98 protein-coding genes and 2 pseudogenes (1 of these 100 running past the window's edge) are annotated in these 115,343 nt (G+C 65.2%); 34 read left to right on the top strand and 66 right to left on the bottom strand.

Annotated features, from left to right (window positions below; genetic code table 11):
* The 6 genes from JMY28_RS15275 to JMY28_RS15250 all read right to left on the bottom strand — a co-directional run.
* Positions 1–1,063, bottom strand: partial view of a Re/Si-specific NAD(P)(+) transhydrogenase subunit alpha gene (locus JMY28_RS15275; RefSeq protein ID WP_201696777.1) — the 5' portion only. Its footprint begins 503 nt before the window's first position; the window shows 1,063 of its 1,566 coding nt (coding positions 1–1,063); it begins with the start codon at positions 1,061–1,063; its stop codon lies beyond the left edge, outside the window.
* Positions 1,064–1,123: 60 nt separating this feature from the next.
* Positions 1,124–1,483, bottom strand: coding sequence for a hypothetical protein (locus tag JMY28_RS15270; RefSeq protein WP_201696776.1), 360 nt, complete (start codon positions 1,481–1,483; stop codon positions 1,124–1,126).
* An 18-nt stretch (positions 1,484–1,501) separates the two neighbouring features.
* Positions 1,502–1,936, bottom strand: a complete 435-nt coding sequence (locus tag JMY28_RS15265) for a PAS domain-containing protein (RefSeq protein WP_201696775.1) — start codon at positions 1,934–1,936, stop codon at positions 1,502–1,504.
* Positions 1,937–2,104: 168 nt separating this feature from the next.
* Positions 2,105–3,355 carry a formyl-CoA transferase gene (frc, locus tag JMY28_RS15260; RefSeq protein WP_201696774.1) on the bottom strand — a complete coding sequence of 417 codons (1,251 nt, stop codon included), beginning with the start codon at positions 3,353–3,355 and terminating at the stop codon, positions 2,105–2,107.
* A 45-nt stretch (positions 3,356–3,400) separates the two neighbouring features.
* A complete protein-coding gene (oxc, locus tag JMY28_RS15255; RefSeq protein WP_201696773.1) occupies positions 3,401–5,149 on the bottom strand; it encodes an oxalyl-CoA decarboxylase in 1,749 nt (582 codons plus the stop codon).
* A 344-nt stretch (positions 5,150–5,493) separates the two neighbouring features.
* Positions 5,494–6,213 (bottom strand): GntR family transcriptional regulator, encoded by a 720-nt coding sequence (locus JMY28_RS15250; RefSeq protein ID WP_069267852.1) that lies wholly within the window; start codon positions 6,211–6,213, stop codon positions 5,494–5,496.
* A 249-nt stretch (positions 6,214–6,462) separates the two neighbouring features.
* On the opposite strand from JMY28_RS15250, the gene JMY28_RS15245 reads away from it, so the two are divergent.
* Positions 6,463–6,825, top strand: a complete 363-nt coding sequence (locus JMY28_RS15245) for a hypothetical protein (RefSeq protein ID WP_201696772.1) — start codon at positions 6,463–6,465, stop codon at positions 6,823–6,825.
* Between the two features lie 126 nt (positions 6,826–6,951).
* On the opposite strand, the gene JMY28_RS15240 is transcribed toward JMY28_RS15245, so the two are convergent.
* Together JMY28_RS15240 and JMY28_RS15235 are read right to left on the bottom strand one after the other, a co-directional pair.
* Complete coding sequence (locus JMY28_RS15240; protein ID WP_201696771.1) at positions 6,952–8,664, bottom strand: long-chain fatty acid--CoA ligase; 1,713 nt, start codon at positions 8,662–8,664, stop codon at positions 6,952–6,954.
* Between the two features lie 81 nt (positions 8,665–8,745).
* Positions 8,746–9,519, bottom strand: coding sequence for an SDR family oxidoreductase (locus JMY28_RS15235; RefSeq protein ID WP_201696770.1), 774 nt, complete (start codon positions 9,517–9,519; stop codon positions 8,746–8,748).
* 371 nt (positions 9,520–9,890) lie between these two features.
* On the opposite strand from JMY28_RS15235, the gene JMY28_RS15230 reads away from it, so the two are divergent.
* The 4 genes from JMY28_RS15230 (at position 9,891) to JMY28_RS15215 (ending at position 16,241) form a co-directional block, all read left to right on the top strand.
* Positions 9,891–10,994 carry a porin gene (locus JMY28_RS15230; protein WP_201696769.1) on the top strand — a complete coding sequence of 368 codons (1,104 nt, stop codon included), beginning with the start codon at positions 9,891–9,893 and terminating at the stop codon, positions 10,992–10,994.
* A 205-nt stretch (positions 10,995–11,199) separates the two neighbouring features.
* Positions 11,200–12,609 carry a tetratricopeptide repeat protein gene (locus tag JMY28_RS15225; protein ID WP_201696768.1) on the top strand — a complete coding sequence of 470 codons (1,410 nt, stop codon included), beginning with the start codon at positions 11,200–11,202 and terminating at the stop codon, positions 12,607–12,609.
* A 392-nt stretch (positions 12,610–13,001) separates the two neighbouring features.
* Complete coding sequence (locus JMY28_RS15220; RefSeq protein ID WP_201696767.1) at positions 13,002–14,219, top strand: MFS transporter; 1,218 nt, start codon at positions 13,002–13,004, stop codon at positions 14,217–14,219.
* A 216-nt stretch (positions 14,220–14,435) separates the two neighbouring features.
* On the top strand, positions 14,436–16,241 hold the full coding sequence (locus JMY28_RS15215) for an AMP-binding protein (protein WP_201696766.1): 1,806 nt from the start codon (positions 14,436–14,438) through the stop codon (positions 16,239–16,241).
* A 28-nt stretch (positions 16,242–16,269) separates the two neighbouring features.
* Here JMY28_RS15215 and JMY28_RS15210 read toward each other — a convergent pair whose 3' ends face one another.
* From JMY28_RS15210 to JMY28_RS15190, 5 genes are all read right to left on the bottom strand, one after another.
* Positions 16,270–16,656, bottom strand: a complete 387-nt coding sequence (locus JMY28_RS15210) for a hypothetical protein (RefSeq protein WP_201696765.1) — start codon at positions 16,654–16,656, stop codon at positions 16,270–16,272.
* A gap of 54 nt (positions 16,657–16,710) precedes the next feature.
* Positions 16,711–18,300, bottom strand: a complete 1,590-nt coding sequence (locus JMY28_RS15205; RefSeq protein WP_201696764.1) for an FAD-binding oxidoreductase — start codon at positions 18,298–18,300, stop codon at positions 16,711–16,713.
* 82 nt (positions 18,301–18,382) lie between these two features.
* Positions 18,383–19,204 carry an anti-sigma factor family protein gene (locus JMY28_RS15200; protein WP_201697020.1) on the bottom strand — a complete coding sequence of 274 codons (822 nt, stop codon included), beginning with the start codon at positions 19,202–19,204 and terminating at the stop codon, positions 18,383–18,385.
* Between the two features lie 77 nt (positions 19,205–19,281).
* On the bottom strand, positions 19,282–19,845 hold the full coding sequence (locus JMY28_RS15195; RefSeq protein WP_268960640.1) for a sigma-70 family RNA polymerase sigma factor: 564 nt from the start codon (positions 19,843–19,845) through the stop codon (positions 19,282–19,284).
* A gap of 12 nt (positions 19,846–19,857) precedes the next feature.
* Positions 19,858–20,004 carry a hypothetical protein gene (locus tag JMY28_RS15190; protein WP_201696763.1) on the bottom strand — a complete coding sequence of 49 codons (147 nt, stop codon included), beginning with the start codon at positions 20,002–20,004 and terminating at the stop codon, positions 19,858–19,860.
* A gap of 620 nt (positions 20,005–20,624) precedes the next feature.
* Between JMY28_RS15190 and hfq the strand changes: the two genes are divergently transcribed.
* Both hfq and JMY28_RS15180 read left to right on the top strand, forming a co-directional pair.
* Positions 20,625–21,131: an RNA chaperone Hfq gene (gene hfq, locus JMY28_RS15185; protein WP_201696762.1), complete on the top strand. Its 507-nt coding sequence runs from the start codon at positions 20,625–20,627 to the stop codon at positions 21,129–21,131.
* Between the two features lie 216 nt (positions 21,132–21,347).
* Complete coding sequence (locus JMY28_RS15180) at positions 21,348–21,536, top strand: hypothetical protein (RefSeq protein WP_201697036.1); 189 nt, start codon at positions 21,348–21,350, stop codon at positions 21,534–21,536.
* A gap of 130 nt (positions 21,537–21,666) precedes the next feature.
* On the opposite strand, the gene JMY28_RS15175 is transcribed toward JMY28_RS15180, so the two are convergent.
* On the bottom strand, positions 21,667–22,410 hold the full coding sequence (locus JMY28_RS15175; protein ID WP_201696761.1) for a DUF2968 domain-containing protein: 744 nt from the start codon (positions 22,408–22,410) through the stop codon (positions 21,667–21,669).
* Positions 22,411–22,827: 417 nt separating this feature from the next.
* On the opposite strand from JMY28_RS15175, the gene JMY28_RS15165 reads away from it, so the two are divergent.
* Entirely contained in the window at positions 22,828–23,292 is a 465-nt protein-coding gene (locus tag JMY28_RS15165; protein WP_201696760.1) for a DUF2147 domain-containing protein, read from the top strand.
* A gap of 112 nt (positions 23,293–23,404) precedes the next feature.
* On the opposite strand, the gene JMY28_RS15160 is transcribed toward JMY28_RS15165, so the two are convergent.
* The 6 genes from JMY28_RS15160 to typA all read right to left on the bottom strand — a co-directional run bounded on the left by JMY28_RS15160 (position 23,405) and on the right by typA (position 33,215).
* On the bottom strand, positions 23,405–23,860 hold the full coding sequence (locus tag JMY28_RS15160; RefSeq protein WP_201696759.1) for a transposase: 456 nt from the start codon (positions 23,858–23,860) through the stop codon (positions 23,405–23,407).
* 177 nt (positions 23,861–24,037) lie between these two features.
* Complete coding sequence (zapE, locus tag JMY28_RS15155) at positions 24,038–25,135, bottom strand: cell division protein ZapE (RefSeq protein WP_201696758.1); 1,098 nt, start codon at positions 25,133–25,135, stop codon at positions 24,038–24,040.
* Positions 25,136–25,250: 115 nt separating this feature from the next.
* On the bottom strand, positions 25,251–26,681 hold the full coding sequence (gene lpdA / locus JMY28_RS15150; RefSeq protein ID WP_201696757.1) for a dihydrolipoyl dehydrogenase: 1,431 nt from the start codon (positions 26,679–26,681) through the stop codon (positions 25,251–25,253).
* Between the two features lie 113 nt (positions 26,682–26,794).
* Positions 26,795–28,066, bottom strand: a complete 1,272-nt coding sequence (gene odhB, locus JMY28_RS15145) for a 2-oxoglutarate dehydrogenase complex dihydrolipoyllysine-residue succinyltransferase (RefSeq protein WP_201696756.1) — start codon at positions 28,064–28,066, stop codon at positions 26,795–26,797.
* A gap of 118 nt (positions 28,067–28,184) precedes the next feature.
* Positions 28,185–31,049 carry a 2-oxoglutarate dehydrogenase E1 component gene (locus JMY28_RS15140; RefSeq protein ID WP_201696755.1) on the bottom strand — a complete coding sequence of 955 codons (2,865 nt, stop codon included), beginning with the start codon at positions 31,047–31,049 and terminating at the stop codon, positions 28,185–28,187.
* Between the two features lie 339 nt (positions 31,050–31,388).
* Positions 31,389–33,215: a translational GTPase TypA gene (typA, locus tag JMY28_RS15135; protein WP_201696754.1), complete on the bottom strand. Its 1,827-nt coding sequence runs from the start codon at positions 33,213–33,215 to the stop codon at positions 31,389–31,391.
* A 488-nt stretch (positions 33,216–33,703) separates the two neighbouring features.
* Here typA and JMY28_RS15130 point away from each other — a divergent pair, with 488 nt between their 5' ends.
* The 4 genes from JMY28_RS15130 (at position 33,704) to JMY28_RS15115 (ending at position 38,935) form a co-directional block, all read left to right on the top strand.
* Entirely contained in the window at positions 33,704–34,207 is a 504-nt protein-coding gene (locus JMY28_RS15130) for a MarR family winged helix-turn-helix transcriptional regulator (RefSeq protein ID WP_201696753.1), read from the top strand.
* An 89-nt stretch (positions 34,208–34,296) separates the two neighbouring features.
* Positions 34,297–35,898 (top strand): efflux transporter outer membrane subunit, encoded by a 1,602-nt coding sequence (locus tag JMY28_RS15125; RefSeq protein WP_201696752.1) that lies wholly within the window; start codon positions 34,297–34,299, stop codon positions 35,896–35,898.
* A gap of 65 nt (positions 35,899–35,963) precedes the next feature.
* Complete coding sequence (locus JMY28_RS15120) at positions 35,964–37,265, top strand: EmrA/EmrK family multidrug efflux transporter periplasmic adaptor subunit (RefSeq protein ID WP_201696751.1); 1,302 nt, start codon at positions 35,964–35,966, stop codon at positions 37,263–37,265.
* Between the two features lie 104 nt (positions 37,266–37,369).
* A complete protein-coding gene (locus tag JMY28_RS15115; protein ID WP_201696750.1) occupies positions 37,370–38,935 on the top strand; it encodes a DHA2 family efflux MFS transporter permease subunit in 1,566 nt (521 codons plus the stop codon).
* Positions 38,936–39,040: 105 nt separating this feature from the next.
* Here the strand turns inward: JMY28_RS15115 and truB are convergent, their stop codons facing one another.
* From truB to JMY28_RS15070, 9 genes are all read right to left on the bottom strand, one after another.
* Entirely contained in the window at positions 39,041–40,009 is a 969-nt protein-coding gene (gene truB, locus JMY28_RS15110) for a tRNA pseudouridine(55) synthase TruB (protein ID WP_201696749.1), read from the bottom strand.
* Between the two features lie 8 nt (positions 40,010–40,017).
* The gene (gene rbfA / locus JMY28_RS15105; protein ID WP_201696748.1) at positions 40,018–40,383 is read right to left on the bottom strand and encodes a 30S ribosome-binding factor RbfA; all 366 of its coding nucleotides are present in this window, start codon (positions 40,381–40,383) and stop codon (positions 40,018–40,020) included.
* A 162-nt stretch (positions 40,384–40,545) separates the two neighbouring features.
* On the bottom strand, positions 40,546–43,503 hold the full coding sequence (infB, locus tag JMY28_RS15100; RefSeq protein ID WP_201696747.1) for a translation initiation factor IF-2: 2,958 nt from the start codon (positions 43,501–43,503) through the stop codon (positions 40,546–40,548).
* A 165-nt stretch (positions 43,504–43,668) separates the two neighbouring features.
* On the bottom strand, positions 43,669–45,144 hold the full coding sequence (nusA, locus tag JMY28_RS15095) for a transcription termination factor NusA (RefSeq protein ID WP_201696746.1): 1,476 nt from the start codon (positions 45,142–45,144) through the stop codon (positions 43,669–43,671).
* Positions 45,141–45,599 (bottom strand): ribosome maturation factor RimP, encoded by a 459-nt coding sequence (gene rimP / locus JMY28_RS15090; protein ID WP_028204813.1) that lies wholly within the window; start codon positions 45,597–45,599, stop codon positions 45,141–45,143. Before rimP ends, nusA begins: the two co-directional genes overlap by 4 nt.
* 560 nt (positions 45,600–46,159) lie before the next feature.
* Positions 46,160–47,938: a 23S rRNA pseudouridine(2605) synthase RluB gene (gene rluB, locus JMY28_RS15085; protein WP_201696745.1), complete on the bottom strand. Its 1,779-nt coding sequence runs from the start codon at positions 47,936–47,938 to the stop codon at positions 46,160–46,162.
* Between the two features lie 62 nt (positions 47,939–48,000).
* Complete coding sequence (scpB, locus tag JMY28_RS15080) at positions 48,001–48,939, bottom strand: SMC-Scp complex subunit ScpB (RefSeq protein WP_201696744.1); 939 nt, start codon at positions 48,937–48,939, stop codon at positions 48,001–48,003.
* A 338-nt stretch (positions 48,940–49,277) separates the two neighbouring features.
* Positions 49,278–50,477 carry a pyridoxal phosphate-dependent aminotransferase gene (locus JMY28_RS15075; protein WP_201696743.1) on the bottom strand — a complete coding sequence of 400 codons (1,200 nt, stop codon included), beginning with the start codon at positions 50,475–50,477 and terminating at the stop codon, positions 49,278–49,280.
* Between the two features lie 96 nt (positions 50,478–50,573).
* Positions 50,574–51,476 (bottom strand): LysR family transcriptional regulator, encoded by a 903-nt coding sequence (locus JMY28_RS15070; protein ID WP_201696742.1) that lies wholly within the window; start codon positions 51,474–51,476, stop codon positions 50,574–50,576.
* Positions 51,477–51,902: 426 nt separating this feature from the next.
* On the opposite strand from JMY28_RS15070, the pseudogene JMY28_RS15065 reads away from it, so the two are divergent.
* Both JMY28_RS15065 and JMY28_RS15060 read left to right on the top strand, forming a co-directional pair.
* Positions 51,903–52,298: pseudogene (locus tag JMY28_RS15065) on the top strand (transposase); the annotation flags it as partial.
* Positions 52,299–52,587: 289 nt separating this feature from the next.
* A complete protein-coding gene (locus JMY28_RS15060; RefSeq protein ID WP_201696741.1) occupies positions 52,588–52,875 on the top strand; it encodes a hypothetical protein in 288 nt (95 codons plus the stop codon).
* 246 nt (positions 52,876–53,121) lie between these two features.
* Here JMY28_RS15060 and JMY28_RS15055 read toward each other — a convergent pair whose 3' ends face one another.
* The gene (locus tag JMY28_RS15055; protein ID WP_028204806.1) at positions 53,122–53,436 is read right to left on the bottom strand and encodes a hypothetical protein; all 315 of its coding nucleotides are present in this window, start codon (positions 53,434–53,436) and stop codon (positions 53,122–53,124) included.
* Between the two features lie 270 nt (positions 53,437–53,706).
* Between JMY28_RS15055 and JMY28_RS15050 the strand changes: the two genes are divergently transcribed.
* From JMY28_RS15050 to JMY28_RS15035, 4 genes are all read left to right on the top strand, one after another.
* A complete protein-coding gene (locus JMY28_RS15050; protein ID WP_201696740.1) occupies positions 53,707–54,444 on the top strand; it encodes a YdcF family protein in 738 nt (245 codons plus the stop codon).
* Positions 54,445–54,603: 159 nt separating this feature from the next.
* On the top strand, positions 54,604–54,831 hold the full coding sequence (locus JMY28_RS15045; protein ID WP_201696739.1) for a hypothetical protein: 228 nt from the start codon (positions 54,604–54,606) through the stop codon (positions 54,829–54,831).
* A 246-nt stretch (positions 54,832–55,077) separates the two neighbouring features.
* On the top strand, positions 55,078–55,338 hold the full coding sequence (locus JMY28_RS15040) for a DNA-binding protein (protein WP_158758014.1): 261 nt from the start codon (positions 55,078–55,080) through the stop codon (positions 55,336–55,338).
* Positions 55,339–55,598: 260 nt separating this feature from the next.
* Positions 55,599–56,903 carry an EAL domain-containing protein gene (locus JMY28_RS15035; protein WP_201696738.1) on the top strand — a complete coding sequence of 435 codons (1,305 nt, stop codon included), beginning with the start codon at positions 55,599–55,601 and terminating at the stop codon, positions 56,901–56,903.
* A 41-nt stretch (positions 56,904–56,944) separates the two neighbouring features.
* Here the strand turns inward: JMY28_RS15035 and arfB are convergent, their stop codons facing one another.
* A complete protein-coding gene (arfB, locus tag JMY28_RS15030; protein WP_201697018.1) occupies positions 56,945–57,349 on the bottom strand; it encodes an alternative ribosome rescue aminoacyl-tRNA hydrolase ArfB in 405 nt (134 codons plus the stop codon).
* Positions 57,350–57,585: 236 nt separating this feature from the next.
* On the opposite strand from arfB, the gene JMY28_RS15025 reads away from it, so the two are divergent.
* Together JMY28_RS15025 and JMY28_RS15020 are read left to right on the top strand one after the other, a co-directional pair.
* Positions 57,586–58,257 carry a VC0807 family protein gene (locus JMY28_RS15025; protein WP_236596878.1) on the top strand — a complete coding sequence of 224 codons (672 nt, stop codon included), beginning with the start codon at positions 57,586–57,588 and terminating at the stop codon, positions 58,255–58,257.
* A gap of 106 nt (positions 58,258–58,363) precedes the next feature.
* Positions 58,364–60,901: an FUSC family membrane protein gene (locus JMY28_RS15020; RefSeq protein WP_201696737.1), complete on the top strand. Its 2,538-nt coding sequence runs from the start codon at positions 58,364–58,366 to the stop codon at positions 60,899–60,901.
* Between the two features lie 20 nt (positions 60,902–60,921).
* On the opposite strand, the gene JMY28_RS15015 is transcribed toward JMY28_RS15020, so the two are convergent.
* Together JMY28_RS15015 and JMY28_RS15010 are read right to left on the bottom strand one after the other, a co-directional pair.
* Positions 60,922–61,116 (bottom strand): hypothetical protein, encoded by a 195-nt coding sequence (locus JMY28_RS15015; RefSeq protein WP_201696736.1) that lies wholly within the window; start codon positions 61,114–61,116, stop codon positions 60,922–60,924.
* A gap of 94 nt (positions 61,117–61,210) precedes the next feature.
* On the bottom strand, positions 61,211–61,672 hold the full coding sequence (locus tag JMY28_RS15010; protein WP_028204798.1) for an Lrp/AsnC family transcriptional regulator: 462 nt from the start codon (positions 61,670–61,672) through the stop codon (positions 61,211–61,213).
* Positions 61,673–61,798: 126 nt separating this feature from the next.
* Between JMY28_RS15010 and JMY28_RS15005 the strand changes: the two genes are divergently transcribed.
* Positions 61,799–62,410: a cysteine dioxygenase family protein gene (locus tag JMY28_RS15005; RefSeq protein ID WP_201696735.1), complete on the top strand. Its 612-nt coding sequence runs from the start codon at positions 61,799–61,801 to the stop codon at positions 62,408–62,410.
* Between the two features lie 22 nt (positions 62,411–62,432).
* Here JMY28_RS15005 and JMY28_RS15000 read toward each other — a convergent pair whose 3' ends face one another.
* The 5 genes from JMY28_RS15000 to JMY28_RS14980 all read right to left on the bottom strand — a co-directional run bounded on the left by JMY28_RS15000 (position 62,433) and on the right by JMY28_RS14980 (position 67,424).
* Positions 62,433–64,955, bottom strand: coding sequence for a mechanosensitive ion channel family protein (locus JMY28_RS15000; RefSeq protein WP_201696734.1), 2,523 nt, complete (start codon positions 64,953–64,955; stop codon positions 62,433–62,435).
* Between the two features lie 119 nt (positions 64,956–65,074).
* The gene (locus JMY28_RS14995; RefSeq protein ID WP_201696733.1) at positions 65,075–65,719 is read right to left on the bottom strand and encodes an NAD(P)-dependent oxidoreductase; all 645 of its coding nucleotides are present in this window, start codon (positions 65,717–65,719) and stop codon (positions 65,075–65,077) included.
* 105 nt (positions 65,720–65,824) lie between these two features.
* The gene (locus tag JMY28_RS14990) at positions 65,825–66,280 is read right to left on the bottom strand and encodes an Rrf2 family transcriptional regulator (RefSeq protein WP_201696732.1); all 456 of its coding nucleotides are present in this window, start codon (positions 66,278–66,280) and stop codon (positions 65,825–65,827) included.
* Positions 66,281–66,405: 125 nt separating this feature from the next.
* The gene (locus JMY28_RS14985; protein ID WP_236596877.1) at positions 66,406–66,876 is read right to left on the bottom strand and encodes a hypothetical protein; all 471 of its coding nucleotides are present in this window, start codon (positions 66,874–66,876) and stop codon (positions 66,406–66,408) included.
* A 2-nt stretch (positions 66,877–66,878) separates the two neighbouring features.
* Positions 66,879–67,424 (bottom strand): GNAT family N-acetyltransferase, encoded by a 546-nt coding sequence (locus JMY28_RS14980; protein WP_201696730.1) that lies wholly within the window; start codon positions 67,422–67,424, stop codon positions 66,879–66,881.
* A gap of 59 nt (positions 67,425–67,483) precedes the next feature.
* On the opposite strand from JMY28_RS14980, the gene JMY28_RS14975 reads away from it, so the two are divergent.
* Together JMY28_RS14975 and JMY28_RS14970 are read left to right on the top strand one after the other, a co-directional pair.
* Complete coding sequence (locus tag JMY28_RS14975; RefSeq protein ID WP_201696729.1) at positions 67,484–68,065, top strand: DJ-1/PfpI family protein; 582 nt, start codon at positions 67,484–67,486, stop codon at positions 68,063–68,065.
* A gap of 145 nt (positions 68,066–68,210) precedes the next feature.
* On the top strand, positions 68,211–68,540 hold the full coding sequence (locus JMY28_RS14970) for a hypothetical protein (RefSeq protein ID WP_201696728.1): 330 nt from the start codon (positions 68,211–68,213) through the stop codon (positions 68,538–68,540).
* Between the two features lie 67 nt (positions 68,541–68,607).
* Here the strand turns inward: JMY28_RS14970 and JMY28_RS14965 are convergent, their stop codons facing one another.
* On the bottom strand, positions 68,608–70,389 hold the full coding sequence (locus tag JMY28_RS14965; RefSeq protein ID WP_201696727.1) for a sensor histidine kinase: 1,782 nt from the start codon (positions 70,387–70,389) through the stop codon (positions 68,608–68,610).
* 428 nt (positions 70,390–70,817) lie between these two features.
* Here JMY28_RS14965 and JMY28_RS14960 point away from each other — a divergent pair, with 428 nt between their 5' ends.
* Complete coding sequence (locus tag JMY28_RS14960; protein WP_201696726.1) at positions 70,818–72,020, top strand: ammonium transporter; 1,203 nt, start codon at positions 70,818–70,820, stop codon at positions 72,018–72,020.
* Between the two features lie 109 nt (positions 72,021–72,129).
* Here JMY28_RS14960 and JMY28_RS14955 read toward each other — a convergent pair whose 3' ends face one another.
* Both JMY28_RS14955 and JMY28_RS14950 read right to left on the bottom strand, forming a co-directional pair.
* A complete protein-coding gene (locus JMY28_RS14955) occupies positions 72,130–72,879 on the bottom strand; it encodes an SDR family oxidoreductase (protein WP_201696725.1) in 750 nt (249 codons plus the stop codon).
* 141 nt (positions 72,880–73,020) lie between these two features.
* On the bottom strand, positions 73,021–73,938 hold the full coding sequence (locus JMY28_RS14950) for a LysR family transcriptional regulator (RefSeq protein ID WP_201696724.1): 918 nt from the start codon (positions 73,936–73,938) through the stop codon (positions 73,021–73,023).
* A 273-nt stretch (positions 73,939–74,211) separates the two neighbouring features.
* On the opposite strand from JMY28_RS14950, the gene JMY28_RS14945 reads away from it, so the two are divergent.
* From JMY28_RS14945 to JMY28_RS14925, 5 genes are all read left to right on the top strand, one after another.
* Positions 74,212–75,759 carry a class I adenylate-forming enzyme family protein gene (locus JMY28_RS14945; protein WP_201696723.1) on the top strand — a complete coding sequence of 516 codons (1,548 nt, stop codon included), beginning with the start codon at positions 74,212–74,214 and terminating at the stop codon, positions 75,757–75,759.
* A 458-nt stretch (positions 75,760–76,217) separates the two neighbouring features.
* Positions 76,218–77,054, top strand: coding sequence for an IclR family transcriptional regulator (locus tag JMY28_RS14940; RefSeq protein WP_201696722.1), 837 nt, complete (start codon positions 76,218–76,220; stop codon positions 77,052–77,054).
* A 359-nt stretch (positions 77,055–77,413) separates the two neighbouring features.
* Positions 77,414–78,769, top strand: coding sequence for an MdtA/MuxA family multidrug efflux RND transporter periplasmic adaptor subunit (locus JMY28_RS14935; RefSeq protein WP_201696721.1), 1,356 nt, complete (start codon positions 77,414–77,416; stop codon positions 78,767–78,769).
* A gap of 6 nt (positions 78,770–78,775) precedes the next feature.
* A complete protein-coding gene (locus JMY28_RS14930) occupies positions 78,776–81,898 on the top strand; it encodes an MdtB/MuxB family multidrug efflux RND transporter permease subunit (protein WP_201696720.1) in 3,123 nt (1,040 codons plus the stop codon).
* 4 nt (positions 81,899–81,902) lie between these two features.
* Positions 81,903–85,202, top strand: coding sequence for an efflux RND transporter permease subunit (locus JMY28_RS14925; RefSeq protein WP_201696719.1), 3,300 nt, complete (start codon positions 81,903–81,905; stop codon positions 85,200–85,202).
* Between the two features lie 53 nt (positions 85,203–85,255).
* Here the strand turns inward: JMY28_RS14925 and JMY28_RS14920 are convergent, their stop codons facing one another.
* The 6 genes from JMY28_RS14920 to JMY28_RS14895 form a co-directional block, all read right to left on the bottom strand.
* Positions 85,256–85,519, bottom strand: coding sequence for a hypothetical protein (locus tag JMY28_RS14920; RefSeq protein ID WP_201696718.1), 264 nt, complete (start codon positions 85,517–85,519; stop codon positions 85,256–85,258).
* A gap of 70 nt (positions 85,520–85,589) precedes the next feature.
* Positions 85,590–86,138 carry an outer membrane protein assembly factor BamE domain-containing protein gene (gene bamE, locus JMY28_RS14915; protein WP_201696717.1) on the bottom strand — a complete coding sequence of 183 codons (549 nt, stop codon included), beginning with the start codon at positions 86,136–86,138 and terminating at the stop codon, positions 85,590–85,592.
* Positions 86,139–87,689: a class I SAM-dependent methyltransferase gene (locus JMY28_RS14910; protein ID WP_201696716.1), complete on the bottom strand. Its 1,551-nt coding sequence runs from the start codon at positions 87,687–87,689 to the stop codon at positions 86,139–86,141. It abuts the gene before it with no gap.
* Between the two features lie 192 nt (positions 87,690–87,881).
* Positions 87,882–88,349: a hypothetical protein gene (locus JMY28_RS14905; protein WP_201696715.1), complete on the bottom strand. Its 468-nt coding sequence runs from the start codon at positions 88,347–88,349 to the stop codon at positions 87,882–87,884.
* Positions 88,350–88,503: 154 nt separating this feature from the next.
* Positions 88,504–89,067, bottom strand: coding sequence for a peroxiredoxin (locus tag JMY28_RS14900; RefSeq protein ID WP_201696714.1), 564 nt, complete (start codon positions 89,065–89,067; stop codon positions 88,504–88,506).
* Between the two features lie 160 nt (positions 89,068–89,227).
* Positions 89,228–90,622: an EAL and HDOD domain-containing protein gene (locus tag JMY28_RS14895; RefSeq protein WP_201696713.1), complete on the bottom strand. Its 1,395-nt coding sequence runs from the start codon at positions 90,620–90,622 to the stop codon at positions 89,228–89,230.
* 408 nt (positions 90,623–91,030) lie between these two features.
* Here JMY28_RS14895 and JMY28_RS14890 point away from each other — a divergent pair, with 408 nt between their 5' ends.
* Together JMY28_RS14890 and JMY28_RS14885 are read left to right on the top strand one after the other, a co-directional pair.
* Positions 91,031–92,986 (top strand): putative bifunctional diguanylate cyclase/phosphodiesterase, encoded by a 1,956-nt coding sequence (locus tag JMY28_RS14890; RefSeq protein WP_201696712.1) that lies wholly within the window; start codon positions 91,031–91,033, stop codon positions 92,984–92,986.
* A 48-nt stretch (positions 92,987–93,034) separates the two neighbouring features.
* Positions 93,035–94,477: an HDOD domain-containing protein gene (locus JMY28_RS14885; RefSeq protein ID WP_201697017.1), complete on the top strand. Its 1,443-nt coding sequence runs from the start codon at positions 93,035–93,037 to the stop codon at positions 94,475–94,477.
* Between the two features lie 53 nt (positions 94,478–94,530).
* On the opposite strand, the gene JMY28_RS14880 is transcribed toward JMY28_RS14885, so the two are convergent.
* From JMY28_RS14880 to JMY28_RS14815, 14 genes are all read right to left on the bottom strand, one after another.
* Positions 94,531–95,916 carry an EAL and HDOD domain-containing protein gene (locus JMY28_RS14880; protein ID WP_201696711.1) on the bottom strand — a complete coding sequence of 462 codons (1,386 nt, stop codon included), beginning with the start codon at positions 95,914–95,916 and terminating at the stop codon, positions 94,531–94,533.
* A gap of 321 nt (positions 95,917–96,237) precedes the next feature.
* On the bottom strand, positions 96,238–97,038 hold the full coding sequence (locus tag JMY28_RS14875; RefSeq protein WP_201696710.1) for an ABC transporter substrate-binding protein: 801 nt from the start codon (positions 97,036–97,038) through the stop codon (positions 96,238–96,240).
* A 306-nt stretch (positions 97,039–97,344) separates the two neighbouring features.
* Positions 97,345–98,397, bottom strand: a complete 1,053-nt coding sequence (astE, locus tag JMY28_RS14870; protein ID WP_201696709.1) for a succinylglutamate desuccinylase — start codon at positions 98,395–98,397, stop codon at positions 97,345–97,347.
* Entirely contained in the window at positions 98,381–99,721 is a 1,341-nt protein-coding gene (astB, locus tag JMY28_RS14865; RefSeq protein ID WP_201696708.1) for an N-succinylarginine dihydrolase, read from the bottom strand. Before astB ends, astE begins: the two co-directional genes overlap by 17 nt.
* Before the next feature lie 9 nt (positions 99,722–99,730).
* Complete coding sequence (gene astD / locus JMY28_RS14860; protein ID WP_201696707.1) at positions 99,731–101,194, bottom strand: succinylglutamate-semialdehyde dehydrogenase; 1,464 nt, start codon at positions 101,192–101,194, stop codon at positions 99,731–99,733.
* A gap of 59 nt (positions 101,195–101,253) precedes the next feature.
* Positions 101,254–102,285, bottom strand: coding sequence for an arginine N-succinyltransferase (astA, locus tag JMY28_RS14855; RefSeq protein WP_201696706.1), 1,032 nt, complete (start codon positions 102,283–102,285; stop codon positions 101,254–101,256).
* Entirely contained in the window at positions 102,282–103,373 is a 1,092-nt protein-coding gene (aruF, locus tag JMY28_RS14850; RefSeq protein ID WP_201696705.1) for an arginine/ornithine succinyltransferase subunit alpha, read from the bottom strand. Before aruF ends, astA begins: the two co-directional genes overlap by 4 nt.
* Before the next feature lie 33 nt (positions 103,374–103,406).
* Positions 103,407–104,633, bottom strand: a complete 1,227-nt coding sequence (locus JMY28_RS14845; protein WP_201696704.1) for an aspartate aminotransferase family protein — start codon at positions 104,631–104,633, stop codon at positions 103,407–103,409.
* A gap of 243 nt (positions 104,634–104,876) precedes the next feature.
* On the bottom strand, positions 104,877–105,848 hold the full coding sequence (locus JMY28_RS14840; protein ID WP_236596893.1) for a GlxA family transcriptional regulator: 972 nt from the start codon (positions 105,846–105,848) through the stop codon (positions 104,877–104,879).
* A 156-nt stretch (positions 105,849–106,004) separates the two neighbouring features.
* Complete coding sequence (locus JMY28_RS14835) at positions 106,005–106,796, bottom strand: ABC transporter ATP-binding protein (RefSeq protein WP_407945510.1); 792 nt, start codon at positions 106,794–106,796, stop codon at positions 106,005–106,007.
* Positions 106,797–106,824: 28 nt separating this feature from the next.
* Complete coding sequence (locus tag JMY28_RS14830) at positions 106,825–107,538, bottom strand: ABC transporter permease (protein WP_201696701.1); 714 nt, start codon at positions 107,536–107,538, stop codon at positions 106,825–106,827.
* 13 nt (positions 107,539–107,551) lie between these two features.
* Complete coding sequence (locus JMY28_RS14825; RefSeq protein ID WP_201696700.1) at positions 107,552–108,241, bottom strand: ABC transporter permease; 690 nt, start codon at positions 108,239–108,241, stop codon at positions 107,552–107,554.
* A gap of 316 nt (positions 108,242–108,557) precedes the next feature.
* Positions 108,558–109,310, bottom strand: coding sequence for a CbtA family protein (locus JMY28_RS14820; RefSeq protein ID WP_201696699.1), 753 nt, complete (start codon positions 109,308–109,310; stop codon positions 108,558–108,560).
* Positions 109,311–109,323: 13 nt separating this feature from the next.
* Positions 109,324–109,542, bottom strand: a complete 219-nt coding sequence (locus JMY28_RS14815; RefSeq protein ID WP_201696698.1) for a CbtB domain-containing protein — start codon at positions 109,540–109,542, stop codon at positions 109,324–109,326.
* 229 nt (positions 109,543–109,771) lie between these two features.
* Between JMY28_RS14815 and JMY28_RS14810 the strand changes: the two genes are divergently transcribed.
* The 3 genes from JMY28_RS14810 (at position 109,772) to JMY28_RS14800 (ending at position 111,213) form a co-directional block, all read left to right on the top strand.
* Complete coding sequence (locus JMY28_RS14810; RefSeq protein ID WP_201696697.1) at positions 109,772–110,392, top strand: histidine phosphatase family protein; 621 nt, start codon at positions 109,772–109,774, stop codon at positions 110,390–110,392.
* A gap of 130 nt (positions 110,393–110,522) precedes the next feature.
* A complete protein-coding gene (locus JMY28_RS14805; protein ID WP_236596876.1) occupies positions 110,523–110,867 on the top strand; it encodes an AbrB/MazE/SpoVT family DNA-binding domain-containing protein in 345 nt (114 codons plus the stop codon).
* Between the two features lie 7 nt (positions 110,868–110,874).
* Positions 110,875–111,213, top strand: a complete 339-nt coding sequence (locus JMY28_RS14800) for a type II toxin-antitoxin system PemK/MazF family toxin (RefSeq protein WP_201696696.1) — start codon at positions 110,875–110,877, stop codon at positions 111,211–111,213.
* A 22-nt stretch (positions 111,214–111,235) separates the two neighbouring features.
* Here JMY28_RS14800 and JMY28_RS14795 read toward each other — a convergent pair whose 3' ends face one another.
* From JMY28_RS14795 to JMY28_RS14775, 5 genes and pseudogenes are all read right to left on the bottom strand, one after another.
* Positions 111,236–112,267, bottom strand: a complete 1,032-nt coding sequence (locus JMY28_RS14795; RefSeq protein WP_201696695.1) for a patatin-like phospholipase family protein — start codon at positions 112,265–112,267, stop codon at positions 111,236–111,238.
* A gap of 34 nt (positions 112,268–112,301) precedes the next feature.
* Positions 112,302–112,883 carry a hypothetical protein gene (locus JMY28_RS14790; RefSeq protein WP_028204757.1) on the bottom strand — a complete coding sequence of 194 codons (582 nt, stop codon included), beginning with the start codon at positions 112,881–112,883 and terminating at the stop codon, positions 112,302–112,304.
* 80 nt (positions 112,884–112,963) lie between these two features.
* Positions 112,964–114,040 (bottom strand): lysylphosphatidylglycerol synthase domain-containing protein, encoded by a 1,077-nt coding sequence (locus JMY28_RS14785; protein ID WP_201696694.1) that lies wholly within the window; start codon positions 114,038–114,040, stop codon positions 112,964–112,966.
* Positions 114,037–114,948, bottom strand: coding sequence for a hopanoid biosynthesis-associated protein HpnK (gene hpnK / locus JMY28_RS14780; protein ID WP_201697015.1), 912 nt, complete (start codon positions 114,946–114,948; stop codon positions 114,037–114,039). Before hpnK ends, JMY28_RS14785 begins: the two co-directional genes overlap by 4 nt.
* Positions 114,948–115,343: pseudogene (locus JMY28_RS14775) on the bottom strand (hopanoid biosynthesis associated radical SAM protein HpnJ); the annotation flags it as partial. The pseudogene JMY28_RS14775 and the gene hpnK, both read right to left, overlap by 1 nt.

The following is a 115,343-nucleotide window of genomic DNA, read 5'->3' as shown; positions in this document are numbered from 1 at the left end:
CGTCCATGTCGAGCGTGAGCTCGCCGTCTTTTGCGGGCGTGAGATCGGTCAGCAGATGGCGGATGTTGGTCGCGTAGAGCTGGCTCGACTGGTTCGCCATGCGGCTTGGCAGATCCGTGTAGCCGATCACGGTCACGCCGTTCGCATTCACAACTTCACCCGCTCGCGTGAGTTCGCAGTTGCCGCCCTGCTCGGCCGCCATGTCGACGATCACGCTGCCCGCGCGCATGCACGCCACTGTCTTCGCGTCGATGAGGCGCGGCGCCGGTTTGCCCGGAATGAGCGCCGTCGTGATGATGATGTCGACCTCGCGAGCCTGGGCCTCGAAAAGCGCCATCTCCGCCTCGATGAACTTCGCGCTCATCTGTTTGGCGTACCCGCCTGAGCCGCCGCCCTCCTCCTCGATGTCGATGCTCAGGAACTCCGCCCCCATGCTCTCGACCTGCTGGCCGACTTCGGGGCGCGTATCGAACGCCCGCACGATCGCGCCAAGACCGCGCGCGGCGCCAATCGCGGCAAGCCCGGCCACGCCCGCGCCGATCACGAGCACCTTGGCGGGCGGCATTTTGCCGGCCGCCGTGATCTGCCCCGTGAAAACGCGGCCGAAATGCTGGGCCGCCTCGACCACCGCGCGATAGCCGGCCATGTTCGCCATCGAGCTCAACGCGTCGAGCTTCTGCGCGCGCGAGATGCGCGGCACGCAATCCATCGCGAGCGCGGTGACCTCGCGCGCCACCAGTTGCTCGAGCAACGCCGCGTTTTGCGCCGGCCAGATGAAGCCGATCAGCGTCGCGCCAGGCTTGAGACGCTGCACCTCTTCGCTCGAAGGCGGACGCACCTTGATGACGATATCCGCGCCGCTCAAGAGCGCTTGCGCATCGTCCACGACGCGCGCGCCTGCTGCGCGGTAGGCGTCGTCCGGGTAGGACGCGTTCACACCCGCTGCCGCTTCGACCTCCACGGCATAACCCAGCTTGATTAGTTGTGCCACACTTTCAGGCGTCGCCGCTACGCGTCGTTCGCCTTCATATGTCTCGCGGGGGACCGCAATCGTCATCGACATGATGCGCCTCCGTTCTTTACAGAGCGCGCTGCGGCGAAAACGAACGGAATCGGCGGCGCGTCAATGCATTTGGCGCGCCGAAAGCGTAGCCACGACTTCATGAAACGTCTCCTGCTGATGTTGGAATACTTTGTGTGCCGCGGCTCGATGAGGGCTTTGCCCTATGACACGCCCAGGCTGGGCGAATTGCCGCCCCTGAGAAAAGCGAGCGCCGCCTCGCGCGCACCCGGCAATGGCGGCGGCCTCGCTTTCGAATACGGTTTCGTCGACCACCCATTGACGGGGGAAAACAGCGGCCGCCGGTTCGTCGGCAGCGGCCTCGACCGCGTGGATCGCGGCAAACGCAGCCCAGCCGCCGTTGTGGATCATTTGACGGGCCGAGAGTTCGACCTCGAAATGTCCGAGTCTTTCGGTGTGCATCGAAGAACTCCAGAGGTTTCAGGATTGCTGGGCCTGTGCTTCGAGTTCGGTGATGCGTTTCTTGAGCGCGCGCTCTTCCTGGAAGCGCGCCGTTTCGTCGCGAATCACGGCGACGATACCGTTGAGTTCACCCTGCGGCGAGTGCAGCAGCGCCACGGTGAAGGCGATGGAAAGCGCCTTGCCCGCCTTGTCCACGGCCGGCACCCGCAGCACGTCGTTGCCGTAGCGCGTCTGGCCGGTCGCCATCGTCTTGTGATAGCCCTCCCAGTGGCGCCCTCGCAGCCGCTCGGGAATGATCAGGTCGAGCGTCTTGCCGAGCGCTTCTTCCTTCGTATAGCCAAACATGCGCGTGGCCGCCGGATTCCAGTATGTGATGTCGCCGGCTGCGTCCGAGATGACGATGGCATCCCCAATGGCGTTTGCGAGCTGCTCGAAATCGATGGCGGGTTGCATGGCGATGACTATGTGGGGTGAGTCGCTTATCGTCGTCGCGCGGCACGCATTGCACATGCCGCGCGGCGTCCTGCCTGCCAGTCTGGTATTGCAGTGCTGCGTGGGCGCAGCGTGGGCCGCGCCCGCTTTCTACGCGCTGCGTTCAACTGATGGAACGCGACCCGCAACTCAAACCGCGCGCACCTCGTGCAGCGCCGCGATTTGCTGCGCCGAGTAGCCGAGGTCGGCGAGCACCTCGTCGGTGTGCTCGCCGAGCAGCGGCGAGCCCGTGATCTCCGGCTTCAGATCCGAGAACTTGATCGGGCTGCCCACCGTGAGGTACGCGCCGCGCTCCTTGTGCGGCACCTCGACGATAGTACCGCTTGCGCGCAGCGACGGGTCATTAGCGATTTCCTTCATGCTGAGCACCGGCGCGCACGGAATGTCGAACTTGCGCAGGATGTCGATGGCTTCGAACTTGGTCTTGTCGGCGAGCCACGCTTCGATCGTCGCGAAGATGTCGAAGATATGCGGCTGACGTGCCTGCGCCGTGTTGTAGTTCGGGTCGTTGATCCATTCGGGTTTGCCCAGCGCGTGGCAGATCGGCTCCCAGGCGTGACCTTGCACCGTGAAGTAGATATACGCGTTCGGGTCCGTCTCCCAGCCTTTGCACTTGAGCACCCAGCCCGGCTGGCCGCCGCCGCCCGCATTGCCGCCGCGCGGCACCACATCGCTGAACGTGCCGTGCGGGTACTGCGGGTATTCCTCGAGGAAGCCCACGCGGTCCAGACGCTGCTGGTCGCGCAATTTCACGCGGCACAGGTTGACCACGCTGTCCTGCATCGACACGGCCACTTTCTGGCCCTTGCCGGTTTTGTCGCGGCCGATCAGCGCCGTGAGAATGCCGATGGCGAGGTGCATGCCCGTGTTGCTGTCGCCGAGCGCCGCCGCGCTGACCGTGGGCGGGCCGTCCCAGAAGCCCGTGGTCGAAGCCGCGCCGCCCGCGCACTGTGCGACGTTCTCATAGACCTTGAGGTCGTCGTAATGGTGGCCTTCGCTGAAACCCTTCACCGAAGCGACGATCATCTTCGGGTTGAGTTCGTTGATGCGCTCCCACGTGAAGCCCATGCGGTCAAGCGCGCCGGGGCCGAAGTTTTCGACCATCACGTCCGACTCGCGAATCAGCTTTTCCAGCACTTCCTTGCCTTCGGGCTTCTTCGTGTCGAGCGTGAGCGAGCGCTTGTTGCTGTTGAGCATGGTGAAGTACAGCGCATCGACTTCGGGAATGTCGCGCAGTTGCGAGCGCGTCACGTCGCCAGCGCCGGGGCGCTCGACCTTGATCACGTCCGCGCCGAACCATGCGAGCATCTGCGTGCAGGCGGGACCGGCCTGTACGTGCGTGAAGTCGATGATCTTGATACCGTCGAGGGGTTTGCTCATTTCTCGTATCTCCTGGTCTATCTGATCTACCTGATCGATGGGGGCTTATTTCTTCATGGCCGCGCTTTGCGGATTCAGATTCGTGAGACGGCCGCTTTCCGTCCCGGCCGATTCGTCGATGACTGCGTTGATCAACGTGGGCTTGCCCGACGCGATCGCTTCGAGCAGCGCGCTCGTGAGTTCTTCAGGCGTAGTCGCCTGATGGCCGATGCCGCCGAAGGCCTCGATCATCTTGTCGTAGCGCGCGTTCTTCACGAACACCGTGGGCGCGACGTCGCAGCCGCCGTTCGGGTTGACGTCCGTACCGCGATACACGCCGTTGTTGTTGAACACGATGGTGCAGACCGGCAGGTTGTAACGGCAGATCGTTTCGAGTTCCATGCCCGAGAAGCCGAACGCGCTGTCACCTTCGATCGCCACGACCTGCGTGCCGCTCGTCACGGCCGCGCCGATCGCGAAGCCCATGCCGATGCCCATGATCCCCCACGTGCCCGAGTCGAAGCGCTTGCGCGGCTGATACATGTCGATGATGCTGCGCGCGTAGTCGAGCGTGTTCGCGCCTTCGTTGACCACGTTGATGTCGGGGCGCGTCTTGAGCACATCGCGGATGGCACGCAGCGCGCTGTGGAAGTTCATCGGCGACGGATTCTTCTCGAGCGTCGCGGCCATCTTTTCCAGGTTCTTGTTCTTGCGCTCGGCGACGGCCGCGAGCCACTCCGCCGGCGGCTGCGGGAAGTCATTACCGAGGCCTGCGACGAGCGCTTCCACGCATGAACCGATGTCGCCGATCACGGGCGCTTCGATGGCGACGTTGCTATCGATTTCCGTAGGCGCAATGTCGATCTGCACGAACGTTTTCGGTCCGGCTGCCGCGCCCCAGGTCTTGCCCTTGCCGTGCGAGAGCAGCCAGTTCAGGCGCGCGCCGATCAGCACCACGGCGTCCGACTCGGCCAGCACGAACGAGCGCGCGGCCGATGCCGATTGCTCGTGCGTGTCGGGCAGCAAACCCTTGGCCATCGACATCGGCAGATACGGAATGCCGCTCTTTTCGACCAGCTCGCGGATCTGCGCGTCGGCTTGCGCGTAGGCGGCGCCCTTGCCGAGCAGGATCAGCGGACGCTTCGCATTCCTGATCACATCGAGAGCGCGTTGTACCGCATCGGGTGCGGGAATCTGACGCGGTGCTGCGTCGACCACCTTGATGAGCGAGTGCTGGCCCTTCACGGCGTCGATGGTCTGCGCGAGCAGCTTGGCCGGCAGGTCGAGATACACGCCGCCGGGGCGGCCCGAGACCGCAGCGCGAATCGCACGCGCCACGCCAACGCCAATGTCCTCCGCGTGCAGCACACGATACGCAGCCTTGGCATAAGGCTTCGCGGCGTTGAGCTGATCCATCTCCTCGTAGTCGCCCTGCTGCAGGTCGACGATCTCGCGCTCGCTCGAACCGCTGATGAGAATCATCGGGAAGCAGTTCGTGGTCGCGTTGGCCAGTGCGGTCAGGCCGTTCAGGAAGCCCGGCGCGGAAACGGTCAGGCAGATGCCCGGCTTCTTCGTCATGTAGCCCGCCACGGCCGCGGCGTTGCCAGCGTTCTGCTCGTGCCGGAAGCCGATGAAGCGCATGCCCTCGGCCTGCGCGAGACGGGCGAGATCGGTAATGGGAATACCGACGAGACCGAAGATCGTGTCGATATCGTTGAGTTTCAGCGCGTCGATGACGAGATGAAAACCATCGGTCGTTTGCTGCGCTTCCGGCACAGGGTTCTGCTGTGCCTCGTTGATGCCTGCTTCTGCCATGACGTCTCCTCTTTGGCGGGGCGTAGTGTGATTCGTGATATACAATATTCCACACACAATATTAGTCAAGACGTTTTTTTACCCATACCGCGTTTGCTGCACTGCGTCGCGCCGCGCTGCCCCGATGCCGTCTCATGAGATCGCTCGCAAAGCGGCAAACCTTGATGCGGCACACCATGGGCAAGCACCTTCAATCGGCCCAAACGTCCCAACGAACTTGTTACGTACTCCATACTTTTCTTTCAGCATCGCGGCGCTCATTCAGACGATCTGCGTATCGATGCCTCTTACTCATGCGTCGAGCCGATATGAATCGACGGCTCGACGGGGCGCGCCTCAACGCTTCAGTCCAGAAAATCGCAGTTGGCTTCCACGAACAGCGCGAGTTCTATCGAGTGCTGCCGCACGAGTTGCTCGACGCGTTCGGTGTCGCGCGCCTCGAGCGCCTCGATAATGCGCATGTGCTCCACGATCGAGCGCGACGCGCGATCGCTCTGCGCGATCGTCATGCGCCGGATCGCGCGCACATGCATGAAGATGTTCTTGATGGTGTCGACGATGATCGGCGACTTCGAAAGCTCCACCAGCGACTGGTGGAACATGATGTTCGCCTCCGAGTACTCCTCTATATGGTCCGAGGGTGTCGAGTCGCCGAAGGTCGCAAACATGCGTCGCAGGCCTGCAATGTCATCGTCCGAAGCGCGCTGCGTGGCCAGGCGCGCGGCGATGCTTTCGAGCGCGGCCCACATATAGATCATCTCCACGATCTCCTTGCGCGTCTTGCGCAAGATGTAAACACCGCGTCGGGGCACCGTGCGTAGAAAACCCTCCTGCTCCAGTAGCGTCATCGCTTCGCGCACGGGCGTACGGCTCACGCCCAGTTTCTCGGTCAATTCTTTCTCATCTAGACGGATCTCGTCTCGCGAGCGGTAGATGTCGGTTTCGGCAATGGCCTGCTTGAGCTTCGCGTAGGCCTGATCGCGCAGCGAAGCGGTTGCGTTGATCGGCTCCAGCGTCAAGGTGACCGGGGGCATCCCGGTGACGAATTCTCTTTCGGCGGACATCGGTCGTTTGTCTCCAACGTTCTGTTTAGCCGGCGCTACTGCAGAATTTCATATTTCCAATACAATATATCAGTAGAGTGCTCGTGGCTAAGCGGGGTTTACGCGTAACCGGCGCGCATCTCTCGCAGTTCGCGGGTTTACCCGCTATCCATACAGCTTTACTTATATTTTTCGAAAAAAACTTTAACTATCGCTTATTCATTGGCGCTTCTACTCTTGCTTCACGTTACTCGACATGAGGAGACAGCCATGAGCCACCTGGACACCCGCCACGATCGTCAACTGGAAGCGCAACTGTGCGCGTTCAATACGGCATTTGCCGAACTGGGTCTGCGTTTTCGCTGGGATGCGCGCACGCTCTACTCGCTCGCCTCGGTCGCCGGTGAACATGCGCGCGTCGCGGCTTATATCGAGACGAATCACCCGCATCTGCTGAAGGCATACAGCATGGAATTTCTGTGCGAGGCGATCCTTGCTCGCAAGAACGCGCAGGCGCCGGGCGAATGGCCGCTGGCGGCGCCCGCGCCACGCGGTTCACAGGAATGGGGCATGGCCACCGCCATGGAGCAGGATTGGCGCGAAGGCGGTTTGCCCGCGCTTGCAGGCGCGTGACGCGTACGCACGAAAGCGCGCGCCCGATAAAGACGAAACCCGTCTGGATTGGGCGCGCACAACCGCGCTATCCAGACGGGTTCGATATTGAAGGATAACTAAGGGGAACTGCGCAGGCCTATGCGCTCAGGCGTTGCTCCGAGCCTCGGCCTCTTCTTCCTGCAGCTTGCGCCACAGAATCTTGCCGCTACCCGATTTCGGCAGCGCGTCGACGAACTGCACGACGCGCGGCGCTTTGTACGCCGCCATGTTGTCGTGCGCCCACGCGATGATGTCGTCTTCGTTCACGCTGCCGACCTGCTGCGGATCGAGGACGACGACCGCCTTCACGGTCTCGCCGCGCCGCGCGTCCTGCGTACCGATGATGCACACCTCATTGATCGCCGGGTGCCGGTACATCAGCGCTTCGACCTCGGCCGGCCAGACCTTGTAGCCCGACGCGTTGATCATGCGTTTGAGGCGATCGGTCATGAAGTAATAGCCTTCCTCGTCGCGCCGCACGAGATCGCCCGTGCGCAGGAAGCGCTTGCCGTCGCGTTCGATGAACGCTTCGCTCGTTGCCTTGGGGTTGCGCCAGTAGCCCTGCATCACCTGCGGCGCATGCATGATCAACTCGCCCGATTCGCCGGGCGGCACTTCCTCCAGCGTAATCGGATCGATCACACGCGAGTCGACGTCGAAAACCGGAATGCCGAGACACTGCGGCTTGGGACGCTGCGGCGGATTGATATGGGTGCCAGCCATGGTTTCCGACATGCCGTAGCCTTCTACGAAATCGAGCCCGGTCAGATCCTTGAGCTTCTTCACCACCGCGTCGGGCATCGTCGCGCCGCCACCACGCATCCAGGCGAGGCTGGACAGGTCGTACTCGTGAATGCGCGGGTTCGAGATAAAGTCCACCACCATCGTCGAGATAGCCTGCCAGCCGTTGATGCGGTAGTGCTCGATCGCACGCGCCGCGGCGTCGCGATCCCAGCGCGGCAGCAACACCACGGTCGAGCCGTTGTAGATCGGGCTGTTCATGCCGCCCTGCATGCCCGTTACGTGAAAGAGCGGCAACACGGAAAGTTGTACGGCATCCTGATTACTGCCGAACCAGTTGCAACCGCCCACGGCCGTCGCCATCACGCTGCGATGCGTGTGCATGCAGCCTTTGGGCTTGCCCGTGGTGCCCGAGGTGTACGGCATCACGCAGAGGTCGTCGGGGCCGGCGGTGAGCGCTCCGGGCACGCAATACGCCTCGAGCACATCGACCCAGTGTGCGACGCCCGGACCACTCACAGAGCGCGGCGCGCTCACGAATTCGGGCGGCGGCGAAAACGGCTCGCACTTCAGATAATCGCTATACGTTGCAACGAGCAGATGCTTCAGGCCCTCACCCTCGCCTTCGCGCACGAGCGGCGCAATACGCGGGTAGAGATCCTGCGCGACGAAAGCCGTCGTCGCACCGCTGTCTTCCACGTAGTGCGCGAGTTCCTCGGTGAGGTTCATCGGATTGACCGGCACGACCACGGCGTTGGCGCGCAGGATGCCGTAATAGGCGATGACCCACTGGGGACTGTTCTGCATGTAGAGCAGCACGCGATCGCCGGCCTTCACGCCGCACTCCTGCTGCAGGTAGCCAGCCACGCGCTCGGCCTCGTCCTTGAACTGCGCGAACGTAATCGGCGTGTCGTAGAAGACGATGAACGGCTTGTCGGGATAGCGCGCCGCCGAGACCTCCGCGTTATAGAAGAGGTTGGTCTGCGGAATGCTCAGATGCGGCGAAAGGTGCGCGGGCCAATGTGGCGATGACGAGGACGGCGAATTTACGGATGGCGTCGGGGCAGACGTGGACATGGCAAGCTCCGTCGGGCAAGATTTGTGAAGAACGTGGCCGCCAGCCGCGCGCGGCGGCCTCGCGGCACGTTCCATGCGTAATCAGACGATGCTCGCGCCGCCATCGACGGCGAGATACTGACCCGTCATATGCCGCGACGCCTGGCTCGCGAGAAACACCACGGCGCCCTTGAGATCGTCGTCGTCGCCGAGACGGTGCAGCGGCGTATGGTCGATCACCACCTGCCCCAGCTTGTCGAGGAGGCCGGCCGACATCTTCGAGGGAAAGAACCCCGGGCAGATCGCATTCACATTGATGTTGTACTTGCCCCATTCGGCAGCCAGCGCGCGCGTGAAATTGATGGCCGCCGCCTTCGAGGTGTTGTACGCAATGGTCTGCATGGACCCAAGCGAGCCCTTCAGGCCGGCAATCGAAGCCACGTTGATGATCTTGCCACGCTGACGCGGGATCATGCTGCGCTTGCCCACTTCGCGCGCGAGGAAGAACGGCGCGTTCACGTTCAGGTTCATCACCTTGTGCCACGCTTCGTCGGGGTAGTCCTCCGCGGGTGCGCCCCACGTGGCGCCCGCATTGTTCACAAGGATGTCGATCTGGCCGCAGGCCGCAAGCGTCTCGTCAACGAGCGGCTTCGCGGCCTCGGCGCGTTGCAGATCGCTCACGATCGTGGTCGCCTTGATGCCGAGTTCCTGCAGATGGCTCGCCGCCTCTCCGAGTTCGTCGGCCTTGCGCGCCGTGATCACCACATGGCAGCCCATCTCGCCTAGCGCCTGCGCCATCTGCAAACCCAGCCCGCGCGAGCCGCCGGTGATGAGTGCAACCTGACCATCCAGCTCGAACATTTCCCTGACCCGCATGCTTTCGTCTCCTTGATGTCTGTCGACTGACCAAAATTCCGCATTGCGGAACGCGATGAGATGCCAACGATTCTAGCGGGGCCCTCCAGTCAAAAAAATAGGGAAAAGCACGACCGTTCATTAATTGACATTTTCTGCTTTTTGCGGCCGGCGGTATGCGGGCTGGGTCGTCTCAAAACGAAACGCGCCGGCGGATGCTTGCGCGCGCAACCGTTGCAATCGCGCGACAGGCGGCGTTTTCAGCCCGCTATCAAGCGTCTATCATCGGCCTCCAGCCAGCATCCCCTGGCTCGACATACAAGAAATACGGCCCCGGCACCCCGGCGGTCCGATGAACTTACAACACACAGCAGAAGAAAAAGGATCCCACCGTGAGACACACCCAGATCGCATCGGCCATCGGCGGCCTTGCCCTCGCCCTGGCTTGCCAGCACAGCTTCGCGCAAAGCTCGGTCACGCTGTACGGTATCGTCGACACCAGTATCCGTTACCTCACGAACGCTAACGCGAACAACGACAACGAACTGCAGATGACGCAAGGCCCGATCACCGGCAGCCGCTGGGGCCTGAAGGGCACCGAGGATCTGGGCGGCGGCCTCTCAGCCCTCTTCCGCCTCGAAAACGGGTTCAACCTCTGGAACGGCCAACTGGCGAGCTCGAATACGCTGTTCAACCGGATGGCGTACGTGGGCGTATCGAGCGACAAGTACGGCACGGTCACGATGGGCCGTCAGAACACGCCGCTGTTCGATCAGCTGGGTAACACCTTCGACCCGCTGACCGTCGGCAACTTCGACCAGGACGGCTGGCTGCCGGGCGCACTCGGCTACGGTCTGCGTGAGAATAACTCGGTCAAGTACGACGGCAAATTCGGCGGCCTCGAGGTCGAAGGCATGTACAGCTTCGGCGGTGTGGCGGGCAGCGTCGGCGCGAGCAACATGTACGGCTTCACGGCCACTTACGCGGCCGGTCCGGTCCAGCTGCTCGCGGGCTACCAGCAGAATAGCGACCTGCACAACAACAAGTACCGCGTGGCCAACCTCGGCGCGGTCTATGCGCTCGGTCCGGTTCACCTGTACGGCGGCTGGCTGTGGGGCCAGGACAACACGGGCATGGTGGACCAGTTCATGGCAGCCGCGAACTCGCCCGCGGCGAACTTCGCGACGCCTGTGACCAGAACGAACCGCATCGATAACGGCCTCTATGCCGGCGCAACGTGGCAGGTCACCGCGCCGCTGCTACTGACCGCAGCGTACTACTACGACCACGCAAAGAACGGCCTGAACGACGACGGCGTGACGCTCAGCACCGGCGTGCGCTACTCGGCAGTGGTACTCGCCGAATACTCGCTGTCGAAGCGCACCGAAGTGTATGGCACGGTCGACTTCATGCGCGGCACCGGCTCGGCAACCGCCGACTTCCCGGGTCGCAACAATCAGACCGGCGTCGCAGTCGGCTTTCGCAACATCTTCTAATAGCGGATCGCATCGCTGGGTCTGATGACCGGCACAACGGCGGCGCAGCGCTTCGAACGCTGCGCCGCCGTTTTTCCGCCTTTTCTCGTTAGCGCACGCTGACAGCGCCAGTCCCCGCGATATCTCAGATTTGTCTGATTCCCCTGCAGGATGGCGTCGATAGAATTTTTCTGTCTCCCAGAAACGTTCGACGTCCGCCCGCCCCATGTCCCAATCTGCCCAACAACAACTTCTCGAAGCCTTCGAGGCCCACGCGCGCGCGCCCGAAAATACGGACCTGCTCATGCAGATCTGTCAAACGCTGGTCCAAACGCGGCGCGACGAGCAGATGCTGCCCTGGGCCGACAAAGGCCTCGCGCTCGATCCCGAGAACCGTGGGTTCATCCACGCGCGAGGCCGCGCGTTGCGCCTGCGCGGGCGCCACGCCGAGGCGGCCGCCAACTGGCTCGCGCATCAGTCATTGCCGTGGAACCCGCTTTTCTGCGAAGCGCGGATCGGGCGCGATCTGTACCTGAGCGGCGAAACGCAGCGCGCCATCGAGCACCTCGAAACCGCGTTGAGCCGCTATCCGGCCGACTTCTCGCGAGACGCGCAAAGGGCGCGCAAGTGGCTGGCCGAAGCGTTGCTGAGCCTCGGCGACACGCGTGGATTCACACACTGGCTCGAACGCAATCGTGGCGACAGCGGCAGCTATCGTTACGCCGAAGCGCCGATGTGGAGCGGCCAACGCGACCTGCGCGGCGAGCGCGTGCTCGTGACGCACCAGATGGGCTTTGGCGACCAGTTCCTGTTGTTCGCGTCCGTGCGCCAGTGGCGTGACGCGGGCGCCGATATCGCGCTCACGTGCGACCACGCGATACATGGCCTCGTGCAGGCTTCGTTGCCCGGGTGCACCGTAATTGGCACCGCGCGCCCGCTCACAGTGAGCGCGCCCTTGCCGCCCGAAGCGCTGGACACTATCAAGGCATTCGCGCCGACGCTGCAGGCCACGCTGCTCCATCTGCCGCTGCTCGCGGCCGAAGATTCACCGCGGCCTCAACCCTATTTCGATGCTTATCTGCGTGCCCCTGCGGCAGCGCGCGAACGCGCGTCCACGTGGTCGCAAACGCTGCGCGCGCGCGCGCCTGGCAAACGGCTCGTCGGCCTCTTCTGGGACTGCGCACAACAGCACGCCACAGAAATCGGCAGCAAGGAGCGTTGCTGGGCCGGCTTGCGCAGCGTACCGCTCGCGCAACTCGAGCGCCTCACTACCCACCCCGCGCTCGCGCGCGAAGTCCAGTTCGTCAGCCTGCACCACCCCGTAGCCGAGCTGGCGAACGGCACGCCCCGAGGCGCCATGAGCCACTACGGGCCCGGCATCGCGAGCTTCGCCGACACGGCGGCCTGCATCGAACAGCTCGACGCCGTGCTGAGCGTGGACGCCGTCGCCGCAAACCTGAGCGCAATGCTGGGCAAGCCAACCGCTGTGCTCGTCAACCCCACCGGCGAATGGCGCTGGGGCCAGACTGACGCGCGCACGCCGTGGATGAGCGCGGCGACGGTCCTGCGCCAGACGCAAATGGGCGAATGGCACGACGTCATTTCGCGCGCCATCGGCTGGTTGCTTCGCAGCTAGACCGCGCGATAGCCATCGTGTGACTTTTCAACGCAAACGAGCGGGCAAATGCCCGCTCGTTTGCCTTCGTTCATCGGCATCCGTTGACGCATTCGTCCATTTAATTCCCTGCACATTAATTACATTTAATTTACGATTAAAACAAAATGCTTTCGCTTATAAGCGTACTTCCCAGGGATTACTACGGGTTGTAGTCAAGAAGCATGCAAATGTTTAATGCCGGGCGTACACTGCTCGCGCACGGCCCGTTACGGGGGGGCCGCTCCAAGCGACACAACTAAGCCACACAACGCAATGCCGGCACGTGCATGAGATTGCGGTAAGCGCTAAAGCGCCGACTGCTATCGACAGGAGACATGGCATTGCCCCAGTTTCACAGGAGAAGAATCAACATGAGCTGGACGCGTGAACAGAAGAACGTCACGATCGCGGCGTACCTGGGATGGACGCTCGACGCATTCGATTTCTTTCTGATGGTTTTCGTTCTGAAAGACATCGCCACCGAATTCAACACCAAAATCCCGGCAGTGGCTTTTGCCATTACGCTGACACTGGCCTTGCGCCCGCTCGGCGCGCTGATATTCGGCCGACTCGCCGATAAATACGGCCGCCGTCCCACGCTGATGATCAACATCGCGTGCTATTCCATACTCGAACTGCTCACGGGCTTCTCGCCCAACCTCGCAACCTTCATCGTCCTGCGCGGGCTCTTCGGCGTCGCGATGGGCGGCGAATGGGGCGTGGGCTCCGCGCTCACCATGGAAACCATTCCGCCCAAGTCGCGCGGCATCGTTTCCGGCCTGCTGCAGGCGGGCTATCCGAGCGGTTTTCTGCTCGCCTCGATCGTGTTCGGCGTGCTGTACCAGTACATCGGCTGGCGTGGCATGTTCTTCGTCGGCGTGCTGCCGGCACTGCTCGTGGTCTATGTGCGTATGCACGTGCCCGAATCCCCGGCCTTCAAGGAGATGCAAAAGCGCGCGCGTCCGACCCTGCTCACTACGCTCAAGCACAACTGGAAGCTTTCGCTGTACGCCATCGTGCTGATGACGGCGTTCAACTTCTTCTCGCACGGCACGCAAGATCTGTATCCGACCTTCCTGCGCGAACAGCATCACTTCGACCCGCACACGGTATCGATCATCACCATCGTGCTCAATCTCGGCGCGATCGTGGGTGGCCTCTTCTTCGGTCAGGTTTCCGAAAAGATCGGCCGCCGCAAGGCAATCTTCATCGCCGCGCTGATCGCGCTGCCCGTGCTGCCCCTGTGGGCGTTCTCGCAGGGCCCGGTGCTGCTCGCGCTCGGCGCGTTCCTCATGCAGATTTCGGTGCAAGGCGCATGGGGGGTGATCCCGGTGCACCTCAACGAGATTTCGCCTGACGAAGTGCGTGCGACCTTCCCGGGCCTCGTCTATCAGCTCGGTAACCTGTTCGCTTCGGTGAACGCCACGCTGCAGGCGTCGCTTGCCGAAACGCACAACCAGAACTACTCGATGGCCATGGCGATCGTCGCCGGCACGGTCGCCATCGTGATCGCGGTGCTGATCCCGTTCAGCCGCGAACGTCGAGGCATCGACATGACGCAGACCGCGAAAGAGGTATCGGGCGTCTAACGAGCCTCATGCGGTGGCCCCGTAACGCCGCGACGCAGCAACACAATGAAAGGCCGTGCCGGGTTCGCCCGCACGGCCTTTTTGCTGACTTTGACTATTGTCGAGCGCCCGCACTCGCACACCGGGTAAGACCTCCTGGCCGCGCGGTGCGTGACGTTGCATGATGAAAGCGCATACGCTTTTGCAGTCGGCAGACATACCGCCCGGAGATCCACTATGAGCGAAACGCCCCAGCCCGATCCGGCGAGCCCCGTGGCGGCTTCCGCACAGCTAGCGGCCCCACCTCAGGCGGCCCCACCCAATACCGACGGTATCTGGTACGCCTCGTACCCTCCCGGCGTGCCACGCGAAATTGGCGCAAGCCAGTACGCCTCGCTCACGCACTTCTTCGACGATTGCACGGCGCGCTTTAGCGAGCGCGTCGCCTACGTGAGCGCTGGCTCGCCGATGACCTACGCCGCGCTCGCCCGCAAGGCCACGGCGTTCGCGTCCTGGCTGCAAGGCGCGGGCGTGCAGCGAGGCGAGCGTGTCGCGATCATGCTGCCCAACACCTTGCAGTATCCGGTCGCCCTCTTTGGGGCACTCAAGGTTGGTGCCGTGGTCGTCAACGTCAACCCGCTCTACACCGTGCGCGAGCTTGCGCATCAGTTGCAGGACAGCGGCGCGCAGACCATCGTCGTGTTCGAGAATTTCGCAGCCACGCTCGAAGCGGCGCTGCCCGGCACACAGGTGCAACGCATCCTCGTGACGGCGCTTGGCGACTTGCTGGGCGAAGGCGTGAACCTCAAGGGCCGCTTCATCAACGTCATGCTGCGCCACGTGAAGAAGATGGTGCCGCCCTACCACCTCCCGCAGGCAGTGCGTCTTCTCGATGCGCTCGCGCAAGGCGCGCACGCGCCACACGCGCCGGTTGCGACCCACGCCGACGATCTCGCGTTCCTGCAGTACACGGGCGGCACCACGGGTGTCGCGAAGGGTGCGATGCTCACGCACGGCAACGTCCTGGCGAACGTGCAGCAGGCAAAGGCGTGGGTCGGCAACCAGCTCGACGCCAAAGCCGAGACGGTGCTCACGCCGTTGCCGCTTTATCACATCTATTCGCTCACCATCAATGCGCTGATCTTCCTCGCGCTAGGCGGTCGCAACATCCTGATCGCCAATCCGCGCGACATGAAGCGCGTCATGAAGGTGCTGCGGCACGAGACGTTCAGTTGCCTCAGCGCGGTCAACACGCTCTATAGCGCGCTGCTCGATAACGCTGAGTTCCGCCAGCGCGACTTCTCGGGCCTCAAGCTCGCGATGGCGGGCGGCATGGCCATGCAGAAAGCCGTCGCCGACCGGTTCCGGGCCGTGACGGGCAAGTCAGTCGTGGAAGGCTATGGGCTCACCGAATGCTCGCCGATCGTCTCCATGAATCCCGTCGATGTCGAGCGCGCGGACGCGGGCCAGGCGCATCCGGAAGGCTCGATCGGGCTGCCAGCGCCATCCACGCAGGTGCGCTTTCGCAAGGACGACGGCACGTGGGCCGCCATCGGCGAAGCCGGCGAGCTCTGCGTAAAGGGCCCGCAAGTGATGAAGGGCTACTGGAATCGCCAGGACGAAACGGCAAAGGTGTTTGCCGATGGATGGCTCACGACCGGCGACATCGGCGTGATGGATGCGCGCGGCTATATCCGCCTCGTCGACCGCAAGAAGGACATGATTCTCGTGTCGGGATTCAACGTGTATCCGAACGAGATCGAGGACGTGGTGGCGATGCACCCCGGCGTGCGCGAGGTGGCTGCGATCGGCGTGCCCGATCCGGTCCAGGGCGAGCGCGTGAAGGTGTTCATCGTGAAGAGCGATCCCACCCTCACGGAAGACGCGCTGATCCAGTTCTGCCGCCAGCAGCTCACGGGCTACAAGGTGCCGCGCATCGTGGAGTTCCGTGAGTCGCTGCCGCAGTCGACCGTCGGCAAGATCCTGCGCCGACAGCTGCGCGACGAGGAAATCGCGAAAGCCGCGAAGAAGCCGCAGACGTGAGACGCTGATGCAATAACGCTAAGGCCAGCTAATCAAGGTTGCGAAACTTCACTCCGCGCGCGATTGCGAGACGCTCAAGCACGAAACGATCAGAGGGGCGCAACGCGCCAATCAAGGCCGCGCCTGGCTCGAGCCGCCGCGCGATCCGCACGTGCCACAGGGTGCCGATGTCGTTTTCAGCCGTGCCGTCGCCACGATCGCCTATGGCCCACGCAACGCATCCCGCGTGCGCGGCTTCTCGCGCGAGCACACGGCCTCGCGCGAGCGCCGGGTCGAACACCACCCCATCTGGCGCATTCGACGCTGCACTCGCTCGAGGCGCGCGTTCACCCAACGCAACCCGGAGCGCATGCGTCTGCCATGCCGCGCCTAACGCCACAGCACCCGCATCGCAGAGAAAAGCCCGCCTGTCCATCGAGTCCTCCGTGCGCCTTCCTGCCGATCGCTACGCAGTCCTTAAGTGAATCGGTCACGTATAGCCGCGTTGCGCGCGCCACACCGCGGGCCAGACGCCCTGCTTGCCCGGCGAGAGCACGCCCTGCGGATCGAGCGCGTCCTTTACGGTTTGCGCGAGGCGCAACAGCGCGCCGTCGTTGAAGGCGTACTGCGCCGCGGCGTAATCCATGTAGAGCAGATGCGAGCGGTATACGCCGTAGCCGGCCGCGCCTGCGTCGCTCATCAGCGCGCGTAGCAGGTCGCCCGCGCGCGCAGCGTCGTCACGGCGCTCGCGCGCGAAGATCGCCGCGAATACATGATGCAGATGGCGCCCCGCCGCGGTGAAACCGCCGTAGTAATCGAAGCCGTACTCGGCCGCGCGCGCCTTGACGAGCGCGTACTGGCGCAGTGCGTCGCGGCCGTCGGCGGGACATAGCGGCGAGAAGTCCACGTGCGCCCCCTCGCCGCCGCGCCAGTCGAGCATGCGAAACGCGCTCATCGCCGGAATACCGGCGAGATTGCGGTCAGCACCGCCCTGCGGTTCTTCGCCTTCGGCATAGCGCCGCGCAGAGAAACGCACGCCAGGTACGCCAGCGAACGCACGCTCGACAATCCGCCGCTCCATGTCGATTACCTCGGGCGCGCCATAAAGCGCGTAGTGCAGATTCCAGCGGCCCACGCCCAAATCGCGCTGCATCGCGGCGACGGCGGCCTCGGGCATCGCGCCCTCGCCGTCGTACCAGCGTGAGCGCGGCGCGAGACTCGCGGCACGCCGGATCGCGCCTTCGATCGCCGCGTGCTGGCGTATCGTGCCGCCGAGCTGCAATGCGCGCAACGTATCGACGAGCACGCCGAGATCGTCCTCGCGCGCAAACTGGATCTCGCCTATCACGAAGGCCTGCGGCGCCGGCATGAGCCAGAGTCCCATCTTCGTGACGACGCCGTAGTTCGACTGCGTAAAGAGCGCATCGAACGAAGGCCCGTAGCCCGCCCTGTAAAGTTGCCACGCCGTACCGTTTTCGATCGCGCCCATGCCGGTGCGCACCACGTCGCCGTTGGCGAGCACGACTTCCATGCCGCACTGCGACGCGGCGTGGTCGCCATAGGCGGTCGTGCCGAAGCCGCGCTCGAGCGTGTTGCCGACCACGCTGCCCCAGCCCGCCGCGGGCGGATCGACCCATAGGGGCAGATGCTGTTCACGCAGGTGCGCATGCAGATCGAAGTAACTCACGCCGGGCTCGACGCGCGCCCACGCGAGGCGCTCGTCGACCTCGAGAATGCGGTTCAGGCGCTGCAGGTCGAGCACGACCGAGCCCGCCAGGCGCGGTGCGGCACCGCCATAGGCGAAGTTGCGTCCCGTGGAAACGGTCCAGAGCGGCACGCGCGTTTCGTTCGCAACGCGCAGGATCGCGCGGATCTCTTCGACATTCGCGGGGAGGATCGCGGCCGAAGGCGCGAAGGCATGCGCATCGGCAACTGGCACGAACGGGTCGAAATACGGCTCGAGCGATGCGCCGCCACGGCAGACATTCGGCGCGCCGACGATGCCCTCGAAGGCGGCGAGCGCACGCGCGAAACGCGCCTCGTCGATGCCGGGTGGCAAGGTGGGTTCGGCGTCGCTCATCGGCACGCTCCGCTAGCGTCGCTCATCGGCACGCTCCGTTATCCGGCAAGACACACACGAGCATCGCCTCCCTCACCGCCCGTCACCACTGCCCGGGCTTGCCGCCCAGCGCGCCGCATACGTCCAGCGCGATCTCGCGCAGCTTCGGTTCTGTCTGCGGCCCCGAGAGCGCATAGCCCGTGCGTTCCGTGCTCCAGTAGAACGTGCGGCGGTTGCCGTCGCGCAAGAGGCGCACGGGGTCTCGCTCCGCGGCCGAACTGCCCACGTAGAGCGTGAGGCGCTCGCCCGCATCGTTCTCGTACATGAATTGCGCAGCCGGCCCCGTGTTGCCGGGCAAGAGACGCCCGCCCACGAGCGTATAGCCATACTCGGCGAGCGACGGCACCGAGAGCGGTTTGCCGAGGCGCCTCGAGAGCCACGCGACGAGATGCGCCTCATCCGCGGCACCTACTTCCACGGGATGCCGCTGCTCCGGCGAATACACCGCATAGGCGATGTCGGCGCGGCGCGCGAACGCTTCGGGCGTTTCGCGGCTCGCGGCCCCCGGCGCCGAACCGGCGACCAGTTCTGGCGCGAGGCCCGCGAGCCGCGGCACAAACATAGTGGCCGTCACCGCGAGCCCCGCGCCCACGGCCACCCACGCCGCCGCGAGGCCCGCGCGCCACCACCACGGCACGCGCGGACGCAGCACGAGCACCGCGGGCGCGGCGCTGGCTGCCCCTGCGTCACCGGGCGCCGCATCCTCGCCCGGCAGACGCGCGCCTTCGCACAACGCCTGCAGCGCGGCCTTCTGCGCGCGATAGGCCGCGACACGCGCCGCCGCGCGCGGATCGTCCGCGAGGCGCGCCTGCAGCGCGTCGCGCTCGCCCGCCGGCAGTTCGCCGTCGACGAAAGCGCCCAGCATCGCCAGATCCTCTTCAGGGCTGCTTTCAGGGGAACCAGACGCCGCGCCTTCGCGTTCGTGGCCGAGATCGTTGTCATTCATCGTAGCGTCCCCACCACCCTGAGCCGTGCCGCGCGTTGCGCCGATTCGCGCCCCGGATCCTGCACCGGCCCCGTGTCGAGCAACGCGCGCAGATGCTCGCGCGCCCGCGAGAGGCGCGACATCACCGTGCCGGCCGGCACCCCGAGCACCGCCGACGCCTCGTTGTAGCTCAACTCCTCCACGCACACGAGCAGCAGCACCTCGCGCTGCGCCGCCGGCAACGCATAGAGCGCCCGCTGCAGATCGCGCAGTACGAGACCATCCACGTCGCCGTGCGGCGCTTCAAGTGTGCGCCACGGCGCGGCTTCGTCGTCGACGGCGATCTCTCGCCGCCCGCGCAGCTGGTCGATGTAGAGATGGCGCAGGATCGTGAGCAGCCACGCGCGCAGATTGCTTTGCGGGCGAAACGACGTCCAGCGCGAGAGCGCGCGCTCCGCAGCGTCCTGTACGAGGTCGTCAGCCCACGCGGCATCGCCTGTCAGGGCGCGCGCATAACGTCGCATCGCAGCGAGCTGCGCCACGACCTGCGCTTCGAACTCAGGCGACGGTTGACGCAACACGCCGCACGCCGCTCAGTAGCCACCGCCCGACGAGCCGCCCGAACTGGTCGACGACGCCCCGCCCTGATTCATGTCGCTGCAAGCCGTAAGGCCTGCACCCGCAACGCCGGCCAGCGCCACACAGACGAGACACGCGAGAACTTTGCGAAACCGCTCCATGATCATCTCCATTGAGGTTCATCGCCGATATCGCGTTAAACGTTGCAGTCGGCGCGCTTATTCCGCGCAAGCGGAGATTTCGCTTTTCGTGCGCCGTCGCACCCAACATCAACTGCCGATGAAACGCCGATAAGGTGCCAATACGGCGCTCCCGCGTGCGCCGCCGCACGGAACGAAGCCCTCGCGGACCGCGAGAATCGTCGCAAGCAGATCGAAATGCATCGTGTAAGCGAGTGATTCGGCACGGCACCAAACGCAAGCCGGCCTCGAATCGCCCGAGCATGGCCGGCCGTCATGGACTACGCTGTGAGGGTGAGCGCATGCGCGTCGAAACGTCACGGGTCTGACAGCCCGAGTGACGTATCGCCAGCAGGCCTCTCTTTCGAAAACCGCTGTCGCTGCACATCGCAACCTGTCATCCGGACGCCCGCTTCCCAGCGGCCGACGACAAGGGACGCAGCGATCCATTTTTCGTCAATCTGCGGTTGCGGCCGCGAGCCGGTATAGTTCTGCAGTAAGCTTAGTTCCCGCACGCGCGCTTCGCCGACACAAGGTAGAATCGCGGCGAGCAAACGTTTCCAACTGATTGCGGCATTGCGCCGCCTGGCCAAATCTAGTCCATGCCTTCCGCAGAATCGCACCCGCAAAACGACTTCATGAACGCCGCGCGTAAGGAAAGAAAGCGCGTCGAAATCTATCTGGTCAACGGCATTCGCCTGACCGGATGCATCGAGTCGTTCGATCAGTACCTGGTGATGCTGCGCACGCCCGTCGGCCTGCAAGGCATCTACAAGCGCGCCATTTCGACCATCCAGCTCGACACCGGCACCCGTCCGGGTCCGCGCCCGGGCGGTCCTCGCAGCTCGCACGGCGAGCATACGAGCCGCGGTCCGCACGGCACCCATGGCGGTCACGGTCCGCGCGAACAGCGAGAACCGCGTGAATCGCGCGAGCCGCGCGAAAACTGGTCGGCGCCGTCCGGCGCGCCCTCGGGCGCACCGGGTGCATCTGGTAACGACCGTGCGTCGCAGGACGGCCCGGTCGTCGTCACGCGCCGCCGCCGCCTCTATGGCGCGGTGAACAACGGCGGCAACGGCAACGGCGGCGAAGGCTCGGGCAACAGCTAAGCCGCTGCGGGCTGGCGCACTCGCTGCACGCTACGCCAGTCACGCCGATGTTCAGGATAGTACGGGCGCGCCAAGGCGCGCCCGTTCGTTTGCGCACGCTTCGTTCAGCTCACTGCTGTTTCATTGCGCTGCGAATTGGCCCGGCAGTCGTGGCTCACGGTCACGATTTTGGCTTTGCGTTATTCTGACGTGATGCATATCGCCAGGGAGACCGCCATGAGCGCATCCAAGCCGAAAGCCCCGCAACCCTCGCAGCAAGACCCGCTCGACGAAGCACTCGACGAAACCTTCCCCGCGAGCGATCCGATCGCCGTGGACCCCTCGCCCACCGGCTCTCAACCCAAGCCCCATTCCGCAGACGAATCCCACAAGGGCCGCGACACGCATCGCCACGGCAAGCACTGAGCGCGGCCTGCACCATCGCACCATGAAAAAAGGCGGAGCGTCCATGACGCTCCGCCTTTTGCGTGTCGCATCTGCAGTCCCACTCGGCAAGACGCCAAACGGGCGACCGGGCCATACCGCGCACTGTTGATCAGCGGATCGGCAGACCGCCTTCAACCTGTTGCTGCAACTCGCGCACCTGACGCTGCACCGTACGCAGTTGTGCCTGCGCGGCCGTCTTCTGCGCCTGCAATGCGTTCGCCTGATCGTGACCCTGCTTCTGCTGGTCCGCCACGAGCGCCTGCTGCTCGCGCGCGATGGCCAGATCCGCCTGGAGCCGGTTCGCGTGGTCTTGCGTGAGCGCGATCATGCGGTCCGTGAACGCCTTCTGCGCTTCGAGGCGCGTGCGACGGATTTCCACTTCGGCGAGCTGTCCCGACTTCATCGCGAAGTCGCGATAGATCGCTTCAGCGCGCGTCTCGTCGCTCGTCTTGATCACGCGCCAGAACGTCTTGTTCTGGAAGAGCGTGACGTAGTACGTCATTTCCTTGCCGTAAAACAGCAGGCTCGCGCCATACGAGCCGTTGTACGTCGTGCGCAGCTCGGTGAGCTCCGAACCTCGCAGCATCTGCTGCAGCTCGGCGACGTTGCCTGCGGCGTTCTGCTTCGCTTCATCCGGCGTAAGTACGCTCGCCTGGCTCGCTGCGCTTGCTGCCATAGGCAACGCAGGGGTTGCTGCCTGTTCGTCCTGCACGGCCGCTGCGGCGGTGGTCTGTGCTACGGGCGCCGCTGCTGCTGGATTGTCAGGCGGCGTCTGTGCGCAGCCCGTACCGATTCCCCCGATTAACACCAGCGCCGCCAAGACTGTGCGACGAACTCTCCACTTGTAGTCCATGTAGTACCTGCTTTGAACAGTTCTAATTTTTACAAATCGGCACAATTATTACTCACTTTCACGTGTTTCGGGCCGCTCGTAGAAAATTTGCCGATTACGTATCTTTTCCCACAACACTTTGCAAGAAATTCCGAGGAATTGCGCAGTGTCCTTGCGCAGACAGGCGTTTTGGTCCAGCGCCGCGAAGCGGCGAAAGGCGTTCGATCACGTCTCGCGAACGGCCGGCCATGGGTTTGGGGCTTGGCCATCGCCGCCGGCTGGTTGGCGACCGGATGCGGCGCATCGTAGGCCGTCAAACTAGAGTTCCTTCTCTCAAACGCACGCGATCCTTTCCAGTATCCTGCCCTGACCTTGTGGCGCGCCAGTCGCGCGGCACGGGCAGCATCGACACGACAAACAACATCAGTGGAGGAAGACATGAACCGATTCATCGGACGCGCGGCGCGCCGCGTCGCGCTGGCGAGCGCACTGCTGTGCGGCGCTCTTGCCGCGCACGCGCAGACCGACACGCCAGTCGGCGTCTGGCAGACCATCGACGACCACACCGGCCAACCGAAGGCGCTCGTGCAGATTAGCGCCGACGCCAACGGCGACCTGAGCGGCAAAGTCATCAAGGGACTCGGCGCGAATGACCAGCCCGACCGGCGTTGCACGGCCTGCACCGACTCACGCAAGGATCAGCAGATCCTCGGCATGACGATCATCGACAGCATGAAGAAAACCGGCGAGGGTTATGACGGCGGCCACATTCTCGACCCCGAGAACGGCAAGGTGTACCGCTGCAAGATGCATACGGAAGACGGTGGCCAGAAACTCGTCGTGCGCGGCTATATGGGCATTTCGCTGCTTGGCCGCTCGCAGACGTGGGTGCGCCAGCAGTGAGCGGGCTGAGCTGAAGACCGGCACGCAGACCGGACCGGCGAGGGAACCTGAGAGACGAAACCGGCCGAAGCGGGCGCATGCGCCGCTTCGGCCGGTTTCGTAAGTGCGGGCGTTACGCAGTGTGACGATACACGGAGCGATAGTTGAAAAGCTGCGATGGCGCGGACGCGGGTGCCACCGGTACGAACGGCGAATTGCGCGGCGTGTTGCGCGCCGCTTCCTGCCTGCGCGCCGCTTTTTCTGCGCGGCTCACATGCTTGCGCATGCGCGTTTCGATGGTGTCGCACAACGCCACGCCCTCCGCGCCGAACAACTCGCCCATCACGCACTTGAGCACGCCATTGTCGTGCCAGGTCTTGAAGCGGCGATGGCAGGTTTGATACGAAGGGTAGCGGCGCGGCATGGCCGACCAGGTCGCGCCGCTATACAAGACCCACAGCACGCCGTTGAGCACCGAGCGCGTGTTGGCGAGCGGCCGGCCGCGCAACTCGGTGCGCGGGCGCAGTTCGGGCAGGAGCAGCATCACGCGCTGCCATTCTTCGTCGGTAATATCGCGATGCGGGGTCATGGAGGGTCCTTTGTCAGAAGCTGAACTGACAAACGATATCCACTCGCCCCCGCCGTCCATATCAGACGAGTCCGAATCTTGAAAAAGGTGCCGCAGCGCTATTTTGAGACTGGCCCGGCACCCGCTTGACACCCGAGTGTTGCCGCGGATGCGTCAGGCAAGCTAGACGTTACGCGATCACGTCAGGGCTGTATCGACAATGCGACGCGGCGTTTCGAGATATTCCTTCGACTGCATTTCGACGATACGCGACACCGTGCGCGTGAACTCGTTGGCCATCGGGCCTTCCACGTAGAGCTCTTCGGGTGGCACGGCGGCCGACATCAGAAGCTTGACCTTGTGGTCGTAGAACACGTCGATGAGCCAGGTGAAGCGGCGCGCTTCGGACTGCATGCGCGGCGTCATCTGTGGCACGTCGGAGAGAATCACGGCGTGAAAACGGCTTGCCAGCTCCAGATAGTCGTTCTGCGAGCGCGGGCCGCCGCACAGCGTCGCGAAGTCGAACCACACGACGCCGTCGGCCTTGCGCAACGCCTTGAGCTCGCGCTTCTCGATGCGTAGAAGCGGGCTCTCGTCGGGCACGGCGGCAAGCTCCGCGAACGAGTGGCGCAACGCCTTGTCGGCGGCCGCGCCGAGCGGCGTGTGATAGACCTCGACCTGCGCCAGCGTGCGCTGGCGATAGTCGACGCCCGCATCGACGTTGAGCACGTCGAGCTTGCTCTTGATCAACTCGATCGCGGGCAGCATGCGGTCGCGATGCAGGCCATCGGGATAGAGCAGATCGGGATCGTAGTTGGACGTCATCACGAACTGCACGCCGTTCTCGAAGAGACGGTCGAGCAGACGGTAGAGGATCATCGCATCGGCGATGTCCGAGACGTGGAATTCGTCGAAGCAGATCAGGCGATAACGCTTCGCAATGCGGCGCGCGAGTTCGTCGAGCGGATCGGCCTGGCCCTTGAGCTCTTCCAGCTCGCGGTGCACCTCGCGCATGAATTCGTGAAAGTGCAGACGCGTCTTGCGCTGCAACGGCACGACAGCATAGAAGCTGTCCATCAGGAAGCTCTTGCCGCGCCCGACTCCGCCCCACATGTACACGCCGCGTGGCAAGTCCGGGTGAATGAGAAACTTCTTGAGCGCGTTCGAACGCCGCGACTTGTATGCCGCCCACTCGTCGTAGCACCGCTGCAGCCGGTCGATCGCGGCGCGTTGCGCCGTATCGGGCTTGTATCCCCGCTTCTGCAGTTCGTTTTCGTAGTATTCGGTGACGTTCATTTTCTGGGCCGCAAATGAGGAAAGGCGGGAGGGCAAAAGCCCACCCGCCTCCGTACGTGATGCTGGTACATCAAGGCAAGGCGGCCAATCAGGCTGGCCGCCCTGCCCTTCGCGCTTACATGTTGAGGGCGCGCTTGTCAGTAGCGAGTGCAGCTTCGCGCATGACTTCAGACAACGACGGGTGCGGATGGCAGATGCGGCCGATGTCTTCGGCGGCAGCCTTGAATTCCATCGCCACCACGGCTTCCGCGATCAGGTCCGATGCGTTGACCGAGATGATGTGCACGCCGAGCAGTTCGTCGGTCTTGGCGTCGGCGATCATCTTCACGAAGCCGTCCGACTTGTTGATGCCAAGCGCGCGGCCGTTCGCCATGAACGGGAACTGGCCCGTCTTGATCTCGCGACCTTCGGCCTTGAGCTGCTGCTCGGTCTTGCCGACCCATGCGATTTCCGGCTCGGTGTAGATCACCCACGGAATGCAGTTGTAGTCGATGTGCGGCTTCTGGCCGTCGATGATCTCGGCCACCAGCACGCCTTCGTCTTCGGCCTTGTGCGCGAGCATCGGGCCACGCACCACGTCGCCGATCGCATAGACGTTCGGCACGCTCGTCGCGCAATGATCGTCCACGTCGATGAAGCCGCGCTCGTTGGCCTTCAGGCCGATTGCCTCGAGACCGAGGTTGTCGGTGTTCGGCACGCGGCCAACCGACACGATCAGGCGGTCGGCTTCGAGCACTTGCGCGTTGCCGTCCTTGTCCGTGTAGTTGATCGTGACGTTCTTGTCGGTGGCCTTCACTTCGCCGACCTTCACGCCAACGTGAATGTCGAGACCCTGCTTCTTGAAGAGCTTCGCAGCTTCTTTCGAGAGCGCCTGGTCAGCGGCACCGAGGAATTCCGGCAGCGCTTCGAGGATCGTGACGTCGGCGCCCAGACGGCGCCACACCGAGCCGAGTTCCAGACCGATCACGCCTGCGCCGATCACGGCCAGCTTCTTCGGTACGGCGTCGAACGTGAGCGCGCCTTCGTTGTCGGCGACGATCTTGTTGTCGACCGGAATGCCCGGCAGATGACGCGCCTTCGAACCCGTGGCGATGATGACGTTCTTCGCCGTGACGACTTCGGTTTCGCCTTCGCCGCTCACTTCGATCTGCACGCCGGCGTCGGTCTTGCCGGTGAACTTGCCGTGACCCTTGAGCCAGGTGATCTTGTTCTTGCGGAACAGGAACTCGATACCCTTCGTCATCTTCTCGACAATGCCATCCTTGCGGGCGAGCATCTTCGCGACGTCGATATTCACGTCGCTCACGTTGATGCCGTGGTCAGCGAGGTGATGCTGGGCGTTCTCGAACTCGTCCGACGAAGCGAGCAGCGCCTTCGACGGAATGCAACCGACGTTCAGGCACGTGCCGCCGAGCTTCAGCGTGCCGGCAGGGTTCTTCCACTTTTCGATACAGGCAACCGACTTGCCGAGCTGTGCGGCGCGGATCGCCGCGATATAGCCGCCGGGGCCGGCGCCGATCACGACGACATCAAATTCTTTGGACATGGTCATCCTTTCGATACGTGAGCGCGGCGCGCGGTGTCCGGCTTCCGGAAACCGCGCGCGAGGCGCTCAGTGTGAGACTGGATGCGCGAGCGAGGCTCGCGCTACAACGCGAATTACAGGTCGAGCAGCAGGCGAGCCGGATCTTCCAGCGCGTCCTTCATCGCGACCAGCGACAGGACGGCTTCGCGGCCGTCGATGATGCGGTGGTCGTACGACATCGCGAGATAGTTCATCGGACGGATCACGATCTGGCCGTTCTCCACCACTGCGCGTTCCTTCGTGGCGTGCACGCCGAGGATCGCCGACTGCGGCGGGTTGATGATCGGGGTCGACAACATCGAGCCGAACACACCGCCGTTCGAGATCGAGAACGTACCACCCGTCATTTCTTCGATCGACAGCTTGCCGTCCTTGGCCTTCTGGCCGAATTCGGCGATCTTCTTCTCGATATCGGCGAGGCTCATCTGGTCTGCGTTACGCAGGATGGGCACCACCAGACCGCGCGGCGAGCCGACAGCGATACCGATGTCGAAGTAGCCGTGGTAGACGATGTCGTTGCCGTCGATCGACGCGTTGACGAGCGGGAACTTCTTGAGGGCGTGAACCGCAGCCTTCACGAAGAACGACATGAAGCCGAGCTTCACGCCATGTTCCTTCTCGAACTTGTCCTTGTACTTGTTGCGCAGGTCCATGACCGGCGCCATGTTCACTTCGTTGAACGTCGTGAGGATGGCGTTGGTTTGCTGCGACTCGAGCAGACGCTCGGCGATACGCGCACGCAGACGCGACATCGGCACGCGCTGTTCCGGACGGTCGTTGAGCCAGTTCGCAGCCGATGCCGGTGTGCTGACTTGCGGCAGCGAGGGCTTGGCGGCAGCTGCGGGCTTCGCGGCCGGTGCAGCAGCCGGTGAGGCCTTCGGTGCACCTGCGCCGAGCACGTCTTGCTTCGTGATGCGGCCGTCACGGCCCGTGCCGGCGACGTCGCCGCCCGCGAGGCCCTTCTCGGCCATCAGCTTGGTCGCTGCGGGCGATGCCACCGTGCTGCTCGCCGTCGATGCGGCGACAGCAGCAGCCGGTGCAGCTGCGGGAGCAGCAGCAGCCGGGGCGGCAGCGGCTGCGGGAGCCGCAGCGGCGCCAGCCTTGGCTTCCGTATCGATCCTTGCGATCACTTGATCGGCAACAACGGTGTCGCCGTCATTTGCCACGATCTCGGCCAGCACGCCGGCAGCCGGCGCGGGGACTTCGAGAACGACCTTATCCGTTTCCAGCTCGATGAGGATTTCGTCCTGAGCGATTGCTTCGCCCGGCTTCTTCTTCCACTGCAGCATGGTGGCTTCCGAAACCGACTCCGAAAGCTGGGGGACCTTCACTTCTACGATAGCCATGTGATTTTCCTGAATACTTTATCGGGGACATCCCCGTATGACGAACCGGGTCGCGCACTTGAGCGCGGGAAAGCGCGCTTTGAATTCACACGCTTTCCCGGTTCGGTTGCTCTAGTGCTTACTTCGCGACCTGCGCGCCCTTCAGGCGGCCGAATGCACCTTCGATCAGCGCTTTCTGCTGCTCGTAGTGCTTCGCGTAGTAGCCAACAGCCGGCGATGCGGAAGCAGGACGGCCGCTGTACGCGAGCTTCATGCCTTCCTTCATGCCTTCCTTCAGGTGGTGCTCGATGTAGAACCACGGGCCTTGATTCTGCGGCTCGTCCTGCACCCAGACCACTTCGGTCGCGTTGTCGTACTTCTTCAGCTCCGCTTCGAACTGCTTGTGCGCGAACGGATAGAGCTGTTCGATACGGATGATCGCGACGTCGTTCGCCTTCGCTTCGCGGCGATGCGCGACGAGGTCGAAGTACACGCGGCCCGAGCAGGCGACCACGCGCTTGACCTTCTTCGCGTCGATCGTTTCGTCCACTTCGCCGATGACCGGCTGGAACGTGCCCTTCGCGAGCTCCGACAGATCCGACACGGCTTCCTTGTGACGAAGCAGCGACTTCGGCGTGAAGATGATGAGCGGCTTGCGGAACAGGCGGATCATCTGGCGGCGCAGCACGTGGAAGATCTGAGCCGGCGTGGTCGGCTGAACGACCTGCATGTTGTGCTCGGCGCACAGCTGCAGGAAACGCTCGATACGCGCCGACGAGTGCTCCGGACCCTGACCTTCGTAGCCGTGCGGCAGCAGCATCGTGAGACCCGAAACGCGGCCCCACTTCACTTCGCCCGACGAGATGAACTGGTCGATCACGACCTGCGCACCGTTGACGAAGTCGCCGAACTGGCCTTCCCACGCGACGAGCGTGTTCGGTTCAGCGGTCGAGTAACCGTATTCGAAGCCCAGCACTGCCTCTTCCGACAGCACCGAGTCGATCACCGTGAACTGAGCCTGGTTCTCACCGATGTTCTGCAGCGGCACGTACGTGCCGTCGTCCCAGCGCTCGCGGTTCTGGTCGTGCAGAACGGCGTGGCGGTGCGTGAACGTGCCACGGCCCGAGTCCTGGCCCGTCAGGCGAACTGCGTAGCCCGAAGCGACCAGCGACGCGAATGCGAGGTGCTCGCCCATGCCCCAGTCGAGCTTCGCTTCGCCCTTGCCCATCGCGCGGCGGTCGTTGATGACGCGCTCGACCAGCGGGTGAACCTTGAAGTTCTCGGGGATCGTGGTGATGCGTTCAGCCAGACGCTTGAGTTCGGCGAGCGGCACTGCCGTATCGGCGGCGTCGGTCCACTTGCGGTTCAGGAACGGAACCCAGTCCACCGCGTACTTGCTCTTGTAGTTCGAGAGCACGGGATCGACCGTGTGGTGGCCTTCGTCCATCGCGGCGCGGTAGGCCTTGACGTAGTTGTCTGCGTCTTCAGCCGTGATCACGCCCTGCTGCACGAGCTTCTCGGCGTACAGCGCACGGGTGCCCGGGTGCTTCGCGATCGTCTTGTACATCAGCGGCTGCGTGACCGCCGGCGTGTCCTGCTCGTTGTGGCCGAGCTTGCGGAAGCAGATGATGTCGACCACGACATCCTTGTGGTACTGCATGCGGAATTCGACCGCGAGCTGGATAGCCAGCACGACCGCTTCCGGATCGTCGCCGTTCACGTGCAGCACCGGCGCTTCGATCATCTTGACCACGTCGGTACAGTACAGCGTCGAACGCGCATCGCGCGGGTCGGACGTCGTGAAGCCGATCTGGTTGTTGATGACGATGTGCAGCGTGCCGTGCGTGCCGTACCCGCGCGTTTGCGCGAGGTTCAGCGTTTCCATCACCACGCCCTGGCCTGCGAAGGCCGCGTCGCCGTGGATCTGCACCGGCAGCACCTGCAGGCCGTCCGCATCGCCGCGGCGATCCATACGGGCCTTCGCCGAACCCTCGACCACCGGGTTGACGATTTCGAGGTGCGACGGGTTGAACGCGAGCGACAGGTGGACCGGACCGCCTTCGGTTGAGACGTCCGACGAGAAGCCCTTGTGGTACTTCACGTCGCCTGCCGGCAGGTCGTCGACGTGCTTGCCTTCGAATTCGGCGAACAGGTCAGCCGGCATCTTGCCGAGCGTATTGACCAGCACGTTCAGACGGCCACGGTGAGCCATGCCGATGACGATTTCCTGCACGCCCTTGGCGCCAGCGTGACGAACGACTTCGTCCATCGCGGCGATGAAGGACTCGCCGCCTTCGAGCGAGAAGCGCTTCTGGCCGACGTACTTGGTATGCAGGAAGCGCTCGAGGCCTTCGGAGGCCGTCAGGCGCTGCAGGATGTGCTTCTTCTTGTCGTTCGAGAAGTTGGGCGTCGAGCGGATCGACTCGAGACGCTCCTTCCACCAGCGCTTTTGTTCAGGATCGCTGATGTACATGTACTCGACGCCGATCGTACCGCAGTACGTATCGCGCAGCGCCTTGACGATCTCGCGCAGCGTCGCGCGCTCGAACCCGAAATACAGGTTCGTGGCGCTGAACGTCTGGTCCATGTCGGCTTCGGTGAAGTCGTAGAACGCAGGCTCGAGCTCGGGGATGTTCGGACGTTCGCGACGCTTGAGCGGATCGAGATTGGCCCATTGCGAGCCGAGGAACCGATAAGCGCCAATCAGGGACTGAACGTAGACTTGCTTGCGCGCCGTGGCGAGATCTTCGCCGGCACCGCGCGGAACAAATGCGTTGGCCTTCGCGCGTTGAGCGAAGGATTCGACGATCGGCCCGTGGGCGATGTCGTTGTCGGCCGTGCCACTCGACGACGGCACGTTTTGCAGTGCGTCGAAGTATTCACGCCAGGTGTCCGGAACGGACGCAGGGTTGTCAAGATATGCTTCGTATAGCTCTTCGACATACGGAGCATTGCCGCCGAACAGATAGGAGTTCAGCTGGAATTGCTTCATCGTTTCCGACATTTACGCTCACCTTTCTTCGAGTTTCTCGAGAAATAGCGGGTTACTCAACCTTCCGCGCCACGGCCTGACCGTTTAGCGGATTGCGAATCAAGTCTGCTTGGAAGGACCTAAATCATGCATCCGCGGAGTATAGCGCATATGCGCATCTCTCTACAGGATGCAATGCGACCGAACACCACGCGGGAACCCTTTTTCTATGGGCCCTTGCGGCATTCGCAACGCTCTCTTCCCGCACCGCAATGCAATCTCCGCCAGACGCAAAAAAGCCGCCCATAAAGCGGCGGCTTTTCTGTGAGTCTGTTTACATTGCAGTGCGGAAAAAAGCGATAAAACTGCAAATTACTCGGCAGCGCCTTCGCGGCTTGCGCGGCGACGCTCGTGCTCTTTCAGGTGACGCTTGCGCAGACGAATCGATTGCGGCGTGACTTCCACGAGTTCATCGTCGTCGATGAATTCCACTGCGTATTCAAGCGACATCTGGATCGGCGGCACGAGGCGCACGGCTTCGTCGGTGCCCGAGGCGCGCACGTTGGTGAGCTGCTTGCCCTTGATCGGGTTCACGACGAGGTCGTTGTCGCGGCTGTGAATACCGATGATCATGCCTTCGTACAGCGCGTCGCCCGGCTTCACGAACATGCGGCCGCGGTCCTGCAGCTTCCACAGTGCGTAGGCGACGGCGGCGCCGTCGTCCTGCGAGATCAGCACGCCGTTGCGGCGCTCGCCGAGCGTGCCTTCCTTGATCGGGCCGTAGGCGTCGAACACGTGGCTCATCAGGCCCGTGCCGCGCGTGAGCGTCATGAACTCGCCCTGGAAGCCGATCAGACCACGCGCCGGAATGCGGTACTCGAGACGCGTGCGGCCACGGCTGTCCGAAGCCATGTCGAGCATTTCGCCCTTGCGGCGGCCCAGTTCTTCCATCACGCCGCCCTGGTGGGCGTCTTCGACGTCCACGGTCAGCATTTCGTACGGCTCCTGCTTCACGCCGTCGACTTCGTGCAGCACCACGCGCGGACGCGACACGGCCAGCTCGTAGCCTTCGCGGCGCATGTTTTCGATCAGGATCGTGAGGTGCAACTCGCCACGGCCCGACACTTCGAACGTGGTTTCGTCGCCGGTGTCCTTCACGCGCAGCGCGACGTTGTGGTTCAGTTCCTTCGTGAGGCGGTCGCGGATCTGGCGGCTCGTCACGAACTTGCCTTCGCGGCCTGCGAGCGGCGACGAGTTCACGAGGAAGTTCATCGTGAGCGTCGGCTCGTCCACCGTGATCATCGGCAGCGCTTCGGGGGTATCGACCGCGCAGATCGTCGCGCCAATGCCGATGTCTTCAATGCCGTTGATCAGCACGATGTCGCCGGCTTCGGCCGATTCGACCTGCACGCGCTCCAGGCCGCTGAACGACAGCACCTGGTTGATCTTGCGATTCATCACGTCGCCGTCCGGCCCGAAGCGCAGCGCCACCGGCTGACCCGGCTTGATGCGGCCACGCTTGATGCGGCCCACACCGATACGGCCGACATAGGTCGAGTAGTCGAGCGAGGTGATCTGGAGCTGGAGCGGACCTTCCGGATCGGCGTCGCGCACCGGCACGTGTTCGAGGATCGCCTCGAACAGGGGACGCATGTCGCCTTCGCGCGCGTCGGCGGAGAGCGATGCGTAGCCATTCAGGCCCGAGGCGTACACCACCGGGAAGTCGAGTTGCTCTTCGGTCGCGCCGAGCTTGTCGAACAGGTCGAACGTCTGGTTGATCACCCAGTCGATACGGGCGCCCGGACGGTCGATCTTGTTGACGACGACGATCGGCTTCAGGCCGAGCGCGAGCGCCTTCTTCGTGACGAAGCGCGTTTGCGGCATCGGGCCTTCCACGGCGTCGACGAGCAGCAGCACCGAGTCGACCATCGAGAGCACGCGCTCCACTTCGCCGCCGAAGTCGGCGTGGCCCGGGGTGTCGACGATGTTGATGTGGGTGCCTTCGTACTCGACCGCGCAGTTCTTCGCGAGAATCGTGATCCCGCGCTCTTTTTCGATGTCGTTCGAGTCCATGACGCGTTCGGCGATCTGCTGGTTGTCGCGGAAGGTGCCGGACTGGCGCAGCAGTTGGTCGACGAGCGTGGTCTTGCCGTGGTCGACGTGGGCAATGATGGCGATGTTGCGAAGAGCGCGGGACATAGGAACCTGGGTACAGTTGAGTGCGCCGCGCATGCCCTGCTGGCAGGCCCGGCGAGGGCGCGCGGCCGCCGCTTCGATCCACCCCGGACTACTGCCGGCGGGTCAATTCAGCATCGCTGCAAATGGCGCACTTTTGGGAACCTGAAATTATAGCACGCGCAGATGAATTGATCCTGCGCATATCAGGGAGCACCCTGGATCGGGGTGACCAGCGTCGCAACCGCACAACGTGCGCGACGCGTGCGACGGGGCGCCGGACGTCCGGCGGCCAGATTGGCTGACGTTTCAGCCCGGCGCAGTGGAAGCGGCGCAACGCCAGAGAAATCCGAACCGGCGCGCCACCCATTGCGCATTCTCCCATGCCCGCGGGGCCGAATTAAGCCCCTACTCTGCAAAGGTTTCTCGGCAAAGGCAGAATAAACCTTGCCGCGTCAACTAACCGGCCCTATAATCCCTGCCTGGTCAACCATTGCAGTCGCAGCAGAATCATGACGGATCCGACTCCCACGCCACCGCCCGAAGTCCGCGACTATGACCTGGGCGAGAGCGTTGGCTACCTGATCACGCGGGTGAAATCGACCATGTCGAACATGGTCACCCAGCGCGCCGTTGCCGAACTCGGCGTAACGAGCCAGCAGGCCAGTATCCTCTTCATGGTGGCGAGCGGCAAATGCCTGCTCGCGGCCGAACTCGCCCGCGAATACGGCATCGACGCAAGCGCCGTCACGCGGCTCGTCGACCGACTGGAGAAGCGCGGGCTCCTGAAGCGCGTGCGCAGCTCCGAAGACCGTCGCGCGGTACACCTCGCGCTCACCCCCGAAGGCCTTGCCATCGCCGCGCGCATGCCGGCGATCTTCCGCAGTGTCACGGAGCATCTCTCTGCCGGATTCACGCCTGAGGAAGTCGGCTTTCTGAAGAGCATGTTGCGGCGAATTCTTTCGAATAGCTGCGAAGCTAGCCAGAGTTCGACCCCGAATCCGCCCGAGAATTGATGACGGGGCAAGCAAATTTGAAATCGCCGAACAAGAAAATAGCTGCATCGTCCAGTATCACCACACACTCTCACGCATCGAGACGAGCAATGAAATCCCAAACCGAGTTTGCGCCAGTTCCGGCCGTGCGGGCGCTGTCCTGCCGGGCGGCGGTCGCCGCCGCGGTCGCGGCGCTCGCCCTTTCGGGTTGCGCGAACTACATCGGCATCAAGAGCGACAAGACCATCGATCAGCCGCAGCAGTTCGAAAGCTCGCAGAGTATTCCGGCGCAAGGCGGCCAGTGGCCCACGCTCGACTGGGCGACCCGGTTCGGCGACCCGCAGCTGCCCAAGCTGATCGACGAGGCGCTCGAAGGCAGCCCGACCATCGCTCAAGCCCAGGCGCGCCTTGCCAAGGCCTCGTCGTACATCGAAACCTCGCGCTCGGCGCTCTTCCCGAAGGCCAACCTGAGTTATTCGTGGACCCGCGAACTGTACTCGGCCAACGCCCTCTTCCCGCCCCCGTACGGCGGCACCTGGTATAGCGAGAACAACGTGCTTGCCAGCGCCTCGTGGGATCTGGACCTCTGGGGCAAGAACCGCCAGCGCCTCGCGCAAGCCGTGTCCTCGCAGCGTGCCGCCGAGGCGGACATGCAGCAGGCGCGCATCACGCTCGCCTCTTCGGTTGCGCGCACGTACAACCAGCTCGCCCAGCTTTACGAACTGCGCGACATCGCCGTGCACGAGATCGACAACCGCAAGACCATCGGCACGATCACGAACGGCCGTGTGGCGGCGGGGCTCGATACCAACGTCGAGAAACAGACCGCGAACGGCAACATCGCGACGAGCCAGGCCAACCTCTCGCAGATCGACGGCCAGATCGAAACGACGCGCTACCAGCTCGGCGCGCTGCTCGGCAAGGGCCCGGACCGCGGCCTGCAGATCGCGCAGCCGGTGCTCTATCCGGCTGCCAACGTCGCGCTCCCCGACAATCTGCCCGCCGACCTGCTCGCGCGCCGCCCCGACATCGTTGCCGCGCGCTGGCAAGTGGAAGCCGCGATGCACGACGTGAAGGAAGCCAAGGCCGAGTTCTACCCCGACGTGAACCTCGCGGCCGGCTTCGGCTTCGATGCGTTCGGCTGGGGCAAATTCCTGAACTTCACGAGCCGCCAGGCGCAGCTTGGGCCGGCGGTGCATCTGCCGCTCTTCGACGCGGGCGCGTTGCGCGCGCAACTGAAGGGCCGCTACGCCGACTTCGAGCTCGATGTGGCGAACTACAACCAGACGCTCATCGGCGCCTTCCAGGATGTAGCGACCGACGTGTCGACGATCCGCTCGGCCGACAAGCAGCTCGTGGACGCCGATCGCGCACTCGACGCGTCGACCAAAGCCTGGCAGCTCGCCGTGATTCGCTACAAGGCGGGGCTCTCCGAGCAGCTTCAGGTGCTCACCGCCGACCAGAATCGCCTCGCCGCGGAGCAGACGGTGTCGAACCTGAAAGCGCAGCGCCGCGACCAGCAGATGGCGCTCATCAAGTCGCTTGGCGGCGGCTTTGAAGCGCAAGGCGCGGGACTCACGCCACCGGCCGAAGTCGGCAGTGAAGCGCGCGGCCAGAGCGACGTGAACGGCGCACCGTGGCGCGGTACGCGCTCGCCGCAGAACGCGGCGGCATCGACGAACGCGGCAAACGCCGCGCCTACGCCGAATTGAGCGCCGAGCAGCACACAAACATCAAAAACTGAACGAACAGCACGCAAGCATCCGGAGATCCTTCCATGAGCACCCCCCAGCAGCCGGCGGCCAATCCGAAGCCGAAGCCGAACGCGAACAGCGGCAAGCGCAAGCGCATGATGACGCTGCTCGTCCTCGTGATCGTGATTGCAGCCGTTGCCTACGGCCTCTACTACTTCCTCGTCGCACGCTTTACCGAAAGCACGGACGACGCCTACGTGAACGGCAACGTCGTGCAGATCACGCCGCAGGTCACCGGCACGGTGATCGCACTGAAAGCGGACGACACGCAAACCGTGAACGTCGGCGATCCGCTCGTGCTGCTCGACCCCGCCGACGCGCGCGTCACGCTCGAGCAGACTGAAGCGCAACTCGCGCAGACGGTGCGCCAGGTGCGCGGGCTCTTCGCCGACGACAGTCAGTACGAAGCGCAAGTCGCGGTTCGCCAGTCCGACCTCTCGCGTGCGCAAGACGACCTGCACCGCCGCATGCAGGTCGCGCAGACGGGCGCCGTCTCGCAAGAAGAGATCTCGCACGCCCGCGACGCCGTGCGCAGCGCCGAAGCCGCGCTCGAAGCCGCGCAGCAGCAGCTCGCCGCGAACCGCGCGCTGACCGCGAACACGACCATCGCGAATCACCCGAACGTGGAAGCCGCCGCCGCCAAGGTGCGCGACGCCTATCTGGCAAACGCACGCAACACGCTGCCCGCGCCGGTTACCGGCTACGTGGCCAAGCGCTCGGTGCAGGTGGGCCAGCGCGTCTCGCCGGGCAATCCGCTGATGTCGGTGGTGCCGCTGAGCTCGCTGTGGGTCGACGCCAACTTCAAGGAAGTGCAGCTCAAGCACATGCGCATCGGACAGCCGGTCGAGATGACGGCCGACGTGTATGGCTCGTCGGTGGTCTATCACGGCAAGGTGGTGGGCTTCTCGGCGGGCACGGGCTCGGCCTTCTCGCTGCTGCCCGCGCAGAACGCCACGGGTAACTGGATCAAGGTGGTGCAGCGTCTGCCGGTGCGTATCTCGCTCGATCCGGAAGACCTCCTGAAGCATCCCCTGCGTATCGGCCTCTCGATGCAGGTGGACGTGAACATCCGCAACGACGCAGGCACGCAGCTCGGCAATGCGCAGAACACCGTCTACGAGACCGATGTGTTCGCCAAGTACGGTGCAGAAGCCGATGCGGAGATCGCGCGCATCATCGCCGAAAACGCCGGCCCGAATGCGCACAAGGCAGCCAGTAATGGTGGCAACAGCGGTGCCGGCAACGCTACCAACGGCGCGAGCCATGCAGCCGCCAAGGCGCAGGTGTCGTCCGCTCACGCGGCAAAGCCCGGCGCGAAAGGCTGATTGAAGTCCTGACAAAAGCACTCGCAAACGCCGGCGCGGGCTGATCCTCAGCCCGCGCCGCTTTGTTTCGCGTGCCCTCCAACAGGTCAACAAGAAAGGACGCAATGGCAGCACCACAACAACCCGTCGCGCATCCACCGCTACAGGGCGCGCAACTCGTAATCGGCACCATCGCGGTGTCGCTCGCGGTGTTCATGAACGTGCTCGACACCTCGATCGCGAACGTGTCGATCCCGTCGATCTCGGGCGACCTTGGCGTGTCGTCGGACCAGGGCACGTGGGTCATCACCTCGTTCGCGGTGGCCAACGCGATCTCGGTGCCGCTCACGGGCTGGCTCACCGACCGCATCGGCCAGGTGCGCCTCTTCATGGCGTCGATCATCCTGTTCGTGATCTCGTCGTGGATGTGCGGCCTCGCGCCCACGCTGCCCTTCCTGCTCGCCTCGCGCGTGCTGCAAGGCGCCGTGGCCGGCCCGATGATCCCGCTTTCGCAAACGCTGCTGCTCGCGAGCTATCCGCGCGCGAAGGCGCCCATGGCGCTCTCGATGTGGTCGATGACGACACTGATCGCGCCAGTGGCCGGCCCGATTCTGGGCGGCTGGATCTCCGACAACATCTCGTGGCCGTGGATCTTCTACGTGAACATCCCCGTCGGCATCGTCGCGGCGCTCGCCACGTGGGCGATCTTCCGCACCCGCGATTCGGTCGTGAAAAAGGCGCCGATCGACGGCGTGGGCCTCGCGCTCCTCATCATCTGGGTGGGCTCGCTGCAGGTGATGCTCGACAAGGGCAAGGACCTCGACTGGTTCTCGTCCACCACGGTCGTCGTGCTCGCGCTCACCGCGGTGATCGCATTCGCGTTCTTCGTGGTGTGGGAGCTGACCGCCGATCACCCCGTGGTCGACCTGTCGCTGTTCGCGCGCCGCAATTTCACGGGCGGCACGGTCGCGCTTTCGGTGGGCTACGGGCTGTACTTCGGCAACCTCGTGTTACTGCCGCTCTGGCTGCAAACCTCGATCGGCTACACCGCGACCGACGCGGGTCTCGTGATGGCGCCCGTGGGCTTCTTCGCGATCCTGCTCTCGCCGATCACGGGCAAGATCCTGCCGCGCACCGACCCGCGCTATATCGCGACAGCCGCGTTCGTCGTGTTCGCGCTGTGCTTCTGGATGCGCTCGCGCTACACCACGGGCGTGGACACCTGGGCGCTCACGCTGCCCACGCTCATCCAGGGCATTGGCATGGCGGGCCTCTTCATTCCGCTCGTGTCGATCACGCTTTCGGGCCTGCCTGGCCATCGCATTCCGGCGGCCTCGGGCCTGTCGAACTTCGTGCGGATCATGTGCGGCGGTATCGGCACCTCGATCTTCGAGACGGCGTGGGATCACCGCACGACGTTTCACCATGCACGCCTGACCGAAGTGGCGACACCGACGAACCCAGTCTTCAATCAGTCGATGCAGCAATTCCAGGGCGCGGGTCTCGATCCTTCCCAGGCGCACGGGCTCTTCGACCGGATGCTCTCGCAGCAGGCCGCGCAACTCGGCGTGAACGACCTGTTCTGGATTTCCTCGGTGATCTTCATCGTGCTGATCGCGCTCATCTGGATCACGCGGCCCGAGCGTTCCGGTGGTGCGGACGCGGGTGCGGCGGCTTCGGCGGCGCATTGAGATCGATGCGTTAGCGCTTGCGGCTGTCCATAGCAAAACGGCACGTCCGGTTGTTCACCGGCGTGCCGTTTTTGTTTGTGCGCTCCGCGCGCGATCCGAGTTCGCTCAGGCTGTACCGCTGACTACCAGCCGCTCCGGCGCAAGCACGCCGTTCGCGGCCTTAGCGACGCCGAGCAATCGCCCATCTTGCGCGTACACACGCACGCGTTCGGCCGCTTCGCAGACCGTGCGATCGAGCACCAGCTCGTTGAGCGGCAGGCGCTGGCCATGCGTGAAGCGGCGCGCCGCCTCTTCATTGAGCGTCAAGGCGGGGAACGTGGAGAGCAACGCATCGACGGGACGCAGCCAGGTGTCGCGTTCGGGCTCGTCGGCGGCAGTGAGCGCGTCGAGCGTCACCGCATGCTCGAGCGTGAGCGCGCCCACGCCTGTACGCCGTAGCATCACGAGATGCGCACCGCAGCCAAGCACCTCGCCGATATCCTCGGCCAGCGTGCGGACGTACGTGCCCTTGCTGCACGTCACGCGAAACGTGACCTCAGGCAGCTCGGGAAGCGCGCACGCGATCATCTCCAGCGCAAGGATCTTCACCTTGCGCCCTTCGCGCTCGACCGTCTGGCCCGCGCGCGCATATTCATAGAGCGGCTTGCCGTCGCGCTTGAGCGCCGAATACATCGGTGGCACCTGCACGATGTCGCCGAGGAAGCGCGTCATCGCTTCACGCACTGCGGCTTCGTCACAGGAGACCTCGCGCGTTTCGATCGCCTCGCCTTCGGCGTCGCCGGTGGCGGTGCGAATACCGAGGCGCATGGTCGCTTCATAAGTCTTGTCGGCTTCGAGCAGATCCTGCGAAAACTTGGTCGCTTCGCCAAAGCACAGCGGCAACAGCCCCGACGCGAGCGGATCGAGCGTTCCGGTGTGGCCTGCCTTCTTCACGCGATAAAGCCGCTTCGCGCGAATCAGCGCGTCGTTGCTGGACAGACCAATGGGCTTGTCGAGCAGCAGCACGCCGTCTAGCAGGCGGCGCGGGACCTTCGGACGCGGCTCGCCCTGATTCTTTTTCGATGATGCAGTCATTGCCCGCGTCAGTCGTCCTTCGCGCGCGTCGAGTTCGCCTCGTCGATCAGGCGCGACATCTCGACACCCTTCTCGACCGACTGGTCATAGTGGAAATGCAGCGTCGGCACCGTGTGAATGTGCAGGCGCTTGAAGAGCTGGTTATGCAGGTGGCCAGCGGCGTGATTGAGCGCCTCCTGCGTGGTCTTCGGGTCGCCCGTGAGGGTCGTGAAGTAGACCTTGGCGTGCGCGTAGTCGGGCGTGAGTTCCACGCTCTGTATCGTCACGAGCCCAATTCGCGGGTCCTTCACTTCGCGCATCAACTCAGACAGATCGCGCTGGATCTGATCCGCGATCTGCACGTTGCGATTCGGGGAAGTACGTTTTTTCGGCATGATGGTTCCACCTCTTTATCTGCGAGGCATTCAGGCGGCGTTGCGTCCATAGAGGCGCACACGGCCGCGCAAAAACAAAACGGGCGGGGCTGGCCAGCGCCTGCCCCGCCCGTTATCGGCCAAGCGGGCGACCCCGAAGGCCGGCCCGCGGGCGCCGCTGTATTACAGCGTACGCGCGACTTCGGTGATCTCGAACACTTCGAACTGGTCGCCTTCGACGATGTCGTTGAAGTTCTTGATCGACATACCGCACTCGAAGCCTTGTTTGACTTCCTTGACGTCGTCCTTGAAGCGCTTGAGCGAGTCGAGTTCGCCGGTGTGGATAACCACGTTGTTGCGAATCACGCGCACCGACGACGAACGCTTGACGAAACCGTCCGTGATCATACAACCCGCGATCAGGCCGACCTTCGGCACGCGGATCACCTGACGCACCTCGGCCATACCCGTCACCGTCTCGCGCTTCTCCGGCGCGAGCATGCCGGACATCGCCGCCTTCACCTCATCCACTGCGTCATAGATGATGTTGTAGTAGCGGATGTCGATGCCGTTCGCCTCGGCCACCTTACGCGCCTGCGCATCCGCACGCGTATTGAAGCCAATGATGACCGCCTTCGAAGCCGTTGCCAGGTTGACGTCCGACTCGCTGATCGCACCGACCGCGCTGTGCACGATCTGCACGCGCACTTCGCTGGTCGACAGTTTGAGCAGCGATTGCACCAGCGCTTCCTGCGAACCCTGCACGTCCGCCTTGACGATGAGCGGCAGGTTCTGCACTTCGCCCTCACCCATCTGCTCGAGCATGTTTTCGAGCTTCGCGGCTTGCTGCTTCGCGAGCTTGACGTCGCGGAACTTGCCCTGACGGAACATGGCGATTTCACGCGCCTTGCGATCGTCCGGCAGCACGATGACTTCTTCGCCCGCGCCCGGCACTTCCGAGAGACCCTGGATCTCGACCGGAATCGACGGGCCCGCTTCCTTCGTCGGCTTGCCCGTTTCGTCGAGCATGGCGCGCACGCGGCCGTAAGCGCTGCCAGCCAGCACCACATCGCCACGGTTCAGCGTGCCGGACTGGACGAGAATCGTTGCAACCGGACCCTTACCCTTGTCGAGCTTCGCTTCGATCACGAGACCCTTCGCAGGCGCGATCACGGGTGCCTTCAGCTCCAGCACTTCGGCTTGCAGCAGCACGTTTTCGAGCAGATCGTCGATGCCTGCGCCGGTCTTCGCCGACACCGGCACGAACGGCGAGTCGCCACCGTACTCTTCCGGCACGACGCCTTCCGCCACGAGCTCCTGCTTCACGCGCTCGGGGTTCGCATCGGGCTTGTCGATCTTGTTGATCGCCACGACGAGCGGCACGCCCGCAGCCTTCGCGTGCGAGATCGCTTCCTTCGTCTGCGGCATCACGCCGTCGTCGGCCGCGACCACCAGAATGACGATGTCGGTTGCCTTCGCACCGCGAGCACGCATGGCCGTGAAGGCCTCGTGACCCGGCGTGTCGAGGAACGTGATGACGCCACGCGGCGTTTCGACGTGGTATGCGCCGATGTGCTGCGTAATGCCGCCCGCTTCGCCCGCTGCAACCTTGGCGCGGCGGATGTAGTCGAGCAGCGACGTCTTGCCGTGGTCGACGTGACCCATGACGGTGACGACCGGCGGACGCGGCAGTTGCTCGGCGTCCATACCCGTAGTCTGGCCTTCGACCAGCAGCGCTTCCGGATCGTCGAGCTTCGCGGCAACCGCACGGTGGCCGAGTTCCTCGACGATGATCATCGCCGTTTCCTGATCGAGCATCTGGTTGATGGTGACCATCTGGCCCATCTTCATCATCACCTTGATGACTTCCGATGCCTTCACGGACATCTTGTGCGCGAGGTCGGCCACCGTGATGGTTTCCGGCACGTGCACTTCACGCACGATCGGCTCGGTCGGCGCCTGGAACGTCGAAGCGTCCTGGTGACGGCCACGGCCCTTCGGGCCGCCGCGCCAGCCGCGGTCTACGCCGCCCGACGAGTCGCCGCGCGTCTTGATGCCACGACGCTTGGCCGCGTCGTCCTGCCAGCCGCCCTTGCCTGCGCCCGGCTTCTTGTTGCGGTCGCCCGCGCCCGCGCCCGGCGCGCTCGTCGAAGGCGCGGCCGTCGTGGCCGGCTTCTTCGCCGCGGCGCCTGCACCGGGAGCCGGACGCGCCGGCGCACCTTCCGGACGGGCCGGCTTGTGCAGCGTGCCCTTGGCTTCGGCGGGCTTGGGCGGCTCGACCGGCTTGGGCGGCTCGGGCGCCTTCACCTGCGCCTTACGCGGCGTGTTCATCATTTCGCGGATCGCGCGCGCTTCGGCTTCAGCAGCCGCGCGGCGGCGAGCGATCTCGTCCTGTTCCTTCTGCGCCTTTTCGGCGGCTTCGCGTGCGGCGACTTCGGCCTTTTGGGCCGCTTCGCGCTGCGCGGCGCGTTCGGCTGCGGCGCGCTGTTCTTCTTGCTGATCCTGCTGTTGCTTCACTTCTTTCGCTTCCGCTTCGGCGTTGCGCTGCGCTGCCACGGCCTGAGCGGCCAGTTCGCGAGCGGCGGTATCAGCCGCGACCTTCTTCTTTGCTGCTTCTTCTTCAGCACGGCGACGCTCGGCCTCGGCGGCCTCTTCGCGCGCGCGGCGCTCCGACTCTTCACGCGCGAGCAGTTCCTGGCGCTCCTTGAGCTCCTGAGCCTGGCGCTCGAGCAGTTCTGCCTCGCGGCGTGCCTCTTCCTCGCGGCGCTGCAGTTCCGCCTCTTCGGCGGCAACGGCTGCGTCGGCTGCATGATTCGATGCCTCCGCCTCTCCGGCGGACTCGTCGCGGCGGACGAACGTGCGCTTCTTGCGCACCTCGACCTGAATGGTGCGAGCCTTACCCGTCGAATCGGACTGCTTGATTTCCGACGTATGCCGTTTCGTCAGCGTGATCTTGCGCTTGTCTGCATCAGTCGAGCCGTGAGACTTGCGCAAGTGATCGAGCAGACGCGCCTTGTCGGTCTCCGACAAAGCATCGCTCTCGCTCGCTTTCGTGACACCCGCCGCCTGCAGCTGCTCGAGCAGCACGCCGGCAGGCATTTTCAGTTCCGCGGCAAATTGGGCTACGTTGTTACTCGCCATTCATTCCTCTTAATGCAAGGACCGATTCCTTGCGGTTGACATCGGGTCATGCGGCCTTCGGTTCCTCGCGTCCTGCAAGGCTCCGCCGCGTTCAGTTCAGTGGGTCATGGTCGCTTCCTGCTCGTCGCGCACCGGGTCGTGTCCAGGGGCATCGCGCCCCGAGGGTCACTGAAACCAGTGCTCACGTGCCTTCATGATCAACGCCTTGGCGGCGTCCTCTTCCATTCCCGTCATTTCGACCAGCTCGTCCACGGCCAGCTCGGCGAGCTCGTCGCGGGTGTGAACTTCATGCTGCGCCAGTTTCGCGAGCAGGTCCGGGTCGATACCGTCCAGACTCTTCAGGTCCAGCGCGGCGCTTTCCACCTTCTCCTCGTTCGCGATAGCCTGCGTGAGCAGTGCGTCGCGAGCGCGGTTGCGCAGCTCGTGCACGGTGTCCTCGTCGAACGCCTCGATTTCCAGCATTTCGTTGAGCGGCACGTAGGCGATCTCTTCGAGGCTCGTGAAGCCTTCGTCGATCAGGATGTCGGCGACTTCTTCATCCACGTCGAGACGCGCCATGAACAGGTCGCGCAGCACCGTGCGCTCCTGATTCTGCTTTTGCGCGGATTCATCCGGCGTCATGATATTGATTTGCCAGCCGGTCAGTTCGCTGGCAAGACGCACGTTCTGGCCACTACGGCCAATCGCGACCGCGAGTTCGCTCTCGTCGACCACGACGTCCATCGAGTGCTTTTCCTCGTCGACGACGATCGACTGCACGGCAGCCGGCGCGAGAGCGCCGATCACGAACTGGGCGGGATCTTCCGACCATAGCACGATGTCGACGTTTTCGCCACCGAGCTCGTTGCGCACGGCTTGCACGCGCGAGCCGCGGATGCCGACGCAGGTGCCGATCGGGTCGATGCGCTTGTCGTAGGCCACCACGCCGATCTTGGCGCGTACGCCCGGATCGCGCGCCGCTGCCTTGATCTCGAGGAGACCCTGTTCGATTTCAGGCACTTCCATTTCGAACAGCTTCATCAGGAACTCGGGCGCCGTGCGCGAGAGTTCGATCTGCGGGCCGCGCGCGGTGCGGTCGACCTTGCCGATCCAGGCGCGCACGCGGTCGCCCACGCGCAGGTTTTCCTTCGGAATCAACTGGTCGCGGCGCAGCAGGGCTTCCACGCGGCCGGATTCGACGATGAAGTTGCCTTTGTCCATGCGCTTGACCGTGCCGGTCATGATGCTTTCGCCGCGCTCGAGGAAATCGTTCAGGATCTGCTCGCGCTCAGCGTCACGCACCTTCTGCAGGATGACCTGCTTGGCGGCCTGTGCGCCGATACGGCCGAACTCGACCGAGGGTACCGGCTGCTCGACGAAACCGTCGATCTGCGCTTCCGGATCTTGCTCACGCGCTTCGAACAGCAGGATTTCCTGGTCCGGCTCCTGCAGGCCCGCCTCGTCCGGCACGACGCGCCAGCGGCGGAACGTTTCGTGTTCGCCGCTTTCGCGATCGATATGCACGCGGATATCCGCATCCTCGTCGAAGAGTTTCTTGGAGGCTGACGCAAGCGCCGCTTCAAGGGCGGAGAACACCACGTCCTTGTCGACATTCTTCTCGCGTGCCAGCGCATCCACCAGCATCAACACTTCGCGACTCATTGTTTGCGGCTCCTAAAGTCAACTTTGGGGACAAGGCGTGCTTTGTCGATGTCTGCGAGCGTGAAATCGAGCATCGCAGGACCCGCCTTCCCTTCGAATTCCAGACCGATGGATTCGCCTTCGGGAGCATGCACGATACCCCGGTACGATTTCCGTCCGTCCAATGGCTTTTTCAACGTGATTACCGCTTCGCAGCCTGCGAAGCGTTCGAAGTCCGCCAGTTTTTTCAGCGGCCGGTCGAGACCGGGCGACGAAACCTCGAGCCGCTCGTAGTCGATGTTCTCGACCGTCAGAACGTGCTGCAGCTGACGCGTGACCTTCTCGCAGTCCTCGATCGCGATCCCCGCGGGCTGATCGATGAAGATGGTCAGCATGCCGCGCCCGGTGCGCTCGAGGTCGACCAGCTCGTAACCGAGCCCGGTGACCGTGGTTTCAATCAGTTCCGTCAGTTGCACAATGCCCACTCCAGATGTTCTGCGCAGCGGGCCAGCAACTTCCTTCGCTCTAGTTCTTGCTTCGCTAGGGATTCGCGGGCCGCGCGCCAGGTGAGCGCGCGCTGCTCACCTACCTGCCCCACGATGACGAACGACCCGGCGCGTTGGTGACGCGTTGGTGACGCATTGGTCACTTTGGACGCCCCCAATTGACAATGCCGAACGTGAAACGTCGGCATCTGTTGGTAACCAATTTGGGGCGAACCAAAAAAAAATGGGCGAAACGCCCATCTTCTCACTTAGCCAGGTGGTCGCACCTGGGGCGCAAATAACAGCCGCACGCCCAGCGACTTTGTGATTCTAGCCTTTTTTGCACATTAACGCAAATCCGCGGTCAAGCCCGAGCCGCCTTTTGCCGTTATTTACGGGCTCGCAGGGGGATTTTCCGGCGTTTTACGCGCTAACCGAGCGCATTTGCAACAACAGCGACTGCGGATACTGCGCAAACCGCGAGCATCGCCGTCGTTGCACGGCCGCGACGCCCACCGCATGGCGCGGCCGAACGTCGCTCGCCTCGCGGGTCAGTGGCCGCGTGTGCGGTTGCGCGGCGTGCCACGCTGGCCGCCGCGGCTATTGCCGCCTGCGCGATTGCCATTGGGGTTGGCATTGCCACCGTTGCCCGGACCGCTGCGGCGATTGCCGCCCGCATTGCCGCCGGCATTGCCGCCCGCACGCTTGCCCGCCGCGCCCGGCGCACGATTGCCGTCGACTTCGCGGCCGCCCGTACGGCTGCCGCCACGGCCGCCGAAACCGGAGCCCGCGCCGAAGTTGCCGTGTCCGCCACCCGCGCCACTACCGAAGCCACCCGCCGCGCCTCGCCGTCCCTGGCCTTGGCCCTGGCGCGGCTGACCCATTGCACCGTGCGAGCTCAGCACCGGCTCGCGGTTGATGAAGCCCATGGACGTCTGCATCGGATCGGGCTGGCGACGCTCCTGCTCCTTGCCGCCACGACCGCCCTTCTCTTCGCTCGGCGCCTTCAGGCCGACCGCCGCCATCAGCGCGCGTACCTCGTTGTCTTCGAGCTCTTCCCAGCGGCCGCGCTTGAGACCCTTGGGCAGCGCGATCGGGCCGTGGCGCGTACGGATCAGGCGGCTCACCATCAGGCCGGCCGCCTCGAACATACGCCGCACTTCGCGGTTACGGCCTTCGGCCAACGCGACGTGGTACCAGTGGTTCGTGCCTTCGCCGCCGCCGTCGCGGATGCGCAGGAAGCTCGCGGGACCGTCCTCGAGTTCGACGCCCTTGAGCAATTTCTGACGCATCCCCTCGCTCAGCTCGCCCACCACGCGCACCGCGTACTCGCGCTCCACGCTGTAGCGCGGGTGCATGAAACGGTTCGCGAGATCGCCCGAGGTCGTCAGCATCAGCAGACCTTCGGTGTTGAAGTCCAGACGGCCGACAGCCAGCCACTTCGCCGTTTTCATCGGCGGCAGGCGGTCGAACACCGAGGGGCGGCCTTCCGGATCGGCGTGGCTTACGATTTCGCCGGTCGGCTTGTGGTAGATCAGCACGCGCGGCGGCTTGTTCTGCAGCTTGCGTTTGATGGGCTTGCCGTTAATGCGGACCTGGTCGGTCGGCAGGATGCGCTGGCCAATGTGCGCAGGCTCGCCGTTCACGGAGACGCGCCCAGCAATGATCAGCTCTTCCATGTCGCGACGCGAACCCATGCCCGCATCCGCCAGCACCTTGTGCAGCTTCGGCGCATCGTCATCGGGGCTCAGCACGCGCTTGGGCTGCTGCGCGCGGCCGCGGCGCAGCATCGGTGCGTGCACACCCGAGCCGGCGCCGTTGTCCGCGTCGAACGCCGGCGAAGTCACGTAGAGGAACAGGTCGTCCGGAGTGGACTCGTTCGTGGCGGCGGCCGGCTGGCCTTCCCCGCGGCCCTGGCCTTTCTGGCGTCTCGCGCCCTGTTGACGCTCACCCTGGCGCTCGCCTTGACGCTCACCCTGACCGACGCCGCCCGCGTTCTGGCGGCGGCCCGGCTTCTTCGCGCCGCCGTCCTTGCGCGGTGCGCGCCCGTCGGGAGCGCGATCAGGCGTCGATTGCGGCGCGGCAGCAGGCGCTGCGGACACGTCAGCGCCCTCCGCGCCTTCAGCGGCCTTTGCCTTCGCGCCCGCGCGGCGGCGCGCGATCAGGCTGCGCGGCCCGCGGCGCAGGCCGCGGCGCGGACGCTCTTCGCCCTCGCCGCCCTGTGCTTCGCCTTCGACCTGCGAAGCACGCGTGTCGTCGTCGCGCGCGGAGGACGCGCGGCGCGCGGATTCAGACGCGTCGGTCGAATCGGTGTCGTGGATATCAGTCAAAACAACCTCAAAATGTCAGGTTGCGCGCCCGCTTGCGGGGCGCGTCAAAAATGCTTGTTGCTTCAGATGCCGCGTCGTGCGGCTTCGTCGTCCGTCGTCGAGACGGGGTCGTCCTGCGCCGCGTCGCGGCGGTCTTCGTGTTCTTCTTCGCCCGCCGCATCTGCTGCGTGCGCGGCATCCTGCGCGTAAGCGTCCGGGGCTGACCCGTGCAGCGCGAGGCTTGTTTCGTCATGTACCGCGTCGCCCGAGGCATCGGCTGCGTATGCAACGTTTGCGGCCGCCATCTCGCGCGCTTCTTCCGTGTCGTGCGGTTCGCTGTCGGTCTGCCCGGACGTTTCGACGTCCGACGCCTCGCTCTGCGCTACCGCATCTTCCGCGCCTGCCGCATCGGCGGCAGCCTCGGACTGCACTTCCCCAACGAGTTGCGCGGCGGCGCTATCGGGAAACTCGATCGCATGCTGGGCAAGCAGTTGCTCGCCGAACTGGCTCGACGGATCATCGAGCGGCGGCAATTCGTCGAGCGACTTCAGTCCGAGATCGTCGAGAAACTCCCGCGTCGTTGCATAGAGCGCCGGGCGTCCCGGCACGTCACGATGACCGATCACTTCGATCCAGTTACGGTCCTCGAGCTGTTTGACGACCTGCGTGTTGACCGTGACGCCACGAATTTCCTCGATGTCGCCACGCGTGACCGGCTGCCGGTACGCGATGATCGCGAGCGTTTCAAGGACCGCGCGCGAATAGCGCGGCGGCTTTTCGGGGTGCAACCGCTCAAGGTACGTCCGCATGGCCGGCTTGCTCTGAAAGCGCCAGCCCGACGCGAGCCCCACCAGCTCGACGCCGCGCCCGGACCATTCATGCCGCAGGTCTTCGAGCAGGTTGCGGACCGTGTCGGCCGAAATGTCGTCGGCAAACAGTTTGCGCAGCTCGCCGATCTTCAACGGCTCCTGCGTGCAGATCAATGCAGTCTCGAGGACGATTTTCGCCTCTTGGGTATTCATGCAGCCAGGTCAGACCCTAAGTAAGGTAAATCAGGTTCAAGGAACCGGATCAGACAGACGAAAGACGATATGGAACTGGAGACGCGCTCGCCCGATTCTGATCGGTCATATTGATGGGAGCACGCACCGGGGGGCCGAAATTCAGGCAAAGAGCCAGACCCAGCCGGAGGGAGCCGCGAATTTCCCGCAGGGAATCGCTTGACTGAGCGCCATATTACGCAAAAACGCTGGGTGCGTAAAGACGCCATTCCGCATGAGCCACCTGATTTTAACCCGGCCCTCGCCGCCGCTTTGCGCTCCCCCACGCCACGCCGCCCCAACGCGCCCTCAGCACCGGCTCAATGCGCTCCCACCGCCTCGAGGTAACGCGCGAGCCGCTCGACGCCCGCGTCGAGCCGCGCCGGATCGCACGCATAGCACCAGCGCACGAAACCTTCACCTTGCGGTCCGAACGCGCTGCCGGGCGCGAGCCCGAGGCCCGCGTCGCGCACCAGCGCCTTGCACAGCTCGAGGCTGTTCTGCGCGCCCGCCAGCCGGAAAAACAGGTACATCGCGCCATGCGGCACCTTCACGTCGACGCCGGGCAGCTTCGCAAGCGCCGCGGCGAGATGGTCGCGCGAGGCGCGCAGATCGGCCACGAGCGAGCGCGTGAACGGCTCGCCGTGCTCGACCGCCGCGATGCCAGCCTGCTGCACGAACGACGGCGCGCATGAGGTGTTGTACTCGACCAGCTTGCCGAGATCGTCGGTCAGGGTGCGCGGCACGACCATCCAGCCGAGCCGCCAGCCGGTCATAAGCCAGGCCTTCGAGAACGAATTGACGCAGATCAACCGCTCTTCGCGCGACGCGATGTCGAGAAACGAGGGCGCGGTGCGCTCACTCGCGTCACCGTAGTAAAGGCGCTCGTAGACCTCGTCGGCGACGATCCAGATGCCGACGCGCCGGCAATGCTCGAGCACCGCGCGCTGCTGATCGCGCGTCATCACCCACCCAGTCGGATTGTTCGGCGAGTTGATCATGAGGAGGCGCGTGTCGGGCGTGAGCGCCGCCAGCAGCCGGTCGAGATCGAGCGTCCAGCCCTGCTCGCCGTAGCTGAGCGAGACCGTCTCGACCGTGGCGCCGAGAATCTTCGGGATTTCGACGAGGTTCGGCCACAGCGGCGTCACCGCCACCACCCGGTCGCCCGCGCCCACGACGAGCTGGGCCGCCAGCATCAGCGCATTGACGCCGGCGCTCGTCACCGCGAGGTTGTCCAGCGGCGTCGCGCCGTGCAGTTCGCTCACGTAGCGGGCGAGCGATTCGCGCAGCGGCGCAATACCGAGGTTGTGCGTATAAAACGTGTCGCCGCGCCCGAGCGCCTCGGCGGCCGCCTCGCGGATGAACGGCGGCGTCACACGGTCGGACTCGCCGAACCAGAACGGCAGCACGTCGGGAACGCCGAACCCGGCGTTCGCCACTTCGCGGATCTGCGACGAGCGCAACGCACGCACCGCTTCGCGCGGCAGGGAGATGGAGGACGACGGATCGAAATCGCTCATCGGGGTTCCGGGTGACACAGAATGTGGGAAAGCGTGAAGTGTAGCGCGCAGCCGGACGCCATGAGGTCCACGCCCGCAAGCGCCGGCGCGGCGGTTTCAGTGCTGCTCTTCGGGCTGGCCGGCAAGTTGACGGATCAGCGACCAGACCGCCTCGGCGGCCGGCGAGAGCGAGCGGTCGCGCCGCCGCACGAGCTCCACGGTGCGCTCCGCGCGCGGCACGAGCGCCCGCGCAAGCAAGGGCGCGCCCGCCGGTACGGGCAGCGCGAGCCACGGCAGCACGCTGATGCCCACGCCTGCCTCGACGAGGCCGAATACCGTGGCGGGATGGCCCAGCTCCTGCACCACACGGGCGCGCACGCCCTGCTCGCTCATCACGGCGTCGATGAGCGGGCGGCTGCCCGAGGCGTAGTCGAGCATCACGAGACGCTCGCCGTCCAGCTCCTTCCACGCGACTTCCTGACTCAGCGCGAGCGTGTGATCGCCGCGCACGACCACGCAGAACGAGTCCGTGGTCAGACACTCCGTTTCGAGATCTTCAGCGGCAAAGGGTCCGATGATGACGCCGAAGTCCACTTCGCCCGATCGGATCTTGCGGACGACGTCGCTCTGCACGTCGTCGCGCAACCCAAGCGTAATGTAGGGGAACTGCTGCCCGCACGCGGCCACGACCTGCGGCATCAAGCGGCAGGCGACCGTCGGGCTTGCCGCCACGACGACGCGGCCGCGCCGCTGCTCGCCAATCTCGCGAATTTCGCGCAAAGCGTCGTCCAGATCGTTGAGCAGACGCGGAATGCTCGCGATCAGGTTCGCGCCGACATCCGTGAGTTGCACCTCGCGCGTGGTCCGGTCGACGAGCTTCACGCCAATCTCGGCTTCGAGTTCGCGCACACAACGGCTCACCGCCGACTGCGTGAGCCCGATTTCGTCCCCTGCCCGGCTAAAACTCTGCAGCCGGGCGACCTCGATGAAGACTCGCAATTGCCGCAGCGTCACATTCATCCGCTTGCCTCATGAATTGTCCGTTTTCATGCGATTTTATGCCGGGCACCCACCACTCTGGGTAGAGGAAGCGCGCTGCCCATGGTTCGCCGCAGTGCAGCAATACGGCGCAAACGCACGCAGGACGGGCTTATCTGCACAAGATTGGTGATTCTCCCGATTTTCTCGATAAGTGTTTTCGAGTCTTATACGCCCCTGGCAATCTCCCGCGCGGGCTTGGCGCCACGCGGCTTCAAGACGAGAACGTACGTGCTGGCACGGTTTTCGCATTAAGGCACGCACAGGTTCGATGGACGTACCGGAAGCATGCAGTCCGGGACAGTTCCAGCCGGGCCCGCCTGGTACTCCGGCATCCTGCCGGGAGTACATGAAGAGTGCGCAGCGCGGGGCAGCGCACCGGAGATAGCTTCGCTGAGGTGAAACATGATGCTGTTCGACGATTTGAGAGACAACGAATGGGCGCTGGTCGAGGCGTTGTTCTGTGCTGAACCGGCACGGAGCGAACGGCGCGGACGGCCTCGCGTCGAAGCGCGTGCTGTGGTCAACGCGGTGCTCTGGGTGCTTTCGACGGGTGAAGGCTGGTCCAAGCTCCCTGGCCGTTACCCCTCGCCGCCGACCTGCCGCCGCCGTTTCGATGAGTGGCAAGCGGACGGCACGCTTGCGGAAATCGTCAAGCGACTGAGCACGAACGGGCGTGAAATTTCGCTGCGCGGCCGTATCGGCGCCACGGCGACCAAACCGCCCGCACCGCCCAGTCGCGATCGCCTGCGTGGCGCGTTCTGGACCAACCCGGAATCGTGGCGCGCGCCGGTCAAGATGGCCTGAGCCACGCTTCATTTGCTGTTCCGCCGGGTGCCTCGTGCACCCGGCGTGTTTTTCTCCCATCCCCTCCGCACTCCGCGGCCGCTGCAGACCGTGGTCCGGTCCTGGACCAGCACTGCCGCCCTCTCTGGCTCATCCAGACTGCATCTGACATCGCTGCGTCCGCAACAAAGCGATCGGCACCGCGCGATACATCTCATTACCAATATTTACAGCGCGCTTTCGCGTCCGACGTTAGCTTAGGAGCATGTCCATTAACGTCAAGAAACTGGATTGACGGGGAACCACCATGAAATCCATGAACCTGCACATCCGGGGCATCATGGTTTCGCTGTCCACCCTCGCCCTCTTCGTGCCGGCGGCGTCGTTTGTGTCGTTCAGCGCCGCGGCCCAGCCGCCGCATGCCTCCGTACCGCCATGGTCGATATCGCGCACCGGCGCGCATGCTCCGCCGCCCGCAGCGCCTGGCCCGAACGCGGGCAACCCGCCGGTGCCGCGCGGCGATTTGCGCGGCGACATAGCAGACAATGCCCGCCGCAGCGCGCCGCAGCGGCAGGAGCCGACGCAGCGGCGGTGAGCCGGCCAGCGAAACACCATCGAGGGGACTGCCGGGACCGATGAAAGAGGGACGATGACGGAGGCGGCAAGCCGTCCCCGGACCTCGCGGCTCAGCATATACCCTGCCCCAGGGAACCACCGCGCCTCACGTGCGGTCTACCCATACGCCATCAAGCACAGCGTGGCAGCAGTAATTCCGGTAAGCCCGTATCTTTCGATGCGGGCTTTTTTTTGGCGGGACGAGGGAGATAGAGAAGGTAGAGTGCTACTGGCTGGCTTCGAGGCCGGATTGGGGCACGCGCTCCGCGACGTAGTCGGCCACGCGATGCGCGCTCCACTGCAGCGTACGTTCGTCGCGCGCGAGCCGGGCGAATTCCGCGCGGCCACGATCGGTGAGCACCGCGATATCGACCGGCGCATGGAAGCCCGGCGCCGGCGCAACCGTGCGTTGCCGGACGATGTCCATCATGCCGAGATCGCGCAAATATTGGAACACTTCAGGACGACGCGCCCACGGGACCTGCCGATACTGCACCCGCCGTAGCGCTTCGAGGACTGCTTCGTTGGAATACGTGGTCATCTCACTTCTTTCTTAAAATGCAGTCCTGCGATCATTGAGCCTCGCGCAAGCCGGCTGCGGCGCAATGCGGACCTGAGAACGGCGCACTCTGTGCCCTGGCGGGCCGGCGCGCCCCATCCGCGCGCTGTGCAGCGGCAGGGACTGCAGGTTATCCGGGCCCCGTGAAAGCAGCTTCGCCGCTTCCCGCACGGCCAACGCCGCGCCACGTTCGCGGCGCAAAGGTCGGTTGGACGCGCGTTTTCCCGAAAACAATACGTTACCTCATCCAAATTGATTCTAATCGTTTTGTTTGCGCTATTTATTGCGCTCGGCCTGCTGTGGCGCGGGGCGCGCTGGCGTGTCGCAGCCTGCGCGGCGCTGGTCTTCTGGCTGCTCGCCACCGGCTGGCTCACCGGGGTGCTGCTCGATATCGCGCAGCCGGCGTTATATCGCACTCCCTACGATCAAGCGAAAATCGGCCCAACGCGCTTCGGTCCGCGCACCGCCATCATCATGCTGGGCGGCGGCACCGAATCCCGCGATGGCCAACTGGTCCCCGCGCGCGACGTCTACGCACGCATTGCCCTCGCCGCCGAACTGTACGCGCAGTGCGCGCGCGCGGGCGGCACGTGCCGCGTGATCGTGAGTGGCGGCAACCCGGAGCACCATCCGAGCGCCGAGGCCGACAACTACGCGCCTTACCTGCTGCGCGCCGGCGTGCCGAGCGCCGATCTCGTGCTCGAAAACCAGAGCCTCACGACGTATCAGAACGCGCGCAACGTCGCGCCCATCGTCCGGGCCGGGAACGATGAAACGCTCCTGCTCGTGACGTCGTCGTACCAGATGCGCCGCGCGATGCTCGATTTTCAGCGCTTCGACATGAACCCGCTGCCCGCGGTATCCAACGTGCGCCGCGTCGAGCGCGGCCTGCTCCCGCGTGTGGCCAATCTCAAGTCCGCCGAAACGGCGCTACACGAATCGATTGGGGTTGCCCAGTTTTATGTGTATCGGATGATCGGCTGGTTCTAGTATGAGCGTATGACGGCGTCAGATGTAACGAGATGTAAGTCCTAAGCGAACGACTTACGCGATGTCATCTGGAGCGAGTATTTGGTCGTTAGAATGACATGTCCATCCTGCTTGGACAGGTATCGGCTGGGTCCATAAACCGCTCCTTCGGAGGTAAAGATGAAAAAAGTGTCCCTCGCAGTCCTGATTTCACTTTCCGCACTGGCGGGCGCTGCGCATGCGCAGTCGGATAACGGCATCACGATGAGCACCGATCCGGCCAGGGCCGACGACGTCCTCCAACGCGCGCAGGCCCTCCAGCAGCAACAGGAAGCCGCGCCCGCACCGGCGCCCATGATGCATCACAAGTCGGGGCATTCGCATCACAAGAAGGCTCCCGCCCAGTAAGAACGTGAGAGGCCAGAAGGCGCGCAGCCCAGCGCACGCGGGCAGCGCCTTCCCGGGAATGAAGCCGATGCCGGTCTTGCCGTCATCGGCTTTTTTATTCGCCGCGTCGCCCCGCCACGTTTCTGGCCTCGTGCGCATCGCCACCGCGACGGCGCGCGGGCGCGGTATGCTAAAGTCGCGCACCTCGAAAACGCCCCGGTCGGCGTAGACCCAACCTTTTGTGCGCGCCACGCGCGGAGAAACGCAATGAGCAACATCCAGCTCGACATCGAATGGACCGAAGCGGCCTCACGCAAGATCGAAAAACTGATGCCACGCGGCGGCAGCCAGGACGCGTATCTCGCGCTGCCCCCCATCGAATGCCTGCCGATGGAAGGCGACGTGCTGTTCCTCGGGCCGGCCGGCAAGCAGCAGCCGTTCATCGTCGCTGAACGTCAATATCATCACGAAGGCGACGCGGACTGGACCATCATCCTGATTCTCGACGTGCCCGACACCGCGCACTGAGCGGCAACACCAGGCGGCAAACCCGACCGCCAGCAGGCGGTACCCGAGGCGCTCGCACCCGACGCGGGCGCCCTCCCGACTTCGACTCTCCCCACCCTCCACCGGCGCGCATCGCACGTCGCACCTGGCACGACTCGTGCGCGCAGCATTTTCCGATAGTCCGTACACTTGACGACAGGCTCCGCCGCTTACCGCCGTCGGGCGCGGGCCTGCGGGTTCAAACGCACACGAACCGCGCGCGCCGCCGCGCGTCCCGAGCCATGCCGAACGATCCGTCGAACGCAAAGGCGACTGCCACCGGCAGCCCGCCCGCCCCACTCCAGCGGCGTGCTGCCGGCTGGGGCGCGCACTGGCATGGTTGCGCGCTCGACAGCGCATTCCAGCCCGTGCTCTCGATCACGCATCAGCGCGTGGTCGGCTATGAGGCGTTGCTGCGCGTCACCGACGAGTCGGGTCATACCGTCGCCCCGGCGGACCTGTTCGCAACGGTAGAAGGCGCCGAAGCGCAACAGCTCGACGCGCTCGCCCGCTGCCTGCACCTCGCGAATTTCGTCGAGCAACGCGTGGAGACCGGCTGGATCTTCCTGAACACGCTGCCGCGCAGCGCACGCGCCGCCGACCCCGCGCAAGCCGCAATCGACGGCCTGTGCCGGCACTTCGACTTCCCGCACGAACGTGTGGTGATCGAGGTACTCGAGCAACGCGGCGGCGACGAGCACAGCTCGTTCGTCGACGAAAGGGCGCCCGCCGGCGGCCGCGATTTCCTCGTCGCGCTCGACGACTTCGGCGCGGGTTTCTCCAATTTCGATCGCGTCTGGCGCTACCGGCCCGACATCGTCAAACTCGACCGCTCGCTCGTCACACGCGCGGCTAGCGGAGAAAGTCATGTGGCATTCATCTCGGAGCTCGTCTCGATCCTTCATCACGCCGGCACGATGGTGCTCGCAGAAGGCGTCGAGACCGAGCCGCAACTCATGGTGCTGATGCAGGCCGACGTCGATCTCGTGCAGGGCTTCTGGTTCGGCGAGCCACAAGCTTCGGTACGGGCAGCCAGCGCCGCCGCGCCCGCGCTCGCGCAGTCGATGTGGCGGCGCTTCGCCGACTACCAGCGCAGCACCGAGATCATCGAGCAGGTCAATTTCGGCGCGCTCTCACACGCGATGCTGTGTGGCGCACGTGTGCTCACGGGCGGCGGAACGCTCGAAGCGGCCGCCGAAGCGATTTTCGGCGACGGCAGCAGCCACGCGCAGCGCGTCTTCACCGCGGACGAACACGGCGAGCAACACGAGCCTTCGATTGCCATGCCCGGCGTCGGGCGGCCCGCGCGCTTCGCGCCTTTCTATCCCGACACCAACAGCAACTGGTCGCGCCGCGAGTACTTCCGGCGTGCGCTTGCCGCGCCCGGCACGGTCGCGGTGATGGGTCCGCACTATTCGCTCAGCGACGGCGAGCTCTGCTACACGGCCGCCATCGCACTCGACTACGGCGGCGCGACACACGTGTTGTGCGCGGACTTTCCGCCCGAGCACGGGCCGCGCGAGCGCCCGTGGCGCAAGCCGGGTTAATGCGCGTGGCAGACCGGCAATGCGCCGAGCGGTCCTGGTCGCTATTCGGATACGCGCCGGCGCGCCGCCTTCAGCTCGCCGGTGCGCGCCTTGCTGTCGAGCCGGCGCAGCTTCGAGGCACGCGTGGGGCGCGTCGCCACGCGCGCTTTGCGCGTCACGCTCACGCTGTCGATCAGTTCCTCGAGGCGCGCAAGTGCGGCCACCCGGTTCTGTTCCTGGGTGCGGTATTCCTGCGACTTGATCACCACGACGCCCTCACTCGTAATCCGACGGTCGGCGAGCGCGAGCAGACGCATCTTGAGCACCTCGGGCAACGAGGAGGCGCGGATGTCGAAACGCAGATGAATCGCGCTCGACACCTTGTTCACGTTCTGGCCGCCCGCGCCCTGTGCGCGAACGGCGACGAGTTCGATTTCCTGCAACGGGATGGGCGCGCGTACGGTCATGGGCTGATAGAAGGAAAGCACGCGGCAGTGTCGCACAGCGCGGCGAGGTTGACACAAGCGCGCCACGCACCCCACACCCGCGCCACAGGCCCGGCGCAATCGGCAAGCGCGGTGCGCAGCGGGCATGCGAAATGCAGCCTCGCCGTCGGGCGGCTGCGCAACCAGTTTGCCGCCGCGTGGCGCATGAACCATACTGGCGTCATTGCCTCGGTAGAACCCTCAGGAGCACGCAACCCATGAAGCTGCGTCCAGCATTCGTTGCCGAACTGGCGGTCAATCTGCTGCTTCCCTGGGTCGCCTATCGTCTCGCCGAGCCGCACTGGGGCGAAGTCGGCGGCCTCATTGCCTCGGCCGCGCCGCCGCTTGCCTGGAGCATCGTCGAACTGGTGCGCTTTCGGCGCGTGGACGCGCTCTCGGCGGTCATTCTGCTCGGCATCGTGCTCTCGCTCCTCGCCGTAGCGTTCGGCGGCAGCCCGCGCGTCCTGTTGATGCGCGAGAGCCTCGCCTCAGGCGCGATCGGCGCCGCGTTCCTGATCTCGCTATTGGCGAAGCGCCCGCTCGTGTTCTATCTCACGCGAGCTACGGTCGCGCGCGAGACTCGCGAGGGCGTCGCGCGGCTCGAACAGCTCTGGAACGAGAACGCGAGCTTCGTCGCAGCCATGCGGCTGCTCACGTTCATCTGGGGCTTCGGGCTTTGTCTCGACTCCGCGCTGCGCACCTATCTGGCCGCCACCTGGCCGATCGAGCGCTTTCTCGTCGTCTCGCCGATCATCGGCTATGGCGTGTTCGGCGGCCTGATGGCCTGGACCTTCTGGTATCGCACGCGCATGCGGCGCATCCACGGCACGCACGGCCTGCTCGGCGACGCGGGCGCGACCACGAACGCGACGACGTTGAGCGTGGACTGAGCCACCCGGTTCGTCACGCCTCGGCGGTCAGATCGTGCCCGAAATACGTTAGACTCAGCGCCACAGTCCGCGGCGTACCGTCCGCTCTCGAACTCCCCGGCAGTCGATGCGCTACTCCGTAGAAATCAGGAAATTCCTCTATAGCCAGTACTTTTACGGCGGCCTGCGCATCGCGATCGGCATCTCGCTTCCTGCCGTCCTGTGCCTGTTCGTCTTTCACAAAAGCGAGCTCGGTTTCACCATCTCGACCGGCGCGCTCGGCGCCTGCGTGGTCGACATGCCGGGTCCGCTCAAGTACAAGCGCAACGAAATGCTCGCGTGCAGCGTGATCGGGTTTCTCTCCGCTTACGCGACCGGCCTCGCCACCTTCAGTCCCATCGCGCTATGGGCCACAGTGGTGCCCCTCACCTTCGTGCTCTCGTTGATCGTCGTGTACGGCAACCGCTGGCCACAGATCAGCTTCGCCACCCTCTTCATGATGGTGATGACGCTCGAAGAGCACTTCACGCCGCATCTCGCGCTCGTCAATGCGTTGTGGATCCTGCTGGGCGGCCTCTGGTACACGGCGTGGTCGACTTTGATCAGCCACCTGATGCTCGATCGCATCGAGCAGCAGGCGCTCGCCGAAAGCGTGTTCGCCTGCGCCGACTATCTGCTCGCGCGCGCCCAGTTCTTCGACCTCGACAACGATCTCGACGAGTGCTATCGCAAGCTCGTCGCGAAGCAGATCGCCGCCGTCGAGCGTCAGGACGCGGCGCGCGACATCGTGCTGCGCAACCTGCCGAAACTCAGGGCCGGCAAGATCGATGCGCGGCGCGCCATGCACTTCAACCTGTTCATCAACACGGTCGATCTGCATGAGCTGTTCGTGGGCGCGCACACCGACTACCCGCTCGTGCGCAACACCTTCGGCGGCTCGGACCTGCTCGTGTTCTATCGCGACCTGATCCGCAAGGCCGCCGCCGATCTCGAAGACATCGGCCTCGCGGTGCTGCAAAACGAAGCGCCGCGCGCAAGCGTGAACGTGAAGGCCGAGCTGCGCGCCATCGAATACGAGCTCGAGCAGCTGAAAAAGCGCGACCTGGCCGCGACCGACCCGGAGGCCTATGCGGCGATCTCGGCGTCGTTCCGGCGTATCTGGAGCGCGACACGCCTGATCGATCGCATGCGCCGCAGTCTCGCGAGCGAGGTGCCGACGACTGAGACCGAGGTGCGCATCGACGAAGCGCTCACACGTTTCGTGACGAACCGTCGCGTGTCCTGGCTGCAGATCTTCTCGAATCTCACGATGGCCTCACCGAGCTTTCGCCACGCACTGCGCGTGACGATCGCCGTGGCGGTGGGCTTCTGGCTCGGGCGCTTGTTGCCGCTCACCAACGCCTACTGGATCGTGATGACGAGCATCATCATCCTGAAGCCGGGCTACTCGCTCACGCGCCAGCGCAACGCGCAGCGTATCGTCGGCACGCTGATCGGCTGTATCGCGAGCATTGCGCTGATCCTGCTCGTGAAGCAGCCGCTCGTGCTGCTCGTCTCGATGTTCGCGGCGATGGTGATGAGCTACAGCCTGCTGCTCTTCAACTACACGGCGAGCGTGGTGTTCACGTCGGCCTATGTACTCCTGATGTTCCATCTGCTCGCGCCCGGCAGCATGCGCATCATCGGCGAGCGCGCGATCGACACGGTGGTGGGCTGCATGATCGCCATCGCCGCGAGCCATCTATTCCCGTACTGGGAATACCGTCTGATGGGCAAGCTCGTGCACGACATGATCGCCGCGACGCGCAGCTACCTCGAGGCAAGCTGGTGGTGGAGCGGGCGCACCAGCGCGCCACAGCCGGCGTTCGCGGTGGTCGCAGCGAGCGAGGCAGGCGCACGCGTGTCGGCCCGTGACGCCCCCGCGACGACAATTGCAGCGGATGCGGGCGGCGTGGCAAATCACGTTTCGGTCAGCGTGAGCGCAATGGGAAGCGCCTCGGCGAACGCGGCAAGTGTCGTTGACGAACCGGTCGCGGCCACGTCCGCCGCCGCGACGATCGACGAGTCGCCTACGACCGGCGCTGCCGGCTCGCCCGTCTCGGCCGTGGGTGCGAAAGCCGCTGCACAGTCCACGCAAACCACTGCGGGCGCAGCCGCGGCCGCACCGTCGCTCGCGCGCGACTTCCGCTACCGGCTCGCGCGCAAGAACGTGCACGTGGCGTTTGCGAATCTCGGCCAGGCGTTCCAGCGCATGATGCTCGAGCCGAAGGCCGCGCAGAAGTTCGTGCCCGAACTCAACGACCTGCTCGTGCGCAGCCACGTGCTCGCCTCGCAAATCACGGCCACCGCTCCGCTCCTGCGCAGCACGGCGCGGCCCGACCAGCCAGAGGTCAAACTCGATGCACTCGAGCGCGCGCTTTCGTGCGTGCGCGAGAACCTCGTCGCCGCCGAGGCGGGCACGCCGGCGCCCCTCGATCAAACTGACATCACGAGGCAACTCACGCGCGAACTCGATGCGATGGTGGTGGAAACCGAGCGCGCGCTCGGCGCCACCGCGGAACTTCCGCAGGAGCTCAAACTGCTCGCGCACCAATGCAAGCAGATGATCGCAGCGTCCTGGCTCATTCGCCGGGACGCGAGCATCATCCGGCTACCGGAGGAATAAGAAGGAAATGGCCCGGCGCGTCACTGCGTCGAGCCGCTGGCTTGCGAAGCGGCCGTGCTCGCGGATGCATTCGCCCCGCCGGCGCCAACAGTCTCTTCGTACTCGCGCTTGCTTTTCAGTGCGTTGAACAGCACGGTGCCGATCACGAACACCACCACCACCACGATGAGCACGGCAACGCCAACGGTGGGGTTCTTCTTGCGCGGTTCGTTCATCGGTCGTGCCCAGCCTCGAATTGGATGACAGGAACGGGCATTCTACGCCGCCAAGCCTTGCAGACGGCTTGCGCCACGAGGGACCTGCGTGCCGTTACGTCCCGCTGCGCACGGGCAGCGCCGTCGAATACTTGAGCTGCTCCATCGCGAAGCTCGAGCTGACGTCGAATAGCGGCACGGCGCGAATGAGCTGCTTGTAGACGCGGTCGAAATCGTCGATATCGGAGACCACGATGCGCAGCAGGTAGTCGGTCTCTCCGCTCATGCGATACGCCTCGACGATCTCGGGAATCTCCTGCACGGCGCGCGTAAAGGTCTGCGCCCATGCCTCGGTGTGCTGGTTGGTGCGCACGGCGACGAACACCGTCGTTCCCACGCCGAGCTTGCGCGGGTCGCACAGCGCGACCTGCGCGCGAATCACGCCCGTTTCCTTCAGGCGCTGCACGCGCTTCCAGCATGGCGTTTGCGAAAGATTGACGCGCTGCGCCAATTCGGCGACCGGCATAGTCGCGTCCTGCTGCAGCAGCTCAACCAGCTTTCTGTCGATGAGATCCATTTCCGCACTCCCCGAAGCGTAGAAATTTATTCTACACGATGGGCAAATGGGAAAAGAATAGGAAAACTCTTTCTCGACGCGAACGGCTATAAATCTTCCTATAGGAAAACGGAAGAAGAACACGCCATGAACGCCCCAGCCGAACTCGCCCTGCTGAGTGCCGTCCACACCGCGGAGCAGCACGCCGCGGCGGTCGCACGCTTCACCGCTGCGCTCGACGCGGCCTTCGATGCCTGCGCGACGCCCCGCGACCCGTCGCGCTGCGCACGCTTCGCGCGCGGCATGCGCGAAGCGCTCACGCGAGCGCTCGCCGACCCGGCCCTCGTCACGAGTGCGCAGCGCGAAGGCGGCGCCGACACGTACCGGCGTCATGTCATCGCGACGGACAGCCGCGGCCGCTACACGGTGGCGGCGCTCGTCTGGCAGCCGGGTCACGCGAGCCCGATTCACGCACATCACACCTGGTGCGGCTACGCCGTGCTCGACGGCACGCTGACCGAAACGCTCTACACGTGGGACGATGCGCGCCAGGGCGCCGACGTGGTTCGCTCGCATCCGCGCGCGAGTGGCGCGGTGTCGTTCGGTGGACGCGGGCGCGCCAGCATTCACCGGCTCTCAAACGGCAGCGGCGCGCCGGCCGTCTCGCTGCACGTCTACGGCGTCGCCGTCGAGCACATCGCTACGCAAGTCAACGACGTGCTGCCGCTCGCACAACTGCGGCGCGACAAGGTGATTTGAGCGGTCTAAGCGGCGCAGGCGTTCAGCCGCGGCCGCCCGCCGTGGGGATCTGTGGCGGCGCGCCCTCGGGGCCCGCGGTCGGCGGCGGCGCGGGCCGCGGCTCGTGTGAGGCGTCGCGCGCCACGCCGCCAGGCGCGTGCGCGCCAGACGCAGGCGGATGAGCATGCGCCGCCCCGTGCGGCTCCTCGACATCGCCGTTGCGCGAGGCCATGTGCACCTGCATCTGCGGCACCGGCATCTCGATGCCGGCTTCGTCCATGTGGCGCTTCAGGCGCGCATTGAACGCACGCGCCACGCTCCACTGCTGCAGCGGCCGCGTCTTGATCTGCCCTTTCACGACCATCCAGTTCGGGTCGAACCGGTCGAGCCCCCACACTTCCACAGGCCCGAGTATCTCGCGGCGATAACGGAAGTCGGCGACGAGTTCGGCGCCTGTCTCGCGAATCATGCGCGTGACCGTATCGAGATCGACCGAGAACGGCACACGCACTTCGAATACCGCAAACGCGAAATCGCGCGAGAGGTTCTTCACGATCTTGATTTGCGAGAACGGAATGGCATGGATCGCGCCCTGCCCGTCGCGCAGCCGCACGGTGCGGATCGACAGATGTTCGACCGTGCCCGCATGGCCATTGTCGATGTCGATCCAGTCGCCCACCGAGATCGTCTCCTCGATGATGATGAAGAGGCCCGTGATGAGATCGGCCACGAGCGACTGCGCGCCAAAGCCGATGGCAAGCCCGATCACGCCCGCACCGGCGAGCAACGGTGTCACGTTGATACCGAGATTGGCCGCGGTGACGATCCCGGTGATGGTGAGGATCGTCACGAGCACGGCGTTGCGCACGAGCGGCAGCATGGTGCGCGCGCGCGTACTGGGCGCGCGGCCCTTGGTGCGCGGGCCGGTCGGGTTGAGCGCTTCGAGAATCGCGGTATCGACCGTGATCCACACGAGCCACGCGAGAAACACCGTCGACACGATCGCGAAAATGGCGTGCGCGATGCCGCGCGCGGCCACGCTCGCCTCGATAGTGGCGGCGAGCGATATGTCCCAAAGGCGCGCGCACGACTCGAAATACGCGAACCAGATGAACACCACGAGCAGCGTGCCGGCGAAGCGCAGCAGCCGCCGCAGATACGGCGAGCGCCGCCGCACGCGCGCGGGGTTCGGGCGCGTGATGCGCAGCACGACGGCGGAGAGGAAGAACGCGAGCACGAGCAGGAGCGCGGAGACCACGGAGATCTGCAGCACGTCGTCGCGGTTGCCGATGCCGCCGAACGTGGCGACGATCGAAGCGCCGGCGAGCAGCAGCATCGGCAGTTGCCAGAGCGAGGCGAGCACGTCGAGGACTTCGGTGAGCGCCTTGTGGCCGTGGCGCAGCGTATAGCTGCGGTTGCGGATGAGATGCGCGACCGGCCGCCGGAACGCGATGGCGAATACGACCGTCAGCGCGGCCGCCGCCATGTTCGCCGCGGTGCTCACCAGTGCGGCGAGGTTCACACCCAACTGGCGCGCGACCTCGAAATTGGTCGCGGCGTCGCCGAGCGCGGCCAGCACGCCGATCGCGAAGAGCAGCCGGCGCGAGCGCGCGATCAGAACGCGCACGGCCGCGCGCCGGTGCCCCGAGCCGAACAGCGAAAACATGATCAGGCAGATCGACGAGAACACCGCGCCCGCAACGATCGCGTAGGCGATCACGAGGGCGAGCGTGCGCCCGAGCGCGTCCGGCATCGAGCGCTCGACCACGAGCGCGCCGACGAACGCCACGATCCACGGCGCCGCGCGATGCACGACGAAAATCAGCAGATCGATGGTGCGCGGATCGGGCCGCAGGCCTGTCTCGACATCGAAACGCCTCAGCAGGCGCCGCTCGAGCCAGCGCAGCACTGCCGCGCATGCACCCCAGCCGGCCAGCATGGCGAACAGATCGAACACGATGCGCCCGAGGCTTTCCCCTTCTCCGCCCGACGCGACGTCATAAAGCTCGATGCCGGCTGCTCTGAAGCGCCCTGCCCAGTAGTGAAACGGACTGCGGCCGCGGCGCGCGTCCGCCTCGACATTGGCCAGGCCCGACGCGATCGCGCCCAGCAGCCCCGAGGTCGACGCCGCACCCGAAGCGGGCGCGGGCGCCACGTTTTCCGACGCGCTGCGCAGCTTCTTGAGCTGGTTGAGGAGCGCGGTGCGCTGGCGCTCGTTGTCGAGCGTGGCGATGACGCTGTCGAGCGAGCGCGTGAACTCGGCCTGGCTCGCAGGTGAAGGCGCCGAAGCCGCTTCGGCTGCCGAAGCGCCGGAGGCCGCGGCCGGCGCGCCGGTGATGATGCTCTTGAGCACCGGCAGCACGGGCGCCGGCACCGCTTGGGCGGCGGCCCGCATCGGCACGGCCAGGCACGCCGCGAGGCACGCGAGGAGGATCAGCGCGCGAAGGAAGGCGCGAACGCATGAGCGCACCGGTGTGGCGCGCGAAAATAGTGCACGATCTGCCGCACCGAAGCGCATGCGCGACGGCCCGGCGCCCGCGCCATCGCGTCCGATGCTGGTATTCATGGCGGAGAGGCAAAAACAGGACGGTCCAGTTTAGCCGCACTCCGCCGCCCCGCGCCTCGCGCGTGCGTAACAGTTTGTCAGCGCGAAGGTAGCGCCGCGTCGCGCCTTCGCTTCGCGCCTCAGTAGGCCGCCGTTGCAATCTGACGAATGAAGCGGCCCTGCTCCAACTCGTCGACGAAGGCGATCGCGTAGTCTTCGGCCGAGATGCGGCTCTCGCCCTTCGCATCGGCGATCAACGTATTGGAAGCCGTACGGAACGTGCCCGTGCGCTCGCCCGGGGCGATGATCGCGGCCGGCGCGAAGAACGTCCAGTCGATGTCGCTGACCGTGCGGTAGTACTCGAACGCCTCGCGGTGGGCGAGCGCGATCGCCTTGTAGGCATCCGGGAAGCCTTCGGTATCGACGAGCTGCTTGCCGGGCGCAACCTCCAGCGAGCCGGCGCCACCCACCACCACGAGACGCTTGAGCCCCGCCGCTCGCACGCCGTCGACCAAGGCGCGGCTCGCGACCAGCAGATCGCCGAGTTGCTCCTTGGGCGGCGCGTAGGCGCTCGCCACTACATCATGGCCGCGCACCGCTGCGGCTACGCTCGCCGCGTCGAGCAAATCGGCAGGCGCCGCGTGAACGTTCGGCGTGGCTGCCACTCGTTCGGGCTGGCGCACCAGCGCGCTCACCTCGTGGCCGCGCCGCGCCGCTTCAGCGGCAATGCGCGAACCGACCATGCCCGTTGCGCCAAAGAGAGCGATTTTCAGCGTCTTGCTCATGAACTGACTCCTGTTTTCCGTATTTATGTAACTACCAAAGTTACATTTTAGGGGTGAATAAACGGGGCAATGCCCCGCTGATGAATCTCGCAGCGCGCCTTCCGTTCAGGCCCGTCGCGCCCGCGCGCGTTCGAGTTTGCGCTCGCTGCGCGCCATGTCGTCGACGACGTCCGCGAGCGTGCGAGTGGCGAGCGACGCCTCCATGGCGCGCTGTGCGTCGTCGATCACACCGCGCAGCGTCTGCTGGATATGGCGCCCGACGAGGCAAGCCGGATTCGGCTCCTCGCGGTGCATGGCGAACAACTGCGCGTCGTCGACCGCATGATAGACGTCGAGCAGCGTGATCGCCTGCGGCTCGCGCGCGAGCAGCGCGCCACCGCCCGCGCCCAGTTGCGACGCCGTGAGGCCCGCGCCGGCAAGCATCGACAGCAGCCTGCGAATGAGCGCGGGATTCGTGTTCACGCTGCCCGCGATGACCTCCGACGACAGCGGCACGCCCTCTTGCTGCGCGAGTAGCGCGAGCACATGCACGGCGAAGGCGAAACGGCTACTCGTATTCACGGCGAACCTGCCACTGCTGCGCGGCGCGCGAATGTATCGAACCACACATGCCAAAAAGTGTAACCATCATAATTACATTAATCCGTAGCGTCAACCCGTCAGCCGCAGCTCGCACGGCTGCGGCCTTACTTCGAGGCATCCGACGCCTGCCCCGGCGCCGATGCGGCCTCGGCGGCGTTGCTCGCCCAGCGTTGCAACGAGTGCCCCGCATTCGTCAAGCCGGTGCCGGTGGCCGCGGCTGCCTGCCCGAGCAAGGCTTGCGCCGTGCTTGCCGCGCCGTGCAACTGGCCCTGCGCCGAGGAAGCCAGCTCGGCCGTGGATGCGCTCGCCTGCTGACCTTGCGACGCCGCCGAATCGAGCTTCTGCTGCGCCGCACCGAGTTGCTGGTTCACATAGCTCGCAGCCTTGCCGAGCGCTTGCGCCGCCTGCTGCGCGGCCTGGCTGGCGGCGTCCTGCGTGGCCTGCTTCACGGCGTCCGCGGACTGCTTGCTCAGATCGGGCGTGGAAGCGTCCTGCTTGTTACAGCCGGCGGCGAGTGCCGCACACACGAGCAGGCAGGCAAGCGTCAGCCTTTGCGTCGAAACCTTCGAAAACATGGTCATCCTGAAAAATTCCCCGCATGAAGCGGCTTGCATAGATGAAAACGCGGCAATGATACGCCGTCGCGCCGCACCGATTCTGACGAAATGAGCGAAAAACCCGCCCGCTCGAAAACAGGCCGCGACACCGCGCTCGCATCGGCGCTCAATACCGTCGAGCGCGCTTCGAGCGCGAGCGCTTCGAGCCGCGCCAGTAAAGCCGTCGCGAGCCCGTGGCGCGACCATGCCGGCGCAACGTAAAGCATCTCGACGTGATCGAGCGGAAAGAGCTGCCCGAACGCAACGGCCGCACCGTCACACTCCGCCACGAGCGTCACGCCGCGCGCGAGACGCGCGTCGAAGTCTGCAAGATCGTCCGCTGCCGCGGCCCACGCCACGCGCTGCGCCGCGTCGTAGCACGAGGCCGCAAGCTTGGTCACGGACGCGCGAAACAAAGCGGCTAGCGCGGGCGCGTCGCGGCCCGGCTCGTAGCGCCGCCAGTCGATGGATTGCCGAGGGTGCCGCGCATCGCCCGCAGCGCCATGTTTTGTGAAATCGTCAAACATGATGGGGTAGACTGCCCTCGCGCAAGATCTGTTCCCCCGTCCACCTCTGGAGACAAACGATGGCCGTCAAGAAGATCCTGTTCCTCACCGGCGATTTTGCCGAAGACTACGAAACGATGGTGCCGTTCCAGGCGCTGCAGGCCGTAGGCCACCGCGTCGACGCCGTGTGCCCCGGCAAGAAGGCCGGCGAGCGCGTGAAGACCGCGATCCACGATTTCGAGGGTGACCAGACCTACACCGAAAAGCCGGGGCACCAGTTCGCGCTCAACGCGACTTTCGACGAAATCGACGCCGCCAGCTACGACGCGCTCGCCATCGCGGGAGGGCGTGCGCCCGAATACCTGCGCCTCGACCCGAAGGTCATCGAGATGGTGCGTCACTTCGCCCATGCGAACAAGCCCATCGCGGCGATCTGCCATGCTGCCCAACTGCTCGCCGCCGCCGAAGTGATCCGCGGCAAGCGCATTTCCGCCTATCCGGCCTGCGCGCCCGAGGTGCGGCTCGCGGGCGGCGAATACGCCGACATCGCCATCGACAGCGCGGTGACGGACGCCCCCTTCGTCACCGCGCCGGCGTGGCCCGCTCATCCCGAATGGCTGCGCCAGTTCCTCACGCTCCTCGGTACGCGCATCGAGCCGTGAGCGGGCACTGATCCACTCGCGCGCCGCGCCTGTCTCGCATGAGGCGCGGCGCGCGCCGACTGCCAATTCGGACTGGTCTGATTTCACCGCACCACACCGCTAGCCAGAATAGCCGCCAGTTATTCTGGAGTACGGAGTGCGTGTCGTGGATCTTACGGATTGGCTAGTGATACTCGGGATCGCCCTCACAGCGATCCTCTTCTTTTGCAAGCGCGGCGGCCGCAAAGGCAGCTTGACCGACCGGGCGCGCCACCTGCACGGCACGCGTCTACTCCTGCAGGGGGCGTTTGCGCTGTGGGCCGCGCTGCTCATGCTCGACCGCAGCTTCGTCTTGCCGCTCAGCGTGCCGTTCGGCATCGCCATGAATCCTCACACGATACTGGCCACTGCACTGGCACTCGGGGGCGTGGGCGCCATCTGGTCGTTTCGCGCGAGCCGCCTGCTCAAGCCACGCCGGCTCTTCAGCACGTGCTGAGCGCACAGCGAGTGCGCTTGCCTGTCAGTGCCTAAGTCTCTCCTAACGTGCCTCCTAAGCACGCCTCCTAAGCGCCTGCGGGTGGTCGCAACGCCGTTTGGGGTGTCGTCCGTAATTCGCTTCGAACGCTGCCCTTCGCGTTCGCGCCACCTGCGCCATCGCTCGCGCCATATCCTGAAAAGCCACCCGGCGACCCTTCCGAACGCTCCGCGCGTTCGAGTGCGCTGATGATCTGCTCCGCGTCGCCGGGCAAAGGCGGCGCGACGGCAAGCGCATCGGGCAGCGACAAATAGAATGTCGTTCCCTCGCCTTCCATCGACTCCACCCACACGCGCCCACCGTGCCGCTCCACGACGCGGCGCACGAGCGCGAGCCCGATGCCCTCACCCGGCGCAACATTGCCGTGCATGCGCTGGAACGCCTGAAAGAGCCGCGGCAAGCCCACCTCGGGAATACCGAGTCCGTTGTCGCGCACATAGAAAATCTGCAGTGACTCGACGCCCGGCGGCGCATGCGCTGTGCCGATCTCGACGCGACCATCGCGCGCCGGATCGAGATAGTTGAGCGCGTTGCCGATCAGGTTTGCATACACCTGTTCCAGCGCCGTCGGGTCGCCCCATACGTCGGGCAGCGACTGCACGCTCACCTGCGCGCCGCGGGCGCGGATCGAGGCGTGCATCGCATCGACCACGCGCTGCACCAGCTCCTGGACGCTCACGCGCTGCCGCCGGTACTCCACGCGTCCCACGCGCGCGAGCCGCAGCAGCGCGTCGATGATGTGTGATGCGCGCAGCACCGCCGTTTGCAAATAGCGCAATGCCTCGCCAATGTCCTCGTCGATGGTCCGCTCGATGCGCGCGCGTGCCTGCGGCGTGAGCGAAGACTTCGCGACGCGCTCGCGAAGGTCGTTGCACGCATGATTGAGCTCGCGCGAGAAGCCCTGCAGATTCACGAGCGGCGCGCGCAGATCGTGCGACACGCCGTGGATGAACATCTCGTTTTCCTGAGTCTGCTGGCGCAGGTTTTCGTTGATGCCCGCAAGCTGGTCCGCGCGCCGCGCGAGGTCTGCCTGAAAACCGAGACGCAGCCGCTCGGCTTCGATCAGGCGCTGGCTGATCTGGTGCAGCGTGAGATCGAGCTCGGCGATTTCGTCGTTGCCCGCCGTGAGCGGCGCGAGCGGTTCGTTCGCGGCTAGCCGGCTCGCGTTGTCGGAAAGCGCATCGAGCCGACCGCGCACACCGCGCGTAAAGACCCAGACGGCAAGCGCGACCAGTACGATCGAGCCGAGCACCGCCGTCATCACGAGTGTCTGTTGCTGAGCGCGTGCCGCTTCGGCGGCGGCAACCCGCAACACGTCGAGGCGGCGCTCCTCGGTCTGCAACGAGACGATCTGCGTGCGCACGCGGTCGAGCACGTCGGCGGCCATGAGCGCGCGAAAGCGCTCGGCGAGGTCGGCGCGGCGGCCCGAGCGCAGAAGGTCCTGCACGCGGTCCGACCATTGGCGATAGTTCTGCACGGCGTAGCGAATCTGCACGGCGCGCTCGACCTGCGAGGGATTGTCGGAGACCAGATCGACGAGCAGGTCGATGCGGCGGTCCACGTCCATCCACATCGAAACGGGTGTGGCGTAACTCGTGTCGTTGGCCGCTACTGCGCCACGCAGCTTCACTGACTCGACCAGCACCGGTTCGAGCACGCGCGAAGCTTGCGCCAGCACGGCCTGGCTGTGCTGGCCCCAGCGCTCTGCCGCCGCGGCGTCGGTCTCGGCCTTCACGATGGCCGACAGCAAGCTCAGTTCGAATACGGCGGGAATCGCGATCAGCAGAAGCCCTTTGGTCGTGAGGCGCATTGCGTGGCGGGTACCGGGCGACCGGACGTGCGTGAGGTGGCAATCTGGCCATTATGTCGGCGTTTGCGCCCTATGTGCGCCCTAAGTGCGGCCCATGTGCGCCGAAGTTTGCCCGGCCACGAAAACTCCAGGTTATTTCGATTAGCCGACAATTCATTGATATGGAAAGGAAAATCGAATTAACCGCCCTATTCTGGCGCGCGAGTTCCCCACCTTTGCGCGCATGCCCGAGTTCGTGCCGAAACGTGGTGCATGCGCCCCAGATATCAGCACCCGGTTCAAGGACCCGACATGCACGCTTTTTCCGCATCGGTGCACAGCCGCACCGGCTTGACGCCTGTAGTGGCCACGAATTCACCAGTTTGGCGCCGAAGCTGGCCCGCATCTTGCGTTGTATGCGCCCATTTTGGGCAAACTGGGTACGCCAGATGGACAATCTCAAGACCGGCACCGACACGCTATTTCTGCTGCTGGGCGCCGCCATGGTGCTCGCCATGCATGCCGGGTTCGCGTTTCTCGAACTCGGCACCGTGCGCAAGAAGAATCAGGTCAATGCGCTCGTGAAGATCCTCGTCGATTTTTCGATTTCGACGATCGCCTACTTCTTCATCGGCTATACGCTCGCCTATGGCGTGCAGTTCTTCTCGCGCGCCGACGTGCTCGCCGAGCACAACGGCTACGCGCTCGTGCGCTTCTTCTTCCTGCTCACCTTCGCGGCGGCGATTCCCGCCATCGTGTCGGGCGGCATTGCGGAGCGTTCGAAGTTCAATCCGCAACTGTTCGCGACCTTCGTGATCGTCGGCTTCATCTACCCGTTTTTCGAGGGGATGGTGTGGAACAACCGCCTCGGTTTCGAAGATGCGATGACGCACATGTTCGGTGTACCGTTCCATGACTTCGCGGGCTCCGTGGTCGTCCACGCGTTCGGCGGCTGGATCGCGCTGCCGGCTGTGCTGCTGCTCGGGCCGCGTCACGGCCGCTATACGCGCGACGGCCGCATCGCCGCGCATCCGCCCTCGAGTATTCCGTTTCTCGCGCTCGGCGCGTGGGTGCTCGCGGTGGGTTGGTTCGGCTTCAACGTGATGAGCGCGCAGACGATCGACAAGATCAGCGGTCTCGTCGCCGTCAATTCGCTCATGGCGATGGTGGGCGGCACGCTCGCCGCCTGGTTCGCAGGCCGCAACGATCCTGGCTTCACCTACAACGGGCCGCTCGCGGGGCTCGTGGCCGTGTGTGCGGGCTCGGACATCATGCATCCGCTCGGCGCGCTCGTGACGGGGGCGGTAGCCGGCGCGCTGTTCGTCTATATGTTCACTTGCGTGCAAAATCGCTGGCGCATCGACGACGTGCTCGGCGTGTGGCCGCTGCACGGCCTGTGCGGCGCGTGGGGCGGCATCGCCGCGGGTATTTTCGGCCAGCGCGGGCTGGGCGGGCTCGGCGGCGTCTCGCTCGGCGCGCAGATCGTCGGCACGATTGCCGGCATCGTGATCGCCTTCCTCGGCGGCCTTGTGGTGTACGGCCTGCTGCGCAAGTTCGTGGGGCTGCGCATCGATCGCGAACAGGAGTTCAACGGCACCGACCTGTCGATCCACAAGATTACGGCCACGCCGGAACGCGAAACGGTTTCCTGAAGTTGCCTAAAGTTGCCTGACGTCGCCTGATCTTTCCTGAGCGCCGCGCAATACTCACGCACGGGCGGCGCCCTGCCGCCCGCACCCCGTACGCATCACCAGACGATCATCAAAGCTGGCCCATGCCACCGGCGACGATCACTTCGGTGCCGACCATAAAGGCCGATTCGGCGGCGCTCAGATGCAGCACCGTCGAGGCAATCTCCTCCACCGTCGCAAAGCGCTTGAGCGGCACCAGCGCGCGGATCGACTCCTCGGCCGCCGCGAGTGCGGCGGCGTCCATGCCGAACTTGTTGTAGAGCGGCGTCTTCACGGGCCCGGGACTCACCACGTTCACGCGAATGCCGCGCGGCAGCAATTCGGCCGAGAGCGTCTTCGCGAACGAAATCAGCGCGGCCTTGCTCGCCGCATACACCGACGAAGTGGGCATGCCGATATGCGCGTTGATCGAGCCGTTGAGCACGATGGCCGCGCCGTCGTTGAGCACCGGCAAGAGCGCTTGAATCTGGAAGTACGCGCCCTTCACGTTGGTGTCGAAGGTCACATCCCAAAGCGCTTCGTCCACTTGCTCGAACGGCGCGAGCTTCGCCACGCCCGCATTGATGAACACGGCGTCGAGGCGCACGCCCGCGTCGCGCACGGCGGCAGCCAGTTCGCGCGCGCCGGTGAGCGAGGCCGCATCGTTGCGAAAGGCCCGGGCGTTCGGGCCGAGCGCGAGGCGCGCGGCTTCGAGCCCGGCTTCATCGCGGCCGGTGACGATGACGTGCGCGCCTTCGGCGGCATAGGCTTGCGCGGCGGCGAGGCCGATGCCGCTGGTGCCGCCGGTGACGAGGACAGTTTTGTTGGCAAAGCGGTTCATGATGTTCTCCTTGAGGGGGGATCGTCTCGACCTGAGACTGTGACGTCATATTGCCGGCCGGCGCGCCGCCTGCCGTGCGACGGTCCTGGCGCAAACGTTCGAAGCCATCGAACGTTTGCGCCAGGGTGCAGACAAGCGGCTTCAACCCGTGACCGCAATACCCTCGACGAGGCGCTTCGCAAGACGCGGCTCGCGCAACCGGTCGATCCACCATTGCAGTGCGCGCCCTACGTGTTCGCCGCGCCACGCCACGTACAGCACGTTCGGCTCGCGCGGGTTCGCCGTGGCCTTCTCGATCAGTTCGCCGCGCTCGATGAGCTTCGCCGCGCGCTGCCTCGGCACCCAGCCCACGCCAAGACCCTCGCGCTGCGCGAGGATCTTGGCGCGCATCGACGGCACCGCCAGCACCTCTTGCGCGCCGAGCAACCCGTAGCCGCGACCCGGCGTGAGCCGCGCCGAATCGCCGACCGCCACGCCGCGCTCGGCCAGCATGCGCTCGCGGGTGAGCGGCGCCTTCTCGCGCGCGAGCCGGTGGCGTGGCGCCACCGCGAACACCCACTCCATCACGCCCAGTTCGAACCAGTGCAGACCGTCGATGGCCGGCGGCTCGTTGGTCGCGCCGACGACCAGATCGGCGCGGCCGTCGCGCAGGGCCTCCCACGTGCCGGAGAGCACTTCGTGCGTGAACCGCAGCTTGACGCCCGAGCGCAGCGCGTCGAAGTCGCGGACCACCGGCATCAACAGTTCGAATTCGAGAATCTCGTCGGTGACGATCCACAAGCGGTCTTCCCAACCGTTTGCGACCTGTCGCACGCGCTGCGTCATGCGCGCGACGTCCTGCATCAGGCGGCTCGCCTCCTCCGCGAGCAGATGCCCGGCCGGCGTAAGCTGCAGACGGTAGCGTCGGCGGTCGAAGAGCAGCGCGTCGAACCGCGCTTCGAGTTGGCGCGCTGCATGCGAAATCGTGGAAGGCGCCTTGTTCAAACGTGCAGCCGCACGCGACAGGCTGCCGGTCTCGCGGATGGCGTCGAGCAACGCCAGTTCCTCTTCGGAGAGCATGTGCGACTCCATCGAATGGGTGATCACGCGATGGTATGGCAGAAACGGCGCAGGGGTCAGGGCGTATGACACCGCCTTGTGGGGCAAACTGTCAAAGTCGCTTTGACGCTCTGTACAGAAAATTTGTCATTGTTTAGCGTCTTTAACGGGCAGAAAATCGAACGCACGTTCATAAACCATAGCGCGTGGCCGCGCCAATCCGAAGGGAAACGCGTACGCAAGAGAGCCGGATCACGCCATCGCGAAGCCATCTTTCCAGTGAGGTATGAGGCCATGTCCGTGAAGTCCCCGTCACCCGATTCACCGTTCGTCGATTTGACCGCCATGATTCGCCAACGGGCGGCGGAACACGGCGCGCGTGCGGCAATCGTCTGCGACGATGAAACGCTCACGTTCGCCGCGCTCCAGGCGATGATCGACCGCTGTGCTGCCGCGCTGCAACGTGATGGACTGTCACCCGAAGACGTCGTTGCGATCTGCGCATCGAGTTCCATCCAATACGCCTCAGTGTTCTTCGGCGCACTCAGAGCAGGACTGGCGGTCGCGCCACTGTCTCCCTCCACGCATCCGGACAGCCTCGTCGCCATGCTGGAGAACTCCCGGGCGCAAATTCTCTTCGCCGACGACGCGGTCTGCCAACTGCTTTCGAGCGTCACGTTGCCGCCTGCTCTGCGCATCGTCAATATCGGTGCGGCCGCGCAGTACGACGCCTGGCTGGCGCCCGTGGGCGCCGCTCCCGCGCAGGTGGAGATTCAGCCGGAGTGGGCATTCAACATCATTTACTCCTCCGGCACGACGGGAACGCCCAAGGGGATCGTCCAGTCGCACGCCATGCGCTACGCCTACACGCTACGAAGCGTAGAGCGCGGATACGGCCCGGACGCCGTCACCTTGATTGCGACGCCCCTCTATTCGAACACCACGCTAGTGAGCTTCTTCCCGACGCTGGCGCTCGGCGGAACGGTCGTCCTCATGCCCAAATTCGACGCGAGGCAATATCTTGAGCTTGCCCAGCGCGAGCATGTCACGCACACCATGCTGGTGCCCGTGCAATACCAGCGCATCCTCGGCCATCCAGACTTCGATCGCTACGACTTGTCCAGTTTCCGCGCGAAGTTCTGCACGAGTGCTCCGTTCCCGGCAGGCCTCAAGGCGGACGCCCTGCGCAGGTGGCCAGGCAAGCTCACCGAGTTCTATGGAATGACCGAAGGCGGCGCGTCATGCGAGCTTTGTGCGGACGAGTATCCCAACAAGCTGCACACGGTTGGCCGTCCGCTGAACGGCCATGAAATGCGCCTGATCGATGCCGACGGACGCGAGGTCGCCGCCGGGGAAGCGGGCGAAATCATCGGGCGCTCGCCTGCCATGATGACCGGCTACTATCGGCAACCCGAAAAGACGGCGCAAGCCGAGTGGCACGACAGCGATGGCCGGCGCTTCATTCGAACCGGGGACGTCGGTCGTTTCGACGAAGACGGCTTTCTCGTGCTGATGGACCGCAAGAAGGACATGATCATCTCGGGCGGATTCAACATTTATCCAAGCGATCTGGAACAGGTGATCGCCCGGCACCCCGAAGTCGTTGAATCCGCGGTGGTTGGCGTGCCGTCGCAACGCTGGGGTGAAACGCCCGTGGCATTCGTCACCCTCCAACCAGATTCGGCATTGAACGCCGACGAACTCACCGCCTGGGCCAACGGGCAATTGGGGAAAATGCAGCGACTTGCCGACGTCGTGATTGTCGACGCGCTACCGCGCAGCCCGATTGGCAAGGTGCTCAAACGCGAGTTGCGCGAGCGCTTTAGCGGCGCGGTCGCCTGATCGGCTGCGACTCGTCCGTTTGCAGTCGGGCGGAAAAAAAAGCGCCACGTTTGCACGTGGCGCCTTGAAAAGTTCTAGCCATTCCGAGGGCCGTGCTAGAACCTGAGAGGCGGTATTCAGCTCAGCCGTGCCAATGGAAAACGATGCGCAATTATGCGAATTGCATATCGAGAAGCACATTAAAACCCCGCAATGTTGCGGGGTTGTGGCCTATTGCCGAAATCGGGTTCCATTTTTTACCCACATGCTGACTAAGTCAAGCAAAATCTCGCCAAAATGCGCCAATCATCGAGCATCTGGCATCCATTGCAATCGTCTGAAATTTTGCGCCCTAATTTAGCGAGCGCAATGTTGATCGAACGCAAACTGCCGTATCGCGCAGCAAGTCCGCGTCGCCTTTGCGACGCCGCGCGTGAAATCTGAAATCTGAAATCCTGTTTCGGAAAATTGTCCCGCCAATGACTTCGGCACCCGAATCCCGCCATTCCGATGAAACCCCACGCGACAAAGACGGTGGCGCTGACGAAGTGACCGCGCTCGCGCGCGGTCTCGCCGTGCTGCGCTGCGTCGCAGTTGCCGACGCGCCGCTCAGCAACCGCGAACTGACCGAGCTGACCGGCATTCCCAAGCCCACGCTTTCGCGGCTCACCGGCACGCTCGTGAGCACGGGCTTTCTCGCCCGGCTGCCCGACAGCGAACGCTTCGTGCTCACGTCATCGGTGCTGGAGCTCTCCAACGGCTTTTTGCGCAACTCCGACATCCGCAGCCGCGCACGGCCTTTTCTCACGCGGCTCGCCGAGCGCACCGCGCTCTCGGTGCACCTCACCGTGCGCGACCGTCTGGACATGGTGGTGATCGACGCGATCCGCCCGCGCACCGCCGTGCTCGTCACGCGCCTCGAGGTCGGCTCGCGCATCGACATGGGCCGCACCGCCGTCGGGCGCGCGTACCTCGCTGCGCTCGATCCGCACGCGCGCGCCGAACTCACCGCCGCGCTGCAGACCTCGAGCGGCAACGACTGGGGCGTTTTCGGCAGCCGTCTCGACGCCGCGCTCGCCGAGACCACCGTCCACGGGTACGCGCTCGCGATCGGCGAATGGCACGAGGGGCTCAACGCCATTGCCACGGCGTTCGCCGGTCCCAACGACGAGATCTACGCCATCAACTGCGGCGGCGCCTCGCAGCAGTGCACGCGCGAGTGGCTTGTCGCTCACGTCGTGCCGCTGATGCGCGAATGTGTCGGACGCATCGTCGACGAAATTGGCGGCGCCCTGCGTCTGCCCCATTCAACCTGACAACGCGAGCGCCCTCGCATTACAAAAAGCACACGACGCATGTAACGCTCGTAACGTCTCGAAAGAAACTGCACTGGACTGTAACGAAGCGGGCAACGTAGCATCATGCTTTTTGGCGCCAAGGGGCTGCTGCGCCGCCCTGCGTGCGCAACGCCAGCCAGCCGCCAGTGAAGCCGCCCATGCCCGTGGTCTCAGGGCGCGGTATTTGCGCCAGAGCGGGGCCAGCCCTGACATCTTGCTTGCGTACGACGTGCGTAGCATCGCAGCGCGTCCGCTACGCCGGCGCCGTGCGCTTCGCGGCCGGCATCACATAATCCGCTCAGCCTAGAGCCTTCGAGAACCCGTTACCGACCTGACCGATGGATCAACAAGAAAAGCGCCCGGATTCCTCCCGTAAAGAAACGACGCCGCAGTCCCCCGCTCCGGTCGCCGCGAGGCGCAGCAAGGGCAAGTTCATCGCGCTGGGTGTGGTCATCGTGATCGCCGGCATCGTGCTCGCACGCTGGCAACCGTGGAACAAGGCGCTCTCGGGCGGCAACGCATCATCGGCGGCCGGCGCGCGCATGCGTCACGGCGGCCCGGGCGCCATGGCCAACCTGCCTCAACCGGTGAGCGTGGCGATCGCCCAGGCCGGCGATATGCCCATCGTCATCACCGCGCTCGGCACGGTCACGCCGCTTGCCGACATCACGGTGCGCACACAACTATCCGGCACGCTTCAGGACGTGTACTTCCAGGAAGGCCAGATGGTGAAAAAGGGCGACGTGCTCGCACAGATCGACCCGCGCCCGTACCAGATTTCGCTCGCCAACGCCGAAGGCCAGCTCGCCCGCGACCAGGCGCTGCTCGCCACGGCGCGCCTCGACCTCAAGCGCTATCAGACGCTGCTCTCGCAAGACTCGATCGCGAGCCAGCAGGTCGACACGCAGGCATCGCTCGTCAAGCAGTACGAGGGCACCGTCAAGTCCGATCAGGCCAACGTCGATACCTACAAGCTCGACCTCACCTACGCGCGGATCATCGCGCCGGTGTCGGGCCGCGTGGGCCTGCGCCAGGTCGATCCGGGCAACTACGTGACACCCAGCGACACCAACGGCATCGTCGTGCTCACGCAGCTCGAGCCGATCAGCGTGATCTTCACGACTTCGGAGGACAACCTGCCGCCCATCATGAAGCAGCTGCGCGCGGGCACGAAAATGCCGGTCACGGCCTATGACCGCAGCAACGCCACGATGCTGGAAGCCGGGTCGCTGCAGACCATCGACAACCAGATCGACACCACGACCGGCACCGTCAAGCTGCGCGCGAGCTTCACGAACCACGAGCAGGGGCTCTTCCCGAACCAGTTCGTCAACGCACGCCTGCTCGTCGATACGCTCCACGACACCGTGATCGTGCCCACTTCGGCCGTGCTCAACGGCTCGCAGGGGCAATACGTCTATGTCGCGAAGCCTGACAACACGGTGAGCGTGCGGCTCGTGAAGGTCGGGCCCGTCGACGCCGAACGCACCAGCATCGCTTCGGGCCTCGCCGTGGGCGAGCGCGTGGTGACCGACGGCTCCGACCGTCTGCGCGAAGGCGCGAAGATCACGATTCCCGCCGAGCACCCGCAGCACGCGAAAGGCGCATCCGGCGCGAAAGGCGCATCGTGGGCCGGTGCGGCCTCGGGCGCGCGTCATGGCCACCGCCACGCATCGCAGACGCAAGCCCAGTAAGCCAGCATGAATCCATCCCGCGCCTTTATCCTGCGGCCGGTCGGCACGGCGCTGCTCATGGCGGCGATCATGCTGGTCGGTCTCGTCGCGCTGCGCTTTCTGCCGCTTTCCGCCCTGCCCGAAGTCGATTACCCGACCATCCAGGTGCAGACCTTCTACCCGGGGGCGAGTCCGGACGTGATGACGTCCTCGGTCACCGCGCCGCTCGAGCGCCAGTTCGGCCAGATGCCGTCGCTCAACCAGATGTCGTCGCAAAGCTCGGCGGGCTCCTCGGTCATCACGCTGCAGTTCAGCCTCGACCTGCCGCTCGACGTGGCCGAGCAGGAAGTGCAGGCCGCCATCAACGCGGCCGGCAACCTGCTGCCCTCGGACCTGCCCGCGCCGCCGATCTACGCCAAGGTGAACCCCGCCGACGCGCCGATCCTGACGCTCGCCATCACCTCGAAAACGCTGCCGCTCACGCAGATCCAGGATCTCGCCGACACGCGCCTCGCACAGAAAATCTCGCAGGTGGCGGGCGTGGGCCTCGTGAGCCTGTCGGGCGGCCAGCGCCCCGCGGTGCGCATCCAGGCGAACCCGCGCGCGCTCGCGGCCTACGGCCTGAATCTCGACGACCTGCGCACGAGCATTTCGAACCTGAACGTGAACACGCCGAAGGGCAGCTTCGACGGCCCCACGCGCGCCTACACGATCAACGCGAACGACCAGCTGACCGACGCCGACGCGTACAAAGACGCCGTGATCGCCTACCGCAACGGCCGCCCCGTCATGCTCACGGATGTCGCGAACATCGTGCAGGGCGCGGAGAACACCAAGCTCGGCGCGTGGGCGGACGGCACGCCCGCGATCATCCTGAACGTGCAGCGCCAGCCGGGCGCGAACGTGATCCAGGTGGTGGACAGCATCAAGGCGCTCCTGCCGCAGTTGCAGGAAGCGCTGCCCTCCTCGCTCGACGTGCAGATCGTCACCGACCGCACGACCACGATCCGCGCCTCGGTACGCGACGTGCAGTTCGAGCTGCTGATGTCGGTGGTGCTCGTCGTGCTCGTGATGTACCTGTTCCTCGCGAACATCTACGCCACGATCATTCCGAGCCTTTCCGTGCCGCTCTCGCTCATCGGCACGCTCGCGGTCATGTATCTGTGCGGCTTCTCGCTCGATAACCTCTCGCTCATGGCGCTCACCATCGCGACCGGCTTCGTGGTGGACGACGCCATCGTCATGATCGAGAACATCGCGCGCTACGTCGAGGACGGTGAAACACCGCTCGAAGCCGCGCTCAAGGGCTCGAAGCAGATCGGCTTCACCATCATCTCGCTGACGGTGTCGCTGATCGCCGTGCTGATTCCGCTGCTGTTCATGGGCGACGTGGTCGGCCGCCTCTTCCACGAGTTCGCCATCACGCTCGCGGTGACGATCGTGATTTCGGCCGTGGTCTCGCTCACGCTCGTGCCGATGATGTGCGCGAAGATGCTGCGCCACACGCCGCCGCCCGAAAGCCACCGCTTCGAGGCGCGCGTGCATGCGTTCTTCGACTATGTGATCGGCCGCTACGGCGTGGCGCTCGAATGGGTGCTCGCACGCCAGCGGCTCACGATGATCGCGTTCCTCATCACGCTCGTGCTCACCGGCATTCTTTATGTGATCGTGCCCAAGGGCTTCTTCCCCGTGCAGGACACGGGCGTGATCCAGGCCATTACGCAGATGCCGCAATCGGTGTCCTATGCGTCGATGGCACAGCGCCAGCAGGCACTCGCCGCGGAGATCCTCAAGAACGAGAACGTCGAAAGCCTCACCTCGTTCATCGGCGTGGACGGCACCAATATCACGCTCAACAGCGGTCGCATGCTCATCAACCTGAAGCCGCGCGACGACCGCAGCGAAACGGCTAGCGAGATCATCCGCGACCTGCAAAAGAGCGTGGCCCACGTGCCAGGCGCGACGCTCTACATGCAGCCGGTGCAGGACCTCACGATCGACTCGACGGTGAGCCCGACGCAGTATCAGTTCATGCTCACTACGCCGAACATTCAGGACTTCACGACCTGGGTGCCGAAGCTCGTGCAACGTTTGCAGCAACTGCCCGAACTCGCCGATGTGGCGACCGACCTGCAGGACCAGGGCAGCTCCGTGTTCATCGAGATCGACCGCGCGAGCGCCGCGCGCTACGGCATCACGCCCGCGACGGTGGACAACGCGCTCTACGACGCCTACGGCCAGCGCATCATCTCGACGATCTTCACGCAGTCGAACCAGTACCGCGTGATTCTCGAAGCCGACCCGGTGCTGCAGCACTACACCGACGCGCTGAACTCGATCTACCTGCCCTCCTCGACCTCCAGCACGGGCCAGGTGCCGCTCTCGGCCATCGCGAAGTTCCACGAGCGGCCGGCGCCGCTGCTCGTCTCGCATCTCTCGCAGTTCCCGGCCACGACAGTCTCGTTCAACCTGGCGCCGGGCTCCTCGCTCGGCGCGGCGGTCAAGGCGATCCAGCAGGCGGAAAAGGACATCGGCCTGCCGGGCTCGTTCCAGACGCGCTTCCAGGGCGCGGCGCTCGCGTTCCAGGCGTCGCTGTCCAACGAGCTGTTCCTGATTCTCGCGGCCATCGTCACGATGTACATCGTGCTCGGCGTGCTCTACGAGAGCTTCGTGCATCCCATCACGATTCTCTCCACCCTGCCATCGGCCGGGATCGGCGCGCTGCTCGCGCTCATCCTGACCGGGCACGACCTCGACATCATCGGCATCATCGGCATCGTGCTGTTGATCGGCATCGTGAAGAAGAACGCCATCATGATGATCGACTTCGCGCTCGAGGCCGAGCGCCACGAAGGCAAGCCGCCGCGCGAGGCGATCTACCAGGCGTGTCTGTTGCGCTTTCGCCCGATCATGATGACGACGATGGCGGCCCTGCTCGGCGCCGTGCCGCTGATCCTCGGCTACGGCGCGGGGAGCGAGCTGCGCCGTCCGCTCGGCATCGCGATTGCAGGCGGGCTGATCGTGAGCCAGGCGCTCACCCTCTTCACGACGCCCGTGATCTATCTCGCGTTCGACCGGATCGCGCAGCGTCTGCGCCAGCGCTTCGGCGGCGGTTCGCACAGCGCGACCTCGTCATCGACGGAGAACTGACGCGATGAATCTCTCGCGCCCGTTCATCTCCCGCCCCGTCGCGACCACGCTGCTCGCCATTGGCATTGCGCTGGCCGGCCTCTTCGCGTTCACGAAGCTGCCGGTCGCGCCCCTGCCGCAGGTGGACTTTCCCACCATCTCCGTGCAGGCCACGTTGCCGGGCGCGAGCCCCGAAACCGTGGCGACCAGCGTGGCGAGCCCGCTGGAGCGGCACCTGGGCTCGATCGCCGACGTCACGGAGATGACCTCGCAAAGCTCGGTGGGCAGCACGCGCATCACGCTGCAATTCGGTCTGAACCGCGACATCGACGGCGCCGCGCGCGACGTGCAGGCGGCGATCAACGCCGCGCGCGCCGACCTGCCCACGAGCCTGCGGCAGAACCCGACCTACCACAAGGTCAACCCTGCCGACGCGCCGATCCTGATTCTCGCGCTCACCTCGCCCACGCTCACCGCGGGCCAGCTCTACGACTCGGCGGCCACGGTGCTGCAGCAATCGCTCTCGCAGGTGGACGGCGTGGGCGAAGTCGACGTGAGCGGCTCGGCGAACCCGGCCGTGCGCGTGGAGCTGGAGCCGCACGCACTCTTTCACTACGGCATCGGCCTCGAAGACGTGCGCGCGGCGCTCGCCTCGGCCAACGCGAACAGTCCGAAGGGCGATATCGAGTTCGGCCCGCAGCGCTTTCAGCTCTACACCAACGACCAGGCGAGCAAGGCGAGCCAGTACAAGGATCTCGTGATCGCCTACCGCAACGGCGCGGGCGTGAAGCTCTCGGACGTGAGCGAAGTGGTCGATTCGGTGGAAGACCTGCGCAACATCGGTCTCGCCAACGGCAAGCGCTCGGTGCTCGTGATCCTCTACCGCCAGCCAGGCGCGAACATCATCGAGACCGTGGACCGCGTGATCGAGATGCTGCCGCAGTTGAAAGCATCGCTGCCCGCCGACGTCGAAGTGATCCCGACGTCCGACCGCTCGGTCACGATCCGCTCCTCGCTCAAGGACACCGAACGCACGCTCATGATCGCCGTGGCGCTCGTCGTGATGGTGGTGTTCCTGTTCCTGCGCAACTGGCGTGCGACGCTGATTCCGAGCGTGGCCGTGCCCATCTCGATCATCGGCACTTTCGCGGCCATGTACCTGATGGGCTTCTCGCTCGACAACCTCTCGCTCATGGCGCTCACCATCGCGACGGGCTTCGTCGTGGACGACGCCATCGTCGTGCTCGAGAACATCTCGCGGCATATCGAGAACGGCGTGCCGCGCATGAAGGCGGCGCTCCTCGGCGCGCGCGAGGTGGGTTTCACGGTGCTCTCGATCAGCGTGTCGCTCGTCGCCGTGTTCCTGCCTATTCTGCTGATGGGCGGCATTGTCGGGCGCCTCTTCCGCGAATTCGCGCTCACGCTCTCGCTCGCCATTGCGGTGTCGCTGGCCGTCTCGCTCACGCTCACGCCGATGATGTGCTCGCGCCTGCTCGAAGAAGCGCACGAGAAGAAAGAAGAAGGCCGCTTCGCGCAGTGGCTCGAACGCGGCTTCCTGCGCATGCAGGGCGGCTACGAGCGCACGCTCGGCTGGGCGCTGGCGCATCCGTTCGTCATCCTGCTCACGCTCATCGCGACCATCGCGCTGAACGTCGCGCTCTACGTGATCGTGCCCAAGGGCTTCTTCCCGCAGCAGGACACGGGGCGCCTGATCGGCGGCATCCAGGCCGACCAGGCCACCTCGTTTCAGGCGATGAAGGTGAAGTTCGCCGAGATGATGCGTATCGTGCAGGCGAACCCGGCGGTCGACTCCGTCGCGGGTTTCTCAGGCGGGCGCGCGACCAATTCGGGCTTCATGTTCGTCTCGCTCAAGCCCAAGAGCGAGCGCAAGCTTTCTGCCGATGAAGTCATCGCTCAACTGCGCGGGCCGCTCTCGAACGTGGCGGGCGCGCGCACCTTCCTGCAAGCGGTGCAAGATATTCGCGTGGGCGGCCGGCAGTCGAACGCGCAGTACCAGTTCACGCTGCTCGCCGACAACACCGCCGACCTCTACAAGTGGGGGCCGAAGCTCACCGAGGCGCTGCAGGCGCGCCCCGAACTCGCCGACGTGAATTCGGACCAGCAGCAAGGCGGCCTCGAGTCGATGATCAACATCGACCGCGCAAGCGCCGCTCGGCTGAACATCACGCCCTCGCAGATCGACAACACGCTTTACGACGCGTTCGGACAGCGCCAGGTCTCGACGATCTACAACCCGCTCAACCAGTACCACGTGGTGATGGAAGTCGCGCCGCAGTACTGGCAGAGCCCGACCATGCTCAACGAGATCTGGGTGAGCACCTCGGGCGGCACGGCGAGCGGCGCGCAGAGCACCAACGCAACGGCGGGCACGGTGAGCGGCCCGACCACCGCCTCGACGGGCGGCACAGCCGCCACTACGACATCGAGCGCCGCGGCCATCGCCGCCGACTCCGCGCGCAACCTCGCGACCAACTCGCTCGCCGCGAGCGGCAAGTCGAGCGCGTCGTCGGGCGCGGCGGTGTCGACATCGAAGGAAACCATGGTGCCGCTGTCGTCGATCGCCTCGTTCGGCCCCGGCACGACACCGCTTTCGGTGAATCACCAGAGCCAGTTCGTGGCCTCGACGATCTCGTTCAACCTGCCGCCCGGCAAGTCGCTCTCCGACGCGACCGCCGCGATCTACGACACGATGGGCGAGATCGGCATGCCCGCGACGATTCACGGCAGCTTCCAGGGCACGGCGCAGGCGTTCCAGCAGTCGCTCGACAACCAGCCGCTGCTGATTCTCGCGGCGCTCGCGGCCGTGTACATCGTGCTGGGCATTCTGTACGAGAGCTACATCCACCCGCTCACGATTCTCTCCACCTTGCCCTCGGCGGGCGTGGGCGCCCTGCTCGCGCTGCTGCTCTTCAAGACGGAGTTCAGCATCATCGCGCTGATCGGCGTGATTCTGCTGATCGGTATCGTGAAGAAGAACGCCATCATGATGGTGGATTTCGCGATCGAGGCTTCCCGACAGGGATTGAGTTCGCGCGATGCGATCCATCAGGCGTGTCTCTTGCGCTTCCGGCCGATCATGATGACGACCTGCGCAGCACTGCTGGGTGCGCTGCCGCTCGCGTTCGGGCGCGGCGAAGGCGCGGAGTTGCGTGCGCCGCTCGGTATTTCGATCGTGGGTGGGCTGATCGTGAGCCAGATGCTCACGCTCTATACGACGCCGGTGGTGTACCTGTACATGGACCGGCTGCGCGTGTGGTGGGATGCGAAGCGCGGGCGCGGGGCACCGTCGGCTCAAGTGGAATAAGCAGTGGCGTTAGCGCACTGGAAGACGGCTGAAGCTGCGCTTCAGCCGTTTTTTTATGCCCGTGCGCTTCGAGGCTGGAACTGCCGCAAATGCACCGGCAAACACCGCACGATCAGATGCAGCACCAGCGGAACGATGATTCCATCATCCACGACACCGGCGAGCGGCAGGGCGATATTGAACGGGTCGAGCGCATAGAGCGCGAGCAGCGCCGTGGCGGGCACGAGCCACACCGGGCGTTCCGGCTGGCGCAGCGCGTGCCACAGCACGCGCGCATCGCCCTTCACGACATTCCAAAGCAACGCGATACGTTTCATCTGCTTCCTCCTTGCGGCTTGTGCCGCTTTTGCCGCTTTTGCCGCTTGTGCGGCTGGTCCGCTCGCCGCCTCAATGCTGCTCGTGGCCCGGTGCGTCGGAGCGTGACGTTCTGATCACGAGCCCATCCGGCGCGAAATGGGCGTTGAACATGCCGTCCCCCGCCACGCCGCCTTCGGCCCAGTGCCAACTCCACACTTCCTCATGGCTCAGCGCATATTTTGCTACCGTGGCCGGCTTGCCGAGCAGGCGCCGCACTTCGTCCTGCGTCATGCCCGGCACGACCTGAGCGATATTCTGCGCCGTTAGCGCCTGGGTCATCGCCAAAAGTTTGCCGTTCGCATCGAAGTCGAGCATCCACGTGGTCAGGCCGTTCGGTCCGCGCGGGTATTCCAGGCGCTGCGCGCCGTCGTCGTCTTCCCAGACCATTTCGGGCTTGCCCGCCTGCTGGCGTACGTCTTCGACGGTCGAGACGTCAATACGCAGGCCGCCGAACGCCATCGAATCGGGTTTGATCGCGTTGACGGCGTCGGTGACCTTTTGCTGGTCGCACGCCGCAAGCAGCGTGGCGCAAACAGCGATCAAGGCCGCGGCGATCCAGGGTTTTCGGGACATATTCATCTAACGTTGCTGCTCAAAACGACCGGGAAGTGATTGGGACAACGCGGGCTTTGCAACGTTCGCCGTCGCACCGCGCTGGGCGCCGCTGTGCATTGCGAACGCCGCTTCGCGCTCGGACTCCGTGAGCATGCGCTTGACGAGTATGGCCTCCATCGCGTCCACGGCGCGCGGCGTGCGGAAAATCTCCTCGTCGGCAATGCCGCGCGAACGCAGTTCACGGCCGAACGGGCTCAACGTCATGATGAGCGTGCTCAGGTCAAAGCGCGCCTCTATCCAGCCGAGATACCAGTGCCACTGAGTGTAGTACCACCAACTGCGCTCGTTGAACGCGCGCACGTGCGTGGGATCCTGCCACGCGCCATGCGACAGGTCGTAGGGAACGACCACGCGCATTGCGCCACCCTCACGCAGCAGTTCGAGACAGTGCGTCATGAGGCGCGTAAGCGCCGGCACGTGTTCGAGCACGTCTGTCGCCTCGATCTCGTCGAACTGCCCAGCTTCGAGGCGGGTCAAGCCGTATCTGGGGCTGAAAAAGATCTGCTTCAAGCCTGCCGGATGCGCAAGATCGCCGAGGATGTCGGGCTGCCACTTCGGATCGATGTCGATATTCAGGCGCTCTGGGTCGTAAGATTTGCCGCTGCCAAGGTTGACGCGGCGCGGCACCGGCACCGAGAGCTTCGGCAGCAGCGCCGCGAGAATCGCGGCCTGATCGCGGCGGGCGAAGATTTCGAAGCCGCGTTGCCCGGCTTCGTGCCGGCGGGCGTCGTCTCTCACCAGTGCGACACAGGTCTGCACGAGGTCATCGTAAGGAACGGCGACGACGGCTTCGCGCAGATCGTCGGCGATTTCGGTGTCCGGCTCGCACTCGCTCACCACGGCCTTGCGATTGGCGAGCAGCCAGGACGTACGGATGACTTCGTGAATCTTGTCGTCGTAATAGTGGACGTTGAGGACAAGTTTGCTGCGCGCAATCCATTGATCGCGCTCGTCGCCGTAGACGCCTTTCAAGTGCTGCACAACGAGCCCGGCTGCGCGCAGCGCATCGAGAATCTTGTACCTGCGCTCGTTGAGAAAGCCGTAGAACAACACGTCGACGTCCTGTTCCGCCGCCGCCGGAATGCAGGTGAGTTGCGGCACGTATCCGGGCGTGAGCACGTGCACATGTGCGTTGCCCGTGAGTTCGCGAATGCGCTCGACATTCGAGGGCGAATAGTCGAGCACGGGATGATGCCGCAGCATCTCGAGATAGTGCGGTATCCTGGCAGGCCAGCCGGCGCGCATCTGCTCGAGGTTGACGATGACGGTGTTGGACGGCAGCACCGTGCCGGGCGCGAGCAGATGCGCACCGAAAACGAAGTTGACGCCGTCGCCCGCGAGGAATTCGTTGTCGACGGCGTCGACCTGCGCGCCGAGTGCCGCAAAAGCGGCCAGTAACCCGCGCGCGTATTCCTGGAATGCGGCGCTGTGCGGGTAGCCCGCAGGCCGGGCCGTGACAATACGCACGCGCTCGAACAGGTGCGGCGGATGCGGGGAAAGGGGGACATTCGACATCGGGACTCGCTCCGTGGTGCGCCCGGACGGGACGCCACCACACGGCGATCACGAAGCATCCAACGACGCAAATGCCGAGTATCTGCGCGTCTCTTTAAGCGATGTTTGATCTATTTCAGCGTCTGACAGAGCTTGCGTCGCCAGTGAATCGGCGACCGGGTGCGCGACGCCCCAATGGGGCGGTTGCCACGCTCACAACTTCTGCGCAATCGCGAGCGTAAAAATGCGCGCCCAGCGCTTCGCTTCGCGCTCGCCTGGCATCGGCAGTTCCCAGAGCGGCCGCTTCGGGTCGACCACGCGCAGCGCCACGCACCAGCCGTTGGCACCGCGCACCGGTTGCGCGCCTTGCAGGTCGGCGAAGATATACGCGCCATGCGCCCCGCCCTGCGTCAGCTCGCAAAAGCGCTTGCCCGCCGCGAGACGGGCCTCCCCCCATGCGCCGCCCACGCGGTGCGTCCAGTCGCCTTCGCCGCGCACATTAGGCGCGATGTCGCGCATACGGCGCCACCACCAGGCGATGAGCGCGACGAACAGCGCCGCGGCAATCACCGCTGCGCCTACGGCAACGCCCGTGCCGAAGTGCGCCGCGATGGCGTTGAAGGACCAGTACGCGCCGTAGACGAGCGCGGCGAAGGCAAGCAGAACAACGACGATAGGCATGCGGGTATTCCAGGTGGCGGGGAGACAGGCAATGGCGAGGTGTCGGCGCGCCATTGCCTGCATGCCAGGACGAAACGCGGAGGGACGACCGGGACGGGTCGCTGCGGGGCCCGCGCGCGCGGCGAGCCCCGCTTTTTACTGCGGTTTGCGACGACTACTGCTGCGGATGCTGCGCGGCCCATTCCTTCACGGCACGCAACGTGTTCGCCACATGCTGGTCCGGCGAGAGGCTCGTGTATTCGTAAATGATCTTGCCGTCCGGCGCGATCACATACGAAACGCGATTGGCCATCGACTCGTGCATCGGCATCGACGCGTCGTACGACTTGATGATCTTCGAGTCTTCGTCGGCGGCCACCGGGAACTTGCTGCGGCACTCGCTCACCGAGAACTTCGTGAGCGTGTCGATGTTGTCGTGCGAAACACCGATCACGGTCGCGCCGTACTGCTTGTACTCATCGACCGCTTCGGCAAATTCGTGCGCTTCGATCGTGCAGCCTTTCGTGAACGCTGCGGGATAGAAGTACACCACCACCGGCCCCTTCTTCAGTTCCGAAGCGAGCGAATAGGTGTAGGTCTTGCCGCCCAGCGATGCCTGGGTCGTGAAGTCGGGCGCAGGATCGCCCGGCTTGAGTGTCGCCTGTGCTGACAGCGTAAAGAACGCAAGCCCGGCGCAGACGAGCGCCGCGGCTCCCGCCGCAAAGAACCTCGGTTTCATGTCGAATGTCCTCGAGTTGAATCGCCACGCCGGTGCACGTTTTGCCGGCGCCATTTCCCCGTCACGCAAATGAGACGCATGACGGCGCAGCGATCCCGTTATTGGATCACACATTTCCGGCGCTCGCAGCGCGCACCGGCGCAAACCTTACAACCTGTTTTCAGCCCTCGGCGTAAGCCGTGAACCACGCGCCGGCCCACAGGTTCAGTTCGCCGAGCAGCGGCGGCGTGAGCGCGGTGAACATGCCGCCCGCCTCGCGAGCGAGGCGCTGCGCGCCGTCGTGATCGCCGCGCTCGGCCGCGGTCGCGATGCGCAGCAGCGTACCGAGCTCGCCGCGATGACCGTCCACGGCATCGACGATCTCGCGCGCAAGGCCGAGACGATCGAGTGTGTGCTCGGGCGTCGAGCCCACCAGCACGTGCACGAGCGAGAAGATGCCGGTCATGAAGGCGGCATCGGCGAAATCGGGGTCCTGCGGGCTCAGGCTGCGCGCGGCAAGCTCCATGAAGTGCGAGCGCGTGCCCGCGAGTTGCACCAGCGGGTCCGAGCCCCAGGGCAGGTCGCGTCCGCTCGCGTAGAGCAGTAGTTGCGCCCAGCGCGCAATCTGGCGCGTGCCCGCCGCGAGCACCGCTTCGCGCAGCGACGAAATCGGCCGCCCAGGCGAATACGCGCTCGAATTGACGAGACGCAATAGTTGCACCACTACGCCCGGGTGGCTGCGCAGCTCGCGCTCGAGTTCGGCCGTGCCGACGTCGTTCGCCACGAGCGCGAGCAGGCGCACGAGCGCAAGGCGCGAAGCGCGCACGCGCGGCGCGCGCAGCACCTGCGGACGCGCAAAGAAGTAGCCCTGGAAAAGCTCGAAGCCGAGCGACGAGGCCAGTTCGAAGTCCTCGCCCGTCTCGACCTTCTCGGCGATCAGCGTCTTGCCGTGCGCGGCGAGGCTCGCGACCAGCTCGGGCAGCGCCGCGCGCTCGGTCTGCATCAGGTCGACCTTGACGATGTCCGCATAGGGCAAGGCGCGCAGCAGGTTCTCCGTGATCTCGCTCACGTCGTCGAAAGCGATTCGGTAGCCGGCCCGGCGCAGTTGCGCGAGACGCTCCAGAACCGCGGCGTCGAAGCGCACGTGTTCGAGCACCTCCAGTACGAAGCGGCCAGGCGGCAGCAGATGCACGATGTCGTCGAACAGCAGTTCGCGGCTGATGTTGACATAGCCGTAGTGACGACCGAGCACCGCGGGCACGCCGATCTGGCCGATCGTACGCGCCATCACCTGGGCCGTGGCGAGCGCGTCGTCGTCGACAACCGCGCGATTCTGCGCGCCGCCGCGAAACAGCAGCTCATAGGCATTGAGCGCGCCATTGCGATCGAGGATGGGCTGCCGCCCGAGATAGACAAACGGCTGTACGGCGCCCGAACCCGCTCCAGGAGCCGCCTGCGCCAGCTGGCGAGACGGCGGCACAGGCGGCGGCTCAGACGGCTGCGGCGCGGGTGCGGCGCCGGTCTGCGAACCGGTTGATGACCCGGGCGTAAGGCCCGGTTGTGAAGCTGACGGCATAGGCGGCGCGGAACCAGGGGTGCCCCTGCCCGCATCGTCTCGCGCAGCCTCGCTTGCCGGCGCGGCAAACGCTGACGATGAATCGGACATGGCGGATGACTCGTACGGATGGAATGGCCGGTAATGGCCGCCGACGCGCCGAGCCGCCCCTGCGGCCCGCAAGACGGGCGCTTTACGCGCGCCGACCCATCGCGCATGGCGAACGGCGTCTCGACCGGCGCCACTTTAACCGAATCTGGACGCCGCCGCACCGCTCTGCCGTCACCTTTATGCGTTAGGTGTTTTTTCCGTTGCCGCCGCTAAAGATTTCCCGTCCGAGGTCGATAACTTGCTCTGATGGGCGGCTTCAGCCGGACACGGAATCCGGCAAGGACGCCACAGACAAACAAAGGGTTGCCAGCGACAGACATGGAAGCGAACAGGATCTCCGCGCCCCGCCAGGGCTGGTTGCGCACGGTCGTTGACCGGCTCTACGCGCTTGCCGGCCTCAAGGGCATTGCCGGCGACCCGCCCATGCCTGGCGACGCGATCGCGACGCATGGAGCCGCAGCGGACAACGACGGCGCCGCGCCGCTCGTGCCTCCTTCGCCCCCCGGAGCCGCACCCGACTACGCAGACGCCACTTCGCTCTCGTTCGAGAACACGGCAGCCGCGGTGGACTTCCTCGTACACGTGGACGCCAAGCTGCACTTTCTCTACGTCTCCGACGCGAGTCTGCGCTTTGCGGGTTATCACCGCGAATTCCTGCTCGGCGCGACGCTCGCCGACATCGTCACGCCCGAGCATCACGCTCGCCTCGAGGCGCTCATCGCGCGCGCCGCGCACAGCGGCGCGGTGGAAAAAGACACGATTGATCTCGTCAAGGCGCTGACCTACCCGCTTCCCGTGGAGCTGCGCGTGCAGCGCGCCCAGTATGGCGAGACGACCGGCTTCGCCGTGGCGGGCTTCGACGTCTCCGGCTGGCAGGGCACCGAGGCCGCGCTCACCCACGCGCTCCATCACGATCCGCTCACCGGCCTGCCCAACCAGACCGCGCTCGCGCCCGCGTTGCAACGTGCCCAGGCCGATGCGGACCATTTCGGCGTGCCTGTGGCGCTCCTGCTGCTCGACCTCGACGACTATCAGCGCGTGAATCGCGCGCTCGGCTACGACGCCGGCGACGAACTGCTGCGCGAAACCGCCCGGCGCCTCACTCACCTCGCGCTGCAGGGCGAAATGATCGCGCGCATCGGCAGCGACGAGTTCGCCATTCTGATCACGCCGCAGCGCCACGCCGCGCCCGACGAAGTGCGCGCCGCCGCCGAGGCGCTCGGCCGGCGCCTGCTCACCTCGATCCTGCAGCCGTACTCGTTTCGCAACCAGCCCGTGCACCTTTCGGCGAGCATCGGCATTGCGTTCCATCCGGACCAGCGGCCGGATGCATCCGGCGCGAGTGACACCGATAACAGCGCCGATGCCAGCGCCGACACGACGCCGCTCATCCGCCGCGCGGACCAGGCGCTGCAGCAGGCCAAGGCCATCGGCGGCAACACGCTGACGTTGCACGTACCCGACGACGATCCCACCGACGCCATGCGCTTGAAGCTGGAGTCGGACCTCTACGACGGTGTGCGCAACGGCGAATTCTCGCTACACTTCCAGCCCATCACGAGCAGCGCGTCGCGCGGCGTGGTTGGCGTGGAGGCATTGATCCGCTGGCAACATCCATTGCACGGTCTCGTGCCGCCTTCAACATTTATTCCGCTTGCGGAATCCGTCGGCCTGATTAATTATCTCGGCAATTGGGTTTTGAAGGCTGCCTGTATGCAACTGACCCAATGGGACGAGCAAGGCATCGAGCTGCAGTACGTTGCGGTCAATGTCTCGCCCCAGCAGTTCCGCAATCCGCGTTTCAGGGAAAGTGTCGAGGAGGCGATCGAGCTCACCGGAGTCGATCCGCGCCGGCTCGTGTTCGAGATTACCGAAAGCCTGCTCATGCACGATCCGCAGCATGCGAAAACGCTGCTCGAAGAACTCACCTCGCTTGGCATTCGCTTCGCGGTGGACGACTTCGGCACGGGCTATTCGAGTCTTGCGTACCTGCAGCGCTTCCCGCTCTCGAAGCTGAAGATCGATCGAAGCTTCGTCGAGAACCTCATCACTTCGCGCAACGATCAGGCGATCGTGAACGCGGTGGTGGGGCTCGCGCGTACGCTCGATCTCGAGCTCGTGGCCGAGGGCGTGGAAACGGAGGCGCAGCGCGAGCTGCTAACGAACATGGGTTGCGAGCATATCCAGGGATGGCTCGTCTGCAAGGCGCTGCCTTCAGAAGAATTGCAGCAGCGCTTCGTTTCGGGTGCGTTGCACGTGCACGAGGTGCAATGATGCGGGCATCGCAAACAGCAGGGCTTTCGCGAAATTGACATGGTTCAGATGGTAAAGGCCGTCCTGCTAGACCGCTTGTGGGCCCGCATGAATGAACGCGGGGACTTCCCCTTGCTGTCGCAATCGCTGCGCACCACGGTCGCGGCGATGACGAACGACGACTACGATTTCAGCGCGCTCGTGAAGGTCGTGCTCTCGGATTTCGCGCTCACGCAGAAAGTGCTGCGGCTCGCGAATTCGGCCATGTACATGGCGTTCGGCGGCAACATCACGACCGTCACACGCGCGCTGATGGTCCTCGGCATGGACGCCGTCGGCCATCTCGTCGTCGGCCTGAAGATCGTCGATCACTTTCACCACAGCGCGCCGCGCCGCATCGACGCCAAGCTCGAACTGAACCGCACCATGCTCTCCGGCTGCGTCGCGCGCAAGCTCACCGAGCACGGCGACCTGCGCGCGGGCGAAGAGGCTGTGGTCTGCACGCTCATGCGCCAGGTCGGCAAGCTGCTCGTGGTGTTCTATCTCGAACCCGAGTGGGACCAGATTCGCCGCGAACTCGAAGAAGGCTCGAGCGATGACGAAGCGTGCCTCGACGTACTCGGCGTGACCTTCGAAGAACTCGGCCTCGAGGCCGCCACGCGCTGGCGCCTGCCCGACACGATCCGCGCCGGCATGCGCAAGTTCGACCCGGCCGACAAGGAGCCGCGCGACGTGCAATGGCTGCGCGCCATCACCAACTATTCGACCGAAGTCGCACGCGTGCTGACCACGCCGGGCCTCTCGGATGAAATGCGCGAGACGCACATTGCCGAGCTTGCGCAGCACTACGGCCGCGCGCTGTCGACCGACGCGGACGTGCTCGTGCAGATGAGCCTCGCGCTCGCGCGCGAGGAAGCCGAAGACGGTGTCATGCGCGAAATCGTCGAATTGCGCGCCAACGCCGACGCCATCGCGCGCGAGGCGCTCGATCCCGAGGCGCGCATCGCGGCCGGTGTCGAGGACCTGCGCGCGCTGCCAGCCGATAGCGCGCTCAGCACGGCCCTCACGCTCGCGACCGAAACCGTGCTCGCGGGCCTGGGTTTCGCACGCAGTGTGGTGTTCGTACGGCAAGGCGCGAACATGTTCGAGGCGCAGCACGGCTTTGGCCCGCACATGGGCCAGGTGCTGCCCAAGCTCTCGTTTTCCGCCGCGTTCCAGCCCGACGTGTTTCACCTCGCCATCGCCAACAAGGTGGGCATCTTCATCGAGAATGCGCGCGACGCGAAGATTCTCGCGCGCCTGCCCAGCTGGTATCGCTCGAGCTTCGACGACACGCGCGCATTCGTCCTGCTGCCCGTGGGCACGCCTGGCGTCGAGCCCGTTGCGCTGATGTACGGCGACTGGCTCATGAGCCAGGAGCCGCGCCGCATATCACAGAAAGAGATGAGCGCGTTGAACGATCTCGCGCAGCAACTCGCGCGCTTCTTCACGCACGCTCCGCAGACCGTCTAAGTTTCGACCTGGCGCGGCGCCGCATCCTTGCGCGGCACCGCCCTCCCCATCCTTCAGTCCTCGATCCGTTCCAGCCCCTCGTCTTCCGCGTCGCGGCCGGACGTGCCCGCCCATTCCGCAGCCGTGAGCGAGATGGCCGCGACCGTCGCGGCGTCGAGCGGTGCGAGTTCCGCGCACAGCGCGTCCACACGGGTCCAGTCTGCGCGCTCCAGCGCCTCGGAAAGTTCGAGTAGCCGCCCGAGCGCGCCCTCGCGCTTCACGATCGCCGTGCGGATCGGCTTGGCCAGCGTGAGCACTTCGAGCGTGCTTTCGAGCGGACCACCAAACACCGCCTCGACAAACGAGAACACGCCCACGAGAAACGCCGCGTCTTCCTCTTCGAGGTGCGCGTGGGCGAGCTGCGTCACGGCGATTTCCATGAAGCGTGCGCGCGTCGCCACGAGTTGCAGCAGCGGGTCGTCTTCGGCGGCGATCTTGCGGCCGTCCGCGTAGAGCAGCAATTGCGTCCAGCGCGCGATGGCGTTCGTGCCGGTCGCGTTGATCGCATCGCGCAGCGTCGTCACCTTGCGGCCGATGTTCATGCCGCCCGAGTTGGCAAGCCGCATCAGATGCATCACCAGCACGGGGTTGAGTTTCAGCTCCGCTTCGAGCTGCGCGACGGTGGGCTCGGCCGCAAGCAGATGCAGCAGGGTCAGCAGCGCCTGGCGCGGCGCGCTGGAGCGGCGCGCGCCGCCATGCGGTTTCGCGAAGAAGTAGCCCTGGAAACGGTCGAAACCGAGGTCGTACGCGCGCTGATAGTCTTCCTGGGTCTCGACGCCCATGGCCACGAGTAGCTTGCCCGCCGACTTCATCACGCTCGCGAACTTCGGCAGCACCGTGGGCGCGATCTCGCGAATATCGATCTTGATGGCGTCCACATAGGGCAGCAGTTTCGCGAGCGACTCATCGGCCTTCGACACCTGGTCGAGCGCGAAGCGGTACCGGCGACGGTGCAACTCGACGAGCCGCGCGATCAGATCCGGGTCTGCGCCGATGTTCACGGGCAACTCGAGCATGACGCGCTCGGGGCTCACTCGCAGCAGGCCGTCGTGAAAAAGCACGTCGCGCGTCATGTCGAGCCACGCAGGATGGCCCGCGAGCGAGGCGCGCAGCGCCGGCGCGGCGAATGCCTTGAAGAGCGCCGTGCTCGTGGCGAAAGGCTTGGGCGTCAGGCCCGAGGCATGGTCTTTGGCGGCCGCTTCGGCCTCTTGCTCGATTTCGGCGCTTTCGCGCCCGTCCACGAGGCGTGGCAGTGTTTCGAATGCGCTTAGAAGGCCGTCCCGGTCGAGCATCGGCTGGCGCGCAAAATACACTTCGATGGGCGGCCCGGCGTCTTCCGGCGACTGTGTGCTGCCCGCGACGCCTGACATCTGCGGCCGGTCTGCGGCGTTCAAGCTCATGGTGTCCCCCGCGCGGCACCGCGCGCATGGCGGCACCCTGGTCTTGTTTCTTGGCATGCCGCAACCGCTTGCGCATCACACACATTGCGCACCGGACGCGGCACTTTCTTATCGCGATTTTATCCTGGCAAGTAAGGCGCGGAAATGAAGTTCTTCTCGATCAGAGGGATTTATTTGCGGCTTTTTCAGTGCCATACCTGTTGCCTGCGCATTCCTGTCCCTTCGACACACGAATAATTTGCTATGCAATCCGAAGCAAATGCGCAAAAAAAACGACCGGCGGGATTTCGTCCAGCCGGTCGGTCTATCGATACCGGCCGATTACTTGAGCACGACCTTCACGTCAAAGTACTTCGCTGCGATGCGGTCCATCGTGCCGTCCGCCTTCAGGTCCTTGAGCGCGCCGTTCAGCGCGGCCTTGAGCGCCGCGTCGTTCTTGCGCACGCCGTAGCCCACGCCCTCGCCGAGCAGTTTGGCGTCCACGACCTGCGGGCCCGCGAACGCGAAGCCCGCGCCCTGCGGCTTGTTCAGGAAGCCCTTGGAGGCGGCTTCGGCGTCCAGAAACGAGGCGTCGAGGCGGCCCGAAACGAGGTCCGCGTAGACCTGGTCCTGCGTCGCGTACGGCACGACGTCCACGCCCGCGGGCGCCCACTTCGCCTTCGCGTAGGTTTCCTGGATCGTGCCCTGGAGCACGCCCACATGCTTGCCCTTGAGCGACTCGGGCGTGGGCTGCAGCGTGCTGCCCTTCTTCGCGATCATCTGGTTCGGAATCGCGTAGATCGGGTCGGTGAAGTCGATGGCGAGGCGGCGCTGGTCCGTGATCGACATGTCGGAATTGATCGCGGCGAACTTGCGCGCCTGCAACGCCGGAATCAGGCCGTCGAACGAGTTTTCCACCCACACGCACTTTGCCTTGAGCTTCGCGCAGACGGCGTTGCCCACGTCGATATCGAAGCCCTGCAGCTCACCTGCGGGCGACTTCGATTCGAACGGCGCGTACGACGCCTCCACGCCAAAGCGGATTTCCTTGATATCGGCGGCCCGTGCGGCCCCTGCCGCCCCAGCCGTCATGGCAGCCGCGCAGAATGCGAGCGATGCCAGCTTGTTCCAGTTCGTCTTCATCAGTGTCTCTTTCCAGTCAGATTGGGTGCGCCGGCGCGGCCCGTTCAGGCCGCTTCGTGGTTCGATTTGCCGCTAAAAAGCGGCTTCCCGGCGCCGGCACAGGATCGCTGCGCCAATCTCACGGCTCAATCGCGCGCACCGCGTGTGGTGCGGCGCAGCAACCGCGAGGGCGCGATTGTACCGCGATGGCGCCTGCGCCCCGCCGCGCGGGCAGCGCGGGGCACCAAGCCGACGCGGTGCGTTCGAACATGCAAACGGGTGTCGTGGATGCGAAAGCGCACGAAAGCGTGCGCTTTCGCCAGGCGTTCAGGCGAGCGCGGCGAGCGTCTCCCGGGTGGTATCGACGACGAGCAGGCCCGCCCGCAAGCCCGGCTTCACGCCCGGATTCGGAAACACGATGCGCTCCTCGTCGTGCTGCACCACGTAGCGGTATGCACCATCTTCCGCCAGCACCTCGCCGCGCTGAAACGGGGTGAAGTTGGGCACGTCGGCGGCCACGTTGAGCTTGAGCGCGTCGCTCTGCTTCGTGATCTGGCCGATCACCGTGAAGATGCGCGGCATCTGCGCGCCTTTTGGCAAAGACACTTCGCCCGCCACGAGGCGGCGCACGGCAGCGTCGGCACCGGCGAAGCGAGCCAGGTCGTTCTGGCCGAACGGACGCACCTTGCCGAGTTCGAGCGTGCAGGCAAGCGCCCCGCACGTTTGCGCCGTAAACGACGACAAGGTCGCGCCCTGCTCGGTGTGAATCAGCACGGCCGCGATGCGCGCGTCGGCGAGCCATTCGAGCATCGCGCGCGCGGGCGGCTCGCCCGTGTGCGGCAGCAGCGCGAACTGCTCGAACGCCGAGGCGCGGATCGCCGTATGCATGTCGAGATGCCAGCGCGTGAATGGCGCATCGGCGGCACTCGCGGCCTTCGCGAAGAAGCGCTGCGCGGCCGCTTCGAGCGCCACGGCGCGCGGCGCCTCGCGGCTTGCCGGCACACGTGCATGGCGGCCGCCGAACAGCCGGTTGAGATCGTCGTCGAGATAGCGCTCGCCGGCGCGCATTGCGCCTGCGTTGCCGAGCACCGCGAGCACGCGGCAGGCTAGCGCTACGCGGCCCGCCGCAATGTCGGCCACGAGCTGCGAGAGCATCTCGATCGGCGCGGTCTCGTCGCCGTGCACGCCTGCCGAAAGGAGCACGCTGCGCGTCGTATCGTCAACGCGTGCCGGTTCCAGCTCCAGCACGCCCTCGTCGAGCCATTGCCAGCGCACGCCGCCCGCGCATTCGCCGCGCGCCGCATCGGGCGTGGCTGGGCGCGTACCGGCTAACGTGTACGCAAGAAAATCGGCGAGCGGGTTGTCAGCGCTGGAAGTCATAGAGCGATCCGAGGCCGAGAATCTGCGTGAGTTCGTCGAGCGCCGTGCGCGACTCGACGAGCAGCGCCGGATCGCTCAGATCCTGCGGCGCGAGCCGGTCGCGATAGTGCCGCTCGATCCAGCCGTCGAGGCGCGTGAAAAGCGCGTCGTTCATCCAGACGCCCGGCGCCGTCGCCGCGCGCTCTTCCTCGCTGAGCACGACGCGCAGACGCAGGCACGCCGGGCCGCCGCCGTTCTTCATGCTTTCGCGCAAGTCGAACACGAGCACTTCGTCCACCGGCCCGCTGCTCGCGACCAGCTCATCGAGGTAGATCGCCACGTGCGGATTCTCGCGGCACTCCTGCGGCACGACGAGAATCTGTGTGCCGTCCGCCCGGCTCAGCAACTGGCTGTTGAAGAGATACGACGACACCGCATCGGCGACGCTCACGCGCGCCTCGGGGACTTCGATCACGTGGAACGGCGCGTCGTGCGCCGCGAGCTTCGCGCGCAGTTCGTCATACACCGCTTGCTGATCGACGAACGCGCGCTCGTGGCAGAACAGCGTGCTGCGGTTGCCCACGGCGATCACGTCGTTGTGGAACACGCCCGCGTCGATCACATCGGGGTTCTGCTGCGCGAACACGGTGCCGGCGTCGGTCAGGCCGTGGCGCTGCGCAATGGCGCGGCTCGCCTCGAACGTCTGTCGCGCCGGGAAGCGCTTGGGCTCCGGCCCGCGCCGGTATTCGCTGCGCCCGTACACGAAGAACTCCACGCCGCGCTCGCCGTACTGCGCGCTAAAACGCGTATGATTGGCCGCCCCTTCGTCGCCGAGCGCGGGCGTGCCAGGCAGCGCCTCATGCACGACGAAGTGCGACGAGTCCGCGAATACCGTGGCGAGCGTTCGGCGCGTCGCCTCGTGCTCGATCGCGCGATGCAGTTTGCTGCACAGGTTCGCGGGCGTGAAATGCACGCGCCGGTTGGGCGTATCCGCCGAAGGGCTCACCGTGGCCGCATTGGCGGTCCACATGGCCGATGCGGAGCTTGCCGCCGCGAGGAGTTCGGGCGCGTCCTTCGCAGCGCGTGCAATCGCTTCGGCATCCTTACCGCCGAAGCCCAGTTCGCGCAGCAAGCGAATGGAGGGCCGCTCCTGCGGCGGCAGCACGCCTTGTGCGAAGCCCAGGTCGGCGAGCCGTTTCATCTTGCGCAAGCCCTGCTGCGCCGCGGCGCGCGGGTTCGCCACGGACTTCTCGTTGCTCTGCGAGGCGACGTTGCCGAACGACAGCCCGGCGTAGTTGTGCGTGGGGCCGACGAGTCCGTCGAAGTTGGCTTCAAGGGTTTGCATCGTCGTTCCTTAGAAGTAAAGACCCGGCGATACGCTCGCGGGCATCTGCAATTGCGTGCTTTCTACCGAGGCCATCGGGTAGGCGCAGTAGTCGGCGGCGTAGTACGCGCTCGGCCGGTGGTTGCCCGAGCGGCCCGCGCCGCCGAACGGCGCGCCGCTCGACGCCCCGTTGGTCGGCCGGTTCCAGTTCACGACGCCCGCGCGGATTTCGCGCGTGAAACGCTGCCATAGCGCTTCGTCGTCGGCGAGCAGGCCCGCCGAGAGCCCGTACGCCGTGTTGTTGGCCTGCGCGATCGCGTCGTCGAAACCCGCGTAGCGGATAATCTGCGCGAGCGGCCCGAAGTGCTCCTCGTCGGGCAAGTCCGCCACGCCGGTCACGTCGAGAATTCCGGGAGTCACGAAGCCGAGCGCCGGATCACGTTGCGCCATCGGCAGCAAGGCGCGTGCGCCGCGCTCGAGCAACTGCGCCTGCGCGCTCATCAGCTTGCCCGCCGCGCGCGCCGAAATCACGGCGCCCATGAAGGGCTGCGGCTCGGCGTCGTACTCGCCCACGGTAATGCGCGAACTCACTTCGACGAAGCGCGCAAGGAAGCGCTCGCCGAATGCGTCCGCCGGCACGAGAATGCGGCGCGCGCAGGTGCAGCGCTGCCCCGCCGAAAGAAACGCCGACTGGATCGTGTGATGTACGGCTGCGTCGATATCCTCGACCGGTGCGACGACGAGCGGATTATTGCCGCCCATCTCCAGCGCGAGCACGATCTCGGGCCGGCCGCCGAACTGGCGATGCAGCAGCGTGCCGGTGTCCGAACTGCCCGTGAAGAAAAGCCCGTCGATCTGCTTGTGATTCGCAAGCGCAATGCCTGTGTCGCGCTCGCCCTGCACGAGGTTGAGCACGCCCGCGGGCAAGCCGGCTTCGCGCCAGAGCTCGACCGTTGCGCGCGCAACTTCTGGCGCGAGTTCCGAAGGCTTGAACACGACAGCGTTGCCCGCGATGAGCGCCGGCACGATATGGCCATTGGGCAAGTGGCCCGGGAAGTTGTACGGACCGAACACGGCAACGACGCCATGCGGGCGATGACGCAGCACCGCCACGCCGTCGGCCATCTGCGCGCGCTTCTCGCCGGTGCGCTCGCTGTAAGCGGTGATCGAAATGGCAACCTTCGCGGCCATCGACGCGGCTTCGGTGCGCGCTTCCCAGAGCGGCTTGCCGGTTTCGCGGCCAATGGCCTGTGCAAGCGTTTCCTTCTTCTCGGTGACGAGCGCGGCGAAACGCTTCACGATCTCGCAGCGCGCTTCGAGCGGCGTTTGCGACCACGCGGCAAACGCGCGGCGCGCGGCGCTCACGGCGCGATCGACATCTTTCTCGCTCGCGGCGTTGCCGCTCCACACGGTCTCGCCGGTCCCGGGGTTGCGCGAAACGAACGCGGGGCCCGAGGCCGCGCACCATTGTCCATCGATGTAAAGCTCGTTCATGGTCATCCTTGTGTCGACCAGAGTTGGCGCTTTAGCGCTTACTCTGGTCCCATGCAGGTTTATGGCTTGTGCTTTGCTGCGGGGCCGAGCACGCGCACCGGTTCACCCGCCGCGACGTTCAGTGCCGCCGCCTCCCTGGCACTTAGCGTGAACACGCCGTCGTGCACGACGCCCGGCGCGAAACCCACGCGGAAATCGCCAAGCGACGTATTCGACACGAGCGAGCGCACGCCCTCTTGCGCATGCGCCTCGCCGATTTCAACCGGCACCACCAGGCTGTCGCGCACCGTGCGCAGGTCGCTGATATGGCATTCGAGTACCGGGCCCGCGTCGAAGATATCGACGTGATTCTCGTAGCGCAGCCCCTCGGCTTCGAGCATGCGCCGCGCGGGAATCGTGTCGGCATGCGTGAGGCCGACGCATGCCTGCGCTTCGTCGGGCAGGAGTTCGACGTACACCGGGTAACGCGGCATCAACTCCGCGAGGAACGACTTGCGCCCATGCGAGCTCAGGTAGTCGGCAGCGTTGAAATCGATCTGGTAGAAGTGCGAACCGACCGCGCGCCAGAACGGTGACGTGCCTTGCGCGTCGAAATGGCCGCGCAATTCCGCGCACAGGCGCTCGGGAAAACGCTCGCGAAACTGCGCGATGAACATGAAGCGCGAGCGCGAAAGCAGCCCACCCACTCCGCCCGTGCGATAACGCGGCGAGAGAAAGAGCGAACACACCTCGGCATAACCCGTGAGATCGTGCGAGATATTGAGCGCGCGCATGCGCGTCCAGATGCCGAGTTCCTGGCTCGCGTGCACCACCGTGCTCACGCGGTAGTTGTAGAACGGCTGCTCCAGTCCCACGGCCGTTTCGATGCCGCACACGCCCGCCACGTCGCCCGTTGACGTGTCTTCCATCACGAAGAAGTAGCCGGCTTCGCGCAACTCGGCCTCACCTGCCAGCGTGCGCCGTGCGCGCTCGATGCGCGCCTTGAGCGCCTCGCGGTCGGGCTTGAAGGTGGTGAGGCCGGGGCCCGTTTCCTGGGCGAGCGCGACGAGCGCGTCCACGTCGCCCGTTTGCACGACGCGTACCACGATCATTGTGCGTCTCCCATGTAGGCATCCTCTGTTTGCGGGGTGGCGCGATAAAGCGGTGCACAGCGCACCGGTTCGCCGTCCTGCACGCCGAGTGCGGCGCGCGCGGCGGCGTCGAGCGGCGCGAAGTGACCTCCCGCCGTGCGTGCGCCCTTCTCGCTTTCAGGCAACGTCGCGAGCACGCAACGGAACTCGCCCGCGCGTTGGCTCGCAACCAGATACGCCGCGCCTTCCAGATTCGTTGCGAGCGCAACTTCGCGCACCGTGCGCGCCTCGCTTCCGGCGACCGAGGACGTGCGATCCACCTGCGCGGTGAGCACCGGGCCCGCGTCGAAGATATCGACGTAGCCGTCCGGCTCGAAGCCCTCTTCCAGATGGATTTCGTAAGCGAGCAAGGCGCTCGGATCGGGCTCGCCGAGCACGCGCTGAGCCGGCTCCGGCAGCAGCGGCACATAGATCGGGTAAGCCGGCATCACTTCGGCGATGAAGGTGCGGCTGCGGCCGCCCGAGGCCAATTCGATGTCCTTGAAATCGCGCCCGAAGAACTTGCGCCCCACGGCTTCCCAGAACGGCGACGCGCCCTTGTCGTCGGTCACGCCAAGCAGCAGCGTGAAGACTTCGGGCGTGAAGCGCCGACGGTTCATCGCGACGTACATCATGCGCGCGCGCGACATGAGATGCGCGGCCGCGTCGCCGCGCAGCGAAGGCTCGATGTAAAAGCCCGCGAGACGGCTCTTGCCCGTAAGTTCGTGCGACATCGTCAGCGCGTGAATCTTGCGGTTCACGTGCAGCTCACGCGACGCATGAATGAGCGCGTCGTTGCGAAACGCGTAGAACGGCTCGGCGTAGCCGGCCGCCGCCACGATGCTCGAAGTGCCGACGAGCCGGCCCGTGGCGGAATCTTCGAGCACGAATAGATAGAACTCCTCACCGGGGAAGTCCACGTCCGCGCGAAACGAATCTTCTGAAAGCGCGATGCGCGCTTCGAGCGCCGCGCGGTCGTGCGGCAGCGAATGCAGCACCGGTTGCGCGGTGCGCGCCATCTGGGCGATCGCGTCGAGATCGGAAAGCCTGGCGGGGCGAACGAATAGCATCGTCGGTCCTATGTACGGTTGCGCGCGCTGCGATCAGCGCGTGCCGGTGACGCCAATGACGTCATTGCAGGCCTGCTCGAAGCGCGCAAAGCCTTCGTCGAGGTCCGCTTCCGGGATGATGAGCGACGGCGCGAAGCGCAGCACGTCCGGCCCCGCAATCAGCATCATCACACCGCGATTCGCGGCCGCCGCGTTGAAGTCCTTGGCGCGACCGGCAAAGCGCGCGTTCAGTTCGGCGCCGATCAACAGACCCTTGCCGCGCACCTCCTTGAACATGTCGAAGCGCTCGTTGATCTTCGCGAGCTTGCCGCGAATCGCTTCGCCGCGCGCACGCACGCCTGCCAGCAGCGCCGGATCGCTCACCAGTTCGACCACCTTGCCCGCAATCGCGGCGCCCAGCGGATTGCCGCCATAGGTCGTGCCATGCACGCCGACCTTGAAGTGCGCGGCAATCGCCTCGGTCGTGAGCATCGCGCCGATCGGGAAGCCGTTGCCGAGCGCCTTGGCCGTCGTGAGGATGTCGGGCGTGACGCCCGTATCTTCGTAGGCGTAGAAGTGGCCCGTGCGGCCCACGCCGCTTTGCACCTCGTCGAAAATCAGCAGCGCGCCGTGCGCGTCGCACGCTTCGCGCAGCGCGTGCAGGAATGCAGGATCGGCGGGGATCACGCCGCCCTCGCCCTGCACCGGCTCGACGATTACGGCGCAGGTCTGCGCGCCGATCGCGCGCTTCGCCGCTTCGATGTCGTTGTACGGCAGATGCGTGATTCCGCCCGGCACGGGGCCAAAGCCTTCCGAATACTTGGGCTGGCCGCCCACGCTCACGGTGAAGAACGTGCGCCCATGGAACGACTGCGTGAACGAGACGATCTCGAACTTGTCGGCGCCGTGCCGCTCGAAGGCCACGCGGCGCGCGAGCTTGAGCGCCGCCTCATTGGCTTCCGCGCCCGAGTTCGCGAAGAACGCGCGGTCGGCGAACGTGAGGGCTTCGAGCTGACGCGCGAGGCGCAGCACCGGCTCGTTGGTGTAGCCATTGCCGATGTGCCAGAGCTTGCTGCCCTGCTCCTGCAGCACGCGCAGCAGCTCCGGGTGCGCGTGGCCGAGCGAGGTCACGGCGATGCCGCACGCGAAGTCGATGTAATCGCGGCCCTCGGTGTCCCACACGCGCGAGCCAACACCGCGATCCGGCACGAACGGTGCGGGCGAGAAACACGGCACCATCACTTCATCGAAGGTCTTGCGGCTCACAGTCTGGTCGTTCATGGTGATTCCTCTATTACGCAGTGCGTGTCGAATTCGGGGTCGATGTGCGTTGGGGCCGTGCCCTTTCGCTCGGGTGGCTTTGCCTGGGACGGGACTCAGTGCTCAAGCATCGAGTCCCGTCGACACCTGTGCAGTGTAGGCAAGCTGCGCGCAAACGTCTTGCGCAGGCGCGACGCGTTTTTTCGTACGGAACCTCGTACGGAACCTGCGAGGCCCGTGCGCTTGCGGCGCCGCGGCTACGTTTTACTGAACTTCCGGCGGCTCGACGAGCGCGCCCGCGCGCGGCTCGGCGGCGGCTCCGCCGTGCTGGCGCTCGATCCAGTTGCGGCGGTCCTCGCGCGGCGTGACGCCGAAGCGCTCACGGTAAGCATTCGAAAAATGCGCCGCCGAAGAAAAACCGCACGCGAGACTGATCTGCACTACCGACTTGCTGGTGCGCTGCAACTGCGAGCGCGCCTTGGCAAGACGCAGGCCCAGGTAGTACTTGGAAGGCATCGCGCCAAGGTACTGGCGAAAGAGCCGCTCGAGCTGGCGCCGCGAGACGCCCACGAGATTCGCGATGTCGTCGGTCGTGAGCGGGTCCTCGATATTCGCTTCCATCAGCTTGAGCGCGTCGTTCAGGCGCGGGTGCCGCTCGCCCGGCGCGGTCACGAACGGAATGCGCTGGCGCTCATCGCCGCTGCGCAGCGTGCTTGCGCCCAGCGCGTCGGCAATGCGCTCGGCAAGTTCCGGGCCGTGGTCGCGGCCGATCATCGCGAACATGAAGTCGAGCGTGGCCTGGCCACCCGCGCAGGTCGCGCGGTCGCGGTCGATTTCGTAGATGTGCTGCGTGACGATGGTGCGCTCGAACTGCTCGGCGAACTGCTGGAACGTCTCCCAGTTCGCGGCCACGCGGTATCCCTGCAACTGCCCTGCCATCGCGAGCCACCAGATGCCGTGATGAATGCCCGTGACGAGCGGCGTGCGCTGCCCCACGCGCGCCAGGCTCGCGAGAAACAGGCGATAGTCGGCGAACTGCTGGTAGCGCTCGGTCACGACGATGAGCCAGTCGCACGACACGGCGTCGCCGAACGCACAGTCGGCGGGCCATTGCGCGCCACCCGCAAGGGGCACGGGGCGGCCGTTCCACGAGCACGTCTGCCAGCGGTACAGCGCGCGGCCGTCGATCTCGTTGGCGAGATTGAGCGCATCGACGATCGGGCCCACACCCGACATCGAAACGGGCGGCAGCGCGACGATCGCGACCTGGGTGGTGCGGCCGGCGCGCGCGAGCGGCGCCTGGCCGCCGGGCGCGGCGGCAGGAACGCTAGTGGAAGGGAGAACGGGGGAACGGACCATCGGCGAGACGCGGCGTGAAATCGAACGCGCCGCTTACTTGAGGCTGCCCGAGAGGAACTGGCGCAGACGATCGCTCTTCGGCGCGCCGAGCACATCCGCGGGCGAGCCCTCTTCCTCCGTGCGCCCCTGGTGCAGGAACATCACATGATTCGAGACGTTGCGCGCAAAGCCCATTTCGTGCGTCACGACGATCATCGTGCGGCCTTCTTCGGCAAGCTTTTGCATCACCTTGAGCACTTCGCCCACGAGTTCGGGGTCGAGCGCCGAAGTCGGCTCGTCGAACAGCATCACGTCGGGATGCATGGCAAGCGCGCGCGCAATCGCCACGCGCTGCTGCTGGCCACCCGAAAGATGCGCGGGATATTGCTTCTCCACGCGAGGCGCGAGGCCCACTTTCTCCAGATACTGCCGCGCGCGGTCCTCGGCTTCCTTGCGCGGCACGCCCAGCACGTGCAAGGGCGCTTCCATCACGTTCTCCAGCACGTTCATGTGCGACCAGAGATTGAAGTGCTGGAACACCATCGCAAGCTTGGTGCGGATGCGCTGCAGTTGCTTGTGGTCCGCCACCTCGAGGTCGCCGTTGCGGCCCGCCTTCGTGCGCACGGTCTCGCCGTCCACGACGATCTCGCCCGCGTTCGGCTTCTCGAGGAAATTGATGCAGCGCAGGAACGTGCTCTTGCCCGAGCCGCTCGCGCCGATGATGCTGATCACGTCGCCCTTCTTCGCGTCGAGCGAGACGCCTTTGAGCACCTCGTTGTCGCCGTAGCGCTTGTGGATCTCGCGCGCGACGAGCTTGCTATCTGAGGATTGCGTCTGAGCCAAGATGGTCTCCAGTTTCCGAGGTTCCGGTGAATCAGCGGGTGCGCACGGCGAGATGGCCGAGCCAGCGTTTTTCGGCGCGGCGAAACGCGGCCACCAGCACGAACGATACCGCACAGTAGATCAGCGCCGCGAGGCCGAACGACTCGAACGAGCGGTAAGTGGCCGAGTTGGCGTCGCGCGCGACCTTGAGGATGTCGGGCACCGTGGCGGTGAAGGCCACCGTGGTCGCGTGCAGCATCAGGATCACTTCGTTACTGTACAGCGGCAGTGCGCGGCGCAGCGCCGAGGGCAGGACCACGCGCCAGTACATCGTGAACGGGCTCATGCCGTAGGCGCGCGCCGCCTCCACTTCGCCGTGCGACGTGGCGCGAATTGCGCCCGCGAAAATCTCAGTCGTGTACGCGCAGGTGTTCAGTGCAAACGCGAGGACCGCGCAGTTGAGGCCGCTGCGAAAGAACGCGTCGAGGAGCGGCTCCGCGCGGATGAACGCGAGACTGTACACGCCCGTGTAGATGAGCAGCAACTGCACATAAAGCGGCGTGCCGCGAAATACGTAGGTGTAGAAGCGCACCGGCAGCGAAAGCCAGCGGCGGCTCGACACGCGCGCCACGGCGAGCGGCACCGCGCACACGAAGCCGAAAGCCACCGAGATCACGAGCAGCCACAGCGTCATCGCGAGGCCCGACACATGTTCGCCGTCCCAGTAGAGGAACGCGCGGCCGAATTGCTGAATGATTTCGTTCATGGCAGCCGTTTCCTCAGAGTTGCGCGTGACGCACGCCCACCGAATAGCGGCGTTCGAGCCAGATGAGCGCGAAGTTCGAGAGCGTGGTGATCGCGAGATAGATAAGCGCCGCGATCACGAGGAAGAAGAACAGGTTGAAGGTGCTTCGGCCCGCGTCCTGGGCGGCCTTCACGACATCGGCGAGACCGATGATCGAAACGAGCGCTGTCGCTTTCACGAGCACCTGCCAGTTGTTGCCGATGCCGGGCAGCGCGAAACGCATCATCTGCGGAAAGAGGATGCGGGCGAACACGCGCACGCCGCTCATGCCGTAGGCGTGCCCCGCTTCGAGCTGGCCGCGCGGCACCGCGAGAAACGCGCCGCGAAAGGTCTCGGTGAAGTACGCGCCGTAGATGAAGCCGAGCGTGACGACACCGGCCACGAACGGATCGATATCGATCTGCGCCATGCCGAGCGCGTCGGTGGCCTCGTTCACGCCGATCTGGATGCTGTAGAAGAGCAGCAGCATCAGAACGAGGTCGGGCACCGAGCGGATCAGCGTCGTGTAGGCGGTCGCCACGGCCGCGAGCGGCCGGTTGAACGAAAGCTTGGCCGCCGCGCCGGCCAGGCCGAGCAGGACCGCCACGCCGAGCGAGAGGAGCGAAAGTTCGATGGTCTGGATCGTGCCGGCGAGCAGCACCGGGCCAAAGCCGTAAAGGATCACGCGCGTCTCCGGATCAATTCGTTTTGTCGTTTCGGGCGGCCTCGCGCGGCATAGGAGCGCCGCGCAAACCGATGAACTGGCGCGGATCGTCTCAGTGCAAAATGGATTGCTCAAACTAGCGCGGCGCGGATATTGCAGTGCAGCATTGCAGTGCGGCGCATCGACGCGCGCGGATCGGGCCCACGCAGCCGCGGGCCCGATGCTTTTGAAAGGCGAAAAAAAATGCCCCGGTACGCGAGGTGCGCGGGGCATTTACGCAAGTTTGGGGTCGCTTTTTCGATAGGCGCGCGATGTGCGCCCAGCGCCCCTGGGGCGCTTATGCGGCGCGCGTTTGCGTGCCGCGCGCGCTGCCCGCACGGGCGTTCGCACCAATCAGCTTTTCGGCGAGCGCGCCAAACAGCAGGCCGATCGTGGTCCAGAGGATGACCTGCATGCCGATCGACACCGTGCGGAACTTCCACAGCAACACGGCCGGGAAGGCGGCGGGCACCTCGTTGATGGTCGGCAGCGCGAACTGGACCGCGCCGATCACGACGACGAACAGCACGAGCGCCACGATCGAAGCGTTCCAGACGCCGAGGCGCGGCACCAACGCGGCGCGCGCCTTGAGCGAGAACACCGACACGGCGATCGAGATCGCGATCATCAGGAAGAAGAGCCCGGTTCGATAGCCGATCGTCTCCGGGTCGCCGACCGAGGGCGGATTCGCCGGATATTTGATGTTCGGCACCACGTAGATCGCGACGAACGCCGCGAGCGCGAGCCAGGCCGAGAGCGCGCGTGGCGAAAGACGCCCCGCGCGACCGTTCGCATAGGCGAAGACGAGTGCAAAGAGGCCGCCGATCGACGCGCCATAGACCATCACGCCCGTGAAGAGCCCGATGCTCGCCTGGGTCTTGCGGCTCACGATTTCGGGTTCGGGTGCCTCACCCTTCGCGGCGTCGGCCTTTTCTTCGAAGGAAATCGCCTGATCGACCTGGGGCTCGCCCGCGATCTTCGCGAAGCCGAACGTGAGGAGTCCCGCGGCGATGCCTGCGAGCATGCCGCGTACCAGCAACTTGCCAACCATATTCAGCTCCCGGTCAGTGGCAGGGAAAGCCGAGCAGATGACGGCCGTCGTGAACGAATTCGTGGACGTACATGCCGGGAACGAGCGAGGTAGCGCCTTGCTCGGCGCCCACGAAGTACAGGGCCAGCAGCAGCATGAGGCCGCCGAAGATCGCCCAGGGCAGGATCTCTCGCAGCGGAATGGGCGCCGGCGCGGCCGGTGCGTGCTGCAAGGGGAATGAGGTTTCGGACATGCTGACTTCTCCTGGGGTTACGCGCCCTGCTAGTCGTTGAAAGAGTGATTCACGACGCGCAGGTCTGACTCCCGTTGCTTCGATTCAATCGACGGCAACCAGTTACAGTGGCGCGACCGCGCCGGACTTGCACCGGCTTCCGCGTGTCGTGGAGCCTGTATTCTACGCGCTGCGACGGCTGGCCGCGGACCGAATGTCAGCCACAGGGAAGTGATGCGTAAGGAAAAGCATGCCGACGACCGTCTGGCTGGTGAGTCATGCGGCGAATGCCGCGCTGCGCTCGGGAATGTTCCCGCGAACGCCTGTAGCGGGCGATAACGCCGAAGAAGGGCTCGATGCCCGAGCACTCGAGGCGCTTGCTGCATGGCGCGAGCGCTGGCACGCGCGGCTGGCCGGCGCTGAGCGCAATGGCGAGGCGCCGCGCGCGCTCACGAGTCCCGCGGCGATCGCGCGAGCGAGCGCACACGCGGCGGGCTTCGCCGGAGCAACGCCACGCGACGCGCTCGCCGACACGGCCTTCGGCGCGTGGCAGGGCAAGCGCCTTGCGGATCTTGCACATGAAGCGCCCGACGCACTGGCCGCCTGGACGCGCGATCCCGCCTTCAGGCCGCCAGGCGGCGGCGAATCGTTCGACGATGTTCGCGCGCGCGTCAGCGCCTGGCTCGAGACGGTCTCCGACTCCGGGCTCGATGTGATCGCCTTCACGCACGCGAGCGTGATGCGCGCAGCGATTCTTCACGCGCTGGGCGCGCCGTCGTCGGGTTTTCGCTCGATCGAAATCGCGCCGCTTTCCGTGACCGCGCTACGCCGCACCCAGCACGGCTGGGCGTGGCGCGCGGCGAAGGACTGAGGATAGGGACAGCATTCCTTGATCTGTGTACATGCGCCGCGAACATAGCACGTATCAACGCGTTGACACGCATGAATCCGAAGCCTAGCATCGACACTGTATCAACCACGTAGATACACGGCGATCAGGTATGGACATCAAACTCAATACGTTATTGGCCAGACGGCTAATTCAGTACGAGGACGAAATGGCGATACAAACCCTGAAGCGTTGGGGAAACAGCCTTGCGGTGCGCATTCCGGCCAGCCTTGCCAGCAAACTGGCGTTGGCGGAGGGGCAGGAAGTCGAGGTGGACGTCGAAGATGGGTCGCTCACGGTTCGCCCGCACACGGCGATCCGGCGCTTCTCGCGTGAGCGGTATTTGCAGCAGTTGCGCGAGAGGAAGCTCGAGCCGCACCCGCTCATCGACTTCGGCCAGCCGCAAGGGACCGAGATCGGCGGACCCGATGACCCCACGCGTTTCGACCTATGGTAAGGAACGCATGAAGAACGGAACACCAGACGCAGGCGACATCCTCTGGCTCAACGTCGGGCCGGGCGCAGGCAGCGAGCAGGACGGCTATCGTCCAGTCCTCGTCCTCACCGACTCCGAGTTCAACGAACTCACGACCCGCTTCGTCGGACTGCCTGTCACCAGTACCATTCACGGGTGGGAGTCGGAAATCCCGCTCAGCGGACTTGCCAGGCCCTGCGTCGCGATGGCCGACCAGGTTACGACGCTGTCGCTAGCGGGCAGAGTCTGGCGGCACAAGGGAGAGTCGGCGACAGGCGAGGAACTGGAGGCGGCGAAGTTCGCCGTCGCCGGCATTCTGGATCTGTAGCCGGCAGCGCACAGAAAGCGCCCTAGTCCAGCCCCAACTGCGCCTTGATGGCCGGCATCATGTACTGCACGGCCGCGCGCCCTTCTTCGATGGCAGGTCCAGCGCGATGAAAGTCGAAGATGCCCATGCCGCCCAGGCGCGGCTGGATCAGCACATCGGCGGGCTCGCCCGCCAGGCGGCTGCGCGTAATGCGCACCTGCATGATGTCGATGCTCTGGGCCACCGAACTCAACACGGAGGGCACGCGCGTGCTAGGCGGCGGCGCCACCCGCACGTCCGGCCCGCCTGCCGCGCCGGGACCGGCCGGTTGCAGCCAGCGCGGGAAGCGCTTGCCGTTGCGGCGCAGGAGTGGTCCAGGCGCCGCGTTAGTGCTTTCAGCGTCACTGGCGGCGCTACCCGCCGCTGCCGATGCCGCCGTCGCCGCGTCGCTCGCCTCCACGGGCAACTCGCGCGGCATCGTGTCGATCGCGCCGCCCAGGTCGCGGCCGTTGAGAATGTCGTGATTCAGATCGATGGCGATCACGGTGTCGGCACGCATCGCGCGCGCGGCGGACACCGGCACCGGGTTGCTGAGCCCGCCGTCGACGAGCCACACGCCGTCATGCCAGATCGGCGTGAAGATGCCTGGAATCGCAATCGACGCGCGCACGGCGTCCACCACGCCGCCTTCGCGCAGCCAGACCTCCCGCCCCGTGTCGAGTTCGGTGGCGACCGCCGTGAACGGCAGCCTCAGGTCATCGATCGAGCGGCCGTTGAACTGGTGCGCAAAAAGGTCGATCACCTTGCGCCCGCCGAGCAGCCCGCCCGAAAAACGCAAGTCGAGCAGACGCACCACGGTCTGCCAGGTGAGTTTGCTCACCCAGTCCTCGAGCCAGTCGAGATCGCCGTTCGCGTACACGGCGCCGACGAGCGCGCCGATCGACGTGCCGCACACCACGTCGGGCTTGATGCCCGCTTCCTCGAGCGCGCGAATCGCGCCGATATGCGCCCAGCCGCGCGCCGCGCCCCCACCGAGCACGAGCCCCACACGCTTGGGCCGTCGCCGGTTCATCATGCGCGCCTCCTGGCGTGGTCGTGAGTCAACTGCGTCAGCGCCCGCGGATCACGTCCGAGCGCGAGGTCGTCGTGACCCGCCCGTCCGGTCCGAAATGCACGTTGAAATACGCTTCGGGCGTCACGCCCCCTTCCAGCCACTTCCAGCTCCACACCGTCTCCTTCTTCAAGCGGTAGCCGGCAACCTGCCCCGGCTTGCCGAGCAGGCGCCGCACCTCGTCCTCACTCATGCCGACGCGGATCTTCGCGAAGTTTTCCGCCGTGAGCGCCTGGGTAATGGCCACGAGCCGCCCGTTCGGGCCGATGTCGACCATCCAGGTCTTGAGACCCTGCGGGCCGCGCGGATATTCGAGGCGGCGCGAGCCGTCGTCGAACACGCGCTCGGTTTCCGGCTTGCCCATTTGCTCGCGCACCTGCTCGAGCGTGGAAACGCCTGGCGTGAGGCCCTTGAGCAGCAGCGCGTCGGGCTTCACGGAATCGAAGAACGCCTTGAATCCCTGCCGGATGGTGTCGAGCATGGCATCGAACTGGCGATCGTCGCAGCCGGAAAGCGTGAACGCCGCCGTGGCGGCGCACGCGAGCGCGAGCGAACGCGTGAGTGAAAACGTGGGCTTCATGTCCTTGCTAACGCATCAGCATGGGCTTGCGTCTACGCGTGCCCGAAGAACCGGCGCGCCGACATGCTCACAATGTACCGTCAATGGACCTGATCGTGCTGTGAGTCCCGCTTCGGGCGGGCCATGTGCGCGCGGACGTTCGCCACGGCGGGCAGCGCATCTCCCGACTGCGCGCCGTGGCGCAATGCGCGACGCGCCCGAACGATTTCGGCGCCCTGCCACGTCAGCAGCGCGAGCACGCCGAACACCACTTCGCGCATGCGCTTGACGAGCGCAAGCGAGAACGCCACTTCCTGGCCCACGCCAAAGAGCTGTGCGAGCAGCACCACGGCGACTTCCTGCACGCCGAGGCCGGCAGGCACCATGAAAGCGGCATGGCGCACGGCCTGGGTGATGGCTTCGATGGCGAGCGCATCGCCCACCGAGACCGGATGACCGAGCAGCGCGAGCGCCCACCACGTCTCGAACGCGCCGAGCATGTAGCCGCCGAGCTGCCAGAAGAAGGCGCGAAACATGAGGCCGGTGCGCGACATCAACGCATCGAGATCGGCGTCGAGCTGCTTGCCGTCGAGGCCGGACATGAGCGGATTGTCGGTGCCGAGCAGGCGCGCGGCCCAGCGTTCGATCGCATGAAATACGCCGCCGCGACGCAACAGGAACACAGCGAGCACGGGCAACGGCGCCGAGAGCACGAGCGCGAGTGCGATCGTGACGATGGTGCGAAGCGAACCGCCGTCGCCGGTCGCCGCGACGATCAGCACGACGCCGAGCGCCGAGAACGCATATTGCACGGCAATCGTCACGAACACCTCGACGATCACCGAAGCCGTGACCTCGCTCGCATTGCGCACCTTCCAGCGCGCGAGGCGAATGCCGACGAGTTCGCCGCCTACGCCAACCACGGGCAGCAACCGGTTCACGGCCTCGCGCACGGTCGCGGTCCACCAGAGGAAAGTGAGCGGCGCGCGCTTGTCGAGCAGCAGGCGCCACGCCTGCGCGTCGAGCAGAAGCGGCAGCGCGTGGAATGGCACGAGCCAGAGCAGCATGGGGCCTGCCGTGCCAATCACACGCAGCACGTCGTGCGCGCCGTTATGTACGACGAGACCGATCAGGATGGCGATCCCGATCGGCAGGCCCAGCCATTGCAGCCACTTCATGACGCCGGCGCCCGCACGCCCTGTGAGGCGGCTGGACCTTCGCCCGAAGCCGCGCCAAAGAACACGTCGAGAAAGCCGCCACGGCGCACGCCCGCTTGAGCGAGCGCTGCGGCCACGCGCGGCGAGATCAGCGCGCCGAATTCGTCGGCATGGCGATACGTCTGCATCGACGGCGTGATAGGCCCCTCGTGCGCTTCATCGGCAAGCGCCGGATGACAGTAGATCTCGCCCACGCCCTGCGCGGGCAGATGCGCGAGCGCGTCGAGCACGGCGGCCTCGTCCATTGCGCCCGTCTTTGCGATGCCGACCACGTAGTCGTTGTGCGCGACGCCGGCGCGAGCAAGACGCGCGCGCACGAGCGCGAGCCAGGGCTTGAGCGCGAACGGCGCGCCGGCCTCGAGCGGTAGACGCATCGCGCGCAAACCATAGTCGCGGCCGATCTCGAGGATCAGCGCGAGCACCGTGGGATGCAAGTGAAAATGCTTGTGCGTGTTCACGTGATCGAGCGCGAGCCCGGTCGCCGCGAACGCTTCGAACTGCGCGCGAATTTCCTTCGCGAGCTGCCTGCGCACGTGCGGCAGGAAGAAGAAGCGCACGCCGTCGCGAACCATGTTGTCGCCAAAACGCCCTTGCGTATCGACGAGTGCGGGAATCTGCGCGCGCGGCAGCATGGCCGCGCCGTCCGCCAGCACCAGATGCAGCCCCACGCGCAAACCCGGCGTGCGGCGCGCCCGCGCGATGGCATCGAGCGCGGCGGGCGCGGCCACCATCAGGCTCGCGCAGTCGAGCACGCCCTCGCGATGCGCGCGCTCTACCGCCGCGTTGACCCGCTCGTGCAGGCCAAAGTCGTCGGCGGTGAAGATGAGCGCGCGACGATCCTGCCCACCGCGGCGGGACGAACCGTGCATCATGCCTCGTGCGCGCGCAGGAAGCGGAAGAACTCCACGCCTTCGCGCAGACGCCGCTTCATCATGTCCCAGCTCGTGAGCATCTCGCGCACGATCTCCCAGATCTTCGAAGGCCGGAAATAGAACTGGCGATAGAACTGCTCCAGATGGTGGTAAATGTCCTCACGCGACAGATGCGCATACCCGATCGCCGCGAGCTGCACCCCTTCCTTGCTCACCAGGTTGATGGTCTTGTTCTCTTCCATCCAGCCGTTTTCCACGGCCTGCTTGTAGAGCGTCGTGCCCGGATACGGCGCCGCGAGCGACACCTGAATGGTGTGCGGATTGATTTCCTTCGCGTACTCGATCGTCTTCCTGATCGTGTCCTGCGTCTCGCCCGGCAGCCCCAGAATGAA

Origin of the sequence: Paraburkholderia hiiakae, from assembly GCF_904848665.1 — a bacterium.
GTDB classification, from domain to species: Bacteria; Pseudomonadota; Gammaproteobacteria; order Burkholderiales; family Burkholderiaceae; genus Paraburkholderia; species Paraburkholderia hiiakae.
Note: the sequence above shows the minus strand (reverse complement) of the source record. Positions and strands in the feature narration are given on the sequence as shown.

Coding starts and splice junctions, on each gene's coding strand:
- JMY28_RS15270 (WP_201696776.1), bottom strand. CDS start 1,483: ATGCACACCGAAAGACTCGGACATTTCGAGGTCGAACTCTCGGCCCGT.
- JMY28_RS15265 (WP_201696775.1), bottom strand. CDS start 1,936: ATGCAACCCGCCATCGATTTCGAGCAGCTCGCAAACGCCATTGGGGAT.
- frc (WP_201696774.1), bottom strand. CDS start 3,355: ATGAGCAAACCCCTCGACGGTATCAAGATCATCGACTTCACGCACGTA.
- oxc (WP_201696773.1), bottom strand. CDS start 5,149: ATGGCAGAAGCAGGCATCAACGAGGCACAGCAGAACCCTGTGCCGGAA.
- JMY28_RS15250 (WP_069267852.1), bottom strand. CDS start 6,213: ATGTCCGCCGAAAGAGAATTCGTCACCGGGATGCCCCCGGTCACCTTG.
- JMY28_RS15245 (WP_201696772.1), top strand. CDS start 6,463: ATGAGCCACCTGGACACCCGCCACGATCGTCAACTGGAAGCGCAACTG.
- JMY28_RS15240 (WP_201696771.1), bottom strand. CDS start 8,664: ATGTCCACGTCTGCCCCGACGCCATCCGTAAATTCGCCGTCCTCGTCA.
- JMY28_RS15235 (WP_201696770.1), bottom strand. CDS start 9,519: ATGCGGGTCAGGGAAATGTTCGAGCTGGATGGTCAGGTTGCACTCATC.
- JMY28_RS15225 (WP_201696768.1), top strand. CDS start 11,200: ATGTCCCAATCTGCCCAACAACAACTTCTCGAAGCCTTCGAGGCCCAC.
- JMY28_RS15220 (WP_201696767.1), top strand. CDS start 13,002: ATGAGCTGGACGCGTGAACAGAAGAACGTCACGATCGCGGCGTACCTG.
- JMY28_RS15215 (WP_201696766.1), top strand. CDS start 14,436: ATGAGCGAAACGCCCCAGCCCGATCCGGCGAGCCCCGTGGCGGCTTCC.
- JMY28_RS15210 (WP_201696765.1), bottom strand. CDS start 16,656: ATGGACAGGCGGGCTTTTCTCTGCGATGCGGGTGCTGTGGCGTTAGGC.
- JMY28_RS15205 (WP_201696764.1), bottom strand. CDS start 18,300: ATGAGCGACGCCGAACCCACCTTGCCACCCGGCATCGACGAGGCGCGT.
- JMY28_RS15200 (WP_201697020.1), bottom strand. CDS start 19,204: ATGCTGGGCGCTTTCGTCGACGGCGAACTGCCGGCGGGCGAGCGCGAC.
- JMY28_RS15190 (WP_201696763.1), bottom strand. CDS start 20,004: ATGGAGCGGTTTCGCAAAGTTCTCGCGTGTCTCGTCTGTGTGGCGCTG.
- hfq (WP_201696762.1), top strand. CDS start 20,625: ATGCCTTCCGCAGAATCGCACCCGCAAAACGACTTCATGAACGCCGCG.
- JMY28_RS15180 (WP_201697036.1), top strand. CDS start 21,348: ATGAGCGCATCCAAGCCGAAAGCCCCGCAACCCTCGCAGCAAGACCCG.
- JMY28_RS15175 (WP_201696761.1), bottom strand. CDS start 22,410: ATGGACTACAAGTGGAGAGTTCGTCGCACAGTCTTGGCGGCGCTGGTG.
- JMY28_RS15165 (WP_201696760.1), top strand. CDS start 22,828: ATGAACCGATTCATCGGACGCGCGGCGCGCCGCGTCGCGCTGGCGAGC.
- JMY28_RS15160 (WP_201696759.1), bottom strand. CDS start 23,860: ATGACCCCGCATCGCGATATTACCGACGAAGAATGGCAGCGCGTGATG.
- zapE (WP_201696758.1), bottom strand. CDS start 25,135: ATGAACGTCACCGAATACTACGAAAACGAACTGCAGAAGCGGGGATAC.
- lpdA (WP_201696757.1), bottom strand. CDS start 26,681: ATGTCCAAAGAATTTGATGTCGTCGTGATCGGCGCCGGCCCCGGCGGC.
- odhB (WP_201696756.1), bottom strand. CDS start 28,066: ATGGCTATCGTAGAAGTGAAGGTCCCCCAGCTTTCGGAGTCGGTTTCG.
- JMY28_RS15140 (WP_201696755.1), bottom strand. CDS start 31,049: ATGTCGGAAACGATGAAGCAATTCCAGCTGAACTCCTATCTGTTCGGC.
- typA (WP_201696754.1), bottom strand. CDS start 33,215: ATGTCCCGCGCTCTTCGCAACATCGCCATCATTGCCCACGTCGACCAC.
- JMY28_RS15130 (WP_201696753.1), top strand. CDS start 33,704: ATGACGGATCCGACTCCCACGCCACCGCCCGAAGTCCGCGACTATGAC.
- JMY28_RS15125 (WP_201696752.1), top strand. CDS start 34,297: ATGAAATCCCAAACCGAGTTTGCGCCAGTTCCGGCCGTGCGGGCGCTG.
- JMY28_RS15120 (WP_201696751.1), top strand. CDS start 35,964: ATGAGCACCCCCCAGCAGCCGGCGGCCAATCCGAAGCCGAAGCCGAAC.
- JMY28_RS15115 (WP_201696750.1), top strand. CDS start 37,370: ATGGCAGCACCACAACAACCCGTCGCGCATCCACCGCTACAGGGCGCG.
- truB (WP_201696749.1), bottom strand. CDS start 40,009: ATGACTGCATCATCGAAAAAGAATCAGGGCGAGCCGCGTCCGAAGGTC.
- rbfA (WP_201696748.1), bottom strand. CDS start 40,383: ATGCCGAAAAAACGTACTTCCCCGAATCGCAACGTGCAGATCGCGGAT.
- infB (WP_201696747.1), bottom strand. CDS start 43,503: ATGGCGAGTAACAACGTAGCCCAATTTGCCGCGGAACTGAAAATGCCT.
- nusA (WP_201696746.1), bottom strand. CDS start 45,144: ATGAGTCGCGAAGTGTTGATGCTGGTGGATGCGCTGGCACGCGAGAAG.
- scpB (WP_201696744.1), bottom strand. CDS start 48,939: ATGAATACCCAAGAGGCGAAAATCGTCCTCGAGACTGCATTGATCTGC.
- JMY28_RS15075 (WP_201696743.1), bottom strand. CDS start 50,477: ATGAGCGATTTCGATCCGTCGTCCTCCATCTCCCTGCCGCGCGAAGCG.
- JMY28_RS15070 (WP_201696742.1), bottom strand. CDS start 51,476: ATGAATGTGACGCTGCGGCAATTGCGAGTCTTCATCGAGGTCGCCCGG.
- JMY28_RS15060 (WP_201696741.1), top strand. CDS start 52,588: ATGAAATCCATGAACCTGCACATCCGGGGCATCATGGTTTCGCTGTCC.
- JMY28_RS15055 (WP_028204806.1), bottom strand. CDS start 53,436: ATGACCACGTATTCCAACGAAGCAGTCCTCGAAGCGCTACGGCGGGTG.
- JMY28_RS15045 (WP_201696739.1), top strand. CDS start 54,604: ATGAAAAAAGTGTCCCTCGCAGTCCTGATTTCACTTTCCGCACTGGCG.
- JMY28_RS15040 (WP_158758014.1), top strand. CDS start 55,078: ATGAGCAACATCCAGCTCGACATCGAATGGACCGAAGCGGCCTCACGC.
- JMY28_RS15035 (WP_201696738.1), top strand. CDS start 55,599: ATGCCGAACGATCCGTCGAACGCAAAGGCGACTGCCACCGGCAGCCCG.
- arfB (WP_201697018.1), bottom strand. CDS start 57,349: ATGACCGTACGCGCGCCCATCCCGTTGCAGGAAATCGAACTCGTCGCC.
- JMY28_RS15025 (WP_236596878.1), top strand. CDS start 57,586: ATGAAGCTGCGTCCAGCATTCGTTGCCGAACTGGCGGTCAATCTGCTG.
- JMY28_RS15020 (WP_201696737.1), top strand. CDS start 58,364: ATGCGCTACTCCGTAGAAATCAGGAAATTCCTCTATAGCCAGTACTTT.
- JMY28_RS15015 (WP_201696736.1), bottom strand. CDS start 61,116: ATGAACGAACCGCGCAAGAAGAACCCCACCGTTGGCGTTGCCGTGCTC.
- JMY28_RS15010 (WP_028204798.1), bottom strand. CDS start 61,672: ATGGATCTCATCGACAGAAAGCTGGTTGAGCTGCTGCAGCAGGACGCG.
- JMY28_RS15005 (WP_201696735.1), top strand. CDS start 61,799: ATGAACGCCCCAGCCGAACTCGCCCTGCTGAGTGCCGTCCACACCGCG.
- JMY28_RS15000 (WP_201696734.1), bottom strand. CDS start 64,955: ATGAATACCAGCATCGGACGCGATGGCGCGGGCGCCGGGCCGTCGCGC.
- JMY28_RS14995 (WP_201696733.1), bottom strand. CDS start 65,719: ATGAGCAAGACGCTGAAAATCGCTCTCTTTGGCGCAACGGGCATGGTC.
- JMY28_RS14985 (WP_236596877.1), bottom strand. CDS start 66,876: ATGTTTTCGAAGGTTTCGACGCAAAGGCTGACGCTTGCCTGCCTGCTC.
- JMY28_RS14980 (WP_201696730.1), bottom strand. CDS start 67,424: ATGTTTGACGATTTCACAAAACATGGCGCTGCGGGCGATGCGCGGCAC.
- JMY28_RS14975 (WP_201696729.1), top strand. CDS start 67,484: ATGGCCGTCAAGAAGATCCTGTTCCTCACCGGCGATTTTGCCGAAGAC.
- JMY28_RS14965 (WP_201696727.1), bottom strand. CDS start 70,389: ATGCGCCTCACGACCAAAGGGCTTCTGCTGATCGCGATTCCCGCCGTA.
- JMY28_RS14960 (WP_201696726.1), top strand. CDS start 70,818: ATGGACAATCTCAAGACCGGCACCGACACGCTATTTCTGCTGCTGGGC.
- JMY28_RS14955 (WP_201696725.1), bottom strand. CDS start 72,879: ATGAACCGCTTTGCCAACAAAACTGTCCTCGTCACCGGCGGCACCAGC.
- JMY28_RS14950 (WP_201696724.1), bottom strand. CDS start 73,938: ATGCTCTCCGAAGAGGAACTGGCGTTGCTCGACGCCATCCGCGAGACC.
- JMY28_RS14945 (WP_201696723.1), top strand. CDS start 74,212: ATGTCCGTGAAGTCCCCGTCACCCGATTCACCGTTCGTCGATTTGACC.
- JMY28_RS14940 (WP_201696722.1), top strand. CDS start 76,218: ATGACTTCGGCACCCGAATCCCGCCATTCCGATGAAACCCCACGCGAC.
- JMY28_RS14935 (WP_201696721.1), top strand. CDS start 77,414: ATGGATCAACAAGAAAAGCGCCCGGATTCCTCCCGTAAAGAAACGACG.
- JMY28_RS14930 (WP_201696720.1), top strand. CDS start 78,776: ATGAATCCATCCCGCGCCTTTATCCTGCGGCCGGTCGGCACGGCGCTG.
- JMY28_RS14925 (WP_201696719.1), top strand. CDS start 81,903: ATGAATCTCTCGCGCCCGTTCATCTCCCGCCCCGTCGCGACCACGCTG.
- JMY28_RS14920 (WP_201696718.1), bottom strand. CDS start 85,519: ATGAAACGTATCGCGTTGCTTTGGAATGTCGTGAAGGGCGATGCGCGC.
- bamE (WP_201696717.1), bottom strand. CDS start 86,138: ATGAATATGTCCCGAAAACCCTGGATCGCCGCGGCCTTGATCGCTGTT.
- JMY28_RS14910 (WP_201696716.1), bottom strand. CDS start 87,689: ATGTCGAATGTCCCCCTTTCCCCGCATCCGCCGCACCTGTTCGAGCGC.
- JMY28_RS14905 (WP_201696715.1), bottom strand. CDS start 88,349: ATGCCTATCGTCGTTGTTCTGCTTGCCTTCGCCGCGCTCGTCTACGGC.
- JMY28_RS14900 (WP_201696714.1), bottom strand. CDS start 89,067: ATGAAACCGAGGTTCTTTGCGGCGGGAGCCGCGGCGCTCGTCTGCGCC.
- JMY28_RS14895 (WP_201696713.1), bottom strand. CDS start 90,622: ATGCCGTCAGCTTCACAACCGGGCCTTACGCCCGGGTCATCAACCGGT.
- JMY28_RS14890 (WP_201696712.1), top strand. CDS start 91,031: ATGGAAGCGAACAGGATCTCCGCGCCCCGCCAGGGCTGGTTGCGCACG.
- JMY28_RS14885 (WP_201697017.1), top strand. CDS start 93,035: ATGGTAAAGGCCGTCCTGCTAGACCGCTTGTGGGCCCGCATGAATGAA.
- JMY28_RS14880 (WP_201696711.1), bottom strand. CDS start 95,916: ATGAGCTTGAACGCCGCAGACCGGCCGCAGATGTCAGGCGTCGCGGGC.
- JMY28_RS14875 (WP_201696710.1), bottom strand. CDS start 97,038: ATGAAGACGAACTGGAACAAGCTGGCATCGCTCGCATTCTGCGCGGCT.
- astE (WP_201696709.1), bottom strand. CDS start 98,397: ATGACTTCCAGCGCTGACAACCCGCTCGCCGATTTTCTTGCGTACACG.
- astB (WP_201696708.1), bottom strand. CDS start 99,721: ATGCAAACCCTTGAAGCCAACTTCGACGGACTCGTCGGCCCCACGCAC.
- astD (WP_201696707.1), bottom strand. CDS start 101,194: ATGAACGAGCTTTACATCGATGGACAATGGTGCGCGGCCTCGGGCCCC.
- astA (WP_201696706.1), bottom strand. CDS start 102,285: ATGATCGTGGTACGCGTCGTGCAAACGGGCGACGTGGACGCGCTCGTC.
- aruF (WP_201696705.1), bottom strand. CDS start 103,373: ATGCTATTCGTTCGCCCCGCCAGGCTTTCCGATCTCGACGCGATCGCC.
- JMY28_RS14845 (WP_201696704.1), bottom strand. CDS start 104,633: ATGAACGACCAGACTGTGAGCCGCAAGACCTTCGATGAAGTGATGGTG.
- JMY28_RS14840 (WP_236596893.1), bottom strand. CDS start 105,848: ATGTCGGGTGTGGGCCCGATCGTCGATGCGCTCAATCTCGCCAACGAG.
- JMY28_RS14830 (WP_201696701.1), bottom strand. CDS start 107,538: ATGAACGAAATCATTCAGCAATTCGGCCGCGCGTTCCTCTACTGGGAC.
- JMY28_RS14820 (WP_201696699.1), bottom strand. CDS start 109,310: ATGGTTGGCAAGTTGCTGGTACGCGGCATGCTCGCAGGCATCGCCGCG.
- JMY28_RS14815 (WP_201696698.1), bottom strand. CDS start 109,542: ATGTCCGAAACCTCATTCCCCTTGCAGCACGCACCGGCCGCGCCGGCG.
- JMY28_RS14810 (WP_201696697.1), top strand. CDS start 109,772: ATGCCGACGACCGTCTGGCTGGTGAGTCATGCGGCGAATGCCGCGCTG.
- JMY28_RS14805 (WP_236596876.1), top strand. CDS start 110,523: ATGGACATCAAACTCAATACGTTATTGGCCAGACGGCTAATTCAGTAC.
- JMY28_RS14800 (WP_201696696.1), top strand. CDS start 110,875: ATGAAGAACGGAACACCAGACGCAGGCGACATCCTCTGGCTCAACGTC.
- JMY28_RS14795 (WP_201696695.1), bottom strand. CDS start 112,267: ATGATGAACCGGCGACGGCCCAAGCGTGTGGGGCTCGTGCTCGGTGGG.
- JMY28_RS14790 (WP_028204757.1), bottom strand. CDS start 112,883: ATGAAGCCCACGTTTTCACTCACGCGTTCGCTCGCGCTCGCGTGCGCC.
- JMY28_RS14785 (WP_201696694.1), bottom strand. CDS start 114,040: ATGAAGTGGCTGCAATGGCTGGGCCTGCCGATCGGGATCGCCATCCTG.
- hpnK (WP_201697015.1), bottom strand. CDS start 114,948: ATGCACGGTTCGTCCCGCCGCGGTGGGCAGGATCGTCGCGCGCTCATC.